This is a genomic window from Streptomyces sp. NPDC048481 (assembly GCF_043200075.1).
GTDB lineage: Bacteria > Actinomycetota > Actinomycetes > Streptomycetales > Streptomycetaceae > Streptomyces.
Genome location: NZ_JBICXC010000013.1, coordinates 112,765 through 223,881, shown reverse-complemented (window position 1 = coordinate 223,881; position 111,117 = coordinate 112,765). Strand labels below are relative to the sequence as shown.

General features: G+C 73.8%; 102 protein-coding genes and 2 pseudogenes (1 of these 104 only partly in view). 66 read left to right on the top strand and 38 right to left on the bottom strand.

What is annotated here, in order from left to right; genetic code table 11:
* On the top strand, nucleotides 1–164 hold a 164-nt coding region (locus tag ACGFSH_RS31005; protein ID WP_393354299.1), incomplete at its 5' end, for an SRPBCC family protein.
* On the opposite strand, the gene ACGFSH_RS31000 is transcribed toward ACGFSH_RS31005, so the two are convergent.
* Nucleotides 152–898, bottom strand: a complete 747-nt coding sequence (locus tag ACGFSH_RS31000) for an IclR family transcriptional regulator (protein WP_393354297.1) — start codon at nucleotides 896–898, stop codon at nucleotides 152–154. The genes ACGFSH_RS31005 and ACGFSH_RS31000 overlap by 13 nt on opposite strands.
* A 203-nt stretch (nucleotides 899–1,101) precedes the next feature.
* On the opposite strand from ACGFSH_RS31000, the gene betA reads away from it, so the two are divergent.
* Nucleotides 1,102–2,772 (top strand): choline dehydrogenase, encoded by a 1,671-nt coding sequence (gene betA, locus ACGFSH_RS30995; RefSeq protein WP_393354286.1) that lies wholly within the window; start codon nucleotides 1,102–1,104, stop codon nucleotides 2,770–2,772.
* A 3-nt stretch (nucleotides 2,773–2,775) separates the two neighbouring features.
* Nucleotides 2,776–3,612, top strand: coding sequence for a 5,10-methylenetetrahydrofolate reductase (locus ACGFSH_RS30990; protein WP_393354284.1), 837 nt, complete (start codon nucleotides 2,776–2,778; stop codon nucleotides 3,610–3,612).
* An 82-nt stretch (nucleotides 3,613–3,694) separates the two neighbouring features.
* On the opposite strand, the gene ACGFSH_RS30985 is transcribed toward ACGFSH_RS30990, so the two are convergent.
* Complete coding sequence (locus ACGFSH_RS30985; protein ID WP_393354283.1) at nucleotides 3,695–4,090, bottom strand: molybdopterin-binding protein; 396 nt, start codon at nucleotides 4,088–4,090, stop codon at nucleotides 3,695–3,697.
* 96 nt (nucleotides 4,091–4,186) lie between these two features.
* Here ACGFSH_RS30985 and ligA point away from each other — a divergent pair, with 96 nt between their 5' ends.
* Nucleotides 4,187–6,370: an NAD-dependent DNA ligase LigA gene (gene ligA, locus ACGFSH_RS30980; RefSeq protein WP_393354281.1), complete on the top strand. Its 2,184-nt coding sequence runs from the start codon at nucleotides 4,187–4,189 to the stop codon at nucleotides 6,368–6,370.
* Between the two features lie 62 nt (nucleotides 6,371–6,432).
* Here ligA and ACGFSH_RS30975 read toward each other — a convergent pair whose 3' ends face one another.
* The 3 genes from ACGFSH_RS30975 to ctaD form a co-directional block, all read right to left on the bottom strand.
* Nucleotides 6,433–7,503 carry a polyprenyl synthetase family protein gene (locus tag ACGFSH_RS30975; RefSeq protein WP_393354279.1) on the bottom strand — a complete coding sequence of 357 codons (1,071 nt, stop codon included), beginning with the start codon at nucleotides 7,501–7,503 and terminating at the stop codon, nucleotides 6,433–6,435.
* Between the two features lie 195 nt (nucleotides 7,504–7,698).
* Complete coding sequence (locus ACGFSH_RS30970) at nucleotides 7,699–8,055, bottom strand: cytochrome C oxidase subunit I (RefSeq protein ID WP_393354277.1); 357 nt, start codon at nucleotides 8,053–8,055, stop codon at nucleotides 7,699–7,701.
* A gap of 29 nt (nucleotides 8,056–8,084) precedes the next feature.
* Nucleotides 8,085–9,776 (bottom strand): cytochrome c oxidase subunit I, encoded by a 1,692-nt coding sequence (gene ctaD, locus ACGFSH_RS30965; RefSeq protein WP_393354275.1) that lies wholly within the window; start codon nucleotides 9,774–9,776, stop codon nucleotides 8,085–8,087.
* Nucleotides 9,777–10,007: 231 nt separating this feature from the next.
* Between ctaD and ACGFSH_RS30960 the strand changes: the two genes are divergently transcribed.
* Nucleotides 10,008–10,769, top strand: coding sequence for a ZIP family metal transporter (locus tag ACGFSH_RS30960; protein WP_393354273.1), 762 nt, complete (start codon nucleotides 10,008–10,010; stop codon nucleotides 10,767–10,769).
* A gap of 57 nt (nucleotides 10,770–10,826) precedes the next feature.
* Here ACGFSH_RS30960 and ACGFSH_RS30955 read toward each other — a convergent pair whose 3' ends face one another.
* A complete protein-coding gene (locus tag ACGFSH_RS30955; protein WP_393354271.1) occupies nucleotides 10,827–11,384 on the bottom strand; it encodes a hypothetical protein in 558 nt (185 codons plus the stop codon).
* Nucleotides 11,385–11,624: 240 nt separating this feature from the next.
* On the opposite strand from ACGFSH_RS30955, the gene ACGFSH_RS30950 reads away from it, so the two are divergent.
* The gene (locus ACGFSH_RS30950; RefSeq protein ID WP_393354269.1) at nucleotides 11,625–12,116 is read left to right on the top strand and encodes a hemerythrin domain-containing protein; all 492 of its coding nucleotides are present in this window, start codon (nucleotides 11,625–11,627) and stop codon (nucleotides 12,114–12,116) included.
* A 152-nt stretch (nucleotides 12,117–12,268) separates the two neighbouring features.
* Here the strand turns inward: ACGFSH_RS30950 and ACGFSH_RS30945 are convergent, their stop codons facing one another.
* Nucleotides 12,269–13,987: a SpoIIE family protein phosphatase gene (locus ACGFSH_RS30945; protein WP_393354267.1), complete on the bottom strand. Its 1,719-nt coding sequence runs from the start codon at nucleotides 13,985–13,987 to the stop codon at nucleotides 12,269–12,271.
* 457 nt (nucleotides 13,988–14,444) lie between these two features.
* Here ACGFSH_RS30945 and ACGFSH_RS30940 point away from each other — a divergent pair, with 457 nt between their 5' ends.
* Together ACGFSH_RS30940 and ACGFSH_RS30935 are read left to right on the top strand one after the other, a co-directional pair.
* Nucleotides 14,445–15,272: a restriction endonuclease gene (locus tag ACGFSH_RS30940; RefSeq protein ID WP_393354265.1), complete on the top strand. Its 828-nt coding sequence runs from the start codon at nucleotides 14,445–14,447 to the stop codon at nucleotides 15,270–15,272.
* 346 nt (nucleotides 15,273–15,618) lie between these two features.
* Nucleotides 15,619–17,148, top strand: coding sequence for an MFS transporter (locus tag ACGFSH_RS30935; RefSeq protein WP_393354263.1), 1,530 nt, complete (start codon nucleotides 15,619–15,621; stop codon nucleotides 17,146–17,148).
* An 84-nt stretch (nucleotides 17,149–17,232) separates the two neighbouring features.
* Here ACGFSH_RS30935 and ACGFSH_RS30930 read toward each other — a convergent pair whose 3' ends face one another.
* The gene (locus tag ACGFSH_RS30930) at nucleotides 17,233–18,498 is read right to left on the bottom strand and encodes a DUF2235 domain-containing protein (RefSeq protein WP_393354261.1); all 1,266 of its coding nucleotides are present in this window, start codon (nucleotides 18,496–18,498) and stop codon (nucleotides 17,233–17,235) included.
* Nucleotides 18,499–18,911: 413 nt separating this feature from the next.
* Between ACGFSH_RS30930 and ACGFSH_RS30925 the strand changes: the two genes are divergently transcribed.
* The 6 genes from ACGFSH_RS30925 (at nucleotide 18,912) to ACGFSH_RS30900 (ending at nucleotide 32,383) form a co-directional block, all read left to right on the top strand.
* The gene (locus ACGFSH_RS30925) at nucleotides 18,912–19,460 is read left to right on the top strand and encodes a WD40 repeat domain-containing protein (RefSeq protein ID WP_393354259.1); all 549 of its coding nucleotides are present in this window, start codon (nucleotides 18,912–18,914) and stop codon (nucleotides 19,458–19,460) included.
* Nucleotides 19,424–19,984 (top strand): WD40 repeat domain-containing protein, encoded by a 561-nt coding sequence (locus ACGFSH_RS30920; RefSeq protein ID WP_393354257.1) that lies wholly within the window; start codon nucleotides 19,424–19,426, stop codon nucleotides 19,982–19,984. The genes ACGFSH_RS30925 and ACGFSH_RS30920 overlap by 37 nt, the downstream gene beginning before the upstream one ends.
* 6 nt (nucleotides 19,985–19,990) lie before the next feature.
* Nucleotides 19,991–22,918, top strand: a complete 2,928-nt coding sequence (locus ACGFSH_RS30915) for a DUF6603 domain-containing protein (protein WP_393354255.1) — start codon at nucleotides 19,991–19,993, stop codon at nucleotides 22,916–22,918.
* A gap of 55 nt (nucleotides 22,919–22,973) precedes the next feature.
* Nucleotides 22,974–25,559: a hypothetical protein gene (locus tag ACGFSH_RS30910; protein WP_393354253.1), complete on the top strand. Its 2,586-nt coding sequence runs from the start codon at nucleotides 22,974–22,976 to the stop codon at nucleotides 25,557–25,559.
* Between the two features lie 42 nt (nucleotides 25,560–25,601).
* Nucleotides 25,602–31,856 (top strand): hypothetical protein, encoded by a 6,255-nt coding sequence (locus ACGFSH_RS30905; protein ID WP_393354251.1) that lies wholly within the window; start codon nucleotides 25,602–25,604, stop codon nucleotides 31,854–31,856.
* Nucleotides 31,857–31,939: 83 nt separating this feature from the next.
* Entirely contained in the window at nucleotides 31,940–32,383 is a 444-nt protein-coding gene (locus ACGFSH_RS30900) for a hypothetical protein (RefSeq protein ID WP_393354249.1), read from the top strand.
* A gap of 125 nt (nucleotides 32,384–32,508) precedes the next feature.
* On the opposite strand, the pseudogene ACGFSH_RS30895 reads toward ACGFSH_RS30900, so the two are convergent.
* Both ACGFSH_RS30895 and ACGFSH_RS30890 read right to left on the bottom strand, forming a co-directional pair.
* Nucleotides 32,509–33,573: pseudogene (locus ACGFSH_RS30895) on the bottom strand (endo-1,4-beta-xylanase); the annotation flags it as partial.
* A 121-nt stretch (nucleotides 33,574–33,694) separates the two neighbouring features.
* Nucleotides 33,695–35,302 (bottom strand): glycoside hydrolase 43 family protein, encoded by a 1,608-nt coding sequence (locus tag ACGFSH_RS30890; protein WP_393354295.1) that lies wholly within the window; start codon nucleotides 35,300–35,302, stop codon nucleotides 33,695–33,697.
* A gap of 719 nt (nucleotides 35,303–36,021) precedes the next feature.
* On the opposite strand from ACGFSH_RS30890, the gene msrA reads away from it, so the two are divergent.
* Nucleotides 36,022–36,534 carry a peptide-methionine (S)-S-oxide reductase MsrA gene (gene msrA, locus ACGFSH_RS30885; protein WP_393354247.1) on the top strand — a complete coding sequence of 171 codons (513 nt, stop codon included), beginning with the start codon at nucleotides 36,022–36,024 and terminating at the stop codon, nucleotides 36,532–36,534.
* A gap of 27 nt (nucleotides 36,535–36,561) precedes the next feature.
* Here the strand turns inward: msrA and ACGFSH_RS30880 are convergent, their stop codons facing one another.
* On the bottom strand, nucleotides 36,562–37,257 hold the full coding sequence (locus ACGFSH_RS30880) for a hypothetical protein (RefSeq protein WP_393354246.1): 696 nt from the start codon (nucleotides 37,255–37,257) through the stop codon (nucleotides 36,562–36,564).
* 403 nt (nucleotides 37,258–37,660) lie between these two features.
* Here ACGFSH_RS30880 and ACGFSH_RS30875 point away from each other — a divergent pair, with 403 nt between their 5' ends.
* Nucleotides 37,661–38,533 carry a peptidoglycan-binding protein gene (locus ACGFSH_RS30875; protein WP_393354244.1) on the top strand — a complete coding sequence of 291 codons (873 nt, stop codon included), beginning with the start codon at nucleotides 37,661–37,663 and terminating at the stop codon, nucleotides 38,531–38,533.
* Nucleotides 38,534–38,567: 34 nt separating this feature from the next.
* Here ACGFSH_RS30875 and ACGFSH_RS30870 read toward each other — a convergent pair whose 3' ends face one another.
* Entirely contained in the window at nucleotides 38,568–38,975 is a 408-nt protein-coding gene (locus ACGFSH_RS30870) for a VOC family protein (RefSeq protein ID WP_393354242.1), read from the bottom strand.
* A 314-nt stretch (nucleotides 38,976–39,289) separates the two neighbouring features.
* Here ACGFSH_RS30870 and ACGFSH_RS30865 point away from each other — a divergent pair, with 314 nt between their 5' ends.
* On the top strand, nucleotides 39,290–40,414 hold the full coding sequence (locus tag ACGFSH_RS30865) for an ABC transporter substrate-binding protein (protein ID WP_393354240.1): 1,125 nt from the start codon (nucleotides 39,290–39,292) through the stop codon (nucleotides 40,412–40,414).
* 61 nt (nucleotides 40,415–40,475) lie between these two features.
* On the opposite strand, the gene ACGFSH_RS30860 is transcribed toward ACGFSH_RS30865, so the two are convergent.
* From ACGFSH_RS30860 to ACGFSH_RS30845, 4 genes are all read right to left on the bottom strand, one after another.
* Nucleotides 40,476–41,507 carry a LacI family DNA-binding transcriptional regulator gene (locus ACGFSH_RS30860; RefSeq protein WP_393354239.1) on the bottom strand — a complete coding sequence of 344 codons (1,032 nt, stop codon included), beginning with the start codon at nucleotides 41,505–41,507 and terminating at the stop codon, nucleotides 40,476–40,478.
* 75 nt (nucleotides 41,508–41,582) lie between these two features.
* A complete protein-coding gene (locus ACGFSH_RS30855) occupies nucleotides 41,583–42,419 on the bottom strand; it encodes an ATP-binding cassette domain-containing protein (RefSeq protein ID WP_393354237.1) in 837 nt (278 codons plus the stop codon).
* Nucleotides 42,416–43,411 carry an ABC transporter permease gene (locus ACGFSH_RS30850; RefSeq protein WP_393354235.1) on the bottom strand — a complete coding sequence of 332 codons (996 nt, stop codon included), beginning with the start codon at nucleotides 43,409–43,411 and terminating at the stop codon, nucleotides 42,416–42,418. Before ACGFSH_RS30850 ends, ACGFSH_RS30855 begins: the two co-directional genes overlap by 4 nt.
* A 152-nt stretch (nucleotides 43,412–43,563) precedes the next feature.
* Nucleotides 43,564–44,580 (bottom strand): sugar ABC transporter substrate-binding protein, encoded by a 1,017-nt coding sequence (locus tag ACGFSH_RS30845; protein ID WP_393354233.1) that lies wholly within the window; start codon nucleotides 44,578–44,580, stop codon nucleotides 43,564–43,566.
* Nucleotides 44,581–44,839: 259 nt separating this feature from the next.
* Here ACGFSH_RS30845 and ACGFSH_RS30840 point away from each other — a divergent pair, with 259 nt between their 5' ends.
* The 9 genes from ACGFSH_RS30840 to ACGFSH_RS30800 all read left to right on the top strand — a co-directional run bounded on the left by ACGFSH_RS30840 (nucleotide 44,840) and on the right by ACGFSH_RS30800 (nucleotide 50,527).
* Nucleotides 44,840–45,802 (top strand): carbohydrate kinase, encoded by a 963-nt coding sequence (locus ACGFSH_RS30840; protein WP_393354231.1) that lies wholly within the window; start codon nucleotides 44,840–44,842, stop codon nucleotides 45,800–45,802.
* A gap of 209 nt (nucleotides 45,803–46,011) precedes the next feature.
* The gene (locus ACGFSH_RS30835; RefSeq protein WP_393354229.1) at nucleotides 46,012–46,314 is read left to right on the top strand and encodes a putative quinol monooxygenase; all 303 of its coding nucleotides are present in this window, start codon (nucleotides 46,012–46,014) and stop codon (nucleotides 46,312–46,314) included.
* A gap of 139 nt (nucleotides 46,315–46,453) precedes the next feature.
* The gene (locus tag ACGFSH_RS30830) at nucleotides 46,454–47,383 is read left to right on the top strand and encodes an alpha/beta hydrolase (RefSeq protein ID WP_393354227.1); all 930 of its coding nucleotides are present in this window, start codon (nucleotides 46,454–46,456) and stop codon (nucleotides 47,381–47,383) included.
* Nucleotides 47,384–47,399: 16 nt separating this feature from the next.
* Nucleotides 47,400–48,119: a helix-turn-helix transcriptional regulator gene (locus tag ACGFSH_RS30825; protein WP_393354225.1), complete on the top strand. Its 720-nt coding sequence runs from the start codon at nucleotides 47,400–47,402 to the stop codon at nucleotides 48,117–48,119.
* A 195-nt stretch (nucleotides 48,120–48,314) separates the two neighbouring features.
* Complete coding sequence (locus tag ACGFSH_RS30820; RefSeq protein WP_393354293.1) at nucleotides 48,315–48,626, top strand: hypothetical protein; 312 nt, start codon at nucleotides 48,315–48,317, stop codon at nucleotides 48,624–48,626.
* 92 nt (nucleotides 48,627–48,718) lie between these two features.
* The gene (locus tag ACGFSH_RS30815) at nucleotides 48,719–49,303 is read left to right on the top strand and encodes an ArsR/SmtB family transcription factor (protein ID WP_393354223.1); all 585 of its coding nucleotides are present in this window, start codon (nucleotides 48,719–48,721) and stop codon (nucleotides 49,301–49,303) included.
* Between the two features lie 14 nt (nucleotides 49,304–49,317).
* Complete coding sequence (locus tag ACGFSH_RS30810; protein WP_393354221.1) at nucleotides 49,318–49,524, top strand: hypothetical protein; 207 nt, start codon at nucleotides 49,318–49,320, stop codon at nucleotides 49,522–49,524.
* 35 nt (nucleotides 49,525–49,559) lie between these two features.
* On the top strand, nucleotides 49,560–49,913 hold the full coding sequence (locus ACGFSH_RS30805; RefSeq protein ID WP_393354219.1) for a VOC family protein: 354 nt from the start codon (nucleotides 49,560–49,562) through the stop codon (nucleotides 49,911–49,913).
* A gap of 410 nt (nucleotides 49,914–50,323) precedes the next feature.
* Nucleotides 50,324–50,527: a cold-shock protein gene (locus ACGFSH_RS30800; protein WP_037622929.1), complete on the top strand. Its 204-nt coding sequence runs from the start codon at nucleotides 50,324–50,326 to the stop codon at nucleotides 50,525–50,527.
* A 128-nt stretch (nucleotides 50,528–50,655) separates the two neighbouring features.
* On the opposite strand, the gene ACGFSH_RS30795 is transcribed toward ACGFSH_RS30800, so the two are convergent.
* Nucleotides 50,656–51,612 carry a LysR family transcriptional regulator gene (locus ACGFSH_RS30795; protein ID WP_393354217.1) on the bottom strand — a complete coding sequence of 319 codons (957 nt, stop codon included), beginning with the start codon at nucleotides 51,610–51,612 and terminating at the stop codon, nucleotides 50,656–50,658.
* Nucleotides 51,613–51,731: 119 nt separating this feature from the next.
* On the opposite strand from ACGFSH_RS30795, the gene ACGFSH_RS30790 reads away from it, so the two are divergent.
* The 9 genes and pseudogenes from ACGFSH_RS30790 to ACGFSH_RS30750 all read left to right on the top strand — a co-directional run bounded on the left by ACGFSH_RS30790 (nucleotide 51,732) and on the right by ACGFSH_RS30750 (nucleotide 61,680).
* Nucleotides 51,732–52,628 (top strand): inositol monophosphatase family protein, encoded by an 897-nt coding sequence (locus ACGFSH_RS30790; protein WP_393354215.1) that lies wholly within the window; start codon nucleotides 51,732–51,734, stop codon nucleotides 52,626–52,628.
* Between the two features lie 94 nt (nucleotides 52,629–52,722).
* Nucleotides 52,723–53,346 (top strand): NAD(P)-dependent oxidoreductase, encoded by a 624-nt coding sequence (locus ACGFSH_RS30785; RefSeq protein ID WP_393354213.1) that lies wholly within the window; start codon nucleotides 52,723–52,725, stop codon nucleotides 53,344–53,346.
* 286 nt (nucleotides 53,347–53,632) lie between these two features.
* Nucleotides 53,633–54,148 (top strand): hypothetical protein, encoded by a 516-nt coding sequence (locus ACGFSH_RS30780; RefSeq protein ID WP_393354211.1) that lies wholly within the window; start codon nucleotides 53,633–53,635, stop codon nucleotides 54,146–54,148.
* Between the two features lie 111 nt (nucleotides 54,149–54,259).
* Nucleotides 54,260–54,878, top strand: a pseudogene (locus ACGFSH_RS30775) (TOPRIM nucleotidyl transferase/hydrolase domain-containing protein).
* 276 nt (nucleotides 54,879–55,154) lie between these two features.
* Complete coding sequence (locus ACGFSH_RS30770; protein WP_393354210.1) at nucleotides 55,155–55,952, top strand: beta-glucanase; 798 nt, start codon at nucleotides 55,155–55,157, stop codon at nucleotides 55,950–55,952.
* Between the two features lie 185 nt (nucleotides 55,953–56,137).
* A complete protein-coding gene (locus ACGFSH_RS30765) occupies nucleotides 56,138–57,316 on the top strand; it encodes a serine hydrolase domain-containing protein (protein ID WP_393354208.1) in 1,179 nt (392 codons plus the stop codon).
* Between the two features lie 159 nt (nucleotides 57,317–57,475).
* Entirely contained in the window at nucleotides 57,476–58,477 is a 1,002-nt protein-coding gene (locus tag ACGFSH_RS30760; RefSeq protein WP_393354206.1) for a dioxygenase, read from the top strand.
* The gene (locus tag ACGFSH_RS30755; RefSeq protein WP_393354204.1) at nucleotides 58,474–59,547 is read left to right on the top strand and encodes a maleylacetate reductase; all 1,074 of its coding nucleotides are present in this window, start codon (nucleotides 58,474–58,476) and stop codon (nucleotides 59,545–59,547) included. Before ACGFSH_RS30760 ends, ACGFSH_RS30755 begins: the two co-directional genes overlap by 4 nt.
* Before the next feature lie 45 nt (nucleotides 59,548–59,592).
* Nucleotides 59,593–61,680, top strand: a complete 2,088-nt coding sequence (locus ACGFSH_RS30750) for a WD40 repeat domain-containing protein (RefSeq protein WP_393354202.1) — start codon at nucleotides 59,593–59,595, stop codon at nucleotides 61,678–61,680.
* A gap of 86 nt (nucleotides 61,681–61,766) precedes the next feature.
* Here the strand turns inward: ACGFSH_RS30750 and ACGFSH_RS30745 are convergent, their stop codons facing one another.
* Together ACGFSH_RS30745 and ACGFSH_RS30740 are read right to left on the bottom strand one after the other, a co-directional pair.
* Nucleotides 61,767–62,564, bottom strand: coding sequence for an ABC transporter permease (locus ACGFSH_RS30745; RefSeq protein WP_393354200.1), 798 nt, complete (start codon nucleotides 62,562–62,564; stop codon nucleotides 61,767–61,769).
* Nucleotides 62,561–63,481 carry an ATP-binding cassette domain-containing protein gene (locus tag ACGFSH_RS30740; protein ID WP_393354198.1) on the bottom strand — a complete coding sequence of 307 codons (921 nt, stop codon included), beginning with the start codon at nucleotides 63,479–63,481 and terminating at the stop codon, nucleotides 62,561–62,563. The genes ACGFSH_RS30745 and ACGFSH_RS30740 overlap by 4 nt, the downstream gene beginning before the upstream one ends.
* Before the next feature lie 212 nt (nucleotides 63,482–63,693).
* On the opposite strand from ACGFSH_RS30740, the gene ACGFSH_RS30735 reads away from it, so the two are divergent.
* Both ACGFSH_RS30735 and ACGFSH_RS30730 read left to right on the top strand, forming a co-directional pair.
* Entirely contained in the window at nucleotides 63,694–64,869 is a 1,176-nt protein-coding gene (locus ACGFSH_RS30735; protein WP_393354196.1) for a sensor histidine kinase, read from the top strand.
* On the top strand, nucleotides 64,866–65,531 hold the full coding sequence (locus ACGFSH_RS30730; protein WP_393354194.1) for a response regulator: 666 nt from the start codon (nucleotides 64,866–64,868) through the stop codon (nucleotides 65,529–65,531). Before ACGFSH_RS30735 ends, ACGFSH_RS30730 begins: the two co-directional genes overlap by 4 nt.
* 82 nt (nucleotides 65,532–65,613) lie before the next feature.
* On the opposite strand, the gene ACGFSH_RS30725 is transcribed toward ACGFSH_RS30730, so the two are convergent.
* Together ACGFSH_RS30725 and ACGFSH_RS30720 are read right to left on the bottom strand one after the other, a co-directional pair.
* Nucleotides 65,614–66,009: a hypothetical protein gene (locus ACGFSH_RS30725; protein ID WP_393354192.1), complete on the bottom strand. Its 396-nt coding sequence runs from the start codon at nucleotides 66,007–66,009 to the stop codon at nucleotides 65,614–65,616.
* Nucleotides 66,010–66,162: 153 nt separating this feature from the next.
* Nucleotides 66,163–67,080: an NAD-dependent protein deacetylase gene (locus ACGFSH_RS30720; protein WP_393354190.1), complete on the bottom strand. Its 918-nt coding sequence runs from the start codon at nucleotides 67,078–67,080 to the stop codon at nucleotides 66,163–66,165.
* A 338-nt stretch (nucleotides 67,081–67,418) separates the two neighbouring features.
* Here ACGFSH_RS30720 and ACGFSH_RS30715 point away from each other — a divergent pair, with 338 nt between their 5' ends.
* The 8 genes from ACGFSH_RS30715 to glpK all read left to right on the top strand — a co-directional run bounded on the left by ACGFSH_RS30715 (nucleotide 67,419) and on the right by glpK (nucleotide 75,741).
* Nucleotides 67,419–68,420 (top strand): zinc-binding dehydrogenase, encoded by a 1,002-nt coding sequence (locus ACGFSH_RS30715; protein ID WP_393354188.1) that lies wholly within the window; start codon nucleotides 67,419–67,421, stop codon nucleotides 68,418–68,420.
* Between the two features lie 113 nt (nucleotides 68,421–68,533).
* A complete protein-coding gene (locus tag ACGFSH_RS30710) occupies nucleotides 68,534–69,700 on the top strand; it encodes a sensor histidine kinase (protein ID WP_393354186.1) in 1,167 nt (388 codons plus the stop codon).
* The gene (locus ACGFSH_RS30705; protein ID WP_393354184.1) at nucleotides 69,697–70,356 is read left to right on the top strand and encodes a response regulator; all 660 of its coding nucleotides are present in this window, start codon (nucleotides 69,697–69,699) and stop codon (nucleotides 70,354–70,356) included. The genes ACGFSH_RS30710 and ACGFSH_RS30705 overlap by 4 nt, the downstream gene beginning before the upstream one ends.
* A gap of 117 nt (nucleotides 70,357–70,473) precedes the next feature.
* Nucleotides 70,474–71,112: a GPP34 family phosphoprotein gene (locus ACGFSH_RS30700; protein WP_393354182.1), complete on the top strand. Its 639-nt coding sequence runs from the start codon at nucleotides 70,474–70,476 to the stop codon at nucleotides 71,110–71,112.
* A gap of 15 nt (nucleotides 71,113–71,127) precedes the next feature.
* Nucleotides 71,128–72,720 carry a carboxylesterase/lipase family protein gene (locus tag ACGFSH_RS30695; protein WP_393354180.1) on the top strand — a complete coding sequence of 531 codons (1,593 nt, stop codon included), beginning with the start codon at nucleotides 71,128–71,130 and terminating at the stop codon, nucleotides 72,718–72,720.
* 72 nt (nucleotides 72,721–72,792) lie between these two features.
* Nucleotides 72,793–73,230, top strand: a complete 438-nt coding sequence (locus ACGFSH_RS30690; RefSeq protein WP_393354178.1) for a DUF3592 domain-containing protein — start codon at nucleotides 72,793–72,795, stop codon at nucleotides 73,228–73,230.
* Nucleotides 73,231–73,353: 123 nt separating this feature from the next.
* Nucleotides 73,354–74,199, top strand: a complete 846-nt coding sequence (locus ACGFSH_RS30685) for an MIP/aquaporin family protein (RefSeq protein WP_393354176.1) — start codon at nucleotides 73,354–73,356, stop codon at nucleotides 74,197–74,199.
* A 24-nt stretch (nucleotides 74,200–74,223) separates the two neighbouring features.
* Nucleotides 74,224–75,741, top strand: a complete 1,518-nt coding sequence (gene glpK, locus ACGFSH_RS30680; protein ID WP_393354174.1) for a glycerol kinase GlpK — start codon at nucleotides 74,224–74,226, stop codon at nucleotides 75,739–75,741.
* A gap of 95 nt (nucleotides 75,742–75,836) precedes the next feature.
* On the opposite strand, the gene ACGFSH_RS30675 is transcribed toward glpK, so the two are convergent.
* Nucleotides 75,837–76,070 (bottom strand): WhiB family transcriptional regulator, encoded by a 234-nt coding sequence (locus ACGFSH_RS30675; protein ID WP_329416394.1) that lies wholly within the window; start codon nucleotides 76,068–76,070, stop codon nucleotides 75,837–75,839.
* Nucleotides 76,071–76,463: 393 nt separating this feature from the next.
* Here ACGFSH_RS30675 and ACGFSH_RS30670 point away from each other — a divergent pair, with 393 nt between their 5' ends.
* Nucleotides 76,464–77,441, top strand: a complete 978-nt coding sequence (locus ACGFSH_RS30670; RefSeq protein WP_393354171.1) for an alpha/beta fold hydrolase — start codon at nucleotides 76,464–76,466, stop codon at nucleotides 77,439–77,441.
* A gap of 95 nt (nucleotides 77,442–77,536) precedes the next feature.
* Here the strand turns inward: ACGFSH_RS30670 and ACGFSH_RS30665 are convergent, their stop codons facing one another.
* The 4 genes from ACGFSH_RS30665 to ACGFSH_RS30650 all read right to left on the bottom strand — a co-directional run bounded on the left by ACGFSH_RS30665 (nucleotide 77,537) and on the right by ACGFSH_RS30650 (nucleotide 79,296).
* A complete protein-coding gene (locus ACGFSH_RS30665; RefSeq protein WP_256911496.1) occupies nucleotides 77,537–77,803 on the bottom strand; it encodes a GlsB/YeaQ/YmgE family stress response membrane protein in 267 nt (88 codons plus the stop codon).
* A gap of 178 nt (nucleotides 77,804–77,981) precedes the next feature.
* Complete coding sequence (locus ACGFSH_RS30660; protein ID WP_393354169.1) at nucleotides 77,982–78,431, bottom strand: MarR family winged helix-turn-helix transcriptional regulator; 450 nt, start codon at nucleotides 78,429–78,431, stop codon at nucleotides 77,982–77,984.
* A complete protein-coding gene (locus tag ACGFSH_RS30655) occupies nucleotides 78,431–78,847 on the bottom strand; it encodes a polyketide cyclase (RefSeq protein WP_393354167.1) in 417 nt (138 codons plus the stop codon). Before ACGFSH_RS30655 ends, ACGFSH_RS30660 begins: the two co-directional genes overlap by 1 nt.
* A gap of 101 nt (nucleotides 78,848–78,948) precedes the next feature.
* Entirely contained in the window at nucleotides 78,949–79,296 is a 348-nt protein-coding gene (locus ACGFSH_RS30650) for a DUF1330 domain-containing protein (protein ID WP_393354291.1), read from the bottom strand.
* Between the two features lie 388 nt (nucleotides 79,297–79,684).
* Here ACGFSH_RS30650 and gdhA point away from each other — a divergent pair, with 388 nt between their 5' ends.
* Nucleotides 79,685–81,031, top strand: coding sequence for an NADP-specific glutamate dehydrogenase (gene gdhA / locus ACGFSH_RS30645; protein WP_393354165.1), 1,347 nt, complete (start codon nucleotides 79,685–79,687; stop codon nucleotides 81,029–81,031).
* 211 nt (nucleotides 81,032–81,242) lie between these two features.
* Here the strand turns inward: gdhA and ACGFSH_RS30640 are convergent, their stop codons facing one another.
* Nucleotides 81,243–81,722 carry a hypothetical protein gene (locus ACGFSH_RS30640; RefSeq protein ID WP_393354163.1) on the bottom strand — a complete coding sequence of 160 codons (480 nt, stop codon included), beginning with the start codon at nucleotides 81,720–81,722 and terminating at the stop codon, nucleotides 81,243–81,245.
* A 311-nt stretch (nucleotides 81,723–82,033) separates the two neighbouring features.
* Between ACGFSH_RS30640 and ACGFSH_RS30635 the strand changes: the two genes are divergently transcribed.
* Entirely contained in the window at nucleotides 82,034–85,144 is a 3,111-nt protein-coding gene (locus tag ACGFSH_RS30635) for a tetratricopeptide repeat protein (RefSeq protein ID WP_393354161.1), read from the top strand.
* Nucleotides 85,145–85,222: 78 nt separating this feature from the next.
* On the opposite strand, the gene ACGFSH_RS30630 is transcribed toward ACGFSH_RS30635, so the two are convergent.
* Complete coding sequence (locus tag ACGFSH_RS30630; protein WP_393354159.1) at nucleotides 85,223–86,215, bottom strand: Ig-like domain-containing protein; 993 nt, start codon at nucleotides 86,213–86,215, stop codon at nucleotides 85,223–85,225.
* A 382-nt stretch (nucleotides 86,216–86,597) separates the two neighbouring features.
* Here ACGFSH_RS30630 and ACGFSH_RS30625 point away from each other — a divergent pair, with 382 nt between their 5' ends.
* The 10 genes from ACGFSH_RS30625 to ACGFSH_RS30580 all read left to right on the top strand — a co-directional run bounded on the left by ACGFSH_RS30625 (nucleotide 86,598) and on the right by ACGFSH_RS30580 (nucleotide 94,567).
* Complete coding sequence (locus ACGFSH_RS30625) at nucleotides 86,598–86,876, top strand: polyprenyl synthetase (RefSeq protein ID WP_393354158.1); 279 nt, start codon at nucleotides 86,598–86,600, stop codon at nucleotides 86,874–86,876.
* On the top strand, nucleotides 86,869–87,921 hold the full coding sequence (locus ACGFSH_RS30620) for a polyprenyl synthetase family protein (protein WP_393354156.1): 1,053 nt from the start codon (nucleotides 86,869–86,871) through the stop codon (nucleotides 87,919–87,921). Before ACGFSH_RS30625 ends, ACGFSH_RS30620 begins: the two co-directional genes overlap by 8 nt.
* A 139-nt stretch (nucleotides 87,922–88,060) precedes the next feature.
* Entirely contained in the window at nucleotides 88,061–89,221 is a 1,161-nt protein-coding gene (locus ACGFSH_RS30615) for an oxygenase MpaB family protein (protein WP_393354154.1), read from the top strand.
* 166 nt (nucleotides 89,222–89,387) lie between these two features.
* Nucleotides 89,388–90,233 (top strand): RNA polymerase sigma factor SigF, encoded by an 846-nt coding sequence (locus ACGFSH_RS30610; protein WP_393354152.1) that lies wholly within the window; start codon nucleotides 89,388–89,390, stop codon nucleotides 90,231–90,233.
* 83 nt (nucleotides 90,234–90,316) lie between these two features.
* A complete protein-coding gene (locus ACGFSH_RS30605) occupies nucleotides 90,317–90,487 on the top strand; it encodes a hydrophobic protein (protein WP_329417587.1) in 171 nt (56 codons plus the stop codon).
* A 183-nt stretch (nucleotides 90,488–90,670) separates the two neighbouring features.
* Nucleotides 90,671–91,474 carry an alpha/beta fold hydrolase gene (locus tag ACGFSH_RS30600; RefSeq protein WP_393354151.1) on the top strand — a complete coding sequence of 268 codons (804 nt, stop codon included), beginning with the start codon at nucleotides 90,671–90,673 and terminating at the stop codon, nucleotides 91,472–91,474.
* Entirely contained in the window at nucleotides 91,474–92,760 is a 1,287-nt protein-coding gene (locus tag ACGFSH_RS30595) for a PP2C family protein-serine/threonine phosphatase (protein WP_393354149.1), read from the top strand. Before ACGFSH_RS30600 ends, ACGFSH_RS30595 begins: the two co-directional genes overlap by 1 nt.
* The gene (locus ACGFSH_RS30590) at nucleotides 92,757–93,095 is read left to right on the top strand and encodes an STAS domain-containing protein (RefSeq protein ID WP_393354147.1); all 339 of its coding nucleotides are present in this window, start codon (nucleotides 92,757–92,759) and stop codon (nucleotides 93,093–93,095) included. Before ACGFSH_RS30595 ends, ACGFSH_RS30590 begins: the two co-directional genes overlap by 4 nt.
* Nucleotides 93,096–93,254: 159 nt before the next feature.
* Nucleotides 93,255–93,746: an ATP-binding protein gene (locus tag ACGFSH_RS30585; RefSeq protein ID WP_393354145.1), complete on the top strand. Its 492-nt coding sequence runs from the start codon at nucleotides 93,255–93,257 to the stop codon at nucleotides 93,744–93,746.
* A 164-nt stretch (nucleotides 93,747–93,910) separates the two neighbouring features.
* The gene (locus ACGFSH_RS30580; protein ID WP_393354143.1) at nucleotides 93,911–94,567 is read left to right on the top strand and encodes a dihydrofolate reductase family protein; all 657 of its coding nucleotides are present in this window, start codon (nucleotides 93,911–93,913) and stop codon (nucleotides 94,565–94,567) included.
* 61 nt (nucleotides 94,568–94,628) lie between these two features.
* Here the strand turns inward: ACGFSH_RS30580 and ACGFSH_RS30575 are convergent, their stop codons facing one another.
* A complete protein-coding gene (locus ACGFSH_RS30575; RefSeq protein ID WP_393354141.1) occupies nucleotides 94,629–94,997 on the bottom strand; it encodes an STAS domain-containing protein in 369 nt (122 codons plus the stop codon).
* A 252-nt stretch (nucleotides 94,998–95,249) separates the two neighbouring features.
* Here ACGFSH_RS30575 and ACGFSH_RS30570 point away from each other — a divergent pair, with 252 nt between their 5' ends.
* On the top strand, nucleotides 95,250–96,140 hold the full coding sequence (locus tag ACGFSH_RS30570; protein WP_393354139.1) for a YihY/virulence factor BrkB family protein: 891 nt from the start codon (nucleotides 95,250–95,252) through the stop codon (nucleotides 96,138–96,140).
* 24 nt (nucleotides 96,141–96,164) lie between these two features.
* Here the strand turns inward: ACGFSH_RS30570 and ACGFSH_RS30565 are convergent, their stop codons facing one another.
* Nucleotides 96,165–97,262, bottom strand: coding sequence for an endonuclease/exonuclease/phosphatase family protein (locus ACGFSH_RS30565; protein WP_393354137.1), 1,098 nt, complete (start codon nucleotides 97,260–97,262; stop codon nucleotides 96,165–96,167).
* Nucleotides 97,263–97,350: 88 nt separating this feature from the next.
* Here ACGFSH_RS30565 and ACGFSH_RS30560 point away from each other — a divergent pair, with 88 nt between their 5' ends.
* A complete protein-coding gene (locus ACGFSH_RS30560; protein ID WP_393354135.1) occupies nucleotides 97,351–98,031 on the top strand; it encodes a response regulator transcription factor in 681 nt (226 codons plus the stop codon).
* Nucleotides 98,024–99,157: a sensor histidine kinase gene (locus ACGFSH_RS30555; RefSeq protein WP_393354133.1), complete on the top strand. Its 1,134-nt coding sequence runs from the start codon at nucleotides 98,024–98,026 to the stop codon at nucleotides 99,155–99,157. Before ACGFSH_RS30560 ends, ACGFSH_RS30555 begins: the two co-directional genes overlap by 8 nt.
* A 17-nt stretch (nucleotides 99,158–99,174) precedes the next feature.
* On the opposite strand, the gene folE is transcribed toward ACGFSH_RS30555, so the two are convergent.
* From folE to ACGFSH_RS30540, 3 genes are all read right to left on the bottom strand, one after another.
* A complete protein-coding gene (gene folE / locus ACGFSH_RS30550) occupies nucleotides 99,175–99,840 on the bottom strand; it encodes a GTP cyclohydrolase I FolE (protein WP_393354131.1) in 666 nt (221 codons plus the stop codon).
* 1 nt (nucleotide 99,841) lies between these two features.
* A complete protein-coding gene (locus ACGFSH_RS30545) occupies nucleotides 99,842–100,312 on the bottom strand; it encodes a hypothetical protein (RefSeq protein ID WP_393354129.1) in 471 nt (156 codons plus the stop codon).
* A 77-nt stretch (nucleotides 100,313–100,389) separates the two neighbouring features.
* Entirely contained in the window at nucleotides 100,390–100,971 is a 582-nt protein-coding gene (locus ACGFSH_RS30540) for a DUF2231 domain-containing protein (protein ID WP_393354127.1), read from the bottom strand.
* 115 nt (nucleotides 100,972–101,086) lie between these two features.
* On the opposite strand from ACGFSH_RS30540, the gene ACGFSH_RS30535 reads away from it, so the two are divergent.
* From ACGFSH_RS30535 to ACGFSH_RS30525, 3 genes are all read left to right on the top strand, one after another.
* Nucleotides 101,087–101,881, top strand: coding sequence for a helix-turn-helix transcriptional regulator (locus ACGFSH_RS30535; RefSeq protein ID WP_393354125.1), 795 nt, complete (start codon nucleotides 101,087–101,089; stop codon nucleotides 101,879–101,881).
* Between the two features lie 177 nt (nucleotides 101,882–102,058).
* On the top strand, nucleotides 102,059–102,856 hold the full coding sequence (locus ACGFSH_RS30530) for an MEDS domain-containing protein (protein WP_393354123.1): 798 nt from the start codon (nucleotides 102,059–102,061) through the stop codon (nucleotides 102,854–102,856).
* Nucleotides 102,853–103,815: an anti-sigma factor RsbA family regulatory protein gene (locus tag ACGFSH_RS30525; protein WP_393354121.1), complete on the top strand. Its 963-nt coding sequence runs from the start codon at nucleotides 102,853–102,855 to the stop codon at nucleotides 103,813–103,815. The genes ACGFSH_RS30530 and ACGFSH_RS30525 overlap by 4 nt, the downstream gene beginning before the upstream one ends.
* 77 nt (nucleotides 103,816–103,892) lie before the next feature.
* Here the strand turns inward: ACGFSH_RS30525 and ACGFSH_RS30520 are convergent, their stop codons facing one another.
* The 5 genes from ACGFSH_RS30520 to ACGFSH_RS30500 all read right to left on the bottom strand — a co-directional run bounded on the left by ACGFSH_RS30520 (nucleotide 103,893) and on the right by ACGFSH_RS30500 (nucleotide 109,610).
* Nucleotides 103,893–104,432, bottom strand: coding sequence for a DUF488 family protein (locus ACGFSH_RS30520; RefSeq protein ID WP_393354119.1), 540 nt, complete (start codon nucleotides 104,430–104,432; stop codon nucleotides 103,893–103,895).
* Nucleotides 104,433–104,537: 105 nt separating this feature from the next.
* Nucleotides 104,538–105,623: a DUF5914 domain-containing protein gene (locus ACGFSH_RS30515; RefSeq protein WP_393354117.1), complete on the bottom strand. Its 1,086-nt coding sequence runs from the start codon at nucleotides 105,621–105,623 to the stop codon at nucleotides 104,538–104,540.
* Entirely contained in the window at nucleotides 105,620–106,705 is a 1,086-nt protein-coding gene (locus ACGFSH_RS30510) for a phytoene/squalene synthase family protein (RefSeq protein WP_393354115.1), read from the bottom strand. The genes ACGFSH_RS30515 and ACGFSH_RS30510 overlap by 4 nt, the downstream gene beginning before the upstream one ends.
* Nucleotides 106,702–108,282 carry a phytoene desaturase family protein gene (crtI, locus tag ACGFSH_RS30505; RefSeq protein WP_393354113.1) on the bottom strand — a complete coding sequence of 527 codons (1,581 nt, stop codon included), beginning with the start codon at nucleotides 108,280–108,282 and terminating at the stop codon, nucleotides 106,702–106,704. The genes ACGFSH_RS30510 and crtI overlap by 4 nt, the downstream gene beginning before the upstream one ends.
* Nucleotides 108,279–109,610 (bottom strand): polyprenyl synthetase family protein, encoded by a 1,332-nt coding sequence (locus ACGFSH_RS30500; protein WP_393354111.1) that lies wholly within the window; start codon nucleotides 109,608–109,610, stop codon nucleotides 108,279–108,281. The genes crtI and ACGFSH_RS30500 overlap by 4 nt, the downstream gene beginning before the upstream one ends.
* Before the next feature lie 340 nt (nucleotides 109,611–109,950).
* Between ACGFSH_RS30500 and ACGFSH_RS30495 the strand changes: the two genes are divergently transcribed.
* Entirely contained in the window at nucleotides 109,951–110,586 is a 636-nt protein-coding gene (locus ACGFSH_RS30495) for a sigma-70 family RNA polymerase sigma factor (protein WP_393354109.1), read from the top strand.
* Between the two features lie 260 nt (nucleotides 110,587–110,846).
* Nucleotides 110,847–111,117, top strand: the 5' portion of a protein-coding gene (locus tag ACGFSH_RS30490; protein ID WP_393354107.1) for a hypothetical protein. It continues 149 nt past the right edge of the window; 271 of the gene's 420 nt are visible here — the first part of the coding sequence; it begins with the start codon at nucleotides 110,847–110,849; its stop codon lies off the right edge, out of view.

Below are 111,117 nucleotides of genomic sequence, written 5' to 3'. Positions count from 1 at the left end.
GCGAGCGCACCCAGCCCGGCATGAGTTCACGGCTGTACGCCGAGGGCGGTGTGCTGGTACCCAGCGAGCACCACATCGGCGCATTCCACACCTGGGTGAACGAGCGCCTGGGCGGCGGACGGCCGCCGGGGCAGCGGACCGGGCGAGGCGCTCAGCCCAGGTAGCCCATCCGGTGGCTGATCTCCTCCGCGCCCTTCAGCAGGACCGGCGAGAGCTCGTGCAGGCGTTCCTCGGTGAGCCGGTAGGAGGGTCCGGAGGCGCTCAGCGCGGCGATGACCCGGCCCTCCCGGTCGCGGACCGGCGCCGCCATGGCGTGCAGGCCGATCTCCAGCTCCTCCAGGGTGAAGGCGTAACCCCGCTCGCGGGCGTCGGCGAGGTTCTTCTCCAGCTTCGCCTTCGCGGTGATGGTTTGCTGGGTGACCTTCTTCAGTCCGGCCTCGGAGAGCAGCGCGGTGCGTTCGCGGGCGGGCAGATGCGCCAGCAGGATCTTGCCGCTCGACGTGGCGTGCAGCGGGGTCAGCTCCCCGACCCAGTTGTGCGCGGTGACGGCCCCCGGGCCGCGGACCTCGTACAGGTTGATCGCGTAGTGCTCCTGCATGACGGCGATGTTGACGGTCTCGCCGATCTCCTCGGCGAGCCGCTCGCAGACGGGGCGGCCCTGCTGGGTGATGTCGATGCGCCCGGTGACCGCGCCGGCCAGGCGCACGATGCCGAAGCCGAGCCGGTACTTGCCGCGCTCGCCGGCCTGTTCGACGAGGCCGCGGGCCTCCAGGGCGCCGAGCAGCCGGAACGCGGTGGACTTGTGAACGTCGATCTCGCCGGCCACCTCGCTGACGCCCGCCTCGCCCCGCTGGGCCAGGATCTCCAGGACGCTGATGGCGCGGTCCACCGACTGCACTCCGCCGGCCTGCGTATGGGTTGTCTCGGTGTCTGTGCTGTGGTTGCTCACAACGAAACTATACGCGTAGTAAACAACGCGGGTGCAAGTTCCGAAGCGGGCCGCCATTCGCTCGCAAGTTGCGATGCGCGCAACCTGGTGCGCATGACGCTACTGGCGTTAGCATGCGTCGCGTATCTACGGCGCGAGTGAGGCGAGGCTCCATGGCTCCTGTGCAGTACGACTTCGTCATCGTGGGTGGTGGTTCGGCCGGCTGCGCGCTGGCGAACAGGCTGTCGGCGGATCCGGGGAACCGGGTGCTGGTACTGGAGGCGGGCCGGCCGGACTATCCGTGGGACGTGTTCATCCACATGCCCGCCGCGCTGACGTACCCGATCGGGAGCCGGTTCTACGACTGGAAGTACGAGTCGGAGCCCGAGCCGCACATGGGCGGCCGGCGGGTCTACCACGCGCGGGGCAAGGTGCTGGGCGGGTCGAGCAGCATCAACGGCATGATCTTCCAGCGGGGCAACCCCATGGACTACGAACGCTGGGCCGCCGATCCGGGGATGGAGGCCTGGGACTACGCGCACTGCCTGCCGTACTTCAAGCGGATGGAGAACTGCCTCGCGGCCGATCCCGACGACGAGTTCCGCGGCCACGACGGCCCCCTCGTCCTGGAACGCGGCCCGGCGACCAACCCTCTCTTCGGCGCGTTCCTCAAGGCCACCGAGGAAGCGGGCCACGCCCCGACCGACGACGTCAACGGCTACCGCCAGGAGGGCTTCGCCCGCTTCGACCGCAACGTCCACCGCGGACGGCGCCTGTCGGCGTCCAAGGCGTACCTCAAGCCCGCCAGGAAACGCCCCAACCTCGCCGTACGCACCCGCGCCCTGGTCACCCGGGTCCTGTTCGAGGGCAAACGGGCCGTCGGCGTCGAGTACCGGCGCGGCAAGGGCGCCCCGCGGCAGGTGCGCGCACGGGAGGTCGTGCTGTGCGGCGGCGCGATCAACTCCCCGCAACTGCTCCAGCTGTCCGGCGTCGGCAACGCGGACGAGTTGCGTGCCCTGGGCATCGACGTCGTGCACGACCTGCCGGGCGTGGGGGAGAACCTTCAGGACCACCTGGAGGTCTACATCCAGTACGCCTGCAGGCAGCCGGTGTCGGTGCAGCCGTACCTGGCGAAGTGGCGCGCCCCCTTCATCGGCCTGCAATGGCTGCTGCGGAAGGGCCCCGCGGCCACGAACCACTTCGAGGCCGGCGGCTTCTGCCGCAGCAACGAGGACGTGGCCTATCCGAACCTGATGTTCCACTTCCTGCCGATCGCGGTCCGCTACGACGGCTCGGTGCCGGCCGGCGGCCACGGGTACCAGGTGCACGTCGGTCCCATGTACTCCGACGCGGTGGGCTCGGTGAAGATCAGGAGCCGGGACCCGCGGGAACACCCCGCCCTGCGCTTCAACTACCTGTCCACCGAGCAGGACCGGCGGGAGTGGATCGAGGCCGTCCGGGTGGCCCGCACGCTCCTCGAGCAGCCCGCGCTGGCTCCCTACAACGGCGGGGAGATCTCGCCGGGGCCGTCCGTCGCGTCCGACGAGGAGATCCTCGCCTGGGTCGCGAAGGACGGCGAGACGGCCCTGCATCCGTCGTGCACCTGCAAGATGGGCACCGACGACATGTCCGTCGTCGACCCCGCGAGCATGCGCGTGCACGGGGTGGAAGGGCTGCGGGTGGTGGACGCTTCGGTCATGCCGTACGTGACCAACGGCAACATCTACGCTCCGGTCATGATGATCGCGGAGAAGGCCGCCGACCTCATCCTCGGCAAGGAGCCGCTGCCCGCCTCCACCGCCGCCTACTACCGCCACCGCGACGCCCGCAAGCCGGCGGAGTAGGCGTTGGCCGCCGCAGGACTGCGCACGCTGCTCGGCCGCGTCCGCTACGAGGTGCTGCCCGCGAAGGCCACCGAGGACAAGGTCCTCGCCCACGTCCCGCACGACGTCGTCGTCACCGTGACGGCGTCGCCGGTCAAGGGCCTGGAACCGACACTCGACCTCACCGCCCGGCTCGCCGCGCACGGCTTCCCCGTCGTGCCGCACGTCCCCGCGAGGCTCCTGCGCGACGACGTCCACCTCAAGGACGTCGTCGACCGGCTGCGCGAGGCCGGCGTGGACGACGTCTTCGTCCCGGCGGGCGACGCGGACCGGCCCGCCGGGTCCTACCACGGCGCCCTGCCGGTGCTGCGACGGCTGGGCGAACTGGGCGGCCCCTTCGCCCGCGTGGGCATCACGGGCTACCCGGAGAGCCACCCCCTCATCCACGACGACCTCACCGTCCAGGCAATGTGGGACAAGCGCGAACACGCCACGTACATCGTGAGCAACCTCTGCTTCGACCCACGCGTGCTGGGAGACTGGATCGCCCGCGTCAGGGCCCGCGGCGTGGCCCTGCCCGTCCACCTCGGCGTCGCCGGGCCGGTGCAACGGGCCAAGCTGCTGGCCATGGCGACGAAGATCGGCGTGGGGGAGTCGGCCCGCTTCCTGACCAGGCACCCCTCCTGGTTCCTGCGCTTCGCCGCGCCCGGCGGCTACTCGCCCGAGCCGCTGCTCACCCGCGCCGGGCCGGCGCTGGCCGCGCCCTCCGCGGGCGTGGCGGGACTGCACCTGTTCACCTTCAACCAGATCGCCGAGACGGAGCGCTGGCGGCGAGCGCTGCTGGACCGGCTGGGCGACTGAGCGACGGCCGCGCGCGGGCGGGCGTGCGTCATAGTGGAACAATGAGCGCGGCGGCCGCCTTCAGCCGAACCGGGACCAGGGGTCAGGTCCGGTCGATGTGCACGTTCGTCGACTTGACGCGGGCGGTGGCCTCCACCCCCACCTCCAGCCCCAGCTCCTCGACGGCCTCCCGCGTCAGCAGCGACACCAGCCGGTGCGGCCCGGCCTGGATCTCCACCTGGGCCGCCACGTCGCCCAGCTTCACGGCCGTCACGATCCCGGGGAAGGCGTTGCGGACCGACGTGTACGACACGTCCTCCCCGGCGCCGCCGCCCGCCGCCAGCTCCACCGAGAAGGCGGCCAGGTCCCTGCCGTCGACGAGGCGACGTCCGCTCTCGTCCCGGTGGGTGGCCACCCGGCCCGCGTCGGCCCACCGCCGTGCGGTGTCGGGACTCACGCCGAGGAGCCGGGCCGCCTGGCCGATCGTGTAGGACTGCATACCCGTCAAGATAGGCGATCGCCGCCGCCGGGTCCTTCCCTTGCGGGCCTCCTCGGCGTCCCGGCGCGGAGGGCGTTGTCAGTGGTCGCGGGCAGGATGTCGGTCATGACGACACCAGTTGCAGTGCTCGCCGACGCCGCCGCCTACGCGCGGGCGGTCGAGGACGCCGTGCGGGCTTCGGCCGCCTACTACGAGGCCGGGACGTCGGCGCTCGACGACGACTCCTACGACCGGCTGGTGCGCGCCGTCGCGGCCTGGGAGGCCGAGCACCCGGACGAGGTGCTCGCCAACTCGCCGACCGGCAAGGTGGCCGGCGGCGCCGTGGAGGGCGACGTCCCGCACACGGCCCCGATGCTGAGCCTGGACAACGTCTTCTCACCCGAGGAGTTCACGGCCTGGACGGCCTCGCTGGCCCGCCGCCTGGGCCGGGACGTCCAGCGGTACAGCGTGGAGCCCAAGCTCGACGGCCTGGCGATCGCGGCGCGCTACACCGGCGGCCGTCTGACGCGGCTGGTCACCCGGGGAGACGGGACGGCCGGTGAGGACGTCTCGCACGCGATCGGCACGATCGAGGGCCTGCCGGCCGAGCTGACCGAACCCGTCACGGTGGAGGTGCGCGGCGAGGTCCTGATGACGACCGGCCAGTTCGAGCACGCCAACGAGGTGCGCACCGCGCACGGCGGAGCGCCGTTCGCCAACCCGCGCAACGCCGCCGCCGGCACCCTGCGCGCGAAGGAACGCGCCTACACCGTGCCCATGACGTTCTTCGGCTACGGGCTGCTGCCGCTCGCCGACACCGAGCCCGCCCTGGCCGCGGCCCTGCGGGAGTGCGCGCACGGCGACCTGATGAGCCGGACCGCCGCGTACGGAGTGAACACCACGGCCGCCACCGCCGTGCCCGGCGTCACCGCCGGCACGGTCACGGCCGTCCTGGACCGCGTGTCGGAGATCGCCGCGCTGCGCCCGTCGCTGCCCTTCGGCATCGACGGGATCGTCGTCAAGGCCGACCTGGCAGCCGACCAGCGGGCCGCGGGCTCCGGTTCACGCGCCCCACGCTGGGCGATCGCCTTCAAGCTGCGCGCCGTCGAGAAGATCACCCGGCTGCTGGCGGTGGAGTGGAACGTCGGCCGCACCGGCGTCATCGCCCCGCGCGCCGTCCTGGAACCGGTGCAGATCGACGGCTCGACCATCACCTACGCGACGCTCCACAACCCGGCCGACATCACCCGCCGCGATCTGCGGCTCGGGGACCGGGTGATGGTTCACCGGGCCGGCGACGTCATCCCCCGCATCGAGGCGCCCGTGGCCCACCTGCGCACCGGCGACGAACAGCCGATCGTCTTCCCCGAGACGTGCCCGCGCTGCGGATCGGGCATCGACACCGGCGAACAGCGCTGGCGCTGCGAGAACGGCCGCAACTGCCATCTCGTCGCATCCCTCTCCTACGCCGCCGGACGCGACCAGCTCGACATCGAGGGCCTCGGCCACACCCGCGTCGTCCAGCTCGTCGAGGCGGGCCTCGTCGCCGACCTCGCCGACCTGTTCACCCTCACCCGCGAGCAACTGCTCGGCCTGGAGCGCATGGGGGAGACGAGCACCGACAAGCTGCTCGCGGCGCTCGCCGCGGCGAAGGCCCAGCCGCTGTCGAGAGTGCTGTGCGCGCTCGGCGTGCGTGGCACGGGCCGCTCCATGTCCCGCCGGATCGCCCGGCACTTCGCCGACATGGACCACCTGCGCGCCGCGGACGCCGAGGCCGTCCGGCAGGTCGACGGGATCGGCGCCGAGAAGGCCCCGTCGATCGTGGCCGAACTCGCCGAACTCGCCCCGCTCGTCGACAAACTGGCCGCGGCCGGGGTCAACATGACCGAGCCCGGCGCCGTCCCGCCCGCCCCGGCGGCCCCCGCCGTGGACGACGACGCCCAGAGCGACGGCGACGGCACGCACACCGCGACCGGCACAAAGACGCCGACCGGCCGGGAAGCCGGGCCCGGTGCGGGCGGGCCGCTGGCCGGGACGACCGTGGTCGTCACCGGCGCGATGACCGGCGCACTCGAGAAGCTCAGCCGCAACGAGATGAACGAGCTGATCGAACGGGCCGGCGGCCGCGCGTCCTCCAGCGTGTCGAAGAGGACGACGCTGGTCGTGGCGGGAGAGGGCGCCGGCTCCAAGCGCGCCAAGGCGGAGGCTCTCGGCGTCCGGCTCGCGACGCCCGACGAGTTCGCGGCCCTGGTCGCGGACCACCTCGACACGGCGGCCGCCGTCCGGGAACAGGGCGCCTGAGCCGAACCGTGCACGCGGGCAACTCACTTGGCCGGGTCACCCGGTCCGGCGCCCCGGTGCGGTCACTTGACGCGGTCCACACTCCACAGCGGGAGGAGTTCGAAGAACTCGACGGCGTCGCGGCGCCACCGCGCCCGCCACGCGGCGGCGAGCGCGCGGGCCTGTTCGGCGTGCCGTCGCATGTCCGCACGCATCCGGTCCGCCGCACCGCTGCTCTCGGCGATCTCCCGCACCACGGCGACCGTCTCCGGTGTGCAGGAGCGGTCGCCGAGCGCCGCCTCCACCACGGCGCGGTCGGCGCCGCTCACCACGGACAGCAGGGCGCGCACGGTGTAGCTCTGTTTGCCCTCGCGCAGGTCCCCGCCGGTCGGCTTGCCCAGGACGGCCGCGTCCCCGAACAGGTCGAGGTAGTCGTCGCGCATCTGCCCGCAGATCCCGACCAGCCGCGCGTAGTCGCCCAGTTCCCGTTCGAAGGGCTCGGGCCGCTCGCCCGCGGCCAGCAGCCCGAGCCGCATGGGCGCGAGGATCGAGTAGCGGGCGGACTTGTAGTCGGCCACCGTGTGCAGGACGTCCTCGTGCGGGGCGGAGACGAAGTCCCGCTCCAGATCGGCGATCTGGCCCATGAAGGTGTCGGCGGCCGCCCGCGTCTGCGCCTCGGCCATGGCCTGCCGCACGGCGCGCGGCGCCTGCGCGTCGAGGAGGACCCGCAACGACAGGGCGAGCGCCAGGTCGCCCGCGAGGACGGTGAGGCCGAGGGCCGTCCGCGGGTGAGCGGGGAACCGGTCACGGTAGGCGTAGTACGTGGAAGGACCGCCCCGGCGGGTGGGACTGTCGTCGATGAGGTCGTCGTGGATCAGACCGTGGGCCTGAAGCAGCTCGATGCTCAGCGCGGCCGCGTCCAGCGCCTCGGCCGGCTCCTCGGACACCAGGCGGGCCGCCTCGTGGAGCAGGACGACCCGCATCCGCTTGCCGCCGCGCAGGGCCAGATCGCGCACCAGCGCCAGGCACTCCGGGGCGAAGCGGCTGAACGACGGCGCGTCGAGCCTGGCGCCCAGCGAGTCGAAGTACTCCTCCAGCAGCGCGTTGAACCGCCTCTCGTGACCGGCGACGCGACGGAGGACTTGTTCGGTCATGACGGGGTCTTCCTGATCGGACGGCGAGACGGACGAGGACGTCAGCTTGCCATCCGCCGGTTGCCGTCCCCCGCCCCGGGCACGTCGCGCGCCGCGTCCCACGGGTGAGGGGCGGTCACGGCCGCCCGGCCGTGACCGCCCCTCACCCGTGGAAGACCCCGTCGGCGACCGGACGCGACGCCCCGGTCACCGGGCTCAGCGGATCAGCGACAGCGCGGCCGCGGTCACCGAGGCGAGGCACGCGCCGACGGCCACGGTGCAGGCCACACAGCGCTGGCGCAGCTCCCGGTAGCGCGTCTCGTACTCGCCGCGCAGCGAACGACAGCGGGCCGCGATCCGTTCCAGGTCGCGCCGGGCGTGGTGGAGGCTGTCGGCGACGTACCGCTGCTCGACGTCGGCCTTCTGGGAGGTGGTCAGCCACTCCATGGGCTCCACGAAGGCCTGCGCCCGTTCCTCGGCCACCGCGATGGTGGCCTGCCACAGCAGGTACCCCTCCGCCTGGTCGCCGATCCCGCCGGTTCGCGCGGCCCCCTGCCTCGCCGCTTCGCTCATCGGTGCCTCCGGCGGATCGTCGCGGATCATCAGCGGACCCCGTGCGCCTCGGCCTCGGCCATGGCGATGTCGGGGTGGTGCAGGTCGAACGCGGGGGACTCGCTGCGAATGCGCGGCAGGGTGGTGAAGTTGTGACGCGGGGGCGGGCAGGAGGTGGCCCACTCCAGGGAGCGGCCGAAGCCCCACGGGTCGTCGACGCCGACGGGCTTGCCGTACCGGCCCGTTCGCCACACGTTGTAGAGGAACGGCAGCATCGACAGGCCGAGCAGGAAGGAACTGATCGTCGAGATGGTGTTCAGGGCGGTGAACCCGTCCGCGGCCAGGTAGTCCGCGTAGCGGCGCGGCATGCCCTCGGCGCCCAGCCAGTGCTGGATGAGGAAGGTGCCGTGGAAGCCGACGAACAGCGTCCAGAAGGTGATCTTGCCGAGGCGCTCGTCGAGCATCCTGCCGGTGAACTTCGGCCACCAGAAGTGGAAGCCGGAGAACATCGCGAAGACGACGGTGCCGAAGACGACGTAGTGGAAGTGCGCCACCACGAAGTAGGAGTCGGACACGTGGAAGTCCATCGGCGGCGAGGCCAGGATGACGCCGGTCAGACCGCCGAAGAGGAACGTCACGAGGAACCCCGTCGCCCACAGCATCGGCGTCTCGAAGGACACCGACCCCTTCCACATGGTGCCGATCCAGTTGAAGAACTTCACGCCGGTAGGCACGGCGATGAGGAACGTCATGAAGGAGAAGAACGGCAGCAGCACCCCGCCGGTGACGAACATGTGGTGCGCCCACACCGTCACGGACAGACCGGCGATGGAGATCGTCGCGGCCACGAGCCCCATGTAGCCGAAGATCGGCTTGCGGGAGAAGACCGGGATGACCTCGGTGACGATGCCGAAGAACGGCAGGGCGATGATGTACACCTCCGGATGGCCGAAGAACCAGAAGAGGTGCTGCCACAGCAGTGGGCCGCCGTTGGCCGCGTCGAAGATGTGGGCGCCGAACTTGCGGTCCGCCTCCAGGGCGAACAGGGCGGCCGCCAGGACCGGGAAGGCGAACAGGACGAGGACGGCCGTCAGCAGCACGTTCCAGGTGAAGATCGGCAGACGGAACATCGTCATGCCGGGGGCGCGCATGCAGATGATCGTGGTGATGAAGTTGACCGCGCCGAGGATGGTGCCGAAGCCGGAGAAGGCCAGGCCCATGATCCACAGATCGGAACCGAGGCCTGGGCTGCGGATGGCGTCCGACAGCGGGGTGTAGGCGAACCAGCCGAAGTCGGCGGCGCCCTGCGGGGTGAGGAAGCCGCCCACGGCGATGGAGGACCCGAACAGGTAGAGCCAGTAGGCGAACATGTTCAGCCGCGGGAACGCCACGTCGGGCGCGCCGATCTGAAGCGGCATGATCCAGTTCGTGAAACCGGCGAACAGCGGCGTCGCGAACATCAGCAGCATGACCGTGCCGTGCATCGTGAACAGCTGGTTGTACTGCTCGGGAGAGACGATCTGCAGCCCCGGGCGGGCCAGCTCGGCGCGGATGAGCAGGGCCATCACGCCTCCGATGAGGAAGAACGCGAAGGACGTGGTCAGGTACATCGTGCCGATGGTCTTGTGGTCGGTGGTCGTCAGCCACTTCACGACGACGTTGCCGGGCTGCCTGCCCCTGACCGGCACCTCGGTGTCGTAGGCGGCGGCAGCCGAGCGGTCCGGATCGTTCAGAATCGTCACAGCCAGTTTCTCCAGGTCTCCGCGGTCCGCCCCCGCACGTGCGTGAATCAGGGCCATCCTCGCGAGTCGCGGCGGCGGGCGAAGCCCGGCCGGGGCCGACACACGCCCGAACGGGCGGTTGTCACACACGGTTGGCGTAGTCGGCCCCGGCGCGCCGCCCCCCGGCGGACCGTGCGGCCCGGCGCGGTCGACCGGTGATCCACACCGGGAAATGCGGGTAGACGGGTCTCCATGGCTGAAGTCGTGCAGGCGGGACTGTGGGGGCTGCTGGCGGGCTCGGCGCTGCTGGTCGGCGCCGCGCTGGGGTACGGGCTGAGAGTCCCGCAGAAGGTGATCGCGACGGTGATGGCCTTCGGCGCGGGCGTGCTGTTGTCGGCGGTCTCCTTCGAGCTGGTGGGGGAGGCGTACGACGAGGCGGGGCTGGCTCCCGCGGCCGTCGGCACCCTCGTCGGCGCGCTCGCCTACACGGGCGGCAACGTGTGGCTGGCCCGCCGCGGCGCGCGGCACCGCAAGCGCTCGGGACACGCGGGGGCGCAGGCCCAGCCCTCGGAGAGCGAGCAGGGCGGATCCGGGACGGCGCTCGCGCTCGGCGCCCTCCTCGACGGGGTTCCGGAGTCCGCGGTCATCGGCGTCAGCCTGCTGGACGGGGGCGCCGTCAGCCTGGTGACGGTGGCCGCCGTCTTCATCAGCAACGTCCCGGAGGGGCTGTCCAGTTCGGCCGGCATGAAGAAGGCCGGCCGCACCAAGAAGTACGTCTTCGGCGTCTGGGCGGCGATCGCGGCGGCCAGCACCCTTTCGGCCGTCCTCGGCTATGCCGTGGTCGGTTCCTTCCCGCCCGCGGTGATCGCCGCGGTGACCGCGGTGGCGGCCGGGGCCATCCTCGCCATGATCGCCGACACGATGATCCCCGAGGCGTTCGACGACGCCCACCTGGCCATCGGGCTCATCACCGTGTGCGGCTTCCTGGTCTCCTTCGCCCTCTCCCACGCCTGACCGCCCCGGGACGGGCGGAGCACGGCGACGCGAACGGCGTCCGCCGTCCGCCGGCCCTCAGGCATCGGTCCCGGCACCGGCGTCCACCTCGGCCCTGAGGGCGTCGCGCAGCCGTCGCAGGTCGTCCGCCGGCCGGCCCAGGCCGTTCAGCTGCAACCGGGCCGCCTCGGTGCGGGCGTCCCGGTGCACCCGGTAGGCGAGGTCGGCCGACTGACGCACCATCCACTGACCGTACGAGAGCAGCCGTGCCGCGCGGGCCCGCGCCCCCGCGAGGTCGGCGTCGGCGAGGGGCAGCTCCAGCAGCCGTGCGCGCAGCCGCAGCAGGGCCGAGGCAGCGTCACCGCAGGCCCTGGCGGCCCGGTCCGGGACGGGGCCGGGCTCGCCGCAGGCGGCCACCGCCGCGTCCGCAGGGCCCTGGGCGGCCACCGCCTCCTCCAGCACCACGAGCAGCGCCGCCGCCTGGGCGGCCCGCGACGGACGCGGCGGAGCGGGACGCCGCGGGAGCGTGCGGCGGCGCAGGCCCAGGAGCGCGAGGAGCCGGCCACCGGGCGTGCCTCCACCCCGGCCGGAGGGGGCCGGCGCCGGGACGGGTGCGGGGAGGCCGGTCGAGGACATGGCTCCTCCTGGGACGGGGGCGCGGCGCACGCTCCCTGAAGTGTCCCGCTCCCGGCCGCCGAACGGCGGCGAGAGCGCCGGCGCCCGCGTCGTGACCGCCCGGTGCGTCCGCCGGGCGCACCTCAGGCGCGTCCGTCCGAGCGAAGACGACGGGATCCCGGAAAGCCTGATCACTGAACGCGTCGGGGCGGGGTAGACGGTTGCGGCAAGGTCCCCTCTTACGAAAGTGATGCCGGTTCCATGGCCGAGACACGAGACGTCGTCGAACTCATTCTTCAGGACCACCGGAGAATGGAAGATCTCTTTCGCCAGATGCGCAGCGTGGAAGCGGACCGGGCCGCCGCCCTGAAGGAGTTCGCCGACCTGCTGATCGCGCACGCGCTGGCGGAGGAGGCGAAGGTGTACCCCGCCCTCAAGCGCTACAAGAAGATCGAGGACGAAGAGGTCGAGCACGGCGAGGAGGAGCACGAGGAGGGCAACAAGGCGCTCCTCGAACTCCTGGAGGTCGACGAGGTCGGCTCCGAGGAGTGGGACGAGAAGCTGGAGGCACTCGTCGAGGCCGTCACCCACCACGCCGACGAGGAGGAACGCACCATCCTCAACGGCGCACGCGAGAACGTGGCCATGGAGCGGCGTGAGGAACTCGGCGGGGAGTTCCTGGAGGAGCGGGAGCGGCAGCTGAAGGCGGGCTGCGGCGCCGTGGACAACGTGCGCCGCATCGTCCAGTCCTGAGCGGCACCCGGCCGCGATCGGCCGGCTCGCGATCCCGATGGCCGGAGCCCGTCCCACTCGCCGGGGGACGGGCTCCGGGCGTGCGTGATCCCCGGATCACTGGCCCGCGGATCCCCTGCTCCCCGGTCCGCAGGGCGGATGGGCGGGGCGGGTCAGGAACGGGTGGGCGTCCGCAGGGCGAGGAGGGCGACGTCGTCGTCGTTGGCGTTGGGGCGGACCCGTCGCAGCAACTGATCGGTGAAGGACGCCAGCGGCCGGTGTGCGAGGGCGGCGGCGTGCTGCCGCAGCCGGTGCAGACCCTCGTCGAGCGTGTGGCCGGGCTCCTCGATGAGGCCGTCCGTGTACAGGAGCAGGGTGGACCCGGGCGGCAGCAGGGCGGTGGCGTCGGCGCGGGGCCTGCGCGCCCCGGTGCCCAGCAGGATGCCGTGACCGTCGGTGAGGTACTCGGCCAGGCCGTCGTGGCTGATCAGCAGCGGCGGCGGATGCCCGGCGTTGGTCCAGCTCAGTTTCCAGCTGCCCGCGTCCTCCTCCTCGATCTTGGCGAGGATGAGGGTGGCCATGGCGACGTCGGTGATGTGCATGACGGCCTCGTCGAGGCGGTCCACGATCGCGCTGGGCGGCTCCTGGAGCGCCCAGGCGTAGGCGCGCAGCATGTTGCGCACCTGGGCCATCCCGGCAGCCGCCTCCAGGTCGTGGCCCACGACGTCGCCGACGGCCAGCGCGGTGGACCCGTCGGACAGGCGGAACGCGTCGTACCAGTCGCCCCCCACCTGCGAGGCGTCGGGCGCGGGCAGGTAGCGCACCGTCATCTGCAGCCCGGGCACGCGCGGCATCTGGGGCAGCAGATGGTTCTGCATCGTCTCGGCGACCTTGCGCTGACGCTGGTAGAGCCGCGCGTTGTCGAGGGCGAGGCCGGCGCGGCGGGCGATGTCCTCGATCAGGGGGAGGTCGGCGGGGTTGTAGTCCCCGGGCTGTGCTGCGCGGCCGAGGGTCAGGGCCCCGAGGACGGCGCGGGTGCTGCGGATGGGGGCGATGGCCGCGGAGTGGATGCCGGTGGCGTCGAACAAGCGGCGCTGCTCGACCGCGATGCCGGAATCCGGCGCCCCCTGGTAGGTCTGCGGGCCGGCCAGCGTCGAGGCCACCCCGCGCAGCGCCCTCGACAGGGGCATCGGGGATTCCTCGGGGATCGGCGGCATCGGCCCCTGGAGTTCGTCGTGGTGTGTCAGGGAGACGCCGTCCGACTCGACCACGACGGTGCGCCACACCTCGTCCCGCTCGGTGATGAGGTCGATGATGACCCAGTCGGCGAGCCGCGGTACGACCAGGGTCACCAGCCTCCGCAGCGCCTCGTCGACGTCCAGGGTGGAGGTCAGCTGGGTGGTGGTCGCGGCGAGCAGGGCGAGGCGTTCGAGCTCCGGCAGCAGGGTGGCAGCGGGCGCGGGCGGCGTGTCCGACTCCTCCAGGTGGCGCGGGTGGAAGATGACGAGGGTGCAGTTTTCGAGGCCGTTGAGGTCGAGAGGGGTTATCAGCCAGGAGATGGGCAGCACGCCGCCGTCCGCGCGGGCGAAGTGGTCATCGTCGGCCTGGGCGGGCCGTCCGGCGTGGAAGGCCTGCCGCATGCTGCACTGGGTTCTGGGCAGGGGCTGACCGTGGGCGTCGCGGTGCAGCAGGTCGTGCGCGTCATGGCCGACGAGGTCCTCGGGGGACCAGCCCAGGAGCTTTTGCGTCCGCGAGTTCACCGCCACGACGCGGCCCTGCTCGTCCACCACGTACGCGCCGGCCCTGACCGCCTCCAGCACGTCGGTGAGCGGGGTGGCCGGCGCCCCCGGACGCCGCGTCGCACGGGTCTCCGATTGCTCCGAGCCTGCCATGCCCATGATCTCCCTGCTCGACTGGCGCATCACCGGTGGGCGACGTCCGCCTTCCCGACTGCCCACGACTGCGCGAACGAAGCCGCCGGACGACGCCCGTCCGGCCGGGGCGGGCCCCGGGTCGATCATGACCTACCCGGAGCCCGGCCGGCTCCTCGCGGGGTGCGGGGCCCCGCGCCGGCACCCGATGGAGGCCGGCTGCTCGGGGCCGGGTGACGGCGGGCGAAGCCGGGTGGCGGCAGGATCGCGTGCGGGACGAGGGTTCATAGCTGGGAACGACGTGCGTCACGTGTCAGTGGTGAGCATGTCACGAGGGGGATCCGGCCGGCGATCCGGTGTGGCCGCGGGGCGGCGGACGGGCGGCCGTCGGAGATGATCGCGCCGGTTCGATAGAACCTCCCGTACCCGGGAAGACGCCTGTTGATCTTCGTTGGCGTCCTCGGGAGGAAGCATCACCATGGCCGTACCCGTCCGTGCTTCGCGTTCCGCGCGCCGCCCCCGTCGGTTCGAACTGCGGGCCACAGCACTGTACTTCGCCCTTGTCGCCGTTCTCCTGGCGCTGGTGGGCACGGTCGCGCGCACCGCGGCGGCCGCTGTCGAGCACCGTCCCGCCTGGATCGCCGCCCTCGTCCTCGTCGGCGTCGGCAGCGTCGCGGCCGGCCGCCGCGGGGGGCGACGGATATCGGCGGCGAGGCTGGCGCGCCGCGCCGCGAAGGCGCTGGACGAGGCCACGATGACGGCGGTCGACGCCCTCGACGCGCCCGCACCCGCCCCGGCCGCCGTTCCCGCGACGGCCGGGGCGCCCGCGTACGAGAGGCTTTCCGGCGCCGAGCGCACCGTCGCCCTCGTCGAGCCCGCGACGGAGCCCTGCACCGAAGCCGGGGAGATCGGCTACGAGGAGCTGGACCCCTACGAGTTCGAGGAGGCGATAGCCGAGCTGTGCCGGCGTGACGGCTGCCCGGACGTGGACGTCGTGGGCGGGGCGGGCGATCTGGGCGCCGACGTCCTGGCCAGGACGCCGGACGGCCGGCTGGTCGTCATCCAGTGCAAGCGTTACTGCGACACCAACCGGGTCGGATCCCAGGACATGCAGCGGTTCGGCGGCACCTGTTTCACGGTGCACGGGGCGGACGTCGCCGTCGTGGTCACCACCAGCGACTTCACGGCCCCCGCGGTCGAGTACGCCGAGCAGTGCGGCATCGTGTGCGTGGACGGCGCGGAACTCATGCGCTGGCAGGAGGGCTTGGGCCCGCGGCCGTGGGACCGGGAGCGCGCGGCCGGCTGACCCGCCCCGCTCGCTGGGCCGCACCCCGGCAAGGCAGTTCACGATCGTGACCGCCGGTGGCCCGCGACGGCGCGCGCGGCCCTGGCCTCCGTCTTCCGCGCCGCCCCCGACGGCCGCCGGAACCGTTGCCCCGCCACCCGGCCCGTCCCGTTCCCGTGGCCCCGTTCTCGCAGGTTCCGCACGTGAACGCGGGCACGATCCTTGCGCCGGACGTGGGAGCGGCGGCGTGTCCCCCGTCACTGCGTGAGTCCCCCGAAAGCGGGCAGCAGAGTCTTTACGCACGGAAAGCACCTGCCGCCTCACTGTGCGCGCAGGGCGTCTCACGCAAGACAGGTAAGGAACTGCAGTGGCTGACGTACTCACCGACGGGCAGCCCGAACCACCTCGGTCCGGGCAGGTCGAGGTCTCCGGACTACCCACCCAGGTCCGCCAGGACCTGACACGCAGACTGAGGCGGAACAAGCGTCCCTTTCGCGACGAGGACGTGCAGGTCGTCGAGCCCCCGCTGCTCCGGCGAGCCGTCGGCGCCTCCGCGCTCGGCAACTGCATGGAGTGGTTCGACTTCGGCGTCTACAGCTACCTCGCCGCCACCCTCGGCAAAGTCTTCTTTCCCGGGGCGTCCCCTGCCGCGCAGGTGATCTCGTCCTTCGCCACCTTCGCCGCGGCCTTCGTCGTGCGCCCGCTCGGCGGACTCGTCTTCGGACCGCTGGGGGACCGCCTCGGCCGCCAGAAGGTGCTCGCCACCACCATGATCATGATGGCGGCCGGCACGTTCGCCATCGGCATCATCCCCAGTTACGCCACCATCGGCATCGCCGCGCCGATCCTGCTGCTGCTGTCACGGATGGTGCAGGGCTTCTCCACCGGCGGAGAGTACGGAGGCGCCACCACCTTCGTCGCCGAGTACTCGCCCGACCGGCGGCGCGGGTTCCTCTCCAGCTGGCTCGACTTCGGCACCTTCGTCGGCTACGCGCTGGGATCCGCCCTGGTCACCACACTGAACTTCGCCCTCAGCGACGCGCAGATGCTGTCCTGGGGCTGGCGGATCCCGTTCCTGATCGCGGGCCCGCTCGGTGTGATCGGTCTCTACATGCGGCTCAAGCTCGAGGAGTCGCCCGCCTTCCAGCAGCAGCTCGACGAGCACGAACAGAGCCTCGCCAAGGAGTCGGCGGGGACCGAGTTCAAGGCCATCGTCAAGGACCACTGGCGGGCCCTGCTCATCTGCATGGGGCTGGTGCTGCTCTACAACGTCACCAACTACATGGTCACGGGCTTCCTGCCGACCTACCAGACCGAGACCCTCGGCCGCTCCAGCAGTTCCGCGGACGTGCTCGTGCTGATCGGCATGGTGTGGATCGTGCTGCTGATCACCTTCCTGGGCCGGCTCAGCGACCGCATCGGCCGCCGCCCGCTGTACGGGTACTCGGCGGCGGCCATGATCGTGCTCGCCGTCCCCGCGTTCCTGCTCATCAAGATGGACGGGACGTGGCCGCCCGTCTTCGGCGTGCTCATCCTCTCCACCCTGCTGGCCTGCTTCGCCGCGCCGAGCGCCGCGACGCTGCCCGCGCTGTTCCCGACCGCGGTGCGCTACGCCGCGATGGGCATCGGTTTCAACTTCGCCGTGGCCGCCTTCGGCGGCACCACCCCGCTCGTCACGGAGGCGCTGGTGAGCGTCACCGGAAACGACATGGTGCCCGCGTTCTACCTCATGGCGGCCGGTGTCATCGGACTGATCACGGTCCGTTTCCTGCCGGAGAGCGCCCAGGTCTCCCTGCACGGCTCCCAGCCGATGGTGGGGTCCAAGAAGGAACGGCGCGAACTGATCGCCACTTCGCAGGAGTTGTACCGGGTCGGCCGGGAGACGTCCCACCGCTGACCCGGCCCGTCGCGCCATGACCCGGCCCTCCGGCCGGGCGGCGTGCCGCTCTCGCTCGTTTCCCGCCCCTGTGCGGTGACGGCCCTACCCGTGCGGGCCGTCGCGCCGAGGACCCTGCGACGGGGGCGCCCCGGAGGGCCGGCCCGCGTCGGCCGCGTCGGCCCGGTCCGCGGGGGACGGCGGACGGTCGGCCGGCGGGGCCGGCGGCAGGGGCGGCAGGCCCGCGGCGAGGTCCGGGAGCAGCACAGGCTCCAGCCGTATCCGCTCCTGGACGGCGAGATACCGTTCCAGTCCCGGCGGCCGGTAGTGCGGGTCGCGGTCGCGGCGCTCCTTGGCGGGCACCGCCAGGAACTCGTTGCCGTCCGGCTCGCCCTCGGCGTTCGCGGCCTCTCCGATCGGCCGGTGCAGCGGTTTGGCGAGCCGGTACCAGCCGTTGCGCGAGGTGTGCAGTTCGCCGAGGGCGTCGGGCCGGACCCGGAAGTCGATGCTCTCCTCGGGCCTCATCACCTCCGGGCCCACCTCGCCGAGCACCTCGGCCTCGAACTCCAGCCCGTGCCGGCGGGCCTGATCGACCATCCACAGCAGGGCGATGTCGGACAACCCGGTCTGCTGGTAACCGCCGCCCACGTCGCAGTGCACCCCGGCGAACCACACCTGCTGGAGTTCCTGGCCCTGCCGGGCGGCCCCCGGCTGCCGGTGCCACAGGGCCGGCCGGAACGCCGAACGCTGCTCGTCGACCGCCAGTGCGTGGAACGCGGCCCGGACCCAACTGCTCACCTCGGTGTTGTGGAACGCCCATCGGCAATTGAACCGGTTCACCGCCGGCCGCAGCGACGGGGCGTCCGGCACCGGGATGCCGAGCGCGCCGACCGTGTCCCACACCCCGATGAAGCGGATCTCCGTCTCGCGCGCATAGGAGCGGCGGAACAGCGTGGCCGCCGCCCCGTTGGGCCGCTCCACCCGGTCCCGGTACAGGGCCCAGGCCTCGGGGATCCGGTCGACGTGGTCCCGTCGCAGGATGCCGCTGTTGCGCACGAGGCCCGCCAGGCTGCGGGCGGTGAACGCGCCCCGGCTGAAGCCGAAGAGGAACAGTTCGTCGTCGGGCTCGTACGTCTCGACGAGGAACCGGTAGGCGTCGACGACGTTCCGCGACAGGCCCGCGCCGAAGGCGCCGCCGCGCAGCCGGTCCCGCCGCTGGGTGCCGACCCCGCTGTGGTAGTAGACGCGTTGCTCCTTTCCGGCGGCCGACCCCGGGCGCACGGACAGCGCGACCTTGGCGACGTTGGTTCTGCTCGGCTGGTCGGCGAAGTTCCATGTGCCGTCGCAACAGACGACGAGGCGCTTGGCCATGACCACACCTCCTGGCGAGCGCACAGTGGTGTCCGGCACCACGTTCCATGCTCGCACCACCGGCCCGGCCACGCCATCCGTCGACGGGTGGCGCATGTCGACAGAGCGACTAGGCTGGTGAGTTGGGCCGGACGCGGCCCTCGGGAGACGCGTCGGACGGGACGCACGCGGTGCACGCGGGCACCCACCGGCCCCGCACCGGGGGCACTCGCCGACGGTGACGTCCGCATCCGTGCGCGGCCCGCGCCGGTCCCCTCGTACGCCCGCCTGAGCGGAGCGCCTGCCGGGCCCCCGCTCCGCGCACAAGCCGTGACCGCGCGGGGCCAGGAGGGACGTCTGCCCGTGGACGGTCCGGCCGCCGGTGCGAACGGTCGGGCGCGGTCAAGCCGGCCAGGCAGGAGGAGGAACCGGTCATGAGCGAGCCGGGAACCGTGGCACTCACCGTCGAGCACGCGGGCTCGGTCCGGGCGATCGCCTTCAGCCCGGACGGCGCCCGTTTCGTCTCCGGCGGTGAGGACACCGTCCTGCGGGTTCGACCGGTCGGCATAGGCGTCCCCTGCGACCTGAGCGTCGACGGGTTCGTGACCGGCGCCGCGTTCAGTCCGGACGGCGCCCGGATCGCCCTGGCCGACTTCGAGCAGGTGCTCCTGCTGGACGCGTCCGGCGGCCCGGCCCTGTGGCAAGGGCCCCTCGACCCCGGCCACTCGGTCAACAGCGTGCGGTTCACCCCGGACGGGCGGGTGATCGCCGCCACCGACACGCTGATCGCCGTCCTCGACCAGGCCACCGGGGCGATCGGCCGCCGGATCACCGTGGACCCGCCGCTCATCGCCGACGTCGACCTGAGCCGGGACGGCGCCCGCGTCGCGCTGGCCGTCGACGAACGCCACGGCGGAGACCACCGCCGGGCGGGATCCGCACGGTCATGGACCTGGCCACCGGCGCCGAACTCGGACGGCTGACCCCCGATGACGCCGTGCTCGCGGTCGCGTTCGCCCCCGACGGGTCCACGGTGGTGTGCTGCGCCGCCGACGACACCACCCGCATGTTCGAGGCGCAGGGCGGCGCACAGCTGTGGCCCGCCCCGGACGAGATCGACGACCAGGTCACCGCCCCGAGCTGCGTGGCCTTCGACCCCCGGGGACGGTGGATCGTCGTCGGCGGCTCCGACGGGTTCGCCCGCGTCCTGGACGCCGGGACCGGAGTGGAGAAGTGCCGGGCCCCGAAGCTCACCCCGGGCGCGCCGGACCCGGGATTCGGGGCCGTCACCCATGTGGCGTTCAGCCCGAACGGCCGGCTCGCGGCCAGCGCCTCCATCGACGCCGTCGTGCGGCTCTTCGACCTCGACGGCAAGGAGCTGTACGCCGTCACCACCGATGAGCGCGAGGTGCTCACCATGACGTTCAGTCCCGACGGCAGCCGCCTCGGCGTCGGATGCTTCGACCGCGCGCTGGTCATCGACAACGGCACGTCCGGCGGAGGGTGAGGCGTCATGGACGCGCGGGAACTCCTGCACCAGGCCTCCGACCTGCTGTCCACGCTGACCGAGGACGCGGTGGAGGGCCTGGTCCGCGTCCTGCCCGTCCCGGCCGACGACCCGTCCGCCGCCGGCACCGTGCTCGCCGGCCGCCTCCTCGGCGTGCACGACCGGCTGCCCGCGGGGAACTCCCTGGTGGAGCTGGTGCGGGAGATGGCGGGCGACCTGGCCGGCGACTCGCCGGCGCCGTTGAGACTGCACGGCTGGCGGCGGGAGCCCGGCGCGCCCGTGGGAGTGGCGCTGGTGCTGACCGACCCGGCCGGAGCGTCGGCCGGCCGCGCCGTCCTCGGCGTGACCCCGGGCGGCCCGGTGTTCGACGTGGTCGTCACCCCCGGCACGACGCTGTCCCTGCCGCCCACGGCCGCGCGGGAGTGGACCCTGGAGGCCGCCGTCACGGCTCCCCAGGGGTGGAGCACGGCCTTCGGACCCGGCGTGCCCGCCCCGCCGCCCGGTGCTCCCTTGCCGCCCTCCGGCACGGCCACGATCGGACTGCGGCGCACCGGACGGCTCGCCGTCGGCATGAGCGGCGGGCCGGGGATGGCCGTGGAGGGCGTGTCCATCCAGGTGACCGCAGCGCCCGGCGCTCCCACGGGCGTGGAGGTCGGCCTGCGTCACGTCACCGCCGCCGTCCTGCCCGCCGCCCTCGCCGGCCTCGTCGGCGTCGGCGGGTCGAGCCCGATGAGCGGCGGATCCGACGCGGTCGACGTCACCCTCAGGGCGGACCGGGTCGAGGGCCTGCGCTTCGCCGGGAACGGCGGCCTGCGCGTCCCGCTGCCGCTGCGGCTGAACGCACCGGGCGTGTCCACCCGCGACGCCGCCCTCCAGCTGACCTCCGACGGGGGGCGCCCGGAGCTGGGACTGTCCGTCTCGCTCACCGCCGCGCTGCCCGGACTGCCGCTGCGGGTCTTCCTCGACGGTGCGGGCATCGCCCTGCCCGTGTCGCTGGCCCCGGGCTCCCGCCCCGGCCTCGAACCGAGCCCGCGCGAGCTGTTCCCGGAGAGCGTGGGCACCGAGCTGAAGCTGCCGCCGGTGTCCGGCGGGGGAGTGGTGCGGCGCACCGGCGACACCGGATACGCGGGGCTGATCTCGATCGACCTCGGCGTGCTGAGCGTCCAGGCCGTCGCCCTGCTCCGGCCGCCCGACAAGGACGACCCCACCACCAGCTTCCTGGTGCTGCTGTCGGCCCAATTCCCGCCGCCCGGGATCCAGGTGGGACTGGGGTTCGCGCTGGACGCCGTCGGCGGGCTCGTCGGCGTCAACCGGCGCGCCGACGCCACCGCGCTCCAGCAGCTGGTCGGTGACGGGAACGCCGACCACGTGCTGTTCCCGGAACACGCGGTGGAACGCGCGAAGGAGATCATCGCGTCCCTCGGCGCGGCGTTCCCGGTGGCCGCCGGGCGGTTCCTGGTCGGGCCGATGATCCGCCTCACCTGGAGCGCGGGCCGGGTGTCGCTGTCCGGCGCGGTCATCCTCGAACTGCCCGCCCCCGTCCGGGCGATCATCCTCGGCCGCCTGCTCGTCGGGCTGCCCGACCCCGAGGTGCCGGTGGTCCGCCTCCAGGCGAGCGTGCTCGGCCGGATCGAGCCGTCCGTCCCCCTCGTCGAACTGCTGGTGTCGCTGTCCGGTTCGTGGATCGCCGGGCTGACCGTGCGCGGCGAGCTGTACCTGCTGGTGCGCGGCGGCCGACGGCCGGAGTTCGTGCTGTCCGCGGGCGGCTTCCACCCCCGCTACACCCGGCCCGCCGGAGTGCCCGCGCTGAACCGCCTCCAGGTCGACCTGGCCCCCGGCAACGGCTTCGGGCTGCGCATGGAGGCCTACTTCGCCGTCACCTCGAACGCGGTGATGTTCGGCGGCCAGGTGCAGTTGGAAGCCATGATCGCCGGCTGCGGGGTGCAGGGCTGGCTCGGCCTGGACGCCCTCTTCGTCTTCGACCCGGTGTTCTCGTTCACGGTGCACGCGCGGGCCGGGGTCGCGGTGCGCGCGTTCGGCCGCCGACTGGCGGGAATCGCCCTGGACTTCACCCTGGAGGGCCCCGCGCCCTGGCACGCGTTCGGCACCGGCAGCATCTCGGTGCTGTTCTGGGACGTCGACCTGGACTTCGACGTCCGCTGGGGGTCGCCGCCGGCGGTCGCGGCCCGGCCCGGACGCGACCCGACCGAGGCGCTGACGGTCGAGCTGGCGCAGGCGAAGGCCTGGGCGGCGGAGCGGCCGGCCGCCGAACGCACCGCGCTCGTCTTCACCCGCGCGGCCGACGAGAAACTGAACCAGGGGAGTCTCGTCCATCCGGACGCCACCCTGCGCGTCACCCAGCGGGTGGTCCCGCTCGGCGTGCCGATCTCCCGGTTCGAACGGCGGCCGGTGCCTGCCCAGACGTGGACGATCAAGGAGATCACCCTCGGCGGCACCCGCACCGCCGCCCAACTGGACTCCCTCCCCGAGCAGTTCGTGCCCGGCGAGTTCTTCGACCTCACCGAGGAGGAGCAGTTCACCCGGCCCGCGTTCGCCGACCACGCCGGCGGGGTCGTCGCACACGCCGACGGCATCCGGGTCGCACCCGGACGCCGGGCCGAGGACGGGTACGAGACCGCGTACGAACCGCCGCTGCCCGAGCGGGAGTTCTCACACTGGCCCGGATTCCTGCACCGCGAGGCGGTCCACGGCGTCAGCGCCGCCGAACGGCTGCACCGCTGGCGCACGCGTGAAGCGGCCGTCCGGATACGCCCGCCCACGCGGAGCCTGGCCGCCGCCGACACCTTGGAGCCGCTGCTCGACGACGTCACCCTGGTCGACGCCACCGCCGACGCCTGGCAGACCGCCCGCGGGCGGCTCGCGCGACCGCAGGAGCCGCTGCGGCTCGTCGAGAGCTGGGAGCTGCACCCGTGAGCGCGCCCCACGCGCGACGCGCGCCACGACCCGACGATCCGCTCGGGAGCGACGCATGAGCACGCGATGGTTCTTCTCCTCGGCGCGGATCGGCGCCGGCGCCACGGCCACCGGGCAGGCGCTGCCCACCTCGGTGCGGTTCGGCCGGGACGTCGACGGCCGCCACGAGGAGCCGTCGGTGGCGGGACCCACGCTGTCGCTGGCCGGACCGGGCGACGTGTACGGCTTCGACCGCTCGATGGTGCTGCGGGAGGATCCGCCGCCCGGCACACCCGACGTCCCCGAGAACGTGCTCGCCGGGGTCGAACTGGCCCACGCGGACCTGCCCTGGCTGCTGTCCACCGGCACGGCGGCCACGCCGGAGGGACCCGTCCCCCAGCCGTGGATCGCGCTGGTCGTGCTGGCCGACGACGAGGCGGCCCCGCCCCGCGACGCGCACCCTCTGCCCGTCCTCACCGCCCCGGCCGCCGCCCTGCCCCCGCCCGGCGAACGGTGGGCCTGGGCCCACGTCGAGGCGCGTCTGCCCGACACCGTCGTCGACGCGGGCGACGCCCGGCGGCTCGTCGAACAAGGGCTGCGCGCCCACTCCGCCGAGGTCGTGGCACGACTGCTGTGCCCGCGCCGGCTGGCCCCCGACCGCGGCTGGATCGCCGCCGTGGTGCCCGCCACCGCCGCCGGGCGGGACGCGGGCCTGGACGCGGCGCCCGGCGCGGCGGCCACCTCGGACGCCTGGCCGATCGCCGGCCGGGACACCGTCGACCTGCCCGTCTACCACTGGTGGACCTTCCGCACCGGCCCCGCGGGCACCTTCCAGGAACTGGCCCACAGACTGCGCTTCCGGCCCGCCGCCGAGGCGGGACTCGGCGGACGCACCATCGACGTCGGCCGGCGCCGGCCCCCCGAGATGGCCGTCGGTCCGGCCGAGGTGACCCTGGACGGCGCGCTGCGGGCGCCCGGCTCGGCCGCACCCGAGGCCTGGACCGACCCCGCCGTCCGTGACCTGTTCCGCGCCGTCGTCCGCGCACGCCTCGACGCACCGGCACACCGCCGCACCGACGTCACCAGCACGGGCGACGGCGACGGTGGCGGAGCCGGGGACGAGGGGCGGCCCCCGGAACCCGCCGAGGCGCCGCCCGCCGACCGGGACGTGGCCGCCGTCGCCCCGCCGCTGTACGGCAGCCATCACACGGGCCGCCAGACCGTGCCCGACGAGGCGGACAGCTGGCTGACCACGCTGAACCTGGAGGTGCGCCGCCGGGTGGCCGCCGCCCTCGGCGCGCGCTACGTGCAACTGGAACAGGAGTTCCTGATGGCCCGCGCCTGGGAGCAGGTCGGGGAGATCCGCCGGGCCAATCAGCTGCTGGCGGCCGGGGAACTGGCCGCCGCCGCGGCCGAACGGGCCCAGCGCAAACACCTCGACCGGCTGCCCTTGGCCGAGCTGGTCACCCTCCTGGCGCCGGCCGGCGGACGCGTCAGACTGTCCGCCGGCGACGCGGCCGCCGCCCCCACGACCACCCTGGCCGCACTGCTGGCCTCGGCGCACGACGAGGTGCCCGCGGGCGCGGCGGGCACCTCCTTCACCCGCCTGACCCGCCGCAACGGCGCGCCGGCCCGCCGTGCCCGGCGCACCGCCGGCGGCGCCCCGCAGGACGCACCGGCGCCCGAACCCGTCCTCGTCCAGGGACTGCGCAGGATGGGCGTGATGGGCGACGACGCACCCGACGCCGGCCTGCCCGGCGAGCTGCGCGACCGGATCAGCCCCACCCGCCTGCAACTGCTGCGCCTGGCCGACCGCATTCCCGCCGACTTCTGGACGGACCGCGCGGAGACCGACGACCGCCCGCTGCGGCCGATCATGGCCCACCCCAGGTTCACCGTGCCCATCGCCGAGGAGATCCTGGCCCGCTGGCCGGATTGGGCGCTGCCCGGCATCGGCACGCTGCCGCCCGACTCGGTGACCCTGCTGGAGACGAACCCCGAGTTCGTCGCCGCGCTGCTCGTCGGCCTCAACCACGAGTTCAACCGCGAGCTGCTGTGGCGGGAGTTCCCCACCGACCAGCGCGGCACCCCCTTCGCCCGGTTCTGGCCCGGTGACGGCGCGGACGCCGAGGAGATCGCGCTGTGGCCCCCGGAGAGCCCGCTCGGCAGCTCTCTGCGCACCGGCGGCCAGGGCGACCTGGTGATGCTCGTCCGCGCGGAACTGCTGCGCCGCTTCCCCGGCACCGCCCTGCACGCCGTGCGCGGGGTGGGCGGCAGACTGCCCGCCGACTTCGACGGAGTGCCGGCCACCCCCCTGGCGCTGGACGAGTCCACCGTGCTCTACCTCTTCCCCGGCCTCGACGAGACACGGGCCCGCGCCGAGGACTGGTTCTTCGTGTTCCGCGAGCCGATGCACGGCACCCGGTTCGGATTCGACTCCGGCAAGCAGCCGGCCCCGCTGACGTCCTGGGCCGACCTCGCCTGGTCCGCCGTGGGCACGGCCCCCCTCGCATGCGTGCGCCTGGACCCCGCCCCGCCCGCCCCCAAACCGCCACCGTCCGACGTCGCGCAGTGGGGCCGCGACGCCGCCGACATGGCTCGCATCGCCTTCCAGCGGCCGTTCCAACTCGCTTTCAGAGCAACCACGTTGCTACAAGCCTGACCACCGCGCCACCACCGCGCCGACGACAGGAGCACCGCGGTCATGACCGACACGTTCGCCGCCCGCGCCCAGTTGACGCGGGCACGCAGAGAGGCGGATGCCGCACAGGCCCTCGCCGACGAACAACTGGCCGTGGTCCGGCGCCTCCAGGACGCCGCACGGGCCGGCCTCCCGGACCCCGCCCGCCCCGGCGAGCGCCCCGGCGCCGAACTGCTCGCCGAAGCCGAGGCGGCCCAGGCCGAACTGCGGCGCACGGCCGACGGGCTGAACTCCCTGATCCCCGCGGCGGAGGACGACCTCCGCCGCGCCCTGGGCGAGGAGGCCCCCCTGTTCGCCGCCGACAACAGCGCGCCGATCGCCTGCGTACCGGTGCGGGTGGAGACGATCTGGTGGGAGCCGAGCACGCTGCGGGTGCGGATCTATCCGGACGACGTCCTGCTCTCCCCGTTCGACCCCGGGCTGACCCCGGCCGAGAAGGCCGCCGCCGACGCGTACTGGAGCGACCCCGGGCCGCAGGCCTGGCAGGAGACGCTCACCGCGCTGCGCCCGGCACGAGCCTCCTGGGCGGTGCGCGCCGCCCGCCCCGGCACCCCGCCGGCCGCCCCACGCTCCGACGACCCCCTGCAACGGCCGCGCCGGACGGTCCCGATGCCCCGGAGGTGGCGCTTCCTCGGCCTGCGGGACGGCGAGGTGGTGGTGGACAAGCTCGGCCGCCCGGTGCCCGACCCGCTGCCGATCGGTCTTCTGCGCGACGAGGAGGAGGGCTGGGAGACCGACTGGTTCGAGGCGGTCAAGGCGGGCATGGGCGTCGAGCTGATCCTCCCGCCGGGCGCCCCCGAGAGCCTGGACGAACTGCTCGTCACCGGGGTCCGCGACGACTCCCCGGCGGACGGCGCGGCCCGGCTGCGCGACCTGCTCCACGGCCACCGTTTCAGCGACGGACTCGGCCTGCTGCCGCCCGGCACCCCCACCAACAACACCCCGCGCGCCCGCTCCGGCTGGTCCTCGGCCCCCGCGTACCCGGGCCCCGAACCCGACCCGGCGCAGGGTGAGCGCCCCGCCGCCGACACGCTGGCGACCGCGCTCGCACTGCCCGACCCCGGCTTCCTGCGCGGCTGCTCCGGCGCGGACGACACCGACGCCGACGCCGTCGCCGCCCTGACCCTCCTCACCTGGCCGACGCTCGGCCAGGGCTTCGCCGAAGCCGCGATGAGCCTCGTGGACCTGGGCACCCGGCAGGAACGCGTCGTCGCGCCGGAACGGCCGTGGCGCGCGGTACGCGACCACCTGGCCGAGCACGTCCGCAGCCGCGGGCCGCTGCCGATGCTCCGGGTCGGCCGCCAGCCGTACGGGGTGCTCCCCGTCACCGCGCTGGACGACTGGCGCGCGCAACGCGCCGACGACGTCGACGCCCTGCTCGCGCCATGGCTCCAGCGGCTGCGACGACGCTGGCGCGCGGCGGTGGACGACGAGGAGGCCATCGACCCGATCCCGCGGGTGCAGCCCGGAAAGCCGGTCGACCAGGTCGCGGTGGAGGCGTTGCAACGGCTGCCCGTGGCGACGGGCCTGGCGATGCGCCGCATGTCCGGACCCGCGTTCGCCGTGCCCGCGACGCCCCGCGACGAGCCCCCCGCCAGGCCGGGCCTGCCCGGCCTGCCGCCCGACAGCCTGCTGCGGTGGACGGCGTCCGGCGACGGCTGGACCTCCCTGGGCTGGGACCGGGACGAAAGGACCGGCGTCCCGGAGTTCGTCGCCCGGCTCACCCCGGACCCGGTCGGCTTCCCGGCCCGCGCCACCGCCACCGCGGACTACCTGGGCGCGGTCCGCGCGTTCCTGGCGGGCGAACTGGACGCCGAGAGCTACGACCGCGCATGGCCGGTCGACCTCTCCTCGGGCCGCGAGACCCCGCCCCGGCGCAGCACGTTCTTCGACCTTCCGCAGGACACGGAGGAGACGGAGGAGACGGAGGAGACGGGGACGGGGGAGACGGAGGCTGAGGAGCCGGGGGAGTCGACCGGGGCGGACGAAACCGCCGGGCCGGACGAGGCGTCCGGCGGAGAGGGGACCGGCGCGGACGGGACCGACGGCGGGGGAGAAGCGCCCCCGGAGGGAGAACAGCCGCCGGACGTGACGCCTGAAGCCCCACCGGACGCGAGCGGGGTGCTCGACGCGCTGCTGTTCCTCCCCAACTGGTCGGCCTCCACGGGCGGCGACGGCGGCGACGGCGACGACGACCCCCTGCGCCGGGCGCTGGCCGCCACCGCCGACACGGACGCACTCGTGGCCGACACGCTGGAGGGACTGGGCGAGCGGGAACGCCCCCAGCGCATCGCGGACGCCGCCCGCGCCGCCGCCGCGCTGCCCCGCCTGGAGCAGGCGCTGCGGACCCTGGCGGCCGTCCCGGTGGCCCGGCTGCCCGAACTGCTCCTGGAGGTCGTGGACGTCCACGCGCACCGACTGGACGCGTGGATCACCTCACTGGCGTCACGGCGGCTGGCCGCCCTGCGGGCGTCGGGCGTCGACGGCGTCCGGTTCGCCTGCTACGGCTGGGTGGAGAACCTGCTCCCGCCCAGCGAACGGGAAGAGACCGACATCCGGCTGGACGACGTCGACACCACCGTCGAGATCTCCGCCGCGGACGGCTACATCCACGCCCCGTCGCTCCAGCACGCCGCCACCGCGGCTGTCCTGCGGTCGGGCTTCCTCAGCGACCCCGACGAGCAGACCTACGCCGTCGCCCTCACCTCCCGCCGCGCCCGCGTCGCCCGCCGGCTGCTGGGCGGTGTGCGCCAGGGCCAGAACCTGGGCTCCCTGCTCGGCTACCGGTTCGAACGGGCCCTGCACGACGCCGAGGCGGACCACCTCGTCGAACGCTTCCGCCGCCAGTTCCCCCTTCCGGTCGTGCCCGACCCACCCGCCGAGGCCTCCGCGGCACAGCTGTGGGCGCGCAGCGCGGAGGCCGTCTCCGCGCGCAACGTCGTCGACGGCATGGCGCTCGTACGGGCCGGAGCCGGCGCGCCCGACCTGCCCAGCGTCATCGACGGGGCGCCGGTGGTCCCGCCGGGCGACCGGGCCGTCGTCGCCCCGCTGCTCGACGACCTCGCCGACGCCCTGGACGCCGTGGGCGACCTGGTGCTGGCCGAGAGCGTGCACCAACTGGTGGGAGGCAACCCCGTCCGCGCGGGGCTCACCGCCGACACGCTGGGCCGCGGCGAGGACGTCCCCGACACCTTCCGCGTCCTGCGCACCCCGCACCGCGCCCGTGCGCTCACCCACCGGGTGGCCGCGCTGCTGCCGGCCGAGCCCGGCACCCCGACCGGGTGGCCCGGCGACCCGCTCGCCGCGCTGCAACCCGCGCTGGAGTCGTGGGTCGCCCACCTGCTGGGCCCGGCGTCCGGCTGGACGCTGACCGGAACACTCGGCACGCCTTCCGGCGCCGGACACGGCGGCGACGGCCAGGACGGCGGAGACCCGGGCGCCGGCGAGAGCGGTGACGGACAGGGCGGTGACGGGCTGGGCGCCGGAAGCCGGGGTGACGGACAGGCCGTCGGCGGTTCTGACCCGGCCGGTGACGGTCACGCCGGGGCGCGGCCGTTCGCCGTGACGGCCGACCGGCTGGGGGCGGGCGCGCTGCGCACCGTCCTGGAGGTCGCCGCCGCCGAACCGGCCGGGCTGCGCGGCGCCGTCCAGGCCGTCCTCGGCGTCCCGCCCGGCACGGCGGTGACCTTCACCGGCCCCGGCTGGAACGCCCTGCACGGGCGCGCGGTCAGGATCCGGTCGCTGCTGTCCACCGCCCAGCCCCTGCTCCCGGCCCACCTTCCCGCCGAACCCGGCACGGCCGCGGCCGACACGACGGCGCTGCGGACGCGGCTCGCCGCGTTCGCCGCGAGCCCCGCGGCAGCCGGTCATCCCGCCCTGCCGGGTCTGCGCGAGCTGGCCGCCGCGCAGGTCACGCCGGACTCGGCCGAATCCTGGCTCGCCAAGGCCCGCGCGGCGCTGACCGAGGTGCTCGGCGCGGACCTGCCGCTCCTGCCCGACGTCACCGCGCCGACCGGGCCGCCGGCCGGCCGCGCCGGCCTGACGGGCGCCGACGTCGAGGACTGGCTGCGGCGCAACGCGGCCGTGCGGCCGACGGTGCGCACTCTGCACGAGACGCTGCTGCTCGCCGGAGCCCGGGCCGACCGCACCGAACCGCTGCGCGCTGCGCAGCATCCGACCGCCGAGGCCGACGCCTGGATCGGCGGCGCCTTCCCGACCGGGCGGCGTCCACCCGCCACCGTGCACCTGGTGTGGCACGCACCGGCCGCCGGCCCCGCACCCGGCGCGGCCGTCGCCGGCGTCGTCCTGGACGAATGGATCGAGCTGCTGCCCGGATCCGACCAGCCGCCCCCGCCGGACGGCCCGGCGCCCGCGGACGGCGGCGTGGCGCAGACCGAACTGACCGGCGTCGCCTTCCACTACGACCGGCCGGACGCCAAGGCCCCGCACAGCCTGCTCGTCGCAGTGCCGCCGGACCTGGAACGCGGCTGGACCTCCGACGGCCTGGTGCAGGTGCTGCGTGAGACGCTCGAACTGGCCAAGCTGCGCGCCGTCGACCTGTCCGACCTGCCGCAGCTGGACGACCTGCTGCCGGGCATCCGGATCTCGCAGCACGGCGCGACCGGCCGGGCCCTCGCCCGCGTCGAGACCCGCAGGCCGAACACAGACCCGGACGGGCCCTTCCGGCTGGAGCCCCGCCACCGCACCCCCGACGTCGAGTCCGGGCTGGCCGCGCGGGTGCACGACCCGCTGTGGCTGCTCACCCGGCAGTGGCAGTTCGGGGAGTTCGCCGCGCAGGACGCCGGATCCCCGGCCGTGGCCCGGATGAGCGGCGGCAGCACGCCCGTCGACGCCTGGCGGCCGGGCGGCGCCGCGGACTGGGTGCCCTACGACCCGCGCCTCGGCCCGCTGGACTGCCAGATCGAGGACGAGCCCGTCCGGGTGGACGAGCGGCTGCGCGCCGAGGGAGGCGCCGCGCTGGTGAGGATGCTCGACGACGCGGGACTGCTCGACGCCGCCCGCCCGGCGCTCGCCCCTCACCGGCTCCCGGCCGGCGCGGCGGACGCGAGCCTGATCGGACTGCTCGACGGCAGGATGCCCGACGGAGCGGCGGTCGCGGCGGCGCTGGACGCGGGCTCCTTCGACGGCACGGCGGATCCGCGGATCGGTGAGACGGCGGCACGGTGGCGGGCCTGGTGGGCGGAGCGGCTGGCGGGGCGCGGCCCCGACTGCTTCGACCCGCACCGCTTCGAGTACGCGGCCGAACTCTCCACCGGCGGGACGGTGTTGCGCGCCGAGGAGTACCAGGGCGACGGGCTCGACTGGTACTGCCTGGATGTGGAGCCCGACCCGGACACCCCGGCGGCGCAGCCGGGACCGCGGCAAGCCTTCACCGAGGAGGGGCTGCCTTCGACGGTTCGCTACGGCGGGCTGCCGGCGGACCGGTTCTGGGAGATGGAGGACGCACGGGTCGACCTCGGCGCAGCGGACGTGTCCACGCTGGACACCGGCCGGCTGCTGCTGATCTCGTTCGCCACGGTCTACGGCAACGACTGGTTCCTGACGCCGCTGGAGGTGCCGGCGGCCTCCCTCACCGTCCTGGACCGGCTCGTTGTCCGCGACGTCTTCGGCCGCCACCACCTGATCGGCCGGGCCGGCCGGGACGACCCGGCCTGGTCGATGTTCACCCTGCACAGCCCCGACCCGGATCATCCGGCGGCGTCCGGGCTGCTGATGCTCCCCACCGAGAGCGGCCAGGCGGGGCGGCCGGCGGAGCGCGTGGCGCTGAGCCGCGACGAACTGGCCAATCTGGCCTGGGCGGTGCAGCACCACTACACCGACGGCCGGGGCGAACAGGTCGACCGCCGCGACCGCGAGCCGGCCGGCCCGGCCGCCGAACCGCTCGCGGCCGGTGACCCGCCCGCCTACGCCCTCCAGACCGACGTTCCCGGCTACTGGTATCCGCTGGTGCCGGAGGCGGTGCGCACCGCGCGGATCCGTTTCCGGCTGGCAGATCTCGCCGGCCCCGGTCCCGGCCCCCGGCCGGGCCCCGAGGGCCGTCTGCTCACACCCGGTCTGTGGGTGCACGAGGAGGAGGTGCCTCGCGAGGGGGTGCAGGTCACCCGGCGCCCGGTGCTGGCCCGCTGGGCCGACGGTTCCTGGCACGGCTGGGTGCGCCGGGAGAAGTCCCCCGGCACGGGCGAGAGTTCCAGCGGCCTGGCCTTCGACACGGTGCGGCCGACGGAGCCCTGGCCCTGAGCGGTCCGGACACCTCCGAGGGGCGGGCCGGGGCGGAGCGGGGGCCGAGGCCCGCGGCCGCCCCGGCCGGATACGGTGAGGCGATGACCGAGCCCCTGGCCGCCGGCCCGCCCGTCGATCCGTCAACCGATCCGTCGGCCGACGCGGCCGCCCCCCTGCCCGCCGACGCGGCCGCCCCCCTGCCCGCCGACGTGGCCGCCGCGCTGGAGACGATGCTCGACCCCGCCCGTCCCGTCCATGTCGCGCTGCGGCGCCAGCTGCCGCATCTGAGCGTCCTGTCGCGCTGTTCCTGCGGGTGCGGCACCGCGTTCTTCGCCGTGCGCACCGACGAGGTGGAGGCCGCGCCCACCGGTCCCGGCACCGTCGTGGCGGCGTCGGCGCAGATCATCACCGAGGCGGGCGAACACCCGGGCGAGGTCATCGTCTTCACCCGGGACGGCTACCTGTCGTGGCTGGAGGTCTGCTCGTGGAGCGACGACATCGAGGTGACGCTCTCCGTTCACGGCTCCTCGCTGTCGCCCTACTGACCCACGGGTTCCGCCGGACCCACCTCCCTGTCGGCCCACCGGGCCCCGCGCCTCATGGGCCTGCGCACGGGTGCGGTCCCCCGGCACAGGCCGGGGGACCGCCGCGGCCGTCGGCCGGCTCAGAGGGCCGGTTCGTTCTCCGACGCGGCGCGGGCGGCGGGTGTGCCGCCCATCGCGGTGAGCGCCGACCGGTAGGCGGCCTTCTTGTTGCCGTTGCGGTCGAACAGCAGCGGGTTCTCACCCGAGCGCCACGAGTCGCTGTCCCGGATGCCCCAGACGGTGATGCCCTTGCAGCGCGCGACGTTAAGGCACGCGCGCACCGTGTTGGCGTACGCGTTCGCCGGCGCCTGCGCGATGTCGAGCTCGGTGAGCTGCACGTCCACGCCGAGCGCGGCGAAGTTCGACAGCGTCGTCTGGAAGTTGCCGGGAGGTCCGCCGGCGCCGAAGTGGGACTGGAAGCCGACGCAGTCGATGGGCACGCCGCGCGACTTGAAGTCGCGGACCATGCGGTAGACGCCCTGGGTCTTGGCGGAGTTCCAGTCCTCGATGCTGTAGTCGTTGTAGCAGAGCCTGGCCGCCGGGTCGGCCGAGCGGGCGGTGCGGAAGGCCTGCTCGATGAAGCCGTCGCCCAGCAGGTTCTGGAACACCGAGGAGCGGTGCCGGCCGCTGCCGTCGTCGGCGAAGGCCTCGTTGACCACGTCCCACGCGTAGACGCGGCCCTTGTAGTGGTTGGCCACGGTGGTGATGTGGTTGTTCATGACGCTGCGCAGGGTGTTCGCGTCCCGGATGGAACCGACCCAGCCGGGCAGTTGGGAGTGCCACACCAGCGTGTGGCCGCGCACACGCTGACCGTGGGCCGCCGCGTGGTTGACGATCTGGTCGCCGGGCCCGAAGTTGAACGAGCCGCGGGAGCGTTCGGTCGTGTCCCACTTCATCTCGTTCTCGGGGGTGACCGAGTTGAACTCACGGTCCAGGATCCCGGTGTACGTGCCGTCGCCGAGCCTGCCGGCGGCCACCGCGGCCCCGAAGTAGCGTCCGGACTGGGCGGCCTGCGCGCCGAGTGTGGAGGCCCGGACGGCGTCGTGTGCGCCGGGTGCGGCGATTGCGGGCCCCGGCGCGACCAGGGCGGCCACGGCCAGCAGGGGTAACACCGCGGCTCGGCGTGCGTCGAGCCGTTTGAGCGGGTTCATGTCTCTCCTCGTGCGGTCGGGTGCGGGTGGACGGTGCGGGTGGAGGTTCGGGGACTTCGACGGAGGTTCGGGTGGACGTCCGGCAGAAGGTGCGGCCGGACGGGGCGGGTACGGGGCCGGTTCAGGGCACGGACACCTCGAAGCGGGTGGCGCGGACCGCTCCGCCGAGCGCGCGGGTGGCGTGGTTGAAGAGGGCGAAGCGGTAGCCCATGAAGAAGCGCCAGTCGTTGCCGAGTGAGAAGGCGGGGCCGAGGCGGACGAAGGCGGCGCCGTCGGTGCTGTAGGAGAAGACCGCCGACCGGGCCGCGCCGGGGCGGATGTCGGCGGCGGCGCGCAGGCGGACGCGGTTGCCGGCCAGGGGCGCGGAGGCCACCTCCCTCCCGGTGCCGGTGGTGTTCCAGCTGCCGTCCATGGTCAGCCCGTTCACCATCACGAGCCGGTTCACGCCGCCGTCGCGCCTGACGCCGATCCAGGCGGAGGAGTCGCGCAGCAGCGCGAGTCCGGTCCGGTCGCCGTCCTGCATGGCGGAGACGTCGAGGTCGACCGTGGCGGTGGAGGAGGGGCCCTGGATGCGGTGGGTGAGCGTGTTGCGGGCCCAGTAGAGGTCCTCGGTGACGGTCGCGGTGCGCAGGGTCAGCCCGTTGTTCACCGACCACCGGGTGTCGTCCGGGTTGTGGTTCCATTCCCACTTCGGCTTGAGCGTCGTCCCGTCGAAGGTGTCGACGCCGGTCATGGGGGTGACCTGGCGGGGCGGCGCGGGCAGTGAGGGGAGGGGGTACGAGGCGCCCCACGCGCCGTTCACCAGCTGGACGACGGGCCAGCCGTCCGAGGTCCAGGTGACGGGTGCGAGGACCGGCATCCGGCCGCCCGGATAGGCGTCGATGAAGGCCATGTAGTACCAGGCCCCGTTCTGTGTCTGCACCAGCCCGCCCTGGTGCGGTACGCCCCCGCCGGGGACCGGGCCGCGCAGGTCGAGAAGGACCTGACGCAGGGTGTACGGGCCGAACGGGCCGCCCGACGACTTCAGAACGTACTGGCCGTTCGCCGGGCGGGTCAGGAAGATGTAGTACTGCCCGTTGATCTTGTAGAAACGGGAGCCTTCGAGGGTGCCGATGCCGGCGGGCGTCGTGAACACCTGCTGGCTGCGCACCTGTTGCCGCCCGTCGGGGGACAACTGCGCCACGCTGATGGTGGTGTTGCCGTACGCCACGTACAGGGTGTCGTCGGTGTCCACGAGGAGGCCGGCGTCGTAGTACGGCGTGCCGATCGTCGTCAGCCGGCTCCAGGGCCCCTCGGCGGCGGGGGACGTGTAGACGTAGGTCCGGGCGAAGTCGATCTGGCCGAGCCAGTAGAAGGTCCTGTTGCCCGGCCGGTAGGCCAGTGACGACGCCCAGACGCCCCGGACGTAGCCACGTGCGCCGTTGAGGTCGTACTTGGCGCCGAAGTCGAGCCGCGGCACCGAGTGTCCGGCGATCTCCCAGTTCACCAGGTCGTAGGAGCGCAGCACGGGGGCCCCGGGCGAGTAGTGCATCGTCGAGGCGGACGCGTAGTAGACGGCACCGACCCGGATGACGTCGATGTCCGCGAAGTCCTGCCAGATCACGGGGTTGGTGAAGGACGCCGCGGGGGCGGCGCGGGCCGCTTCGTGGGGGAGCAGGGCGCCTGCGGCGAGGCCGGTGGCGGCGGCCAGCACCCGACGACGACCCACGGGTTGATCAGGACATGACATAGCCATGGATCGATCTCTCTGTGAAGAGGTGCGGTGCCGGGGGTGGGGGCGGCCTTGCGGCGGTTCGGTATGGCGAACATCCATCGAAGTGCCGAGCAATCAGGATCATAGGAGGCCGACAGCTCCCGTCAATATGCTTCGCATGATTCGCCGTTCACATCGAAATCTTTCGGAATTCACATCGCCGCGATTGCGATGGAGCGCGGTCTGCTGACCGAAAGCAGAGCGAAATCTCGAACGATCTCCACCTGCCGAAATCCGTGCCCGCAGACCGTCCCCACCCTGGACATCCCCTGTCTTTCGCGCCTGAGAAGAGATTCGCGTGACCGTCGACGCCATCGTCCGGGCACCGAGTCAGCCCTCCCGACGGATTCCCCTCGATGCGCAGCGACAGCCAGCCCTCGCCGTACGTGCACGCCCCGTGCGACCCGACGACCCTCGGGTTGACCGGCGTCTGGGGAGGAACGCGGCCCAAATACGGGATTGAGCACGTTTGATGAGGAAACCGTCGGTCCCGGAGGCGGGTATGCGTGCGGTCCGGCTCCCGGCTCGCGTCGCGGCGGCGGACGAACGGCGGGGGCGCGGAATTGTTCGGGGGCCGTGCCCGTTGTACGCCCTGTAGCGACAGCGGCCGACAGGCCGAGGGTGTGCGCGGGAGCACGGGGCGGCCCGGGCCACCGGCACGAGGTGGCAGCGGCCACCGGAGGGAAGGAGCCGACATGGCAGCGCAGACGCAGAGGGCCGTGCTCGCGGGGGGATGCTTCTGGGGGATGCAGGACCTGATCCGCAAGCTCCCGGGCGTCACCGAGACCCGGGTCGGATACACCGGGGGCGACGTGCCGAACGCGACGTACCGTAACCACGGCACGCACGCGGAGGCCATCGAGATCCACTTCGACCCCGCCCTCACCGACTACCGCGCGATCCTGGAGTTCTTCTTCCAGATCCACGACCCGAGCACCCGCAACCGCCAGGGCAACGACATCGGCCTCAGCTACCGCTCCGCGATCTACTACGTGGACGACGAGCAGAAGCGGATCGCCGAGGACACCATCGCGGACGTGGACGCCTCCGGACTGTGGCCGGGCAAGGTCGTCACCGAGGTCGAGCCGGTCGGGCCCTTCTGGGAGGCCGAGCCCGAGCACCAGGACTACCTGGAGCGCTACCCCGACGGATACACCTGCCACTTCCCTCGCCCGGGATGGCGGCTCCCCACCCGCGCGGAGAGCTGATCCGCATCCCGGCGCGGACTCAGGGGCTCAGCACTCGCCGACGCCCGGCAGCCAGGGGGCCGGGTCGTCGATGAAGATGTTGGACACGTAGCCGCCGAGCGCCGGGACGAACGCCCAGGCGTCGTTGACATGCCCCGCGGTGCTGACGGTGTCGCCCCTGGTCTGGCACGACACCGTCACCTGCGTCGGCCCCGGCAGCACGGCCACGACGGGAGCGTCCAGGCGCGGCGCCGCCCGCACGTTGACGCCGGTGCCCCAGGTGACGAAGGCGCCCGGCACCAGGTCGGGCACGACGGGCGCGTCGGGCGGGCCCGGCGCGTCGCCCAGGATGGGCAGGCTCCAGGCCTGGGGCTCGTCGCAGCGCGGGTCGGCCACCACGGACAGATGGAAGTGCGCCTCGTGCGGGTTGGGGCCCGTGTACGGCCCCCACTGCCAGGTGCCGCTGGTGGCGATCCGCCGGTTGGCGATGACGTACTTGATCCGGGGATCGCGGCTGTCGAGCAGCTGGTCGGCGACGGTCTGGATGTCGAGCCCGTGCGACGGATCGTGGGTGAAGTCCCGCGCGGTGACGATCCCCGGCCCGTACCAGGGGTTGTGGTCGCTGTCGCGCGTCTGGTGGGCCGCGTCGCCGATGGCGCCGTCGGCCGCGCGGCTGCGCTCCGGGAAACGCGCGTCGATCTGATGCCGCAGGGTCTCCAGACTGTTCGCGACTCGCCAGGACATCGCTGCCTCCTAGTCGATCCGGACCGGGGGCCCGGGGATCCGTGGGACGGGCCGAGACAGATGGGAACCGTCTTCACTCGGGGCTGTCCTCTCGGAGGGACAGCGGCGACCGATGCCGGCGCCCGCCTCCACCGACGTTAGGGACGCGCCGTCAGCGCCGCGTCACCGTGCCGTCATCGGCCGTCCGCCCGGCGCGCCCGGCGATGGTTTCCGCATAGGGGCGGGGAGTCGCTTACGGGTGGGGAGTGGGGGAGTTGCACGGGGGGTGTGCCCGTCGGAGACTGGAGCGGGCAGGGTCTCTCGGAGGCTGCGGATCCTGCGAAACCGAGCGCGTCGGACCGCGCCACGCCGTACGGCGCCCCGCGCTCCCTCCCACTCTCGCCGCCACGCGGAAGACGCCACCATGCACCAGAGCATTCGCGACTACTGGATCAGCTTCAACGACCCGCTCGAAGGGCGCGTCCACTTCATGTACCAGGACACCAAGGGGTACGTGAGCACCGGCATCGGCAACAAGATCGACGAGACGCGAAGGGACAACTCCGCCCCCACCGACGAGGAACGGGCCGCCTCGCTCGTCTCGGCGGGTCGGCTGCGCTGGCTGGTCAACGGCACGGACGCCGAGGCCGGTCCCGACGAGATCGCCGACGAATGGGACACCGTGAAGTCGCATCTGGAGCTGGCGGCTTCCGGACACCTCGCCTTCCAGCCGCCCCTGACGAGCCTTCATGTCGAGGACGACGAGATCGACCGGCACGTCTTCGAGAAACTGGACGAGATGGAGGCCGTGCTGACGTCGCGTCCGGAGTTCGCCGACTTCGGCTCGTGGCCCGCCAACGCGCAGCTCGCCACCCTGAGCATGTGCTGGGCCCTCGGCCCGGCATTCCACTTTCCCAAGTTCCAGAGGCACGTCGCCGAGCGCAACTGGGTCGGCGCCGCCGACGAGAGCCATTTCACCCCGGACGTCGGCACGATCGTCATCCGCAACAAGCTCGACCGTGCGCACTTCCTGCTGGCCGACACGGTGGAGACCCAGGGCCTGCCCGTCGAGCAGCTCGCCCTGAGCCTCTCCGACGTCTTCGGCGTCCAGGGCGGGCTCCTCGCGCTGGGGTTCAAGCCCCTGAGCCAGGACGGCTTCGACGGTCCCCGCACCCAGGGCAAGGTGCGGGAGTTCCAGTCGGCGAACGGCCTCGCCGAGACGGGCGCCTTCGACGACCCGGACACGGTCGGCACCCTCGCCGCCCAGCTGACGGGCCTCGGATTCATCGTCGTCTGAACCCCCCCGGAGATGCGCTCGACGACGACCGCGCTCACGGGCGGGCGTAGGGCCGGGTGATGACCTCCATGTTGTGGCCGCCGGGATCGGCGAAGTAGGCGCCGCGACCGCCGAACAACCGGTTGATCCGGCCCGGTTCGGTGTGGCCGGGGTCCGCGTGGTAGGTGACTCCGACCGCTTCCAGCCGCGCGATCACTGCGTCGAACCGCTCGTCGGGGATCAGGAAGGCGTAGTGCTGCGACTGGATCGGCTCGTCGCGCTTCTCGTAGTAGTCGAGCGTGACGCCGTTGCCGAGGTCGACGGGCAGGAACGGCCCGAAGGGGGCTCCGACTTCGAGGCCCAGGACCACGGCGATGAACTCGGCGGACAGCCGCCGGTCGCGGGCGTACACGGCGGTGTGGTTCAACTGGACGGCGGCGGCGGGCGGCGTGGCGTGGGGCATGGCTTGGGCGTGTGGCACGGGTGGGTGTCTCCGGTCGTGGATCCGCTGGAAGGGGCGCCGCGCACGGGCGCCTTGAGCAAGGACACGAAGACGGCGGCGGGCTCCTCGCCCGCCTCGCGCTCACGCCGAGGCCGGGAACCTCACTCGTGCGTGGCACATGGCCGACCCGGCAGTCACCCGGCCGACCTTAGTGACGTCACGGGGCCGGGGCAACACCGTCTCGCCTTCCTCCTCCTCGTCCTTCTCCTCGTCGCCCTTCCTCTTCTCGCGAAATGCGGTTGCCGGCGGGAGAGGCGGTGGATGCAATGTCCGGCATGGACATCCCGGTGAACACGCAGTCGACGTCCTCGGCCGGTGAGCGGCCCGGCCGGCCGGCCGTCCGGATCGGCGCTCTCGTTCCGCTGACGCGTCCCGGCTGGGTCGAGGCGGGCCGGCATCTGCTGGCCGGGCTGGAACTGGGTGTCCGCGAGGCCAACGACTCCGGCGGGATCGCCGGGCGGCCACTGGAGCTGGTGGTCCGCGACACCGCGGCCGACCCGCTGCGGGCCGCGGCGGCCGCGGACGAGCTGGCCGGCCTGGGCGTGACCGCCCTGGCGGGGGAGTACCACAGTGTCGTCGCCCACGCCGTGGCCGCCCGCGCGGACGCGCTGGGCGTGCCGTACCTGTGCTCGTCCGCGGTGCTCGACGAGCTGACCGACCGGCCGACGCGGTGGGTCGCGCGCCTCGCTCCCGCGCAGTCCCACGGCTGGCGGATCTTCGCGGACTTCCTTCTCGGCGCGGGGCATCGCCGTATCGCCGTGGCGACCCAGCCGAGCGTCTACTGGTCGTCCGGGGTCCGTGTCCTGCGCGACCGCCTCACACCGCGCGGCGGCACCGTCATGGAACTCGACACGGGCGCGCTCACGCCCGACGCCGTGTGCGAGCGGCTCGTCGAGCAGCGCGTGAGCGCGCTCCTCCTGCTGGTCGGTCACCCGGATCCGGCCGTGCCCCTCGTCAGGTCCGTGCGCCGGGACCCGCGCCTCGCCGGTCTGCTGATCGGGGCGCCCGCCGGGCAGCCCGAGTTCTCCGGCTGGGCCGCCGAACTGGGCGACGACGGCTCGGCGGTCCCGTTCCTGCGCTACCTCCCCGAGCAGCCGAGCCCCCTCGGCGCACGGGTCGGCACGGCCCTGCGCGAGCGGCTCGGCGAAGAGCCCTCCTTCGTCGCCTTCGAGGGATACGACACGATCGCCGTCCTCGCCGGCGTCCTGCGGTCGCACGGCGCCGACCGGGCGCGCGCCGCGGAATTCTGGCCGGACGGCGCGGTCGAGGGCACGCGGGGGCGGATCCGGTTCTCCCGCGTCCCCGGCATCGGCGTGCGGCAGTGGGCCTGGCCGCCGGTGCAGGTCGTCGACCGGGATCCGGCGCGCCCCGACCGCTTCCGGGTCCTGTACACGGGCTGAGGTCGCTTCCGGATCCCGCACAGGGGACCGGGGCCGGAACCGAGCGCCCGGCCCCGGCCGGTCAGGCCAACTGCATGGCGGGGGAAGGGAGTTCGCCAGATCCGCGGACGATCAGCCGGGTGGGGACGGTGACGGTGCGGGCCCGGGAGCGGTCGCCGTCCAGCCGGGCCAGCGCGATGGTCGCCGCCGCTGTGCCGAGTTCCTCCGGATCCTGTGCGACGACGGTCAGCGCCGGTTCGAGCGCCTCGGCGAGCGCGATGTCGTCGAAGGCGACGACGGCGACGTCCTTGCGTCCGCTGCGGGCGAGTTCGGCCACTATGCCCAGCGCCATGATGTTGTTGCCGGCGAAGAGGGCCGTCGGCGGATCGGCCAGGGCGAGGAGCCGGGCGGTCGCGGCCTCGGCGCCGCGCTGGTCGTGGGCGTTGGTGACGAGCGCCCTGTCGTGGGGGAGGCCGGCCGCCTGGAGTGCCGAGCGGTAGCCGGCGAGGCGTTCCCGCCGGGTGTACAGCTTCGGCGGCAGATCGCCGACGAAGCCGATGCGCCGGTGGCCGTGTGCGACGAGGTGCGCGACGCCGTCGTGGGCTCCGGCGCGGTTGGAGCTGACGATGCTGTCGGTGGCGAGTCCGACGCCGGGCCGGTCGAGGAAGACGACGGGCAGGCCCGCCGTGCGGTGGGACTTGAGGTGGGAGTGGTCGGCGCCGACGGACGGCACCACGAGGAGGATGCTGACACGCCGGGCCAGGAACTTGTCGGTGAGGGCGCGTTCACGGTCGGGCTCGTCCGCGGAGGAGCCCATGAGCAGGGTCAGTCCTCGTTCGCGGACGGTGTCCTCGATGGACCGCGCGACAGCCCCGAAGAAGGGGTTGGCGAGGTCGGGGATGACCAGGCCGATGGTGGTGTCCGGGCCGCCGACGCGGATGTTGCGGGCCATGAGGTTCGGCTGGAAGCCGAGCTTGGCCACGGCGGCCAGTACCTGTTCCCTGGTCCGGGCGGAGGCGGGTCCGTCCTCGTTGAGGACCCGGGAGACCGTCTTGGCGCTGACGCCCACTTCACGGGCGACGTCGGCCAGGGTGGGGCGGCGGTTCGCTGCCATGGAGGAAACCGTCTCCTGAGGGCTCTCGGTTCCGGCCGCGGCCTCGGCCGGAAACTGTGAGAGCGGGTCGAGCTGTCAGGTGGCCTGGACTCCGGCGGCCTTTGCGGCCTCGGAATCCGCTACGACAGTATCTCCGGCCGCGTCGACGGTGAGGGCGCCGGTCATGATGGCGACGACCTCGGCCATGGAGTAGTCCGACGGTTTGATGACGGCGGCGCGCCGGCCCAGCCGGTGGACGTGGATCCGGTCCGCGATCTCGAAGACGTGCGGCATGTTGTGGCTGATCAGCACCACCGGCATGCCCTTGTCGCGGACGCGGCGGATGAGGTCCAGGACCTGGCCGGACTCCTTCACGCCGAGGGCCGCGGTGGGTTCGTCCATCACGACGACGGAGCGCGCCCAGGCGACGGAGCGGGCGACCGCGACGGCCTGGCGCTGTCCGCCGGAGAGCGTCTCCACGGACTGGGTCAGCGAGCGCAGGCCGATCTTGAGGTCGGCCATGTGCTCCGCCGCCTCCTGGCGCATGCGCTTCTTGTCGAGCATGCGGAACACGGTGCCGAGGACGCCCGGCCGGCGCAGTTCGCGGCCGAGGAACATGTTCGAGGCGATGTCCATGGAGGCGGCGACGGCGAGGTCCTGGTAGACCGTCTCGATGCCGTGCGCGCGAGCGCTCTGCGGGCCGGAGAAGGAGATGGGCTCGCCGTTGAGGCGTATCTCGCCGGCGTCGGGGGTCACCGCGCCGGTGAGGGCCTTGATGAGGCTGGTCTTGCCGGCGCCGTTGTCGCCGATGACGGCGAGGACCTCGCCGGGCATCAGGTCGAAGTCGGCGCCGTCGATCGCGGTGACGTGTCCGTACCGCTTGACCAGGCCGCGGGCCTGGAGCACGGGCGTGGGGGAGGAGGGGGCGCTCATCGGGCCTTCTTCCGGGAGATCTGGTCGACGGTCACCGCGAGGATCACCAGGATGCCGGTGATCAGGGTCTGGTAGATGGAGGCGACGCCCATCAGCTGGAGGCCGTTGCGGAACACGCCCACGATGAGGACGCCGATGAAGGTGCCCAGGACCGATCCCCGCCCGCCGAAGAGGCTGGTGCCGCCGAGCACGACGGCGGTGATGCTGTCGAGGTTGTCGGTCTGCCCGGCCTGCGGGTCGCCGACCCCGGTGCGGGAGATGAGCAGCAGGGCGGCGACGCCGTAGAGGAGGCCGGCCACGGTGTAGACGCCGATGGTGAGGCGGGAGGTGCGGATGCCGTTGAGCCGGGCGGCCTCGGCGCTGTTGCCGAGGGCGTAGACGTGCCGGCCCCAGCCGGTGCTGCTCAACGCGTAGGCGAGGAGGAGGAACAGGGCGATGGTGACCAGGGACCCGTAGGTGATGTCCGTGTGCCCCATCGGGAAGGTCTCGCCGAGCGCGGTCAGCGGGCCGGGCAGGCTGGTGACCGTCTGCTCGGCGGAGTAGATGTGGGTCAGCGCGAACGCGACGTTGAGCATGCCGAGGGTCACGATGAACGGCGGCAGCGGGATCTTCTGCACGAGCAGCCCGTTGAGCAGTCCGAATCCGCCGCAGACGCCGAGGCCGAGGGCGATCGCGACGAGCGGGGGGACGGATCCCTCGGCCGCCGCCTTGGCGATCACGATGCTGCCGAAGGCCATCACCGCCCCGCACGACAGGTCGATCCCGGCCGTGAGGATGATCAGGGTCTGCCCGATGGCGAGGGTGCCCACGACCATGACCTGCTGCACGATCAGTGAGAAGTTCCCGCCGGTCAGGAACTGGTCGGTCGAGAAGGAGAAGAAGGCGCAGGCCAGCAGGAGCGCGGCCAGGGGGCCGGTGGTCGGCGCCGTGAGCAGTCTGCGGGCCGCGGTCGGCGCTTTGAGCTCCGAGTACGGCGTGGTCGTGGCTGTCATGCGAAGTCCTTGTCGGAAGACAGATGTCCTGGGCGAAGGAAGGGGGCCGGGGCCCCCGCCGCCGGGACGGGAGGGGCGGCCGTCCCCGCCCGGCGGGGCGGGCCGGCCGTCCCGCCCGGGGGAGTGACGGTGTCGTGCGGTCCTGGCGGGGCTCAGCCCCAGCAGTTCTCCAGGCCGTAGCCGGTGTCCTTCGACGTGACCCCGGCCTGCGCCTTGTCGGTGATCAGCGTGACGCCGGTGTCGGTGTAGCCGGACGCCTTCTTGCCGTCCTTGGCGTACGTCACGACGGCCTTGACGCCCTCGGCGGCCATCTTCAGCGGGTACTGCTGAGAGGTCGCGGCGATCTTGCCGTCCTTGACGGCCTGCGTGCCGGTGCAGCCGCCGTCCACGGAGACGATCAGCACGTCCTTCTCCCGGCCCTTGGCCTTCAGCGCGGTGTACGCGCCGAGCGCCGCCGGCTCGTTGATGGTGTAGACGACGTTGATGCCGGGCGACTTCTGCAGACAGTTCTCCATCGCGGTCTGGCCCTTGGCCTGGTCGCCGCCGGTGTCCTGGGCGCACACCACGTCCTTGTCGGTGGCGCCGAAGCCCTTGAGGAAGCCGTCGTGCCGCTGGACGCCGACGGAGACGCCGGGTGCCAGGTCCAGGGCGGCTATCTTCGCCGTCTTGCCCTTCATGGCGGCCTTGGCGTACTCGCCGATCAGTTCGCCGGCCTTGAGGTTGTCGGTGGCGAACAGGGCGTCGACGGCGCTCTGCGGCTCGGTCGGGGTGTCCAGCGCGATGACCAGGACGCCCTTGGCACGGGCCTTCTGGATCGCCGGCACGATCGCCTTCGAGTCGCTCGGGGTGATCAGGATGCCCTTGACCCCGGCCGCGACCATGTTCTCGATGGCCGTGACCTGCCCGGCGTTGTCCCCGTCGAACTTGCCCGCGGCGGTGGACAGTTCCGCGCCGTTCTCCTTGGCGGCCTTCTCCGCGCCCTCCTTCATCTTCACGAAGAACGGGTTGGTGTCGGTCTTGGTGATCAGACCGACCTTCACGCTGCCCGAGCCGGAACCGGAGGAGCCCGAGCCGGAGCCGGACCCGCAGGCCGTCAGGGTGAGGGCCGCGACGCCCGTGACCGCGGCTGCTCTGAGGAGGGAGGAGGACAGGCGAGTGGTGCGAGACATGATCGACTCCTGTGGGATAGCGGGCGGCACGGGGGCTGGGAGGGGTGTGTGCCGTCAGCGGGTGTCATCGTTGACTTATGTCATCGTTGACACTGCCTGGCGAGGATGATGGACTCCGGATCCCGGCAACGTCAATGCCTTCCACTCGTCACGAATCGGCAACGTCCGCAGCCGCCGCCTCCACGCCGCCGGTCAGGAGCGCCGACGCCGCACCATGTCCCGCCCGGTCTTTCCGAGCCCTTTCGAGAGAGAGCAGCCCATGAACCCGCGTCAGATCACCGTGGTGGGGGAGTGCGTCGCGGACGCCTTCACGGAAGCGGCGCCCGCCGCGAACGAACTCGCCCTGCGGGTGCTGCCCGGCGGCGGACCCGCGAACACGGCAGTGGCCCTGGCCCGGCTCGGCACGCCGGCCCGCTTCCTGGCGCGGCTGTCCGGGGACGTCTTCGGCCGCCTGTTCCGGGCTCACCTGGAGGCGTCCGGCGTCGACCTGTCGTACGCCGTCGACGCGGACGAGCCCAGCACGCTGGCCGTGGCCGAACTGGACCCCGCCGGGCAGGCCGCGTACTCCTTCCACGCGCAGAACACGGCCGACTGGCAGTGGACCCCGGCGGAACTGGCGCGGGCGCAGCTGTCCGCAACGGCCTGCGTGCACACCGGCTCGCTGGCCCTGATCCGTGAACCCGGCGGCGCGGCGGTGGAGGAGTTCCTGGCGGGGGCGGCCCCGAGCGCCACCGTCAGCATCGACCCCAACGTCCGGCCGCTGCTGGTGCGCCCGGAGGCCTATCGCGCGCGGCTGGCCCGCTGGTGCGCCCTCGCCGACGTGCTGCGCCTGAGCGCCGACGACCTGGAGCTCCTGCTGCCCGGCGTCGCCCCCGAGAAGGCGTGCGACCTGTGGCATGCCGCGGGGGCACGGCTCGTCGTGATCACCCTGGGCTCCGGCGGCGCCCTGGCCTCGCTCGACGGCGAACGGGTGCGGGTGCCCGCCGTGCCCGCGCGGGTCGTCGACACGGTCGGCGCGGGGGACTCCTTCACCGCGGGGCTCCTCCACCACCTCGGCGCCCACGGCCACCTCGGCGGCCGGCTGGACGGCCTCGGTCCCGACGACGTGGAGGCGGCCTGCCGGTTCGGCGCCCGGGTCGCGGCCCTGACCTGCTCGGTCGCCGGTCCCAATCCGCCCTGGCGGGACGAGCTGGAACAGCTCGAGCCCGCCGCCGGCGTCTGACGCCCCACGCGGACCGCAACGGGGGCCCACGCACGGTCGGCTCCCGCGCACCGTTGACTCCTGCGCGGCACTGCGCCCATGATCGGGGCCCGTCGATGTCAACGATGACACAAGGCGACGACGACATCGCCGGTCGCGACGCGTCACCCACCCGGCGTTCGGTCCGCGGGCCCCGCGGACCCGCCCTCCACCAGCAAGGACACGACACCATGAACAAGACCCTGCTCGCCGAGTTCACCGCCCGCGAGGGAGCACAGGACGAGGTCGCCCGTCTCATCGGCGAGTACGCCGAGAAGGTGCGCGCGGAGGAGGGCAACGTCGTCTTCGACGTCTACACCAGGCAGGCCGCCCCCCGCGCCTTCTGGGTCTTCGAGGTGTACCGGGACGAGGACGCCTTCCAGGCGCACCTGAACGCCCCGTACGGCGGTCCGTTCAACGCGGCCCTCAGCCCGCTGATCGAGGAGGACGCCTCCGTGCTGACCTTCCTGAACCCCCTGACCACGACCCCGTGAACAGGCGACTCCCTGGCCGTGACCGCCTCGCCGCGACCCACTGACCACGGTCGCCCGACGGCGGGAAGCCGCGGGTGTGGGGTGGCTCACAGGAAAAGGGTGACAGGACGGTGTCGCGGACGGCTGCGAGGGTCGCCGCATGACGATCACCGACGAGGACTGTCTCACCGAAACCCTGGCGTTCAACGAGGAGTTCGCGGCCGCCGCCGCGAACCGCCCCGCACGCGGACCCGCGCCCGACGCCGCCGCACTGGCCCTGCTGCGGCGCAACCGGCTAGGTGGCGGCACCCCGCCGGTACGGCTCCCGCAGGGGCGCACCCGCGTCGTCGACGGCGTGCCCGTGCGGGTGTTCGTCCCCGGACGCGTCGACGGCGTCCACCTCCACCTGCACGGAGGCGGCTGGGCGTTCGGCTCCGCCGACGGACAGGACGAGAGACTGTGGCGGCTCGCGGAGCAGGCGAACCTGGCCGTGGTGAGCGTCGACTACCGGCTCGCGCCGGAACACCCCTACCCCGCGGGCCCCGACGACTGCGAAGCGGCCGCCCGCTGGCTCGTGACGCACGCCGAGGCCGAGTTCGGCACCCGGCGGCTCATGATCGGCGGTGAATCGGCCGGGGCGCACCTGAGCGCCGTCACCCTGCTGCGCCTGCGCGACCGGCACTCCATGACCGGCGCGTTCCGGGCGGCCCATCTGCTCTTCGGCCCCTACGATCTGTCGATGACGCCCAGTCAGCGCTTGTTCGGCTCCAGGCCCACGCTGAGCGACACCGAGAGCCTGCGCGTCGGCTACGAGCGGTTCACGCCGAGGATGACGGCGGAGGAGCGCCGCTCGCCGGACGTCTCGCCGCTGTTCGCCGACCTGCGCGGCATGCCGCCCGCCCGGATCGTGGTGGGAACCGAGGACCCGCTGCTCGACGATTCGCTCTTCCTCGCACAACGCTGGCAGGCGGCCGGGGCTCCCGTCCGGCTCGGTGTCGTGGCGGGGGCGATGCACGGCTTCACCCTGTTCCCCCTGACCGTCACCCATCGGGAACTGCGCCGCCAGCAGAGCTTCCTGGCCACGGCGTGAGGGTAGCGTCGGGCGCATGAACCGCACTGCCCGGCTGTACGCGCTGGTGGAGGAGCTGCGCGCCGCGGCTCCGCGTCCGCTGACGGTCGCGGCGCTCGCCGCGCGGTTCGAGGTCGTCGCCCGTACCGTGCAGCGTGACCTCCAGGCGCTGATGGAGAGCGGGGTCCCACTGCGCGTTCAACCGGGCCGGGGCGGCGGCTGGACGATCGACCCGGCGATGACCCTGCCCCCGGTCCGCCTGACCGTCCAGGAGGCCGCCGCCCTGACCGCCGCGCTCGCCGCGGCCGACGCCCGCACTCCGTACGCGGGCGCGGCCCGGACCGCCGCCCAGAAGATCACGGCCGCGATGGCGGGCCCCGCCGCCGCGGCGGCCAGGGAACTCGCCGCGCGGATCGTGGCCGTCCCCGCGCCCGACGACGACGCGATCCGCAGCGCGGTGGAGAGGGCGCTCGACGGCAACACGGCCCTGCGTCTGTCGTACACGGACGCGGCGGGACGGGAGAGCGAGCGGGTCGTGGAACCGGCGGGGCTGCTGACCGCCGACGGCCGCTGGTACCTCGTCGCGTGGTGCCGGACCCGTCGCGCGGGGCGGGGCTTCCGGCTGGACCGAATCACCGCGGCGGCCCCGACCGGCGAACAGGCGTCCTCCCACGACCTGTCCGCGCTGCTGCGAGGCTCGGCCGCCGCCGCGGCGGTGCGGCCGGCCGCCCTGACGCCGCTCGCCCCGCGGCCCTGAGGACAGACTCCCCACCGGCGACAGGCTCCCTGCCGACGACGGGGGTCCGCCCCCCTCGCGGCGATGACCTGTGGCGGACATGTCGCGACGCGGGCTTCCCGGTGGTGCGGATATCCCGTTGTGGGGCCGGGGGCGCGACCGTAAGGTCCCTGCATGTCCCTACGTGTCCTCATGCGACAAGCCCTGCCCGAAGCGATGCGCGCGCGTGACAGGACCGCGGTGAGCGCGCTGCGCGCGACACTCGCGGCGCTGGACAACGCGGAGGCCGTGCCCATGGACGAAGCGAAGCAGGCCGGTGCCGTGGAACTGTCGCCGGTCGGCGTGGGCGCCACCGAGGCGGCCCGGCGTGGCCTGAGCGAGGCCGAGGTGCGGGACATCGTGCGCGCCGAGATCGCCGAACGGCTGGACGCAGCGGCCCGGTTGACCGCCCCGGCGCATGCCGAGCGAGCCGCACGCCTGCGGACCGAGGCCGCCGTCCTGCTTCGACTCCTGGACTCCGCTGCCTGAGTCCGCCTGATCCTGCTCGATCCGCGGCATGCAAAGGACCCGTTGCAAAGAATCAGTTGCAACGAATCCTTTGCATGCGTAGAGTCATCCCCATGAAGGAGCCCCAGGACTCGGATGTCCGCAGTCTCGACGCCCGCTCGTTGCGCGGGCTCGCCCACCCGCTGCGCATGCGGCTGCTGGACGCCCTGCGCTTCGACGGCCCGGCCACCGCCTCCCGACTGGCGGAGAAACTGGGCGAGTCGAGCGGAGCGACCAGCTACCACCTGCGCCAGCTCGCCGCCCACGGCTTCATCGAGGACGACCCGGAGCGGGGCAAGGGCAGGGAGCGCTGGTGGCGGGCCGCACACCAGGGGCTGCGCTTCGACGACGCCCTGCTGACCGACACCAACCCCGAGGTGCGCGGCGCCGCCGACACCTACCTCCACGAGGTCGCGACCACTCAGGCCCGCGACCTGTCGACCTGGCTCGGCAACCGGCACACCTGGCCGCAGGAATGGCACCGCACCTGGGACATGAGCAGCGCGACGCTCAGGCTGACGCCCGAACTCACCCAGGAACTGGTCGAGAAGATGCACGCGCTCGTCGAGACCTACCGCGACCGCGCGCTCGACGAGGACGACCCCGGCGCCGCCCGGGTGCGCATCCAGACCCGCACGTTTCCCCTGCCCACGGAATGAGAGGCCTTCGCCCGATGCATCCCGAGACCCATCTCGCCCTGCACCACGTCCGCGCCGCCGCACTCCGGGCGGAAGCCGACACCCACCGTCTCGCCGCCACCGCCACGTGCGCCGACGCCCCCCGCACCCCGGGGGCCGTGCGGACCCGGCTCGGCTGGACCCTCGTGGAGGTCGGCCTGCGACTGGCCGCCGCGCCCCGCACGAGCGCGGCCGTCTCCTGACCCCGGCCCGGCCGCCGTCCTGGCAGGATGACGGCATGGAACGTGTGCTGGGAATCGGTGGACATTTCCTGAGGGCGGCGGACCCCGTCGCGCTCGGCGCGTGGTACCGCGACTGCCTCGGTCTGGACGCCGACGACAACGGCGTGTGGACCCAGGAACCCGGACCGACGGTGTTCGCGACGTTCGAGTCCGGGACCGACTACTTCGGAGACCGCGCCCAGGGGACCATGCTCAACTTCCGCGTCCGCGATCTCGACGCGATGCTCGCGCAACTGCGCGCCAAGGGCGCCGCAGTGGAGGAGCAGACGCAGGAGATGGAGGGGGTCGGCCGGTTCGGCTGGGTCACGGATCCCGAAGGCAACCGCGTCGAGCTGTGGCAGCCCGCCTGACCCCCGCCGCCCGAGGCCGCCCGGAAAGCCCGTCACCCGCACCGGTGACGGCCGGGCGGCCGCCGATCGGGTGACGGCGGCGAGTATCCGCAGGACGGGCGAGGACGCGCGCCCGTCCCGCCGGCCGGACATATCCCTCCGGAACGGAGCCGCCGCCGACGCGCCCGCGAGCGGCCGGAACCGTGCGCGTCTGCTCCGGCCGGGCGCTCCCGTGTCGCACAGGCGGCGGATCATGCCCGTTGCTCTCTGGTGGGGGCCGCTCTCGCCGTGTAGCGTCGTCGTCAGCTGTCGTGGTTCGCAGTACCTGCCCGCGCCGTCGCGTGGGCGTTTTGCTGTGCAGTGCCGGACCAGGGCGATCACCTCCGGGGCCGCGCGGTGCGGTTCCCGACTAACAACTGGGAGGCACCAGCATGGCCAGCGGAACCGTGAAGTGGTTCAACGCCGAAAAGGGCTTCGGCTTCATCGCCCAGGACGGCGGCGGACCGGACGTCTTCGCGCACTACTCCAACATCAACGCCACCGGCTTCCGTGAGCTCCAGGAGGGCCAGGCGGTCACCTTCGACATCACGCAGGGCCAGAAGGGCCCGCAGGCGGAGAACATCACGCCTGCCTGATCTCGGACCCCGTCGGGCCCCGGAGCGCGTGCGCTCCGGGGCCCGACGCGTTCTGCCCCCCCCGTGTTCCGCCCCCCGCACGGTCCGGCGGCCGCAGGATTCCCGCCGACACCATCGCCGCCGCCCTCTCAGTCGGAAGCCGGCCCTGCGTCGCCCTCCCCGGTGACGTCGTCCTCGTCGGCGGCAGCCTCACAGGCGTGCCGCAGAGCGGTGCGGGCCCGGTCGCGCAGCCAGGCGTGGGCGGGGTCGTTGGCGTAGCGCTGATGCCATGACAGATGGACGGGGATCAGTGGCATCGGCAGGGGCAAGGGCAGGGTGTGGAGGCCGAGTTGGTCCAGCAGAGGGCGGCTGACGAGGCGGGGGACCGCGACGACGAGGTCCGTACGCCGGACGAACTGCAGGGCGGTGGCGTGGGTGGCGGTGGCGGCCACCACCTGCCGGCTCCTGCCCAGCCCCTCCAGCGCGTCGTCGATCGGATCGCGCAGCCGGCCGCGGCGGGACACGGTGATGTGCGCCGCGGCCGTGTAGTCGTCGAGGGACAACGCGCTCCGGGACAGGGGGTGTTCGGGGCGCAGGGCGACCACGAGCCGGTCCTGGCCCGCCGGTTCGTGACGGAACTCGGGCGACACCGGTTCGGACGCCCCGGCCTCCAGGTCGACTTCTCCCCGGCGCGGGTCATGGGTGTCGGAACCGGCCTCGCCGAGGAAGCGCAGACGCACTCCCGGGGCCTCGGCGCGCAACGAGCGGAGCAGAGCCGGACCGGCCGCCGCGGCGAGCGCGTCGTGCCATCTCAGGGTGAAGGTCCGTTCCAGTGACGGCAGGTCGATCTCCGTGTGCGGGGAGAGGACCGACCGCGCCTGCTGGACCAGGTCGTGCACGGTGGCCCGCAGGGCCAGGGCGCGGGGCGTCGGGGTCATGGTCCGGCCGGTGCGCACCAGGATGTCGTCACCGGTGGCCCGCCGGATGCGACCCAGCGTGCGGCTCATCGCGGGCGCCGAGACATGGAGCCGGGCGGCGGCGTCGGTCACGCTGCCCTCCTCCAGCAAAGCATCCAGAGCGATGAGCAGATTCAAATCAAGTTGCATGAGGGTAAATCCAGTCGTAACTAGATTGCATTTGAAGTTAATGATGCCCGGTCCTAACTTCGAAGGCGAGCGGCCGACAGGCCCAACTCCCTTTCTGCGTAGGAGCGATCGTGAACGCCATGTCCAACTCACGTAGCAGCCGAGCCACCTCCACCGTCGCGGCGGAGGCCGTGGCGAACGTGGGGAACCACGCGAACACCGCGACCGCCTCGGCCGTCGACACCGATGGGCTCGAAGCGGTTCTGGAGCGCGCGGTGGCGGCCGTGCGGCAGGCCGGGGCGCTGTTGCTCGACCGTCATGACACGGACGCGCGCCCGGTCGACCTCGACGGCGTCGTGCGCGCCATCGACGCCAACGACGCGGCCGTTCTCGCGGTCCTCAAGGAGCCGCTGCTCGCCGCGCGGCCCGGTTCGCGATGGGAGGAGGACGAACTGGCCGGCGGCCTGCTCCCCGAGGGCGATTGGTGGGTGGTGGACACCGCCGAGGGCAACATCAACCACATCCACGGCATGGGCGACTGGGGCGTGACGGCCGCCCTGGTGCGCGACAACGCACCGGTGCTGACCGTGGTCCACCTGCCGCTCACCGGCGACACCTACACCGCGCTCAGGGGCCGGGGCGCCTTCCTGAACGGCGAACCACTGCGGGTCTCCGCAAAGACCGACCTGAACGCGGCTCTCGTGGGCACCGGCCAGGCCAAGCCGGGCGAGGAGGAGGACGCCCTGCGGCGCATGGGCGGCGCGGTGACCGGCATGCTGCTCGCGGCACTGGTCGTCCGGGTCTCCGTGCCGGCCACGATGCAGCTCGTCCACGTGGCCGCCGGCCGCATGGACGCCTTCTGGCAGTTCTCCGACGTGCGCTCCGGCCTGCTGCCCGGCGCGCTGCTCGTCTCGGAGGCCGGCGGCGTGGTCACGGACACCCGCGGCGAGCCGTGGAGCCTCGCCGCGGAGGACTTCCTGGCCTGCGCCCCCGGTCTGCACGGCCAGGTCGTCGACGTCCTGTCCGACCCGCGCTGAATGCGCCGCGCCGGGGCGCCGTACCGCCGTGCCCCGCACGCCGTGCACCCGCAACAACACCTCCGCCCCTCGGCCGTCACGCCTGGAGACCCTCGTGAAGATCGCTGTACTCGGTTCGACCGGACGGACCGGCCGCCTGCTGGTCGCCCGCTCCCTGGCGCGCGGACACGACGTCGTCGCCCTGGCGCGCCGGCCCGAACAGGTCGGGCCCCACCCGGCGGGAAGCCTGCGCGTGGCCCGGGCGGACGTCGGCGACCCCGGAAGCGTCCGGGCGGCCGTCGAGGGCGCCGACGTCGTGCTGAGCGGCCTGGGCGTCACCGGGAAGCAGGATCCGGCGATCCTCGTGGACGGCGCCCGTGAGGTCGCGTCGGCCGGGGTGCGCGTCATCTGGCTCGCCTCCCTGGGCATGGGCGGCACCGAAGGGGCGCTGGGCGCGGTCGGCGGGGCGCTCGTGCGACGAGTCCTGCGGCGCGAGTGGGACGCCAAGAGAATCTCCGGCCGCACGGTCCGCGAGGCCGGCGGCACCGCCGTCCACGCCGGGCCGCTGACCGACCGGCCGTACCGGGGCGGCGGACGACTCCTGCGGGCCGGCGCGTTCGGACCGCGCGCCATCCCGCCCAGGGCCTCACGGGAGGGCGTCGCCGCACTCATGGTGGCGGAGGCGGAGACGCCGTGTTTCGTCGACGAGGACACCGTCGCGCTGTTCGACGGACGGTGAGCCGCTGGGCCTGCCCGCCCGTGAACCGCCCCCAGGTTGCCGGGGCGGGCGGCCTGAAGGAATCGGATCGTTGCAACGTTGCATGCGGTGGGCGTCGCGGCAGACGACAGGTCAAGCCCTGAAATCGCCGTCCACATCGGGGCTTTCGGGCGTCACGGGTGATAAATAAGTTGTGGGAGATCCGAACCGTCCGTAGCGTTTCCTTCGTCGGAAACTGTGGACCGGTGCGCCTCGCCGAGCGGGGGAAGGCCTGGATCCGCAAGGGGGGCGGTCGAGGGGCGGGGTCATGGACGGAGTGCGCGAAGAGCGACGGGCGGCGCCCGGCAGACTCATGGCCTTCGCCCGCTTCGTGCTGTGCGGCGGGGGAGTGGGAGTGGCCTCCAGCTTCGCCGTGGCGGCCCTCGCCTGCGAGATCCCCTGGACCCTGGCCAACGCCGTCGTCACCGCCGGCTCCACCCTCGTCGCCACCGACCTCCACGCGCGCTTCACCTTCGGCGCGGGCGGGCCGGCGACCTGGCGCCAGCACGCTCAGTCGGCGGGTTCCGCGGCGGCCGCGTACGCGCTGACCTCGATGGCGATGATCACGCTGCGGGCCACGGTGGATTCGCCCGGCGCGCTGTGCGAACAGGCCGTGTACCTGTCCGCCTCCGCGCTCGCCGGGGTCGCGCGGTTCGCGGTCCTGCGCCTGGTCGTCTTCGCGCGCGGCCGCTCGCAGGAGGCCGCCGTCCACGCACCGCTGCCCGTGCCCGCCGACCGCACCGCGTCCCCCACCGACCGCACGGCGCTCTGCCCCGCGGCCTGACCGGTCCGCCGGGGCGCTGGTGGCAGCGGTGCGCGGGCGTGCGCGTCGGACGTCGCCCGCGCCGCCGAATATCGCGTGCGCGGCCGCCCGTGGCCGTAGCAGACTCGCGGCATGGCCGACATGCGCACGTTCCGGGACGAGGTCGAGGTCTGGGCGGGCGGCGGCCCCGGCGGGCGGGCGGCGGAGCTGGCCGGACTGCTGAGGGTGCGCACCGCGGTCCTGGTGGAAGGGCTCAGCGACCTCGCGGCCGTCGAGGCGCTGGCCGCGGCGCGGGGCAGGGACCTGGCGGCCGAAGGGGTGTGCGTGACGCCGATGGGCGGGGCGATGAGCGTCGGCCGCCACGCCCTGCTCCTGGGACCGCCCGGCCTCGGACTGCGGCTGATCGGCCTGTGCGACGAGCGTGAGAAGCCCTTCTTCGACCGTGCCCTCGATCCAGTCCTGGACACCGCGGCCGCGGGTGCACGTGTGCACGGCGGACCTGGAGGGCGAACTCATCCGCGCGCTGGGTCCCACACGCGTCGAAGGGATCGTCGAGGCGGAGGACGAACTGCGCGCCTGGCGGACCTTCGTACGGCAGCCGGCGCAGCACGGCAGGCCGCGGGAGCAGCAGTTGCGACGCTTCATGGGCACGAAGAAGGGGCGCAAGATCCGGTACGGACGGGTTCTGGTGGAGGCCCTCGCGCCCGGCCGGGCGCCCGCCCCGCTGGAGGACCTGTTCGCCGGCCTGTGACCCGTCGGCCCCCTCGCCCGCCCGCCTCGCTCACACCGCGCGCCTCCCGCGTCCCCTCGTTGACGGCGGCCTCCGTCCGCGGGTGAGGCCGGCGGGGACGGCGCGCCGGTCCACGGCCGTGCGCCCGGCCCGTGAGCCGTGCGGCCGGTCCACGGGTCGTGCGCACCGGGGTTCAACGGGCCCTCCACCGCCGTTCGTTCACCCGTGAGAGTTGTCCTTCCCTCCGGTTCTCCCGGCCTCCGCATGCCGAGGTCATATGCGGAGCAGCCTCCGCGCATGGAGAATCACGTACACGACGGAACACCGTCGGCAGAGGGGATCGGACCCGGTCCCGAGGTCGTCTTCACAGCGGACTTCGCGTCCACGCGGCAGTGGGTGGCGGGGCGCTCGTGGGCCTATCCCGACGGCGGACCCGTCAACCCCGGCGACAACAAACTGGATCACCTGACGGCGGACCCCGCGTACAGCCGCGCGGGGACGTTCCGCGCCACCTTGCGCAGGGACGGCCTGTGGGACACGGGCCTGCTCACCACGGAAGGCAGCGAGGAGGGCTTCACCGTCCGCACGGGAGACGTGCTGGAGGCGCGGGTGCGCCTGCCCCGCGAGGCCGGGGCGTGGCCGGCCATCTGGACCTGGCGGGACGGCGGCCAGGAGATCGACGTCTTCGAGTACCACCCCGACAACCCCGACCTGCTGGAGCTGACCAACCACGTCCGCGGCGGCAACTCCTACTACCGCGACCCGTCCGTCAGCCCGGGCGGACAGGTCGATCTGCGCGTCCGGTTCGGCTCGCGGTCCGTGGTCTGGTGGGTGAACGGCCGCCAGGTGTTCGCCGACCGCCAGGGCGTCGGGCGCTCCTGGCACGCCTATCTCATCGTCAACCTGTCGGTGTGCGCGGGCCGTTACCATCCGCCGCCGGCACCCCACGTCAAGGAGATGTCGTACGAGGTTCAGAGCCTCGTCGTGAGACGCCCCGCCGGACTCGCGGACACGGAAGCCGACGAGCCCGAGGCGCACGAGCCCGAGGCCCATGAGCCACCGGCCCGGGGGACCGCGGTCGAGAGCGGGGCCTGACCGACGTCGGCGCGCGCCCGATGACGAACGCCGACGGACGCGGGGGACAACCGAGGAGGTGAGGCGAACCCGCTTCCGGGGCACGGGGCTCGGGGGCGTACAGGGGCCTGGGTGGGGATGTCCCCCGCCTCGGGCCTGGGGTCCGCCGGATCGTGGACCGGAGGCGACGGACATAGCGTTCGGCCATGACTCCCACCCCGCGCAAGCGCCTCGTTCTCGTGCTGGTCGCCGCCGGCCTGCTGGCCGCCGGGGTGACCGGCGCCGATGCCCGGCCGATGCGTCCCTCGCCCGCCGAGCGGCTGCGCCAGGACGTCGAGGCGATCCACGCACTCGGCGTCAGCGGCGTGCAGGCCCGCGCGGTCGCGCCCGACGGCCGGGAGTCGGTCGCCACCAGCGGCACGGCAGACCTGCGCACCGGCCGGCCGGTCCCGCCCGACGGCTCCTTCCGCATGGCCAGCACGGCCAAGACGCTGGTCGCCACGGTGGTGCTCCAACTGGCGGCGGACGGACGGCTGTCGCTGGACGACACCGTCGAGAGCCTGCTGCCGGGCGTGGTGCGCGGCAGCGGCAACGACGGCCGCCGGATCACCGTCCGCCAACTGCTCCGGCACACCGCGGGCATCCATGACGACCTGCCCGGATACACCACGCCCGAGGAGTACCGGCAGCAGCGCCACGACGTCCACCGGCCCGAGGAGCTGATCGCCCGCGCGATGACCCACGCACCGGACTTCCCGCCCGGCGAGGGCTGGCAGTACTCCAACACCGGTTACGTCCTGCTGGGTTCGATCGTCCGGCAGGTGACCGGCCACCCCGTCCACCAGGAGATCGAGGAGCGCGTCCTGCGCCCGCTCGGCCTCGACCGGACGCGCTGGACCGGCGTCTCGCCCGCCCTGCCCCGGCCGCACGCCCGCGGCTACCAGCACTTCGGCCCCGGCTCCACGGTGGACGTCACCGACCAGATACCGGTGGACCACGAGACCGCGTTCGCCACGACCACCCGGGACGAGAACAGGTTCCTGCGCGCGCTGCTCGGCGGCCGTCTGCTGCCCGCACGGCAACTGGCCGAGATGAAGCGGACGGTTCCCGTGAACGAGGAGGTCGGACAGCTGTGGCCCGGGGGCCGCTACGGACTCGGCCTGGTCGAGCGGCCGCTGAGCTGCGGAGGAACATACTGGAGCCACGAGGGCGGCGACGGCGGCTACATCACCCTCAACGGTGTCACGGAGGACGGCCGGCGCAGCGTCGTCGTGTCCATGTCCGAAGCGCGCGGCGACAGCCCCGCGCACATCCTGGAGCAGGAGAACGCGGCCGGCGCGCTGGTGGACCACGCCCTGTGCGCGGGGAGCCACCGAGCCCGGTGAGCCGGTGCCGGGGGCCGGGCGTGCCGTCCGGCCGCCGTTCCGGCCGCCGCAACGCCGCGGGCGGCCGTACGCGCATAGGGTCGTCCCAGTCGGCCGGCCGCGGCGCCGCACGGCAGCGCTGTCCGCCGGCCGGAGACGCCGTCCCCTTGGAGGTACGCCATGCCCGGCACCGACGAAGCCGCGAAGGCCATCACCGCCGCGGTCGTCGACAGCTTCCGCGACACCCCGGATCCGCGGCTGCGCGAACTGCTCCAGGGGCTCGTGCGCCATCTGCACGACTACGTTCGCGAGGTGCGTCCCACGACGCGGGAATGGGAGCGGGCCGTGGACTACCTCACCGCGGTCGGGCAGACCTGCGGCCCCACCCGCCAGGAGTTCATCCTGCTCTCCGACGTGCTGGGCCTGTCCATGCTGGTGGAGACGGTGAACGAGCGGGGCGGCGGCACCGAGGGCACGGTCCTCGGCCCGTTCCACGTCGTGCCGTCCCCGCGGCGCGCAAGCGGCGACAGCGTCGACCTCCTGGGCTCCGGACCGCCCTGCGTCGTGTCGCTCCGCGTCCTGTCGGCGCACGGCAGGCCGCTGGCCGCGGCGAACGTGGACGTGTGGCAGTGCACCGGGGACGGCTTCTACGACGTCCAGCAGCCCGGCGTCCAGCCGCCCGGCAACGGACGCGGCCTCTTCCGCACCGACGACGGGGGCCGCCTCTGGTTCCGCACCGTCGTGCCCAGCCACTACCCCATCCCGACGGACGGCCCGGTGGGACGGCTGCTCGCCGCGAGCGGACGGCACCCGTACCGCCCCGCGCACATCCACTTCCTCGTCGACGCCGCGGGCCACCGGCCGCTCACGACGCACGTCTTCGTCGCCGGCAGCCCCTACCAGGACTCGGACGCCGTCTTCGCCGTCAAGGACAGCCTGGTCGTCGACTTCACACCGGTCGGCGACGAGGAGCGGGCCCGTGCGTACCGGGTCGCCGCGCCTTTCCGCATGGCCGAGTTCGACATCGTCCTGGAGCCCGCTCCGGCCGGGACCGACGCACACGATCCGGTGACGGCTGGGCCGGAGCCGACGGGGCCTGGAACCGGCGGGTCCGAGGCCGGAGTGTCCGCGACGAGCGGAGCCGGAACGGACGGACCCGGGACGGGCGGGGAAGCGCGGTGAACGGGCCGCTCTCCTTCACCCACCAGGCGCTGCCGATGCGGGTGGTGATGGGCGTGGGAGCCGTCGACCGGCTCGCCGACGAGATCGACCGCGCCGGCCTCGCGCGGGTCCTGGTGCTGTGCTCGCCCGGCCGGCGCGAACTGGCCGAGACCGTCGCCGCACGCCTCGGCGCCCGGGTGGCGGACATCCACCCGCACGCCCGCGTGCACGTGCCCGCAGCGACCGCGGACGACGCCGTGCGGCGCGCCGCGGAGGTGAACGCGGACGGCTGCCTCGCCGTCGGCGGCGGCTCGGCCGTCGGCCTCGGGAAGATCGTCGCCCTGCGGCAGGGTCTGCCGGCCGTCGCGGTGCCGACGACGTACGCCGGATCCGAGATGACGCCGGTGTGGGGCCTGACGGACGACGGCGTCAAGCGCACGGGCCGTGATCCGCGCGTCCTGCCCGTGTCGGTGCTCTACGACCCCCGGCTCACCGTGGGCCTGCCCGCGGACGTCTCGGCGGCCAGCGGCATCAACGCGATCGCCCACGCGGTCGAGGCACTGTACGCGCCCGACACCTCGCCGATCGTCGCCCTGATGGCGGAGGAAGGCGTGCGGGCCCTGGCCGGCGCGCTCCCGGACGTCGTCGCCGACGGCGCCGACCTCGACGCCCGCTCCCGCGCCCAGTACGGCGCCTGGCTGTGCGGCGCCTGCCTCGGGGCCACCACCATGTCGCTGCACCACAAGCTCTGCCACGCCCTCGGCGGCACCCTCGACCTGCCGCACGCGGCCACCCACACCGTGGTCCTGCCGCACGCCCTCGCCTACAACCAGGGCGCGGCGCCCGGGGCGGTGGCGGCGCTCGGCCGCGCCCTCGGCGGCCGCGCCGACCCGGCCACCGCGCTGTGGGACCTCGCCGGCCGGCTCGGCGCCCCGCGCTCCCTGCGCGAGCTGGGCATGGCGTACGACGACATCGACCGGATCGTCGGGATCACACTGGCCGCCCCGTACGCCAACCCCCGCGAGGTGACGGCGGACGGCCTCGGACGGCTCCTGCGCGCCGCCTGGGCCGGACGGCCGCCCACCGGCTGAGGGCCCCGCCCGCCCGTTGTCGGCGCCGACTGCGAGAATCGCGCCATGACGGCGAAACTCCCCCTGCACAGCGCCCGTTGGCGCGAGCTCCGCGGCGTGACCGCCGACGACGTGTCGGCCCTGCTGGAGGAGATGGCCCGCGCGGCCGCCGCGGGGAGCGACGACGCGTGGCGGCGGAGCTGGACCGACCTGGCGCAGAGCCTGCTGGACGACGGAACCGTCCACGACGGCGCCTACGCGGCCCTGCCCCATCTCGTGGAGGCGGCAGCGGAGTTGCCACCGGACCGGTCCGCCGACTTCTGGGTCGACCTGGGATACGTCGTGACCGCGGAGGACAGGCCCCCCGTCCCGGCGGACCTCGCGGACGGGTTCGCCGCCGCCCTCCGGCTCGCCGAACGGGCGGCCGTGCGCAGCCTCGTCGCCGGTGTTCCCGCCGAGAGCGCCGCCCGCCTCGCGCTGAGCTGCGCCGCCTTCGCCGGTCATCCCACCGCCGCGGCACTGTGGTCCCTGGCGCCCGGGGAACCCGAGCTGCGGCTGGTCTGCCCCGCGTGCGACGCGGACAGCGAGATCCCGGAGTTCTTCGCGGACCCGGTTCGGCCGCCCTTCACGCCGCCGGAGCCGCCCGAGCCCGCTCACGCCGTCACCGGAGGGGGCCCCTGGGCGGCGGTCGTCCCGGCGCTGGAGCAGCAATCGCCCGCGCGGACGGCGGGAGAGGGGTGGGAGCCCTTTTTCCGGGTGGCACGCGACGTGGCGGCCGCCGGGGTGCCCCGCGCCACCCCGGGGTGGGCAGTCCTCTGCCTGGTCGCGTGCACGGTCGCGGTCACCGGGATCCCTCGGCCGGCCGGCAGGGAACAGGGCCGGCGGCTGATGCGGCTCGCGGGGAACTTCCGGTGCTGGAACTGCGAGCAGACCTGGACGATCGCCGACGGCCTGGCGGACGACCCGGAAGGAGCGCGGCCTCTCAGCCGTGACACGCCGGCGTGGACGGACGAGGAGGGTCCTGCCGCCCCGCCGAAGCCGGCCCCGGCCCGCCGGCCGGGGGAAGCCGCGGCCAGGCTCCGGCAGCAGGGCGACATGCTCGTCGACGCCGACGGGACTCCCTGGGCCCGTCTGGCGGCGTTCTCCGGCCCCGGCCCCGGCCCCGGCTCCGGCTCCGGTTCCATCGGAGGCGTCGAGGCGCTGACGGTCGTCTCCCGCCCCGGCCGGCCGGTCCTCGTGGCCGGCGGCGACGACGAGGGCGAGGTGTTCCTCTGGGATCCGGCCGACGGCCGGCTCGTCCACGGCCCGTGGGCGGGGCATCCCGGCAGGGTCTCCGCGCTGGCGGCCCTGTCCCTGCCCGGCGACGCCGTCGTGGTGGCGAGCGGGGACGACTCGGGGACGGTCGCCCTGTGGGACGCGGCGCAGGGCCGACTGCTCGCCGCCCGGCCCGAGTTCGGCCCGCCCGTCCGCCAGCCGGCAGGCCACCGGCCCGACGCGGTGACCGCCCTGTGCGTCGCGGCTCTCCCCGACGGACGGACCCTTCTGGTCACCGCCACCGGCCGGGGCGCGGTCAGACTGCGGGACCCCGCCACCGGCGAGGCGGTCGGACGCCTCAACCCGTACGGTCGTGTGATCCGGTCGATGGCCGCCGTCCCGGTCGCGGCAGGGCACACGCTGATCGCCGCCTCGGACGGCAGGGGCGGCGTCGAGGTCTGGGATCCGGCCGTCGACGACCCGTGGGACGGCGGCCTCGCCGTGCAGCCCGACCCACGTGCCCTCGACGAGGCCGGCCACCGGGTCGCCGCCGTGGCGGCCGTGCCCGCAGCGGCCCGCTCCCTGCTGGCCACTGCGGACGACCGAGGCGGCGTCATGCTGTGGGACCCCGCGACCGGTCTCCCGGCCGGCGACGGCCTGCCCCCGTCCACGGGCACCGCGGGCCCACCGGTCATGGCCGCTGCCCGACTGCCCGACGGCCGCACCGTCCTGACCGTCGGCAGCAGACTCGGACGCAGCCTGCGCGTATGGGAACCGGAGACCGGGACTCTGCGGCACATCGCCCTCGACGCGCCCCTCACCTGCCTGGCCGCCGCGGGCTCCCACCTGATCGTCGGCCATGCCCACGGAGCCCTGAGCGTCCCCCTCACCGGACAGTGAACCCGCGCGGCCCCGCGGACGTGCACGGCCCCGCCCCGCCCGGAGTTCTCCGGCAGGGTGCGCCCCGGGCCTTCGCGGACACGCCCTCACACGTCGCGGCGCCGCACGACGAGCACGGCGACCGCCAGTGAGACGAGCGGCCAGAGCGCGTACACGGTCCAGGAGCCGGACACCGTGGGTGTGTAGCCGAGGGATCCCGGATCCGGGCCCCATGGCTGCACCAGGCGGTTCCAGGCGGTCGGCACCATCGTGTGCCTGACGTCCGCCGACCAGCGGTCGCTCTCCGAGAACATGGTGGGCAGCATCAGCAGGACGAAGACGCCGGTGACCATGGTCGCGGCGGCGTGCCGCAGCACGACGCCCAGACCCAGGCCGACCAGCGCGCACACCGGAGCCAGCAGCGCGGACGCCGCCAGCGCCCGGAACACCCCGGGGTGGGTGATCGCGACCCCGCCGCCGCGGTCGTCCAGGACGGCCTGGGAGACGAGGAAGGAGCCGACGGAGACGACCGTGCCGACCACGGTCCACAGAGCGGCGGTGACGGCCGCCTTGGCCAGCACGACCGCACCGCGGGCGGGGACCGCCACGGTCGTGGTACGCATCATGCCGCTGCCGTACTCGCTCACGACGCTGAGCGCGCCCATGGCCGAGGCGACCAGCATCAGCGTCCAGTAACCGGCCGCCGGGTAGGCGTCGAAGGGGCGGAAGCCGGCGGGGCCGGTGTCCGCCGCACCGTCCGCCAGCGTGGCGAACGCGGCGGAGCCGACGACGAAGAGGGCGGTCGGTGCGATCGTCCACGGGGTGGAACGCAGGGACCGCGTCTTGATCCACTCGGCCGCGAGCAGGTCGCCGAAGCGGGCGGGCGGAGCGGCGAGGGAGGTCATCGGGGCCCTCCGGTCGTGTACTCGACACTGTCCGCGGTGAGTTGCATGAACGCGTCCTCCAACGAGGGTGTACGGGCGGTGAGTTCCTCGATCCGGATCCGGTTGTCGAAGGCGATCGCCCCGATCCGCTCCGCCGGGAGACCGGTCACGTCGAGCTTTCGCGCGCCCGGCGGGCCGGCCGTCTCGACCGAGGCGCCCGCCGCCGTCAGCAGGGCCGCCAGCTCGGCGGCCCGCGGTGTGCCGACCACGACCGTGCGACGCGTGCCGCGTGCCGCGAAGTCCGCGAGCGGCTCGGCGGCGACGAGGCGGCCCCGGCCGATCACGACGAGATCGTCGGCGGTGTTCTCCATCTCCGACATCAGGTGGCTGGAGAGGAACACCGTGCGTCCCTCGGCGGCCAGGCGCCGGAAGAGCCCGCGCGCCCAGAGCACGCCCTCGGGGTCCATGCCGTTGACCGGTTCGTCGAACATCAGGACCGGCGGGTCGCCGAGCAGTGCGGCGGCGATGCCCAGCCGCTGCCGCATGCCCAGGGAGAAGCCGCCGACGCGGCGGCCCGCCGCCTCCGACAGACCCACCTCCCCGAGCACCTCGCCCACCCGGCGTCGCGGAATGCCGTTGCTGCGGGCCAGTGCGCACAGATGGGCCGCGGCGCTGCGTCCGCCGTGGACCTGGCCCGCGTCGAGGAGGGCGCCGGCGTGCCGCAGCCCGCGTGGACGGCGGCGGAAGGGCAGGCCGCCGACGGTGGCGGTGCCCGCGGTGGGCTCGTCCAGCCCCAGGATCATCCGCAACGTGGTGGACTTTCCGGCCCCGTTGGGCCCCAGGAATCCGGTGACCCGGCCCGGCCGGACGATGAAGGACAGATGGTCGACGGCCGTCCTGCCGCCGAAGCGCTTGGTGAGTTCGCTGACTTCGATCACGGCGTCCACACTGCCGCGACGACCCGCCCCCGGGCATGCGGCCGTGGACGGCAACTCCCGTCCCGGCATGCACCCGTGGGCGTACGTCCCGGGGCCGATGCCGGGCCGACCGCGGCCGGTTAGTCTCGCGGCGTGAACCTCCGGATGACGTCCCCCTCGTTCCTTCCGCGCGCCGCCCGCCCCGGCGCGGCCGCCGGGAGGGAAGGCCGCCGATGACGAGAAGTGAGGCCACCGCCTGGGCGGGCGCCGCCTGTTACGTCCTCACGGTCGCCCTGCTGGTCGGGGCCGCGCCCCGCGCCTCCGGCGCCGTCCACGGAGTCGGGGCGCTGCTGGCGGTGAGCCTGCTCGCCGGCGTCGTACGCCACCGGCCGCGGACGGCCCTGGGGCTGGCCCTCCTGGGGGCCGTGGCCGTGGTGGCCGGCCCGCCCGGCTCCGGGGAGCAGGGCGGCACGGCGGCCTACCAGGGGCAGTTCCTGTCGTGTTTGGCGGTGGACCTCGTCCTGGGGTACGTGGTGGCCACCTGCGCGCGGCGGACCTGGATCCCCGCCGCGGCCGTGTCCGGCGCCGTGCAGCTCCTGCTGGTCGCCGTCTTCACGCACGGGGACGGCCTGGCGGTCAACGCGCTGATCGCGTTTCTCGCGCTGGCCGCGTGCGGGATGGCCGGGCTGCTGAGCCGTGAGCGCCGCGAGCACGCGACCGCGCTGCGCGCCCGGGAGGTGGCCGAGGCCGTGACGGCCGAACGCCTGCGCATCGCACGGGACTTGCACGACATGGTCGCCCACAGCATCGGTGTCGTCGCTATCCAGGCCGGGGTGGGCAGCCGGGTCATCGAGACCCAGCCCGCGCAGGCTCGCGCAGCTCTGCGGGCCATCGAGGCGACCAGCAGAGAGACGCTCTCGGGCCTTCGCCGCACACTCGTCTCGCTCCGCCGGTCCGACCGCACGGCTCCCTCGTCACAGCGGTCGCGTCTCGCGCCCTCGCCGGGGCTGGCGGACGTCGAGCAGCTGACGGCGGCGCCGGCGGCCGCGGGCGTGCGCGTCGAGGTGTGCCGGACCGGCGGGGGCCGGCCCGTGCCGGCCGACGTCGAGCTGTCCGTCTACCGCATCGTGCAGGAGGCGCTGACCAACGTGGCCCGTCATGCGGGCGCCGAGCACTGCAAGGTGGTCATCGACCACGGGGACGAGGAACTGTCGGTGGAGATCGTCGACGACGGGCGGGGGGCGACCGCGAGCAACGCCGGCCACGGCTTCGGCATCCTCGGCATGAGGGAACGGCTCGGTCTGCTGGGCGGTCGGCTCAGCGTCGGGCCGCGGCCCGAGGGCGGCTTCCGGGTGGCCGCGCGGCTTCCGCTGCCCCTGCCCACCGGAGCGGGCGGGGAGGGCCGGTGACCGTCCGGGTGCTTCTCGCCGACGATCAACCGCTCGTCCGGTCCGGGCTGCGGGTGATCATGGCCGACCACCAGGATCTGGAGGTGGTCGGCGAGGCGGCCACCGGTGCCGAAGCCGTCCGGCTGGCGCGGGAGCTGCGCCCCGACGTCGTGGTCATGGACATACGGATGCCCGGCATGGACGGCATCGAGGCCACCCGTCTGATCACCGCCGACGACGCGACCACCACGCGCGTGCTGGTCCTGACCACGTTCGACGAGGACGAGCACGTCTACGGCGCGCTGCGGGCCGGCGCCGGCGGCTTCGTCGTGAAGGACATGGCGCTGGACGACATCCTCGCGGCGGTCCGGGTGGTCGCCACCGGGGACGCCCTGATCGCGCCCGGTGTGACGCGCCGTCTGATCGCCGAGTTCGTCGCGCGTCCCGCGGCCGCCCCGGAGCGCTCCGCGCGGCCGGTCGAGGGCATCACCGAGCGGGAACGGGAAGTGCTGACGCTCGTCGGTCGCGGCCGGTCCAACGCGGAGATCGCGGAGGACCTCTTCATCACGGTGGCGACCGCCAAGTCGCACGTGTCACGGCTGCTCACCAAGCTCGGCGCCCGCGACCGCGTCCAACTCGTCATCATCGCCTACGAGTCGGGACTCGTCACCCTGCCCCGCTGACACCAACGCCCTCGTCCGCCCGCACGCGGCTGTTGTCGGGTCCCGTGGCAGTCCGTCGCCGTCCTCAGGGTGCTCGCCCCTCTCAGTCGTCCGCCAGGTACGACGGGGACGGCTGGTTCCAGAGGGCGTCCGAGCGGGCGATGAGGCGGCGCAGTTCACGGGCGGTCCGGGGGGAGAGGGCCTGGGTCACGGTGTCGAGGAGGGCGCGGGCGTCGAGAGGGTCGCCGCAGCAGTCCCAGTGGACGCCGCCGCCTGCTTCGAAGTCCTGCCACAGCTCGCGCTCGGGGCGGCGGACGTAGTCCTTCCATTCCCGCAGGGCCATGGCGACGTCGCCAGGTGACAGGTAGTTGCGGGTGCGTTCGAGGCGGTGGACCTCGGACAGCGCGCGCGAGGACAGGCCGTCGATGACCGGCTGGGCGGGCGACGCGCGGTGGTGGGAGGTTCCGGCCGCCGCGCGGCGCGGCCGGTTACGCGGCACGGGCCTTTCGTATGGTCGTCATGCGCACATCGTGCCACGGGCCCGCGCGGGGTCTCCAGCGGTTTTGTCCGGCCGGATCCCCCACCGGCGCACCTGCGCACCTGCGCACCGGCCCGGTGGCGCGGGCTGTTTCCGTGTCGTCCGCGCAGGCGGTCACCGGGGTGGTCGGGGGTGTTCGTCGAGCGGGGCGCCGAGGGGGACGCCGAGCCGGTCGGCGACGGCGCCGAGGGCGGCGCCCAGCGGGAGGGCGACCCGGGTGAGGGCGTGCCGGTCGCCGCGGGTCGGGTCCCGGTTGACGATCAGGACCGGTTTCCCTGCGTCGGCGGCCTGACGCACGAACCGCAGCCCGGACATCACCGTCAGCGAGGAGCCCAGGACCAGCAGGGCCGTCGCCTCCTCGACGAGCGCGCGGCAGGCCTCGACGCGGGCCGGCGGGACGTTCTCGCCGAAGAACACCACGTCCGGTTTGAGGATGCCCCCGCAGGCCTCGCAGGGCGCCACGACGAAGTCCCGGACCTGGTCGTCGGTGAGGTCGGCGTCGCCGTCCGGGTTCAGTCCCGCCGCCACCGGGGCGAAGCCCGCGTTCGCCCGCTCCAGCCGCAGGGCGAGGTCGGCTCGTGGGACCGTCGCCCCGCAGGAGAGGCAGACGACCCGCGCCAGGCTGCCGTGCAGTTCGACGACGTCCCGGCTGCCGGCGGCCTGGTGCAGCCCGTCGACGTTCTGGGTGATGACGCCCGACACCAGGCCGTGGCGTCCGAACGCGGCCACGGCCAGGTGCCCGGCGTTCGGGAGGGCCCGCCCGAAGGTGCGCCAGCCGAGGTGGCTTCGCGCCCAGTACCGGCGGCGGGCCTGCGCGCCGGCCGTGAAGTCCTGGTAGGTCATCGGGGTGTGCCGGCTCAGGCTGCCGCCCTCGCCCCGGTAGTCGGGGATGCCGGACTCCGTGGAGATGCCGGCCCCGCTGAGCACCAGCACACCGCCACCGCTCAGCGCGTCGGCGACCGGCCCCACATCCGTGGTGCCCGGCAGCACGTCACCGGCAGGGGTCCAGCTCAGGGTGGGACGCATCCGCATGCCGCCAGGGTACGGAACCGGCCGCCCAGGCGGGGGCCGCGCCCAGAGCGCACGAGCACGGGCCCCATACGGCGCTCGGCCGTGCCTTTGCCGTGCACGGACCGCGACCCGCCACCCACGGGGGCGGGAGCGGGGGAGGGGGAGCGGGAGGGGGAAACGGGACCCGCGGGGACGGCGCTTCACGGACTCCGGTGTCAACGGGCCCGGTCTCCTGGTGTCAACGGGCCCAGTGTCCCCCGGAGTCGGGAATCCGGGAGTCGGAATCCGGGAATGCGGACGCGGCGCACGCGCGTTGAGCACCGCCGACGGACTCTCCCCGTTCGGAAGAAGGCAGGTTCATGACGTCCTCGCCGGCCACCATGCGCGCCGTCCGACTCTCCGCCCCCGGTCCCGTGGACGGCCTCCGGCTGACCACGCTCCCGCTGCCACCGGAGCGGGACGGCTGGGTGCGCATCCGCGTCGAGGCGTTCGGCCTCAACCGGTCGGAGCTGAAACTGCGCCTCGGGCTGAGCCGGGGCGTCACCTTCCCGCGGGTGCCGGGCATCGAGGCCGCGGGCACCGTGGACGCCGCCCCGGCGGAAAGCGGACTGACCCCGGGACAGAAGGTCGTCGCCATGATGGGCGACATGGGGCGCACCTACGACGGCGGCTACGCCGAGTACACCTCGGTGCCGTTGTCGCAGGTCATCCCCGTCGAGACCGATCTGCCGTGGGAGGTGCTGGGCGCTCTGCCGGAGATGGTGCAGACCGCCCACGGCTCGCTCACCGTCGGCCTGGACCTGCGGGCCGGTCAGTCGCTGCTGATCCGCGGCGGGACCTCCTCCGTGGGCCTGGCGGCCGCGGCCCTGGCCGCCAGGCGCGGAGCCGTGGTCCTCGCCACCACGCGCCGGGCCGACCGCCTCGCCCTCCTCCGTAAGCGCGGCGTCGACCACCCGCTGCTCGACACCGGGGAGGTCGCGCCCGCCGTGCGCGAGCTGTACCCGGACGGCGTCGACGCCGCCCTCGACCTCGTCGGCACGCCGACCCTGCCCGACACGCTCCGCGCGGTGCGGGTGCACGGCACGGCCTGCTTCGGCGGCAGCCTCTCCAACCAGTGGACGGTCCGGGACTTCTCACCGAACGAGTACCTGCCCAGGGGAGTGCGGCTGGCGGGCTACTTCGGCGATGCCTCGGACCTGCCGCAGAAGGACTTGCAGGACATCCTCGACGCCGTCGCGGCCGGCCGGCTGTCCTTCCCCGTGGACCGCGTCTACGACGGTCTGGAGCAGGTGGCGCGGGCTCACGACGACATGGAACACGACCGGGCCACCGGCAAGCTCGTCGTCCGCGTCCGGCATTAGGGCCTGGCGTTTCCGTACGGTCCCGGAGGCGCAAGGCGCCGATCGTTTCCCGGCTGCGCGCCTGCGCCCGGCGAACCGGCGGCCCGCGGCCGGTCGCTGGGTAGGGTCGGGGCGTGGACCGCAGCAGCAGACAGCCCGACGACGCATTCGCCGGGAACGCGCGGGACGAGCCGTCGCCCCGGGCGGCCCGCAGGCTGTGGGGGTGGTCGGCCGGGCTGGTGCTGGCGGTGCCGGGCGCCTCGGTGCTCGTCGCCGGCTCCGGTACCGGCCCTCGGCCGGCCGTGGCCCTCGCCCTGGTCCTCGCGCAGGCCTGCGCCCTGAGGTGGCAGCTGCGCGCTCCGGTCGCCGTCCTGGCCGGGACCGCGGCGGCGGGCCTCGGGGTGTGGGCGCTGCTGCCCGCGGTGTCCCTGACGGGCGCGCTGCTCGCGGCGCAGGTCGCGCTGTGCGTGCTGTCCGCGACCAGGCCCCGGCGGGCCTCGGTGTGCGCGCTGGCGGCGATGTGCCTGCCGGGGGCGGTGGCCTTCCGGGCGGGCGGCCCGGCGGGCCTGGCGGTCTACCTGCTGACGGTCGTCCTGGCGTGGACCGCGGGGCAGTGGCGCGGTGCGCAGCGGGCGCGGGCGCGGGCGGAGACGCGCCGGGCCGTGGTGGAGGAGCGGGCGCGGATCGCCCGGGAGGTGCACGACGTCGTGGCGCACACCCTGTCCGTGCTGGTCGTCCAGGCGGGCGCGGCGGACGACGTGTTCACCCGGCAGCCCGAGCAGGCCCGCCAGGCGCTGCGGGCCATCGAGATCAGCGCCCGCTCCGCGCTCGGCGAACTGCGGCTGCTGCTGCGCGCGTTCGGCCCCGAGGCGGACGGGAGCGGGACTCCCGAGCGGTGGGAGGCGGGGCCTTCGCTCGCGCGTCTGGACGAGCTGGCCGGCGCCGTGCGCGCGACCGGGCTGACCGTGCACGTGCACCGCGAGGGCGTCACCGACGGCCTGCCGGCGGCGCTGGACCTGGCGGCGTACCGGATCATCCAGGAGGCCCTCACCAATACGCTGCGTCACGCGGCCGGCGCGGACGTGGTGAGGGTGCGCGTGGCGGTGGAGGGGGAGTGGGTGAGGGTCACGGTGGCCGACGACGGACGCGCGTCGCAGAGCCCGTCGGCGGCGGGGGCGGGGCGAGGTCTGGTGGGGATGAGGGAGCGCGCCCGGCTGGTGGGCGGGCGGCTGCGCGCGGGCCCGCTGCCCGGCGGCGGGTTCGAGGTGACGGCGGAGCTGCCGCTGGAGGAGGTGTCATGACGTTGCGCGTGGTGGTGGCCGACGACCAGGCCCTGGTACGGACCGGCTTCCGCATGATCATCGACGCCCGGGACGACCTGGAGGTGGTCGGCGAGGCGTCCGACGGCCGCGAAGCGGTCCTCCTGACGCGGGAACTGTCGCCGGACGTGGTGCTGATGGACGTCCGCATGCCGGTCGTGGACGGCATCGAGGCGACGCGGCAGCTCGCCCGGTGCGGCAGCACGGCCCGGGTGCTCGTGCTGACCACCTGGGACGTGGACGCGCACGTGGTCGACGCCCTGCGGGCCGGGGCCGTCGGCTTCCTGCTGAAGGACATCCGCCCCGCCGAACTCGTCGAGGCGATCCGGCTCACCGCGCGCGGCGACGCCCTGCTCGCCCCGGTGGTGCTGCGCCGCGTCCTCGACCGCTTTCTGCGCACCGCGTCCGCCCCGGCGCCGCCGCCCTCGCTGCGGGAGCTCTCCGGCCGCGAGCGGGAGGTGCTCACCCTGATCGGGCAGGCGCTGTCCAACGCCGAGATCGCCGAGCGGCTGGGCCTGTCGGAGGCCACCGTCAAGAACCATGTCACCGCGGTGCTGCGCAAACTGGGCCTGCGCGACCGCGTCCAGGCCGTGGTCGCCGCCTACGATCACGGCCTGGTGCTGCCGCGCCGCCCTTGAGGTCGTCGCCGTCTCCTCCTTGAGGAGGAGACGGCACGCCGCTCCTCCCGTGCTCCCAGGAGCAGTCCCTCCCCGCGGCCGATCCGCGGCGGGGGCGGCCGGACATAGCGTCGAGGGGTGATCGACGACCTGGCCTGCCTCATGTATCTGCTCGCCCACGACGACGCGGCCGAGGGTCCGTACGACCGTCGCCGGACGGAGTTGCTCGTGCGCGCGGCCGCCCTGACCGACCTCGCGCTGCGCGGCCGGCTGCGGGAGGACGACGGCACGGTCACCGTGTCCGGCGAACGGCCGACCGGCGACCCCGTCCTGGACACGGTGCTGCGCGACGCCGCCGGCGGACACGGCTGGAAGCACCTGGTGCACCACCGTCGCAAGCGCACCCTGACGCTGGTGGAGGACCGGCTCGCCGCCGCCGGACTCCTCGCCGTGCGCGAACCCCGCACCCTGCTCGGCGCCCGGCGCCTGACCGTGACGGACCCCGCCGTTCCCGCCGCACTGCGCGCCCGCGTCCACGCGGCACTGCACGGGACCGGCCCGGTGGGCGAGGTCGCCGCGGCCGACGCGGCGCTGCTGGCGCTGGCCGCGGCCGGCAGGGTCCGCCCCGTCGTGTCACGGCGGGACCGCAAGTCCTTCCGGGCCCGCATCGACGCCTGCACACGGAGTCTCGGCGTGCTCGCGCCCGGTCTGGAGAAAGCCGTACGCACGCTGCCGACCACCATGATCGCCGCACAGGGCGGCATGGGCGGCAGCTGACCCGAGGGGGAGACGATGAGCCCGCACCGCGTCCTGACCGCCCTGGGCTGTGCCCTGACCGTCGTGCTCACGACGGCCGGGGCCCCCGCCCGCTCCCATCCGGCTCCGGCCGGCCCCGCTGCGGCCCGCGCCGCGACCACGACCGTGCGCACGCAGGACGGGCCGGTGCGGGGCGCCGCCCACGACGGCTACCGCACCTTTCTGGGAATCCCTTACGCGGCGCCCCCGGTGGGCCGGCTGCGCTGGGCCGCGCCCCACCCCGTGTCCCCCTGGACCGGGGTCCTGGACGCCACCCGCCCCGCGAGCGCCTGTCCGCAGCCCGCCGGGGAGGTGCCCGGCGGCAGCACCGACGAGGACTGCCTGCGGCTGAACGTCACGACGCCCGACGGCGCACGCCCCACGCACCCCCGGCCGGTGATCGTGTGGCTGCACGGCGGCGGCCTCACCACCGGCGCGGCCGGTTCGTACGACGCCCGCCGCCTCGCCGCCCGCGGCGACGTCGTGGTCGTCACCGTCGACTACCGGCTCGGGGCGCTCGGCTTCCTCGCGCACGCCGGGCTGCCCGGTTCCGGCACCTTCGGTCTCGCCGACCAGCAGGCGGCGCTGCGCTGGGTGCGCGCCGGGATCGGCGCCTTCGGCGGGGACGCGCGCAACGTGACACTGGCCGGCGAGTCGGCGGGCGGCTACAGCGTCTGCGCCCAGCTCGCCTCGCCCGCCGCCGCGCGGCTCTTCGACCGGGCGATCATCCAGAGCGGGCCGTGCACGGGCCGCCCCGACCGGCCCTTCGCCCCGTCGTCCGCCGCGCTGCCCACGGCGAACGCGGCGGGCGCGGATCTCGCGGCGAAGGTGGGCTGCCGCGCCGCCCGGGACGCCGTGGCCTGCCTGCGCCGCGTGGACGCCGCGCGTCTGCTCGCCGCCCAGGGCGCCGACCAACAGCCCGCCTACGGGACCCCGTTGCTGCCCCTCGACCCCGGGGCGGCGATCGCCTCGGGCCGCTTCCACCGCGTCCCCGTGCTCATCGGCGCCAACCACGACGAGGGCAACGGCTGGGCCGCCGGGATCGTCCAGGCCGGGAATCCCGTCGACCCCGACACCTGGCCCGACGTCGTGGCCGCCTTCTTCCCCGCACCGGGACAGGCCTCGGCGATCGTCCGCGAGTACCCCGTGCACCGCACCGACGGGGGCCGCGTGTTCGGAGCCGTCATCGGCGACGCCGACTTCGCCTGCCCGACGGCGGACGCGGCCGGCCTGCTCGCCGCCCGGACACCCGTCTGGCGTTACGAGTTCGCCGACGAGCACGCCCCGCCGCTCACCCCGGGCACGCCGCCCTTCCCGCTCGGCGCACCGCACGCGAGCGAGCTGCCCTATCTGTTCGACCTGGGCGGCCGCCCGCGCGACCTGAGCGCGGCACAGCGCCGGCTGGCCGACGCCATGATCGACTACTGGACCCGCTTCGCCCGCACCGGCGACCCCGACGGCCCTTCGACGCCGCACTGGCCCCGCCGGGCGGTCCTGTCCCTGGCGCCGGACCACATCGTCCCCACCCTCACGACGCCGCGTCGCCACCACTGCGCGTTCTGGGGCGCCTGGGACCGGGAAGGGCTGTGAGCACCGTCTCGCGCGCACGGTGACGATCGCCCCACGCGCAACCGTCGTCCCTGTTCACGCGTCGCACCACACATGGAACGCGAATGGCTCTTCTCCCTTGTCCCCCTCCTGCTCGGCGCGGCCTTCCTCGCCATCGGCCTGCACGGACTGCGTCGTGCCGAGGCGCTGCGCCGCACAGGGGTGACCGCCAGGGGACGGATCGTCCGCCACCACGTCAGCCGGAGCGACGGCGGAGCCAAGTTCCACCACCCGGTCGCGGCCTGGACGACTCAGGACGGCACCGCCTGCGAGCACCCGTCCCGCTTCGGGCGCGTATCCGTCGAGGGCCGTTTCGGCGTGGGCGCCGCGGTGACGGTCCGGTACGACGCGGCCAACCCCCGCCGGTTCGAGATCCAGGGCTGGGACGCGGCGACGGCCGACCGGGTGTTCGCCGTCGTGGGAGCGCTGCTCACGGGGGCCACGCTGCTGGCGCTGCTCATACGGCTGCTCGTCTGGCTGCTCAGCCTCTGACCGTCGCCGTCGGCCCGCAGATCTTCCGATTTGTGCGCTTGCTCCATGATCGCCCTATGCTGTTCTACGGGAGACCTCGAGCAGTCGACGTGCCGGCTCCGCGCCGGCGGGAAGCGGGCTTCCATGGCTGAGCGGTTCAAAAGGTCCGGACTGGTCGGCGAACTGTCGGCCGAATTCGCCGGCACCATGATTCTCATCCTCTTCGGCTGTGGCGTGGTGGCCCAGGTGGTCGCCGGTGGAGCGCTCACGACGCCGCCGGGAGGACTCGGAAACCACGACAGCATCGCCTGGGCCTGGGGCCTGGGCGTCACCCTGGGCGTCTACGTCGCCGCGCGGCTGAGCGGCGCCCACCTCAATCCGGCGGTGACGGTCGCCCTGGCCGCGTTCAAGGGCTTCCCCTGGAGCAAGGTCGCGCCCTACGCGCTGGCCCAGACCGCCGGAGCCTTCGTGGCGGCCCTCATCGTGCGGTGGAACTACACCGAAGCACTGGCGAAGGCCGACCCCGGACACACCATCAAGACGCAAGGCGTGTTCTCCACGCTCCCCGCCAACGGCAATCCCAATCTGCCGGTCCACGAGTGGGGCGCGTTCCGTGACCAGATCATCGGCACCGCCATCCTGCTCCTGCTGATCCTCGCCGTCACGGACCTGCTGAACACCCCGCCGGGCGCCAATCTGGCCCCGTTCATCGTCGGTCTGATCGTCGTGGCGATCGGCATGGCGTGGGGCACCAACGCGGGATACGCGATCAACCCGGCGCGTGACTTCGGGCCCCGATTGGCCAGCTTCATCACGGGCTACGGCACAGCATGGCGAGATCAGTACGGGAACCTCTACTTCTGGGTGCCGATCGTCGGGCCCCTGATCGGCGGCCTGCTCGGCGCCGGCCTCTACAAGGCCTTCATCGGCCGGTTCCTGCCGACGGCGGAGCCCGAGCCTCCCGGCCGTGTCCCGGCTCCCGAGGAATGACCCCCACAGCAGAGGCGGCAACCCATGGCTGACTTCGTGGGCGCGGTGGACCAAGGCACCACCAGCACCCGATTCATGATCTTCGACCACGCCGGCAACGAGGTGGCGAAGCACCAGCTGGAGCACGCCCAGATCCTTCCGCGCTCAGGCTGGGTCGAGCACGATCCGGTGGAGATCTGGGAGCGCACCAACTCCGTGATGCAGAACGCGCTGCGGCACGGCAACCTCACCCCCGAGGACCTGGCCGCGATCGGCATCACCAACCAGCGCGAGACCACCGTGGTGTGGGACCCGCGCAACGGACGTCCCTACTACAACGCCATCGTGTGGCAGGACACCCGCACCGACTCCATCGCGGCCGCCCTGGAACGCTCCGGCAAGGGCGACGTGATCCGCCGCAAGGCGGGACTGCCGCCGGCTACCTACTTCTCCGGCGGCAAGATCCAGTGGATCCTGGAGAACGTCGACGGCGTCCGCGAGGCGGCCGAGCAGGGGCACGCCCTCTTCGGCAACACCGACGCCTGGGTGCTGTGGAACCTGACGGGCGGCCCCGACGGCGGCGTCCACGCCACCGACGTGACCAACGCCAGCCGCACCATGCTGATGGACCTGGAGACCCTCGACTGGGACGACGAGCTGCTGGGCTTCTTCGACATCCCCCGGCAGATGCTGCCCGCCATCAACCCGTCCTCCCACCGCGAGGCGTTCGGTGTGACCCGCACCTCCCGGCCGCTGCGTGCCGCCATCCCCATCACCGGGGTGCTCGGCGACCAGCAGGCGGCCACGGTGGGACAGGTCTGCTACGCACCGGGCGAGGCCAAGAACACCTACGGCACGGGCAACTTCCTCGTCCTCAACACCGGCACCGAGCTGGTGCGTTCGCAGCACGGACTGCTCACCACCGTGGCCTACCAGTTCGGCGACAGCCCGGCGATCTACGCCCTGGAGGGCTCCATCGCCGTCACCGGCTCGGCGGTGCAGTGGCTGCGCGACCAGATGAAGGTCATCAAGGACGCGGCGGAGAGCGAGGCGCTCGCGCGCACCGTCGAGGACAACGGCGGGATGTACTTCGTACCCGCCTTCTCGGGCCTGTTCGCCCCGTACTGGCGCTCCGACGCCCGCGGCGCGATCGTCGGCCTGGCCCGGTACAACGACAACGGCCACCTGGCCCGGGCCACCCTCGAGTCCATCTGCTATCAGAGCCGCGACGTCGTCGAGGCCATGGAGCAGGACTCCGGGGTCCACCTCGACGTGCTCAAGGTCGACGGCGGCGTCACGGCCAACGATCTGTGCATGCAGATCCAGGCAGACGTCCTCGGCGTGCCGGTCAGCCGTCCGGTGGTCGCCGAGACCACCGCGCTCGGCGCCGCCTACGCGGCGGGCCTGGCCACCGGGTTCTGGCGCGACACCGACGAACTGCGCACCCACTGGCAGGAGTCGAAGCGCTGGGAGCCCCAGTGGTCCGACGACCAGCGCGCGGAGGGATACGCGGGCTGGAAGAAGGCGGTGGAACGCACCCTCGACTGGGCCAAGGTCGAGTAGCCGCACACGGCAGGCGCCGCCCGTGAGCATCGGGCGGCGCCTTTCCGTGTCCTGGCCTTTCCGTGTCCTGAGGCCCGACGGCAGCCCGCACCGCCTCAGTTCCCGCGCCACAGGCGCAGAGCCCGGCGCTCTCCTGCCGTCATCGCGCCCCATATGCCGTCGTACTCACCGCTGCGCAGCGCCCAGTCGCCGCAGGCCGTCACGACGGGGCACCGGTTGCAGACGGCCCGTGCCCGGTCGATCTGGAGTCGCGAGGGACCGTCCTCCCCGATGGGGAAGAAGAGCTCGGGATCCTCGAAACGGCATTCCGCCAGGTCACGCCAGTTCACGCGCCGCCTCCCCTCCCGGAACACCCGTCGCCTCCCCGACGGCGCCGGCCTCGGCGTGCGCGTACGGGTGCGGTCGCGAGCGGGGGCACGGGTCCGGATGCGGGAAGGAGCGACCGGCAGAGCGAGAGAACATCATCACCACCTCCGCGTGGTTCTTCGGTCACCCGCGTGCGGGCAACCCGTAAAAGCGGCGCTCGGTGCACCGCATGACCCGGCAGAGGTAGATAGAAATATAGGACTTTTCTCGCGTTCGGTACAGATCCCGGACACCGGAAAACGGACGTCGACCGACGCGGGGCGCGCCCTCACGGCGGACCCGGCGGACCGTCGCAGCGGCTTGCGGGACCGGCCTCGGTTCGAAGAACAGAAGCCAGAAGCCCTATGCTTTCGCACATGGTTGCGCATCGAATGATCGACGTGAACGGGATCCGGCTGCACATCGCGGAGGAGGGCGAAGGCCCCCTGGTCGTGCTCCTGCACGGCTTCCCCGAATCGTGGCATTCCTGGCAGCACCAGTTCGGCCCGCTGGCCGCCGCCGGCTTCCGCGTGGTCGCACCCGACCAGCGGGGATACGGCCGCAGCGACCACCCCGAGGACGTGGCGGCCTACAGCATCCTGCACCTGGTCGGCGACGTCGTCGGTCTGATCCACGCGCTCGGCGAGGAGAAGGCGTACGTCGTCGGACACGACTGGGGCGCGCCGGTGGCCTGGCACACCGCGCTGCTCCGGCCGGACGTCGTACTGGGGGTGGCGGGGCTCAGCGTGCCGCCGCCGTTCCGCGGGACGCAGCCGCCGCTCGAGGTCATGGACCGCATGTTCGAAGGCCGGTTCTACTGGAACTACTTCAACCGGCCCGGAGTCGCGGACGCGGAGTTCGCGAAGGACCCGCGCACGACGCTGCGGAAGTTCTTCCACATGGCGTCCGGCGACGCTCCCGCCGCGGCCGAGGGAAGGCAGCCCTTGGTCGAGCACGGCCGGGGCTGGCTGGAGACGATGCCCGATCCCGAGGCCCTGCCCGAGTGGTTCACCGAGGCGGACCTGGACGTCCTCACCGACAGTTTCTCCGGGGGCTTCACCGGCGCGCTCAACTGGTACCGCAACATCGACCGCAACTGGGAGCTGACGGCGGCCTGGCACCAGGCCGTCGTCAGCGTGCCCGCGCTGTACGTGTACGGGGACCGCGACCTGGTGCCCGCGTTCCCGGGCACGCCCGAACTCATCGCGGCCCTGCCCGACCTGATGCCCAGCCTGCGGCGTGAGCCGGTCCGGCTGGAGGGGTGCGGACACTGGACGCAGCAGGAGCGCCCGGCGGAGGTGAACGCCGCGCTCGTGGACTTCCTGACCGGACTCCGCGGCGAACTCCGGGACTGAGCCCCTCGGCCGCCCCTCGAAGCCCTCGCCGCTGTCGGCGTCACCGCCGCGGACGGCAGCGGCCGCGACGCCGACGGCCGTGGTGAACCCGCCGGTCAGTCCCGGGAGTTGCCGAACAGCAGACGGTAGGCGACGAGCAGCACGAGGGCGCCGCCGACGGCCGCGCCCCAGGTGTACAGGTCGAAGAAATGCTTCTCCACCGGCCGGTCGAGGAACCGGGCGGAGATCCAGCCGCCCACGAAGGCCCCGGCGATGCCGATGAGGGTGGTGCCGATGAAGCCGCCCGGGTCGCGCCCGGGAAGCAGGATCTTGGCGATGGCCCCGGCGAGCAGGCCGAGGATGATCCAGCCGATGATGCCCACGTCGTACGTCCTCCAGAGTCGGTCGGTGCGTGCCGGCTGCCCTGGTGTGACTCCGGTTCGCGCAGGTGGAGACGCGGTGCGGGGCCCGGGCGGTTGCGGTCCGTGCGTCACGGGACGCCCCCCCGGCCGTGGCGCGCGGACCGGACCCCGGTTCCGGTCCCGCCGCGGGCGCCGCACGTCACGGTGAGGCCGGCGGCGTCTCCGGTTCGGGGTGTGCCAGGCGGCGCAGCAGGGGCAGGGCCTCGTCGAGGGGCACGGGCCGGAAGAAGCGCGCGTCGGCGAGTTCCACGGCGGCGATCGCGCGGGGGGCCAGGTCCGCGCCGGCGTCGGTGACCCGCAGTCGCTTGGCGCGGGTGTCGGCCGGATCGACCTCCCGCTGGACGAGTCCCTTCTGTTCCAGGGTGCGCAGGACCTGCGAGGTCATCTTGACGTCGGTGCCCGCCTGGCGGGCCAGGGCGAGCTGGTTGGGGTGCTCTCCCTGGGAGTTGAGCCACCAGGCGCAGGCGAGCAGGACGAACTGGACGTGCGTGAGACCGAGGGGCGCCAGGACCGCGGTGAGCTCGCGCTGCCAGCGCAGCGTGGCGTGCCAGAGCAGCAGACCGGGGCTGTCGCCGGGGCTGAGGGGCATCAGCGCGCCGCCCGTGCGACCAGCGCGGCCATCGTGGCGGGCCAGTCGGCGGTGATGCCCGGACCGATCCGCGCCCCGGCCTCGTCGGCGCCCGGACCGGTGATCTCCATCCGGTACACCACCCGGACGCGGCCCTCGCCGAGCCGGTCCATCCGGTGGACGGTCCGCAGCAGGAGATCCCCGAACCGGGCCTCGTCGACGAACAGTTCGCCTTCGGTCACCTCCGCGATCCGGAGGGCGATCGGCTCCTCCCCGGGGGGCGTCATCGTGATGCGGGCGCCGGTCGCGAAGGGGCCGTCGATCTCGGTCTTCTCGATCTCCGCGTTCCAGGCGCCCCAGTTCTCGACGTCCGTCCAGAGCCGCCAGATCGCCTCGGGGGCGGCGCCGGTCTCGACGGCGTGCTCGTAGTCCCACATGGTGTGATCCCCTCGTGTCGATGTTCTGCCCAGAGACTATCTGTACGCAGACCATCTGTCGAGTGGCGGGACGGTTCGCGGCGAGGGCCGGTGGCACGGCGCTACCGGGCGGGCAGCGCGTCCCGTACGGCGCGCGCGGTGAAGGCCGGGTCGTAGTCCTCGGCGACGCCCGGGACGAGGATGACGTCACCCTCGATGTGGCGTGAACGCAGCGGGGCGATCTCCCGGTACGCGGCCGAGTCCCACCACTCCCGCGCCCGGGCGAGGGAGGGGAAGCCGATCACCACGACGTGCCCGGGCCAGTCGCCCTCCTTCACCTCGTGCCGTGCGCCGTGCACGAGGAAGCGGCCGCCGTACGGCGCCATGGTGCCGGTGACGCGTTCCATGTACGCGGCGATCTCCGCGTGGGGTGCGGCTTCCTGAAGGCGGGCTATCGCGTAGGCGGTCACGGTGTCCTCCGGGATCTCGTTGTCGGCTTCTCGACGTGCACGAGCCTGCCACCGGGACGGGCCGGGGTCGATGACCTCCGGGGTAAGCGCGTCCGGCGAGGACCGGCCGGCGCGGGTGAGGAAGCGGCGCGGGGCGGGAATCAACGCGTCGGCGGATCGGGGGGTCGTCACATCGGGGGAAGCGCGCGCGTTCGGGCGACCGGGGGAATTCGGGAGCGAAGCAGGTGAATCCGGGCTGGGGAAATCCCTGCGGCGGCCCCGGGTTCCGCCCCCGCCGCGTCCCGCCTGACACGCTGACACCTGTCGTGCGTATTCATGGACGGAACAGCGGCCGGGCATGCCGGACGAGGCGAGAGTGCCTGGCGGACGAACAGGAGAGCAGACGCGTATGAATCCCAGTGCTCACATCGAGGCCGTCTACGCGGCAGTCTGCCGGCGCAACCCCGGGGAGAACGAGTTCCACCAGGCGGTGGGCGAGGTGCTGCACACGCTGGCGCCCGCCCTCCAGGCGCATCCCGAGTACGTCGACTCGTTCATCGCCGACCGGCTGTGCGAGCCGGAGCGGCAGCTGATCTTCCGGGTGCCGTGGGTGGACGACGCGGGCCGGGTGCAGGTCAACCGCGGGTTCCGGGTGGAGTTCAGCAGCGCGCTCGGCCCGTACAAGGGCGGACTGCGGTTCCACCCGAGCGTCGACCTCGGCATCGTGAAGTTCCTGGGCTTCGAGCAGATCTTCAAGAACGCCCTGACCGGACTCGCGATCGGCGGCGGGAAGGGCGGCTCGGACTTCGACCCCAAGGGCCGCAGCGACGGCGAGGTCATGCGCTTCTGCCAGGCGTTCATGACCGAGCTGTACCGGCACCTGGGCGAGCACACGGACGTCCCCGCGGGCGACATCGGCGTCGGCGGGCGCGAGATCGGCTATCTCTTCGGCCAGTACAAGCGCATCACCAACCGCTTCGAGGCGGGCGTGCTGACCGGCAAGGGCGTCTCGTGGGGCGGCTCCCACGCCCGGACCGAGGCCACCGGCTACGGCGCGGTCTACTTCGCCCAGGAGATGCTCGCCACCCGCGCGGACGGCTTCGACGGCCGCAAGGTCGTGGTGTCCGGCTCCGGGAACGTGGCCGTGTACGCGATCGAGAAGGTGCACGCGCTGGGCGGCTCGGTGGTGGCCTGCTCGGACTCGTGCGGGTACGTGGTCGACGAGGACGGCATCGACCTGGAACTGCTCAAGACGGTCAAGGAGGCCCGGCGGGCGCGGCTGTCGGCCTACGCGGAGGCCAGGCCCACGGCACGGTTCTCCGAGCGGGGCTCGGTCTTCGACGTACCCTGCGACGTCGCGCTGCCGTGCGCCACGCAGAACGAACTGCACGCGCCCGACGCGGCGACGCTGGTGAAGAACGGGGTGCGGGCCGTCGCCGAGGGCGCCAACATGCCGTGCACCCCGGAGGCGGTCGAGATCTTCCGGGAGGCGGGCATCCTGTTCGGGCCGGGCAAGGCCGCCAACGCGGGCGGTGTGGCCACCTCGGCCCTGGAGATGCAGCAGAACGCCTCTCGCGACGCGTGGACCTTCGAGCAGACGGAGCGGCGGCTGGCGGCCGTCATGCAGAGTGTGCACGACCAGTGCCGCGCCACCGCCGACGCCTACGGCGGATCCCCCGACGACTACGTCCTGGGCGCGAACATCGCGGGCTTCCTGCGCGTGGCCGAGGCGATGACGGCTCAGGGCGTGGTGTGACACACCTGGTCGTCATGCGCGGCCGCTGAGGGTCCACGGCCCGGGCGGCGCGGACGGCCGCGTGGACCGGCGCCTCCCCTGTGCGCGCCGGTCCACGCGAAGTCGAAGTCGACGTTCAAGTCCAAGTCGCGAGTCGCACTCCAGGCCGGAGTCGGAGCCGACGGGGTGCGGCCGCGCGGCCGGTGCGCGCAGCCGCACCCCGTCGGGGGTGTCAGGCCTGCACGAGGACGGTGCACCACGTCTCGTTGTTGTCGCCGATGCCGCAGTCGGCGATCTCCCCGCTGCGGATCTTCGTCCAGACCCCCTTGGCGCGCCAGTGCCAGGTGCCCACCCGCGAGAACCGCTCGTGGTATCCGTGGTTCGCGAACGTGAACGCGTCGACGTCGTTGCCGGTGCCGTTGCCGCCGCGCGTGCCGTTGCCGAACGACAACTGCTTGCACTTGGCGTGCTTGAACTCGCTGCCGGTGCCCCCGCCCCAGTTCCACACGTCGCAGTAGTGGGGGCCCGAGCCGAGGCTCATGGTGTAGTGCATCGTCTGGCCGGTCCTGTTCTTCACCGCGCCGCACAGGGGACCCACACAGCCGTCCGCGGAGGCGTTCGTCGCCCCGGCCACGACGGCTCCGGAGGCCAGCAGGGCGGTGGCGACGGCGGCGACGGCCGTCCGGTTCGCCCGGGACATCATCTTGCGCATGGCACTTCCCATCTCTCGTTGCGTCAGCTCGGCCCACGCCTCGCGCGAGCGCCGCGGTGCGGGTGGCGGCGTCGCTCCCCGGAGGCGCGAGCGGGCCGTCGTCGGCGTTCCCGGCGGGGCACGGCGTCTGCCGCGATCCGCCTGACGGCACGTGAGTTGAGGATCTACGGTGAACCTTGCGAAAACCTTGTGACGGCCGTCCGGCGCCGGCCCCGGAGCGCAGGGCGGAGGGTCGACGGCGACCCCGGCCCGGGGAGCGGGTTCTCCCGCCGCCGGTCCGCCGTGACCCGTCCGTCCCCACGTGAGGCACGATGAACCTGTACCTGCTCGGACCCCTGGAACTGCGCGTCGCGGGACGCGTCGTCGACGCCGGGCAGCCGCGTCGGAGAGCGGTCCTCGCGGCGCTGGCGGCCGACGCCGGACGCCCGGTCCCGGTGAGCACGCTGGTGGAACGCGTGTGGGACACCGACGCGCCCGACGGCGCCCGCTCGGTGCTCTACGCGCACATCAGCCGACTGCGCCGGCTCCTCGACGACACGGCGGCCGCGGCCGCGACGGAGGCCGCCGACGGGCAGGAACCCCCGGCGCCGCCGCGCATCGCCCGGACCGCCGGGGGCTACGTGCTGGAGGCGGACGAACGCGCCGTCGACCTGCTCCGGTTCCGCTCCCTCGTCGTCCAGGCGCGCGAGCCCCGCCTGGACGACGAGCGACGGGCCCGGCTTCTGGAGGAGGCGCTGCGGTTGTGGCGGGGCGTGCCGCTGGCGGGGCTGCCGGGAGCCTGGGCGGAGCGCACGCGGACCGCCTGGACGCAGGAGCGGGTGGAGGCCGCGCTCGCCTGGGCCCGTGCCCTGCTGAGACAGGACAAGCCGCAGGACGTGCCCACGGTGCTCCAGCCCTTATTGGCGGAGCACCCGCTGTGCGAGCCGCTCGCCGTGGCGGTGATCCGCGGCCTCGCCGACGCCGGACGGACCGCCGAGGCGCTGGACACGTACGCCGCGATCCGGCGCAGGCTCGCGGACGAACTGGGCGTGCCTCCCGGCCGCGAACTGCGGGAGGCCCACGAGGAGACGCTGCGCGCCGCCGGCCACGAGGAGGCGGCGGGCGGGGGACCGGCGCCCGCCGCCGGTACGGCCGCCCCGGCCGCCGTCGCCGTACCCGCCCAACTCCCCATGGCCGTCAGCCGCTTCAGCGGACGCGAGGAGCAACTGGCCGAACTCACCCGGCACCTGGTCCCGGACGGTCGCCGGGACGCCGGGGGGGCGGGATCGGCGGTGGTCGTCTCCGCCGTCTCCGGCACCGCGGGCGTCGGCAAGACCGCGCTGGCCGTGCGCTGGGCGCACCGCATGCGGGAGGCCTTCCCCGACGGACAGCTCTACGTCGACCTGCGCGGCTACGATCCGGACGAACCGGTCTCCGCCGCCCAGGCATTGGCCGGCTTCCTCACCGCGCTCGGCGTCCCCGGCCAGGAGATACCGCTGCGGCTCGACGAGCGGGCGGCGCGCTACCGCACGGCGGTCGACGGACGCCGGCTGCTCGTCCTCCTCGACAACGCCGCCTCCGCCGCGCAGGTACGCCCGTTGCTGCCCGGCAGCCCCACCTGCAAGGTCGTGATCACGAGCCGCGACTCGCTGTCGTCGCTGGTCTCGGTCCACGGCGCGCACCGCGTGATCCTCGACGTCCTCACCCCGCAGGAGGCGCTCACCCTGCTGCGCGTGCTGATCGGGCCGCGCGTCGACGCGGATCCCGCGGCCGCCGCCGCCCTCGCCGAACAGTGCGGGCGGCTGCCGCTGGCCCTGCGCGTGGCGGCCGAACTGGTGCTCTCGCGCCGCCGGGAGAGCCTGGCCCTGCTGGTGGACGAACTGCGCGACCACCGGCGGCGCCTGGACCTGCTGGACAGCGGCGACGGGGACCCCCGGGCCGCCGTGCGGGCCGTGTTCTCCTGGTCCTACGACCGCCTCCCCGACCAGGAGGCGCGTCTGTTCCGGCTGCTGGGCCTGCACCCGGGCCCCGACACGGACGTGCACGGCGCCGCCGCCCTGACCGGCGAGAGCGTGACACGGACGCGACGCTCGCTGGACGCGCTGGCCCGCGCGCACCTGCTGCACCCCAGCGGTCCCGGCCGCCACGGCATGCACGACCTGCTGCGCGCCTACGCCGCGGAACTCGCGGGCCGGCACGAGGAGAGGGCCGCGCGCGACGCCGCCGTGAACCGCCTGCTGGACCACTGCCTCGCGGCGTCCGCCGCGGCGATGGACGTGCTGTACCCGGCCGAACGGCATCTGCGTCCCGCCGTCGAGGCGCCCCGCACGGGGTTGCCGCCGCTGCGCACGGCCGACGAATGCCGCGCGTGGCTGCGCGCCGCGCAGCCCACGCTGGTGGCGCTGTGCTCCCGGACCGAGGAACCGGGCCCGTCCCGGCACACCGTGCGGATCGCGACCACCCTCCACCGCCACTACGAGCGCTCGGGGCACTTCGCCGACGCGCTGACCGTCCACACGCACGCCGTGCGCGCCGCCCGCGCGGTCGGGGACGTCCGCGGCGAGGTCGACGTCCTCGCCTGCGTCGGCGCGGTCCACCGGCGGCTCGGGGACTACGAGAGCGCCCGGCGCAGGCACGCCGACGCGCTGGCCCTGTGCCGTCGGATCGGCTACCGGGCCGGCGAGGCACGCCATCTCACCAATCTGGGCGTGCTGCACGAACTGCAGGGCGGGTACCGGGAGGCCGCCGAGCACCACGAGAGGGCCGTCGACCTGTTCCGCGCGGTGGGGGACGTCCACGGCGAGGCCGACGTGCTGAACAACCTCGGCATCGTGCAGGAACTGCTGGAGGACTACCAGGCGTCGATCGAGCGGTACCAGCAGGCGCTGGCCCTGTACCGGCGGACGGGCCACGCGTTCGGCGAGGCCAGCGCCCTCGGCAACCTGGGGATCCTCCTGGCGCGGCTGGGCGACCACGCGGCCGCGGCCACGCGCTTCGAGCAGGCCCTCACCCTGTTCAGGCGGCTCGGACACACCGGGGGAGAGGCCCACGCGCTGTCCGGCCTGGGGGACGCGCTGTGCCGCCGGGGTGCACACGAGGAGGCCGCGGAACGTCAGCGGCAGGCCCTGGCCCTCTTCCGGCGGACCGGGGAGCGGTACGGCGAGACGGGCGCGCTCAACGGACTGGGCGAGGCGCTGCACGGCGCGGGGCGGCACGCCGAGGCCCTGGAGGCGCACGCGGCGGCGCTGGAACTGGCCCGCGGCATCGGGGAGCAGGAGGAGCAGGCCCGCGCGCACATCGGCTCGGCCCTCGTCCGGCAGGAGCTGGGGGAAGGGACGAGCGCCGTCGGCCACCTGCGCGAGGCGCTCGCCCTCTACACCGCGCTGGGCTCTCCCCGCGCGGAGGAGACGCGCAAGACGCTCCTGTCCATGGCGGCCGGCTGACGGGACGATGCCGCAGCCCCGGCCGCGTCGGGCGGCGCCGCCCCCAGGGCGCCGCCGCCGGGCGTCAGAGCGTGCAGGTCAGAGCGCGGAGGTCGTCTGCTCGCCGGAGGCGCTGCCCGCGAGCCATTCGTCCCAGCCCAGGTTGAAGGCGGCGTAACCGTTGTCGGCCGGGGCCTTGGCCCGGGGCGACCCGGTGATGGTGACGGGATCGCCCTGCTTGACCTGGTCGTAGAACCACTTGGCGTCCGAGATGGACAGGTGGACGCAGCCGTGCGAGCCGCGCGCGCTGCCGCTGCCCGGGTTCGGGTCGCCGGTCGAGTAGTGCACATAGGTGCCGGACTGGGTCAGATGGACGTCCCAGGGCAGCGTCAGGTCGTAGAAGTTCGGGCTGCCCTTGTCGCAGCTGATGCCGACGCTGCAGGAGGTCATGTGGACCTCCTTCTCCTTGTCGATGACGGCCATCGTGCCGTTCCACGTCGGGTACTCGGCGCTGCCCGCGTTGATCGACAGCGTGCGCACGGCGCTGCCGTTGCGGGTCACCTTCATGGTGTGGCCGGTCACCGACACGTCGGCGCGCACATCGTCGCCGATCTTGAAGGTGTGGGTGTAGGCGCGCACGCCGAAGCGTCCGTTGCCGTTGGCGACGCCGTTCAGGTCCGCGTCGATCTTCACCGTGGTGCCGGAGGGCCAGTAGTCCTTGGGCCGCCAGTCGGCGCGCTTGTCGCCGAACCAGTGCCAGGCGCCGGGCACCGGCCGCGAGGCGCTCACCTTCATGTGCTTCTCGACCGTGGCCCGCGCCTTGGCCGCCACCGGGTCGGTGAAGACCACCGAGACCGGCATGGCGACGCCGACCGTGGTGCCCGTCTGCGGAGTGATCGTCTCCAGCAGCATCGGCGGTCCGGCCGGCTTGGTCGGCGAAGGCGAGGCGCTCGCCCGCGGTGTGCCCGAAGCCTTCGCGTCGCCGCCGCCGGCCTTGTCGCCGGCGCTCCCGGACCCACCGCAGGCCGTCGCGCCCACCAGCATCACACCCGTGACGAGTGCGATCCCTATGCCGCCCTTGCGCCGTCCCACGACCTGTCCCCGCTCTCTCGCCCTTCGGCCCCTACGGGCCCGACTCCCTCTCAGACGGCGACGGGACGATCCTGAGTTGCACGTGCCGCGTAAAAGATGTCCCAAGGCTCCCCGCCCGGACGCCCGTCCCCCCGCCGCGTGAGCAGGGCGGGTGCCCGTGCGCGCCGTGGCCAAACCCGGCCGCCGGCCCCCGTGTGCGACCGCCCCCGGCGAGGCCGACCGCCCGGTCCCCTCCACCGCCGCGCGGTCGTGCCGTCCGCACAGGCGAGCTAGTCGATCACCCGACCGTGAGTTCCCGCTCCGCCGCGCCCGCCCGGACGCCATGCTCCCGGGAGAGGCGCGTGACCGGCGTCGCCGGACGTCCTGACGGGTGGGGAAGACGATGACACGAGAAACGGGACAGCACGGCGGGCTCGACCAGCAGGCGGTGCTGCTTGCTGCCGGACTGGCGGACCTGGCGGTGAGCACGCTGGGCTCGGCCCTGGGCGCGGTCCGCGGGCTGCTGCGCCGCTCGGACGCCGCGGAACTCGCGGCGCAGGCCGAGCACGATCTGACGGCCCGTGGACGCCTGGTCCTCGACCGGTACGCGGCGGTGCCGCCCGCGCACCTCGAGATCCTCGCCCGCCGTGCCCAGACCCTCAGGTCCGCCGGCGATGTCTGACGGGTGGGAGCAGGCCGCGTTCAAGGCCCGCGTCGACGACGTGCTGCGCCGCTTCGTCGCTGAGGAGGCCGACGAGTTCGCCCGCGTCGATCCCCTCCTGGAGCCGGTGGCCGGGCAGTTGGAGGCGGCGGTCGGTGAGGGCAAACGGCTGCGGGCGGCCTTCTGCTACTGGGGCTGGCGGGCGGCCGGACAGCCGGACAGCGACGCGCTCGTGCGGGCCGCGGCCTCCATGGAGCTGGTGCACGCCGCCGCGGTGGTGCACGACGACCTCATCGACGACAGCCCCCTGCGGCACGGACGCCCCACGGCCCATGTCGCCCTGCGCGCCGCCGCGGAAGGGCGTCCGGGGGCCGACGCCACCGGGAGATCGCTGGCGATGCTGGTGGGCGACCTGCTCATGGCGCTCGCCGGGCAGCTGTTCGCCGCCAGCGGTCTGCCCGCCGCCTACCTCGCGCGGGCCCGTCCCCTGTGGACGGTGATGGCCCGTGAGCTGATCGCCGGCGAGTGCCTGGAGATCCTGCGCACCGGGGCCGGTCCGGACACGGCCGCGTCGTTGAAGGTGATCCGCTACAAGACCGCCAAGTACACCGTCGAGCAGCCGCTGTTGATCGGCGGCGCGCTGGCCGGCGCGGGCGCCCGGCTGCGCGAGGGCTACTCCGCCTACGGCCTGCCGCTGGGCGAGGCGTTCCAGCTGCGGGACGACCTGCTGGGGCTGTTCGGCGATCCACGCCGCACCGGCAAGGCCAACGCCGACGACGTACGCGGCAACCGGCCCACCGCGCTGCTGGCCGAGACCTGGCGCCTCGCCGGCGAGGCGGACCGCACCCGGCTGCGCGCCCTGCTCGGCCGCCGCGGCCCGGACGCCGGGGCCCTGGACGCGGTGCGCGAGGTGATGCGCCGGCTGAAGGCCCCCGACCGCGTCGAGGCCATGGTCGACGCACGCGTGGAGGAGGCGCTCGACGCACTGCGCGCATGGGGTGCGCCGTCACACGCCACCCGCGTCCTCACCCGCCTGGCCCGGTCCGCAACGGACCGGCCGGCCTGACCCGCCGTGCCGTCGACCGGCACGCACTCCGGAACGCACGCGGACACCCCGCCGTGCGACGACGACCCGTACCCGTCCGCCGACCGCCTCGCGCGCATGCGGTCCCGACAGGTCCAGCACCAGCAGCAAGGAGCCCCGCATGACCTGCACCGAGGCGTCGATGAACGCCCTTCGGCACGCCGGCGACGAACTCGCCGACGCGACCGTCGCCGCCCTCTTCGAACGCGGCGAGGTCGGCCGGTTCAACACCCTGATGCGCTACGTCTCCACCGCCGGCGCGCCCCTGCCGCCGGGCCTGCCCGACGTCGCTCGGGAGTATCTGGAGGCCACCGCCGCCCCGCCGTCCTGGGTGGACTGGTCGGAGATGGAGAAGGCGCGCCTGTTCTTCATCGACAACAACGTGCACATCTCCACCGCGCTCTCCTTCGCCTCCATGCCCGCCTGCTACGTCGTCCCGCACGTGGCGAGACTGCTGTCGGCCACCCACGGGCTGAAGTATCCCTCCAAACGGATGGCGGAGACGGGCCAGTTCACCGTCCACCTGATGCAGCCCGACGCCTTCGAGGCCGGCGGCCGCTTCCTGCCCGCCGCGCAGAAGGTCCGTCTCCTGCACGCCTCCATCCGCCACCACCTGCGACGCGAGAACAGGTGGGACGTCGACGCGCTGGGGACGCCGATCTGCCAGGAGGACATGATCGGCGGGCAGATGTTCTTCTCCCTGCTCGTGCTGGACAGCCTGCACCGCCTCGGCGTCCACATGTCGCAGGAGGGAGCGGAGGCCTACTACTACGCCTGGCGGGTCGTCGGCGCGATGCTGGGCGTCGACCAGAGCGCCGTCCCCGAGACCCTGGAGGAGGCGCGCCGGTTCCTCGACCTCTACATGATCCGGCACATGGGCCCCTCCGCCGAAGGCGCGCACCTGACCCGGCAGCTCATCGACCTCTACGAGGACGTCGTGCCCGGCACCTTCTTCGACCCGGTCGTCTCGGCCCTGATCCGCTACCTGGTCGGCGACACCTGCGCCGACTGGCTCGACGTCCCGCACACCCGGTGGGACACCCTCGTCAAGGCCGTGCCCCGGCTCCTCGGCGTGCTGGAGACGGTGGAGGATCGCTCCCCGCTCGGCGCCTGGGCCCTGGACCGGCTCGGCCATCTCACCACCGTGCTGGAGCTGTCGTCCCTCACCCGTGGCCGCGTCATGCACTACGCCGTCCCCGAACAGCTCAGGCCGGAGTACGGCCTCCCCGGCGCGACGCCCCGCACCCGCCGGTGGACCCCGCCGCCGGCGACCCTCGCCTGAACGCCCGCCGCCGCCCGCACCCCGCCGGGCCCGCCCCGCCGCGGTCCGGCACGGACAAGTGCACCCGCGACTGCATACAGGCGTGAGGCCGGGGTAGTCGCGCCGCTGTGCCGGGAGCAGGCGACCGGCGGCCTGAAGCGGGCTTTCTACGGTGGGAAGGTATGTCATGGCGCTCATGAGCACGACGGCAACGGACGCGCGGGTGCACGAGTTGCCGGAGGTCGCCGATCCCTCCCGGGTGGCCCCGAAGGACGCCCGCGCGCTGTCCAAGCTGTTCTTCGACCAGTTGGCGGTGCTGGAGGAAGGCACCCCGGAGTACAGCTACGCACGCAACACGCTGATCGAGATGAACATGTCCCTCGTCCGCTTCGCGGCCGGCCGGTTCCGCGGCCGGGGGCCGGAGGAGATGGAGGACATCGTCCAGGTCGGCATGATCGGCCTGATCAAGGCGATAGACCGCTTCGACCTGTCCCGGGAGGCGGAGTTCACCTCCTTCGCCATCCCCTACATCGTGGGTGAGATCAAGCGCTTCTTCCGGGACACCACCTGGGCCGTGCACGTGCCCCGACGCCTCCAGGAGGCCCGCGTCCATCTGGCGCGCGCCACGGAGGAGCTGCGCAGCCGCCTCGGGCGCACCCCGACGGTCAAGGAGCTGTCGGAGCTGATGAGTCTTCCCGAGGACGAGGTCCGCGAGGCGCGGCTGGCCGCGAACGGCTACAACTCCTCCTCTCTGGACGCCACGATCGGCGGCAGCGAGGACGGCGAATCGGCCCTTCAGGACTTCATCGGCGCCGAGGACACCGCGCTGGGGCTGGTGGAGGACTTCCACGCCCTGGCCCCCCTGCTCGGCGAACTCGACGACCGGGACCGGCAGATCATCCACATGCGCTTCGTCGAGGAACTCACGCAGGCCCAGATCGGCGAACGGCTGGGCGTCTCGCAGATGCACGTCTCGCGGCTGCTGTCGCGCACGCTCGCCCGGCTGCGCGAAGGCATGCTCACCCAGAACTGAGCACGCCGGCCGGCATCCGCCGCGGCCCGCTCGGCGTATCGGGGAAAAGTCCGGGAAGACGGAGGAAAAGGAGGTCGATGAGTATGGTTCCCCTGCTTCTCGTGCTGCTTCTCGCCGTCGTCCTTTTCGGCGTCGGTTTCGCCGTAAAGGTCCTGTGGTGGGTGGCCCTGGCCGTTCTGGTGCTGTGGCTGCTCGGGTTCGTCATGCGTTCCACCTCCGCCGGCGGCAGCCGCGGCCGCTGGTACCGATGGTGACCTGACCCGGCGCACCCGCCGGCGCGCAGGGACCGGCCGTCGTGACGGCCGGTCCCTGCGCGCGCCCCTGCGCCCGCGCACCGGCCCAGGCCCTCGTGTGCGGCATGTGAAGAAGACGGGTGCGGGGAGTGACGAAACGCGGCCGGGCGAGAGCAGGGCGCCGCGTCTGAGAGGGTGGGGCACATGGACATCGAGCGCAGGAACAACGTCACCGTCACCGGCAACCCGCAGGGGCGGACGGTGGTCCTGGCGCACGGGTTCGGCTGCGACCAGAACATGTGGCGGCTGACCGTCCCGGCTCTGGCGGCCGACTACCGGGTGGTGACGTTCGACTACGTGGGATCCGGCCGCTCGGATCCGTCCGCCTTCTCCGAGGACCGCTACGCCACCCTCGACGGCTACGCCCGGGACGTGGTCGAGGTGTGCGACGCGCTGGACCTGCACGACGCGGTCTTCGTCGGGCACTCGGTCAGCGCGATGATCGGGGTGCTGGCCGCAGACCAGGCGCCGCAGCGCATCGGAGCGCTGGTGATGGTCGCCCCTTCCCCCCGCTACATCGACGACGAGGGCTACCGCGGCGGGTTCAGCGCCGAGGACATCGACGAGCTCCTGGCGTCCCTGGAGTCGAACTACCTCGGCTGGTCGGCGGCGATGGCGCCGGTGATCATGGGCAACGCGGACCGGCCCGAACTCGGCGACGAGCTGACCAACAGCTTCTGCGCCACCGACCCCGACATGGCCCGCGTCTTCGCCCGGACCACGTTCCTCTCGGACGCCAGGGACGACCTGAAGACCGTCCAGGTGCCGACCCTGATCCTGGAATGCACCCAGGACGTCATCGCCCCCCGCGAGGTCGGCGCCTTCGTCCACGCGGCGATCCCCGGCTCGACGCTGGTCACGCTCGACGCGACCGGACACTGCCCCCACCTCTCCGCGCCGGAGGCCACCAACGAGGCGATCACCGCGTTCCTGGCCGGCCGACGGTGATGTGCCGCACCGGGCAGCAGCCCGAGCGGCAGGGCACGGGCGACGAGCGGACCGCCGACGCCGCCTTCGCCGCACTGCTGGAGGACAGCGCCGAGGAACTGTACGAGAACGCGCCGTGCGGCTATCTCTCCACGCTGATGGACGGCACCATCGCCAAGATCAACGACACCCTGCTCGGCTGGCTCCGCCTGGACCGCGACGCGGTGGTCGGCCGGATGCGCTTCGCCGACCTGCTGAGCGTGGGCGGCAAGCTCTACCACGAGACGCACTTCGCCCCGCTGCTGCGCATGCAGGGCGAGATCGGCGGCATCGCCCTGGAGGTCAAGAGGGCCGACGGCGCGCGCATCCCGGTACTGGTCTCCTCTGTGATCAAGCAGGGCGGCAACGGCGAACCCCTCCTGATCCGCACCACCCTGTTCGACGCCCGGGACCGCCGCGCCTACGAGGCCGAGCTGCTGCGGGCCCGCAAAGAGGCCGAGGAGGCGCGCAGACAGGCGGAGGCCGAACGCACCCGGCTCCAGGACGCCCTGGCCGCGCTCCAGCAGTCGCTGCTGCCCGACTCGCTGCCGCCGGTACCCGGAGTCGAGACGGCCGTCCACTACCGCACGGCGTCACCCGACCGGCTCGGCGGCGACTTCTACGACCTCTTCCCCGTCGACGGCAAGCGTTTCGCCTTCTTCCTCGGGGACGTGTGCGGCAAGGGCCCCCAGGCCGCCGCGGTCACCTCGCTCACCCGCTACACCCTGCGGGCCGCCGCCCTGCACGACCCGGACCCCGTCTCGGCGCTCTCCACCCTCAACAAGGTGCTGCACGAGCGCTACACCGGCGGCGACCCCCGCTACTGCACCGCCATATTCGGCATCGTCGAACCGGATGCCGCGACCGGGGAGGCCTGCGTCCGCATCGCCTCGGGCGGCCACCCCTCGGCCCTCGTCCTGCGCGCCGACGGCACCGCCGGCTTCCTGCCCACCCCGGGCGGCTTCCTCGTCGGCGCGCTGCCCGAGGCGCGCTTCGCCACCGCGGACACGGTCCTCGCCCCCGGCGACACCCTGCTGCTCTACACCGACGGCCTCACCGAGGCCCGCATCGGCGAGGACCGCGCCGACCTGTACGGGGACGAGGCCCTGCGCGATTTCACGGCCGCCCACGCCGGCAAGTCCCCGCACGCCGTGATCGAGGCCCTCACCGGCCTGCTGGACGACTTCGGCGACGGACTCGACGACGACACCGCCCTGCTCGCCCTCGGCGTTCCCGCCCCCGACCCCAGGACCACGACGCGCGTATGAGCCAGCTGAAGATCACCGCCCGAGACGCCGAGACAGGTCCCGTTCTGGAGATCGCCGGCGCGCTCGCCTATCCGCACGCCACCGAGCTGACCGACCTGCTCCCGACGGTCCCCCTGCGACCGGGCGGGCGTCTCGTCCTGGACCTGGCCGGCATGGACTTCTGCGACTCCAGCGGCATCAGCGCCCTCATCGCGGCCCGCAACCTGGCGCAAGCCGCCGGCGCCGAGGTCGCGCTGGCCGCCGTCCCCGCTCACACCGTGCGCGTCCTGCACGTCGTCGGACTCGACCAGATCTTCCCCCTGTACCCCGACAGCGACGCGGCGACCCGGCCCTGACGGGGCGGGCGGAACCCCCGGCGCGCGGGCGGTACGAGCCGCGCCGGGGCATCCCACGGTGTGGGCGACCGGTGCCCGGGTAGACGGGAGGAGGAGAGCAGACCGAAGCGCCGAAGAGCGGTGAACGCTACGAAAGAGACCCCTATGGTCACCCCGTTGGTGAAGCAGACTGCAGACGGACAGCGCGGGGACGACGGTACCCCGCTGCGCTACGGCGCGATCTGGGGGGACGGCGCCGCCCGTGCCGCGGACGCCCGCCACGCCTTGCGCGCCTTCCTCGGCAACGCCGGGCGCATAGGGCGCGCGGCGGTGCCGAGCACCCTGGCCGTCGACGCCGAACTCGCCACCAGCGAAATGGTCACCAACGCCATCGTCCACGCCCCCGGCCCCTGCGGAATGACCCTCGAGCTGACCGACGACGAACTGACCATCACGGTCTGGGACAGCTCCACCGAGAAACCGGCGCCGAAGAAGGTCGACCCCCGGCGCATCGGCGGTCACGGGATGCACCTCGTGCACACCGTCAGCGACAAGGTCGTCGTCGCCCTTCGCGCCACGGGAAAGCTCGTCACCGCCCATCTCTCCCTGGCCTCGAACCCGAAGGCCGCCGGCTTCGCCGGACCCGCCGTCGCGGGCCTCTTCCCCGGCTGACCACCGCGCCCCCGCGGCGCCCACACCGGGCCAGGGGGCCGACGTCTGCCTGCGGTCCGCGGCCCTGCCCTCCGGATCTTCCCCGAGCGCGCCCCGAGCGTGGACGCCCTCGCAGGGGACAGGATTCGGAGGCGGAGCGCTGCGACACGTCCGGAGGAGGACCCGTGAGCACGGTGATCATGCACAACGTGGTGTCGGTGGACGGCTTCATCGCCGACGACAACGACGAGGTCGGACCACTGCACGAGTGGTACTTCAGCGGTGACACGCCGATCCTCCCGGAACGCGAGGCGCAGGGGCCGCGGGAGGGCGACGGGGGAGCGGCCGGGGCGGAGGAGTTCGACCACTCCGGGGCGGGGCTCGGTTTCCGGGTCTCGCGGGCGTCGGCGGAGTACGTCCGCTCGATGTGGCAGTCGATCGGCGTGATCATCATGGGGCGCACCCTGTTCGACCTCGTGAACGGCTGGGAGGGGCAGCCGCCCGCGGGCGACCACGTGGTCGTGGTGTCCCACCGGCCCAAGCCCGAAGGGTGGCATCCCGAGGCGTCGTACCACTTCGTCGGCGACGTCGAGGCCGCGGTCGCCAGGGCCGAGGAACTCGCCGCGGGACGGGTGATCGCCGTCAACGCCGGTGAGGTCGGCAGCCAGATCCTCGCGGCGGGCCTCGTCGACGAGGTGGCGATGGACGTCGTGCCGGTCGTCTTCGGCTCGGGGAAACGCTACTTCGCGGGCATCGACGGCCCCCGGCTCTTGGAGGACCCGCACGTGATGATCCAGGGCGAACGGGTGCTGCACCTGCGGTTCAAGGTGCGCCGGGACTGAGTCCGGGGACCGGCTGTGGGCCGCGAGGGGCGCACCCCCGCGGCGACCGGCCCCCGGCGCCTCAGGCGTTCAGCGCCTCCTGGACGGTGGCGTGGCAGGTGATGATCTCGTCGATGCCCACCAGGTGCAGCAGACGCACGACGGACTCCTGGGCCCCGGCGATGCGCAGCCATCCCTGCGCGCCGCTCACCCGCCGATGCGCCGTGACGAACACGTTGATGCCGCTGGAGTCCATGAAACTCACGCCGCTGAGGTCCGCCACGATCCGCGGCGGCGGCAGCGCGCTGTCGTCGAACAGCAGCGCCTGGCTGAGGACGTCCTTGACGTCGTGGTCGATCTCGCCCTCGACGGTCACGACGAGGACGCCGTCGACCACGCGGGGCTCGACGGAAAGATGATTCGGCCGGTCTTCCCTGGGGATGTCGTTCACGTCTCCTCGGCTGCGCCTGGGCCTGCCCGCTCAGGGCGTGCTCGGACGATTCTGCCCCAGCAACGCGGCACCATGCACCTGTGAGGCCCCGCCCCGCACGGCCACGACAACCCGCACCGCCGTCGGACGCCGCCATGTCCTCGCGCTCCCTCGCCCGTCCGCGCGGATCGGCCCGGCGCCGGTCCGGCTATCGGCCACGCGGCGGGGTAGCCGGGACACGTACCGGAGGGCGTCGCAGGACTGGGGGACGGGTTGGCAGCGCAGGGTGGGAGCATCCCCGTCATCGACGACGCGGCCGCCGCGGACGGTCGCGCGGGCCGGTGGTGGGCGGCGCTGCGCCGCACGCCGGTGACCGTGTGGAACGACGACGTCACGGACTGGGCGGCCGCGCTGACCTACTACGCGGTCCTGGCCCTGTTTCCCTTGCTGCTGGTCATCCTGTCGATCCTGGGGCTGACCGTGCCCACGGCCAAGCCCGAGGTCATCGACCGGATGGCGCAGGCCGCCCCGGCCGAGTCGCGAGCCCTGCTGCGCAGCACCCTGCGGCAGATGTCCGAGCAGTCCTCCACGGCGTGGACGCTGATCTTCGCCGGCGGGACGGGAGCCCTGTGGTCGGGATGCAGCTACCTCAGCGTCTTCCGCAGGGCGCTGTACGCGATGCACCGGACCAGCGCGGACCGGCCGGTCTGGCGCACGGCGCCGCGCATCGTCCTGACGGCCCTGGTGCTGAGCACCCTGCTGCTCACCTCCACGCTCGCCCTGCTGCTCAGCGGCGGCCTGGCCCGGCGCCTCGGACACGTGCTGGACCTGGGGACCGCGCCGCAGGCCACGTGGGACGCCCTGCGGTGGCCGGTGGTGGCGGCCGTCGCGGTCGCCCTCGTGCTCGTCCTGTACCGGTCGGGGCCGGAGCGCTCGCGTCCCGTCGGGAGGATGGCCCCCGGCGGGACGCTGGCCGTGGTGCTCCTGCTCACGGTGTCGCTGGCCTTCGCCCTCTACACCTCCCACGTCAGCACCTACGACCGGCTGTACGGTTCGCTGGCCGGTGTGGTGGTGTTCCTGGTCTGGCTGTGGCTGTCCAACCTGGCCCTGCTGTTCGGAGCCCAGTTCAACGCCGAGCTGACCGGACCGGCCGACGAGGAGTGACATGCCGGCCGCCGGGCACGGCGGTCACCAGCTGACCGAGGCGGCGACCGGCAGGTGGTCGCTCGCCGTGGCCGGGAGCGACCACGAGCCGCGCGGTGTCACGCCGCGGACCAGGATCTGGTCGATGCGCACCACGGGGAAGCCCGCCGGCCAGGTGAAGCCGAAGCCGCTGCCGGCCGCCGCCTGGGTGGAGCGCAGCCGCGAGGCGAGGCCGTCGAAGGCGCGGTCGTCCAGGGTGCCGTTCAGGTCGCCGAGCAGCACCACCCGCGCGTTGTGCTCGGCGGCGACGGCCCGGCCGAGCGCGGCCGCGTTGCGGTCGCGGGAGCCGGTCCAGAAACCGGACCGGGGATTCACCCGCGCGGAGCCCAGGTGGGCCACGTACACGGCCAGCGGACCGTGGCGGGTGGTCACCGTGGCGCGCAGGGCCCGGGCGTAGGACGCCTTGACGGCCTCCGGCTTGGTGGCGCCCAGCGGCCCGTAGTCCGTCTCGATGTCGACGGTCCGGACGTCGCTCAGCGGCAGCGTGCTCCACAGCCCGACCGTGCCCCGCACCGCGTGGTACCGGTACGCCGCCGCCAGGCCCCGCTCGTAGACCGCCCCGGCCTGCGGGGTGATCTCCTCCAGGGCCAGCACGTCCGCGCCGGAGGCGGCCAGATCGCGGGCCGTGCCGGCCGGGTCAGGGTTGCCGGCCCCGACGTTGTGGGTGGCCACGACGAGGTCGCCGCCCGGGTGGGATCTGTCGCCGAGCAGCCCGCCGAAGAGGTGCAGCCACACCAGGGCCGGCAGCAGCAGGGCGACGGCCGCCGAGGCCGAGCGGCGCCACAGCGCGCCGGCCAGCAGCACCGGCACGAACAGGCCGAACCACGGCAGCACGGTCTCCACCAGGCTGCCGAGGTTCCCGACCCGGTTCGGGACCCACGCGTGCAGCAGCATGATCAGGCCCAGCAGCAGCGCCGCGGACGCGAGCAGCCGCCCGCGCCGCCAGGGCTCCGGCCGCGACGCGCGCAGGGCCGTCCGCCGGAGCACGCCCGCCCAGCGCGAGCCGGGGGGCGCTTGGCCGGCGGGCGGGGGCGGTGCGAGCGCTCCGGTGACGCCGTGCGGGTGTGAGGGAATGCGAGCCATGCGGCCCAGTGAACGGGGTGCCCTGTCGCCGGCGCGTATGCGGTTCTTGATACGCGGACGATATGCGGGGGCTCGTAGCATCGACCGCATGCGCGTGCTGCTCGTGGAGGACGAACCGTATCTGGCGGAAGCCGTCCGCGACGGCCTGCGCCTGGAGGCGATCGCGGCCGACATCGCCGGCGACGGCGACACGGCCCTCGAACTGCTCGCCGTCAACGCCTACGACATCGCCGTCCTGGACCGCGACATCCCCGGACCCTCCGGAGACGTCGTCGCCCGGCGCATCGTCGCCTCCGGCAGCGGGATGCCGATCCTCATGCTCACCGCGGCCGACCGGCTCGACGACAAGGCCACCGGCTTCGGACTCGGCGCCGACGACTACCTCACGAAACCCTTCGAGCTGCGCGAGCTCGCGCTCAGGCTCAGGGCCCTCGACCGCAGACGCGCCCACAGCAGGCCGCCGGTGCGGGAGATCGCCGGCCTCCGGCTGGACCCGTTCCGCCGCGAGGTCTACCGCGACGGCCGCTACGTGGCCCTGACCAGGAAGCAGTTCGCCGTGCTCGACGTCCTCGTCGCCGCCGAAGGCGGGGTCGTAGGCGCCGAGGAACTCCTGGAACGCGCCTGGGACGAGAACGCCGACCCGTTCACCAACGCCGTCCGCATCACCGTCTCCGCTCTGCGCAAGCGGCTCGGCGAGCCCTGGATCATCGCCACCGTGCCGGGCGTGGGGTACCGCATCGCGGCGGCCGGGGAGAACGCGCGTGGATAGGGCCCCCGGACTGAGCGTCCGCGCCCGGCTCACCCTCAGCTACGCCGGGTTCCTCATGCTCGCGGGCGTCCTGCTGCTCGCCGCGGTGTGGGTGTTCCTCCTGCGCTACGTCCCCGACCGGGCGCTCATGATCACCGACTCCGCCGACGCCGACCACGGCGTCTTTCCGGTCCGCTCCAATCTCCTGCGCGTCTTCGCGCCGCGGGCGGCCGCGGTGTTCGCGCTGCTGCTGGCCTTCGGCCTCGCCGGGGGATGGATCCTCGCCGGCCGCATGCTGGCCCCGATGGCCCGCATCGGCGACGCCGCCCGCCTGGCCTCGGCCGGATCGCTCTCCCACCGCATCCGGCTGCCGGGACGCAGGGACGAGTTCCGCGAACTCGCCGACGCCTTCGACGAGATGCTCGCGCGTCTCGAAGCGCACGTCGCCGAGCAGCAGCGGTTCGCGGCCAACGCCTCCCATGAACTGCGCACCCCGCTCGCGACGTCGAAGGCGCTGCTGGACGCCGCCCGCGGCGATCCGCACCACGACGCCGCCGAGGTCCTCGACCGCCTCCACGCCGTCAACACCCGGGCGATCGACCTCACGGAGGCGCTGCTGCTGCTCAGTCGCGCCGGGCAGCGCTCGTTCACCCGGGAGACCGTGGACCTGTCCCTCCTGGCGGAAGAAGCCGTCGAGACGCTGCTGCCCCTCGCGGAACGGCTCGGCGTCACCGTGGAGACGGACGGCGACGTCGCTCCCGCCACCGGATCGCAGGCGCTCCTGCTCCAGCTGACCACGAACCTCGTGCACAACGCGATCGTCCACAACCTCCCCGGCCACGGCGTCGTGCGAATCGGCACCCGCGTCCTCCCCGGCACCGCGCTGCTCACCGTCGAGAACACGGGCGAGAAGCTCACCGCGCAGGCGGTCTCGACGCTCACCGAACCGTTCCGGCGCGGCACCGAACGCGTCCACGCCGCTCACGCGGGCGTCGGTCTCGGCCTGGCGATCGTGACGTCCGTGGTCCGGGCGCACGACGGCACGCTCACCCTCGTCCCGCGTCCCGACGGCGGCCTGAGCGTCACCGTGGAACTGCCCGCGGCAGACGGGGAGCGCCCGGACCGTACGCCGCCCGGCCCGAGGTGACCCGCTGGGCCGCCCGGTCAGGGGGCCGCGCCGGTGAGGGCGAGGAACTCGCTGCGGGAGCGGGCGTCGGAGCGCAGCAGCCCGAGCAGGGTGGAGGTCAGGGTGCTGGAACCGGCGGCCTGCACGCCGCGCAGGGTCATGCAGGAGTGCTCGGCCTCGATCACCACGCCGACGCCCTTGGGTTCCAGCTGGAGCTGAAGCCAGTCGGCGATCTGCTTGGTCAGCCGTTCCTGGACCTGCGGACGGCAGGAGAAGTGCTCGACCACGCGCGCGAGTTTGGACAGGCCCAGGATGCGGGCGCCGGGCAGATAGCCGACGTGAGCGGTGCCGACGAAGGGCAGCAGATGGTGCTCGCACACGCTGCGCACCGGGATCCGCCGGGCCAGGACCAGTTCGTCGTAGCCCTCGTCGTTCGGGAACGTGGTCAGATCGAAGGGCCGCGGGCTGAACAGTTCCGCGTAGGCGCGGGCCATCCGGCCCGGCGTCCCGCGCAGGCTTTCGGAGTCGGTGCGGACGCCGAGGGCGTCGAGGAACCGGCCGGCCGCGGCCTCCGCGGCGGCCAGGTCGACGCCGCCGGGCTGGTGGACGACGCGCAGTGCGGGCCGTACGGGCCGGGCCGGGGCCAGGTCGTCCGGCGCGGGGCGCTCGCTGCGGGCGGGGGTGCGGTGCGTGTTCTCGGTCATGTCAGCTGCCTCCGACGCCGAGTGCGGTGAGCAGCACCAGGACGAGGGTGAGCACGGCGAACAGGCCGTGGGCCAGGACGACCGCGAGCGGGAAATGCCGTTCCGCGGGGACGGTGCCGTCGGCCGCCCCGGTCGAGGCGGCGGACGGGGCGGCGGACGGGACCGTCATGGCGGCGGCGCGCTCGCGGTGGACGGGGATCCAGCGCGCCAGCATCACGAATCCGAGCAGGGCGACGGGCAGCAGCAGGCCGAAGGCGGTCCAGGCCAGGGCGTCCTCGTCGGACACGGCGTAGACGATCCAGATCACCAGCCCGATCGCGGCCAGCGCGAAGTGGCCGAAGAGGACGGGGGCGGGCAGGCGGCTGGTTCCGGTCTGCTGCTGCCGTACCCCACCGCGTCGGATCCAGGTGCCGAGCAGGTAGAAGCCGCCGAGGGCGGTGACCACCCAGGTGATCAGTGCGGCGATGGCCATGGGGAACTCCCGGGGGACGACGTGCGGAAGGCGGGCGGAGGTTTCCGGCCGCCGGGAAGCCGGTGCGGCGGGCCGGATCAGAGGGAGCCGGGGCCCCGGCCGCGGCCGCCGCGGCCGGGGGTGTAGCCCTCGGCCTGGGTGCTCTCGTCGGCGACGCGTACGCCGTAGCGGTAGGCGAGCTTGCCGCCCAGGTAGCCCGAGACGCCGAGGACCGCCACGCCGACGGCGGACAGCGTCAGCGGGCCGGCGTCCACGCTGCCGCCGTCGGTGTACGAACCGTGCCGCCACCAGAAGCCGACGGCGTAGGCGGCGGTCACCAGCAGGTTCAGCGACATGTGGACCACGGCCGTGCGGAAGGCCGGCGTCCGGGCGGGGATGGCGAACAGGTCCAGGAAACCGACCGTGGCCGCGAGCAGGGCGCCGATCACGCCCACGCCGATCAGCCACTCGGATCCCTCGGTCAGGAACCCCGGACGGTCCACGACCCGCGAGGCGACGTCGAACACCAGGCTCGTCACCCAGGCCCCGATCGGCACCGTGACCAGGATCGGATGGAACGGGTGCCCGTACGGGCCGGCGAGCGCGGCGCTCACCGGCCGCTTCGCCTGCATCCGTGAGGCGGAGAGCTGTGCATCGGTGAGGTGGGACTCCGTAGGCATCGCGGCCTCCTTTTCACCAATAAAGCTTGGTCTTATTCGACGGCCGCGTCAAGACCACAGCGCAGAGGGCCCGAAGGTGCTGGGGAACCACGCCGGTAGGAGTTACCGTGGGGGAGTGGCTCCCGACCCGGCTCCGCAGGCCGCTTTGAATCCGCAGGCCGCCCCGACTCCGCAGGCCGAAGCGGCCGACGCCGCCATCGAGTCCGTCAGCGTCCTGAACGAGGACTCGCGCCGGCGCATGTTCGCCTTCATCCGGCGCGCCCGCCGCGCCGTCACCCGCGACGAGGCCGCCGCGAGCGTGGGCATATCCCGCAAACTCGCCGCGTTCCACCTCGACAAGCTCGTCGACGCGGGCCTGCTCCGCGCCCGCTACGGGACGCCCGGCGCGGTCCGCAAGGTGGGCCGGCAGCCCAAGGTGTACGAACCCACCGACGCCCAGATCACGGTGAACATCCCCGACCGGCGCCACGAACTCCTGGCCGACCTGCTGCTGGACGCCGTGCTCACCGCGGACGCCGACGAGAGCGCCGCGCAGGCGGCCGTGCGCAGCGCCGAGCGGCGCGGCCGGCGGACCGGCGAGGCGGCCCGCGAGGAGACGCGCCCGGGCCGCCTGGGCCCCGAGCGTGGACTGACCGCCTGCGAGCGGATGCTGGAGGGCTACGGGTACGAGCCCGTCCGCGAGACCCCCACCCGCCTCAGGCTGCGCAACTGCCCCTTCCACCCGCTCGCCGCCAAGGCCCCCGACCTGGTGTGCGGCATGAACCAGGCCTTCCTCAGCGGCTTTCTGGACGGCCTCCAGGTCAGCGGCATCGACGCCGTCCTGGCCCCGGAGCCCGGCGAATGCTGTGTCCGACTGGGTCCCGGCGACCCGGACGCCGAGGGCGCCGGCCGTCCGGCCCGGGAGGACTGACCCTGCGACCGCCGCACGACCGCGAGCCCGCAGCCCCGCGCGCCCTGTCGCGGACCGGTGGGCGGGTCGGCGGGTGGGCGGGGAGCCGAACGGCGATCCGCCCGGCCCGGTACTCTCTGCATCCCGGGCTCTGCGAGTTCCGGGAAGACGGGAAGTCCGGAAGGGGGCCAGGTGCGAGTGGCGCGGACGTTGGCCACGTTCGACGACGTCGAGCTCGGTGACCACATCTGCTGGCACCCGGACTCGGCCGGCGCGAACCACGCCGGTGTGCTCGCCTATGTGGCGGACGGCGCTCTGTACGGCGACAAGATCGTGGTGGCCGCCACCGGCGCCGTCCCCGGCCTTCCCCGTGACGCCGTCCCCTCCGCCTCGGTGATCCTCGACCCGCAGCGCGTCGCGGACCCCGACTCGCTCCTCGCCGCGGTGCGCCGGGAAGCGCGGACCGCGGTCCGGGAGGGATACCGGTCGGTGCGGGTGCTGACCGAGCGGCCGCCTTCGGCGGCCCCGGGCGACGCCGAGGAACTGGTGGCCCAGGAACTGCGGCTCGACGAGTTCGCCTCGGAGACCAACGCCATCGTGGTGTGCGCCTTCCGGCCGTCGCGGTGGGACGGGCCTACGCTGGACCATGTGGCAGGTGTGCACCCGCACGAGATGGGCATACGCGCTGAGCGTCCGGCCTTTCGGATGTACAGCGCGGGCGCCGACGTCTGGAGCGTGGACGGTGTGATCGACTCAGAGGGCGCGGACGCGTTCCACACCGCGATGCGTGCCGCGACGCGCTTCTCCCCCAAGGTGACTTTGCGCTTCGACGCACTGGAGATGATCGACGCCGCCGGCATGCACGCCCTCGTCGACGCGGCCCGCCGGCTGCCCGACCGCCGTGTCGTCGTGGAAGGCGCCAACGACACCGTGCGCCTGTGCTGGCAGCTCGCGGGGTACGCGACCGCCGCGGTGCCGGTGGTGATGGCCGCGTGACCGCGAACCCGCCCGCGCACCCGGCCGACCGGGCCGGCTCCACGTTCCGCCACGAGCTCTACCCCTATCGCGGGATCGGCCAGTTCCTGTCCGGCACCCTGGCGTACATCCACGAAGCGCTGGAGGGCGGCGAGTCCGTGGTCGTCGCCGTCCCTCCGGACAGGGCCTCGCTCCTGCGCGGCGCACTCGGCGACGAGGCCGCCGTCACCTTCGTCGACACCACGACGCTCGGACCCAACCCGGGCCGGCTCGTGGGCGCCTGGGTGGCATGGATGCACGAGCGGGGCGAGGGGGACCGGCCGGTGCGCGGCATCGGGGAGACGGCCTGGCGCGAGGCCCGCAGCGCCGCCCACCTGTCCGAACTGCGCTACCACGAATGGCTGTTGAACCGGGCCTTCGCCCGCAGCACCGCCTGGTCGATGCTGTGCCCCTACGACGACACCGAGGACGACGGTGGCGCCCTGCGCAGCCTGTCGCGCTGCCACCCGCTGATCCGCCGGAACGGCCACCACGTGAGCAACGAGGACTACCTCACCGCCGAGGAATACCCCTTCGAGGCCCTGATCCCCGCCTGCGACCCCTTCCACGAGCTGGAGTACGCCCACGGCGACCTGGCCGCGGTGCGCTCCCGGGTCGACCGGTGCGCCTCGGAAGCGGGCGTCGCGGAGGAGCAGCGGCGCAAGCTGGCCGTCGCCGTCACGGAGATCGCCACGAACAGCATCCGGCATGGCGGGGGCCACGGGACGCTGCGCACGTGGACGCAGGACGCCACGTTCGTCTGCGAGTTCCGCGACGCCGGCCACATCCCGGACGTGATGGCGGGCCGTACCCGTCCCAGCGTGGACCAGATCGGCGGGCGCGGGCTCTGGCTCGCCCAGCAGCTCTGCGACCTCGTCGAGATCCGCTCCAGCCGCGATCACGGCACCACCGTCCGCCTCCACGTCGACGTCCCCCGCTGAGCCGAGGCTGCCGGAGGCCCGCCGCGCCGGGCCGGTGGGCTGGCGTCGCACCTGGGGTCCCCGTGCCCTCCGCGCGGTCATCCCGGTGCGCCGTCGCCGCCGTCGTCGTACACCAGGAGGCCGTCGTCGCGCAGGCGCACCCCGGGTGTCGGCGTGTGGGGCGTGAGGCGACCGTCGTGCATCAGGTGATGGACGGCCACGCCGCGCGCCACGACGGCGAAGTCGGCGACGAGGCGGCGGTGGCATCGCCACCACACCGCCTCGCTGCACATCACCGCGGTGCGCGGCCCGGCCGCCTGACGGACGACCTCGTCCATGGCGGCCACGAAATCCGGGCTGCGGGTGTGAGCGGCGTAGCCGCGGAAGGACTCGTTGCGCCAGACCGTGTCGGGCGAGTCCGGCGCGGGCCTGCGGAAGCCGCCGAGGCGCTTCTCCCACCGGTAGGCGATACCCTCCTCGGGCAGCCATTCGCCCAGCCGCTGCCGTGACAGGTCGGGGTCACGGCGGCTGCCGGGCGCCGTCCGGATGTCCACGACGGCGGCGACGCGCGCCTGCCGCAGCAGCCTCGCCAGCGTCTCCCGGTCCGCGGTGCTGTGGCCGAAGGTCAGCAGGTCCATACCCCGAGTGCAGCAGACACCCGGCCCGACGGCACCGCCGGGCGACGGCGGCGGACGGCTGACGGCGACGTCGGACGGCGCTCGTGGCAGCCGGGCCAGGCCCGCTCAGCCGGGGAAGCGGCCCGTCGAGCGCAGTTGCCAGCGCCGTTCCGCGTAGGCCAGATCGTCGCGCCACAGCCGTCCCGCCGCGGCCCGCACGAGCGGGCGCAGCAGCGGCGACATCCTGCGCGCCACGGCGAAGCCGCGACGGTCCGACGCGGCGACGACGGCCTCCACCACCGCGGTGCGGGGCCGCCCGCGCTCGTCCGCGCCGAGCGGGGTCGCGTGGGTCTCGACGACCGACGTGCGGCCCTCGCCCTCCGTGATGTGCATGACGACCGTGCGCGGCTCCGGCGCCGTGAACACCGCGCGGACCGGCACGACCAGCCGTCCGGCGAGCCGGAAGGAGACGTCGACGACGAAACCGTCCTCCCGCGCCGCCGCGGCGTCGCCGCCCGTTTCCCCGTCGGCCGCTCCGTCCGCCTCCGTTCCCTCTCGCGTGTGCCCGGCCGCCGTGGCCGCGGGGGCGCCGACGACGGTCAGGTCGACGAAGGAGTACGGGTGGAACCAGGCGCCGTGCCAGGGGTCCAGCCGGTTGGCCACGACGTCCTCCGGCTCGCAGGCCCCCACGCCCACGTAGACGGCCGTCACCGCGCGGTCCGGGGCAGGCCTTGCGGGCACCACCGGCGCGTCGAGCGGCGGCTCGCCGCCCACGTCGTCAAGGCGCACCCACACCAGCACGCCGTCGTCGTGTGCGGGCAGCGGCTCCCAGCCCGCGAACGGTCCGCCCCGCAGCGCGAGTCCGTGCCAGTGGCAGACGAGGGTGCCGCACCGGACGGGGCTGTCGCGCAGCGGTGCGCCCAGGTGCGGGCAGACGCCGGGCCCGGCGACGAGCCGGCCCGCGGCGTCGCGCCAGACGACGATCTCGCGTCCGGCGACCGTCCGGGCGAGGGGCCGGTCGGCCGGCACGTCGCGGGTCGCGCCGACGACGAACCAGTTGCCCGAGGGGCGTGCCTGGGCGCGTTTCAGCGCCTGGGCGATGACCGCCGGGCGGGCCTCGCGCCAGGTCGGACGCTGCCGCTCCCAGGCGACCGGGTCCCGGCGCAGGGACAGGGGGAGGCGTCCGCGGCGGACGGGACGACGGGCGTTCACGAGACCTCCTTGTGCAGGGGCTGCACGGGGTGCACGGTGACGGCCCGGTGCGCGGGGTGCGCCGACGCGCTCCGTGCCGGGACGGCGGACCCTCCGGGGGCGAGGGACGGGGCAGCGGGGTCGGCGGACGGCGGCGTCCGGCGCGCGACGCCCGCCCGCATCCGGGCCGCCGTCAGCCGCACCAGTCCGTCGGCGGCCACCGCGGCGCGCCGCCGCCGGGGCACCACGGCCCGCCGGTGCAGCACGGCGTACCCGTCGTCCGCGATCGCGTCGAGGATGCCGCCGTAGAGCACGAAAGCCGTGCGGATGCAGGGACGTGACACGGGTTCGAGCATGGCGACGCCGGGCGCGGCCTCCCGGTAGACGCCGCGGGTGAGGTCCTCGAAGGCCCGCAGGGCCGCGGTGACGCGCGGGTCGCGGCGGCCGGTTCGGCGGCTCCACCGCAGCAACTCCCGGTCGGCGCCGTGGGCGGCCAGCAGATCGGCGGGCAGGTAGACGCGCCCGCGGTCGAGGTCCTCACCCACGTCGCGCAGGAAGTTGGTCAGCTGGAACGCCACGCCGAGCGCGGCCGCGTGCGGGGCGGCCTCCTCACGGGGGACCACGCAGCCCAGCACGGGAAGCATCTGGAGCCCGATCACCGCGGCGGAGCCGTGCATGTAGGCGCGCAGGTCGTCGTAGGTCGGATAGTCGGTGACCTCCAGGTCGCTGCGCATGGACGCCATGAAGTCGCCGAAGTGGGCGTGGTCGATGGCGTAGCGCCGGGCCGTGTCGGCCAGCGCGAGGACCACCGGCTCCGTGCTCTCCCCGTCCCGCAGCCCCTGCCGGAGCCGCTCGTGCAGCCGGGCCAGGTCGGCCGCGCGGCGGTGGGCGGGCAGGCCGGCGTCCAGCGAGTCCACGATGTCGTCGGCCCAGCGGGCGAAGCCGTACAGGGCGTGGACGGCCGGCCGCCGCTCCACCGGCAGCAGCCGGGTGGCCAGGAAGTACGTCTTGCCGTGCCGGGCGTTGAGCCGCCGGCACCGCGTGTAGGCGTCGCGCAGCGCGGGATCGGTGATGCCCGCTGCGTCGAGTTCACGGACCGTCATGAAGAGGCTCCTTCCGGCACGGCCGGCCCCTCGGGCAGGGCGGGCGGGTCCGGCACGCGCGGCACGGCGCGCGGGCGTCGGGGTGCGGCGGCCGTGTGCCGCCCGGTGATGCGGGCCGCGGCGAGCTTGCCGGACAGCAGAACGGTGGGGACGCCGACGCCCGGGGTGGTGCCGCACCCGGCGAGGACCGCGTTGTCTGTGCCGCGCACCAGGTTGCGCGGGCGGAACGGCCCGGTCTGCGTGAACGTGTGGGCGGCGGAGAAGGGGGTGCCGGCCGCGTGTCCCTGGGCCGTCCAGTCCGCGGGGGTGACGAGGGCCTGCTCCTCGACGGACTCCGCGATGCCCTCGAAGCCGCGCCGGTCGAGTGTCCGCAGGACGCTGTCGCGGTAGCGCGGGCCGAGGTCGCCCCAGGCGGCGGCGTCCGGCCCGATGTCGGTGTTCGGGCAGGGGGCGAGGATGTAATGCAGATGGCGTCCGGGCGGCGCGAGGGACGGGTCGGTGGCGGTGGGGCGGGTGATCAGCAGTGACGGGTCGCTCATCAGGCGGCCGTCACGGGTGAGTTCCTCGAAGGTGCGGCGCCACTCGCCGCCGAAGGAGAGCGTGTGGTGGCCGAGCCCCGGCCAGGTCCGGTCGGTGCCGACGTGCAGGACGACCGCCGACGGAGCGTGGGAGACGCGCAGCGGACGGCGCGGCGTCCGGCCGAGCAGCCCGTAGGCGACCGGGAGGTCGGGGGTCAGGACCACGGCGTCGCACGGGATGCGGTCCCGGTCGGTGACGACGGCGGTGACCCGTCCGGCGGAACGTTCCAGCCGGCTGACGGTCTGCCCGAACCGCAGGTCGGCGCCCGCCCGTGCGGCGGCGTCCGCCATGGCTTGCGGCAGGGCGTGCATGCCGCCGCGCGGGAAGTACACCCCGGCCACGGTGTCCATGTAGGCGATCACGGCGTAGGCGGCGAGAGCCCTCGCCGGGGCGACTCCGGCGTACAGCGCCTGGAAGGAGAAGACGCGGCGCAGCCGTTCGTCGCGCAGGTGGCGGCCGATGCCCGCGTCCAGCCGCCCGAATCCGCCGAGGGCGGCCAGCCGTGCCAGGTCCGGGGTCAGCAGTTGCAGGGGCGAGTCGAAGTTGGCGTCGATGAAGCGCCGCATCTGGGCGCGGTACAGCTGTTCCAGCCATCGCCGCAGCCGCCGGTAGCCCGCGGCCTCCCCGGCGCCGGCGAACCGCTCGACCTCCGCCTCCATCGCCGCCGCGTCGGTGTGCACGTCGAGGCTGCTGCCGTCCGCGAACCGCGCCTGGTAGGCGGGGTGCAGGGGGACGAGGTCGACATGGTCGCGCAGGCGCTCGCCGACCGCGGCGAACGCCTCGTCGGCGAGGTCGGGCATGGTCAGCACGGTGGGTCCGGTGTCGATGCGGTAGCCGCCGCGCTCCAGCCTTCCGGCCCGGCCGCCGGGCAGCTCGTCGCGCTCCACCAGGGTGACCCGGCGGCCCGCGCCCAGCAGGTGCAGTGCGGCCGCGAGACCGGAGAGCCCCGCGCCGACCACGACCACGTGATCGGTGGGGCCGGTGACGGTCCGGGTCATCGGACGCCCCCTTCGGAGCCGACGGTCAGCAGGGCGGACACGGGCATGCCCTGGTCCGCGCCGCCGGGACCGGGCGCGGGGACGGGAGCGGTGCCGGCCGCCGCGTGCAGCAGCTCCCGCAGTCGCCTGCGGGCCTGTGCCTCCAGCGGCGCCGAGTCCAGATGGCGCATCCCCTGGGCGACCAGCCGGTCGATCTTCGCCTCGACGACGTCCCGCGCGCCGGTGGTCACCAGCACGTCGCGGACCTCGCCGAGACGGCTGTCGGGGAGGTCGGCGCGGCCCAGCGAGCGCCGCAGCACGGCCAGGGCGCGCCGGTCGCCCGTGGCCTTCGCGCGGGCCCGGGCCACCGCCGCCAGATACGTGGGCTTGCCCGCCCGGATGTCGCCGCCCGTGGGTTTTCCGGTGTGCGCGGGGTCGCCGAACACGTCCGCGAGGTCGTCGCGGAGCTGGAACGCGATGCCGACGCAGCGGCCGGCCGAGCACAGGGCGGCGGCGCGCGCGGCGTCCGCCCCGGCGAGGGCGGCTCCGAGGGCCAGCGGACGTTCCACCGAGTACAGCGCGCTCTTGAGGCAGGCGGCGCGCACGGCACGGGCCAGGGACACCGAGGAGGTGACCTGGCCCTGGAGGTCCAGGTACTGACCGGCCACCATCTCGGTGCGCATCGTGCTCCACAGGTCGCGCACCCGGCGGGCGGTGTCCGCGTCCAGCTCCAGGGCGGCGACCGTGTCGTCGGCCCAGGCCAGCGCGAGATCCCCGGCGAGGATCGCCGCGGCCTCGCCGAAGCGCCGGCCGCCGTCGCGGGGGACGGCGCCGGCGTACTGGGCGGCGACGTCCGCGTGCAGGACGGGCCGTCCGCGGCGCAGCGGGGAGCCGTCCATGACGTCGTCGTGGACCAGGGCGCAGGTCTGGATCAGTTCGAGTGCGGCCCCGACCCGCAGGGCGGCCTCCGCTTCGGCCGGGCCGCCGCCGCAGGCCCGCAGGGCCCACCACACGAACCGCGAGCGCATGCGCTTGCCTCCCTCCAGGGTGAAGGCGGCTACGCGCTCGGCGAGGTCGTGCCCGAACACCGGGTCGAGAGCCGCCGCCCGCTCCACCCGTTCGTCCAGGAGGTCCGCCAGGAGACGGCCGACGGCCGCGGGCACATCGGCGTCGACGTCCGCCAGGCCGTCGTCGTCCAGGCGCAGCCGGACCGGCCGGGGCGCCTGCGCCGGTGCGCCCGGGGCGGGCAGGCCGTCTCCGAGCAGGGGAAACCCGCCGGCGGGCCGCACGGAGTGAGGGTCCGGCGCCTTCTGTGCCACAGGAAGATCCTTCGCCTCGGTGGGACGCATCCCGGTTCCTCTCGCCGCGCTCGCCTGGGTGTCTGACGTAATCCCTTCCGCGACAGGGCCGTCCCCGGATGCGCCATCGGGGGAGAACGTGCGGCGGCACTCGGCCGGTTGGCCGATCGCGCCGCGCGCACCCGCACGGCCTGCCGGCCCGCCCCGGGAGAGAAACGATGCAAGGACGACGCAAGTTGTCCAGCCTCTGTCCGGCTTCGCATGGTGGGGGAGTCGCGGTCGCCGTCGGCGACCGCGAGCACGGCACGCGGGGGGCCGCTCCCGGAAGTCCCGGCCCACCCGTGCGTCCCGAAGACCGCACGGTCACCGCCGCCGCACGAGGAGCAGCACCATGACCGCACGCCCCGTCACCGAGCACATCGTCGACAGCGTCGGCAGCGTCCCGCTGTGGGCCCCGGCGGAGGACTCCCTCGCCGACGAGGAACTCGCCGCCGGGTTCGCGTCCGGCGACGAAGCGTGTCTCGCCGCCGCCTACCACCGGTGGGGCGCGCTGGTGTACACCCTCGGGCGGCGATCGCTGGGAGACGCGCGCGAGGCGGAGGACGTCACCCAGACGGTGTTCCTGGCCGCGTGGCGGGGGCGGGCGGGGTTCGCTCCCGAACGCGGCACGTTGAGCGCGTGGCTGGTCGGCATCACCCGCCGGAAGATCGCCGACGCCCTGGCGGCCCGCACCCGGCGGGCCGACCTCGTGGCCGCGGCCGGGGCGCGGATGTCCCTCGGGCAGGCCGACGCCGACGCGCAGCCGGACGCCGTCCTCGACCGCGTCCTGATCGGCCGTGAACTCGCCCGGCTGCCCGCGGCGCAGCGCCGCGTCCTCACCCTCGCCTTCTACGACGATCTGACGCAGCCACAGATCGCCGACCTCACGGGCTGGCCCCTGGGCACGGTCAAGAGTCACGCACGGCGCGGGCTGCACCGCCTCGGGCGCTGCCTCCAGGGGGAGGGCGCCGACGGCCGCGCGGAGTGAGCCACGGGGGAGCCGTGCAGAGTGAGTCGCACGGTGAGCGGACCGTGATTCGACGCAGAAACAATGCATCGGCGTGATCGCGGTCCGGGCCCCGCGGACGGGCCGTCGGCGGGCACGGATCGTGTCATCGGTGCATCCGGCGCGGCCCCCGGGCCCGTAGTGGTGCGCGTGGAGCCGTCGCAAGGGGCTCGCCCGCTGCGGGGTCGCGCCGTCGAGGGCGGGGCTCGCGCCACGGACCGTGCGGACGTCAGGAGGACGGCGTGGCCGAGGACCCGGAACTGTCCCACATCCCCCACGCGGATCTGGCCGCCCGCGCCCTCGACGGCGGCCGGGCGCCGTGGGACGACGAGGCCGCGCGTCATCTCCGCCGGTGCCGAACATGCCGAGAACGGCTGGCCGGCTACGAACGCGCCGTCGCCGCGGGCCGCCTCACCCGGCCGGGCGAGATCCTGCACGCGCCTCCCGCCCGCGTATGGGCCGCGATCCGCTCCCGCCTCGCCGACGACGGCCCCCGGACACCGCCCGCGCCCG

Excerpts from the sequence above, each read along its gene's own strand:
- ACGFSH_RS30800 (WP_037622929.1), top strand. The coding sequence starts at position 50,324 with ATGGCCAGCGGAACCGTGAAGTGGTTCAACGCCGAAAAGGGCTTCGGC.
- ACGFSH_RS30850 (WP_393354235.1), bottom strand. The coding sequence starts at position 43,411 with ATGACAGCCACGACCACGCCGTACTCGGAGCTCAAAGCGCCGACCGCG.
- ACGFSH_RS30690 (WP_393354178.1), top strand. The coding sequence starts at position 72,793 with ATGGAACGCGAATGGCTCTTCTCCCTTGTCCCCCTCCTGCTCGGCGCG.
- ACGFSH_RS30820 (WP_393354293.1), top strand. The coding sequence starts at position 48,315 with ATGCGCGCGCGTGACAGGACCGCGGTGAGCGCGCTGCGCGCGACACTC.
- ACGFSH_RS30910 (WP_393354253.1), top strand. The coding sequence starts at position 22,974 with ATGAGCACGCGATGGTTCTTCTCCTCGGCGCGGATCGGCGCCGGCGCC.
- ACGFSH_RS30685 (WP_393354176.1), top strand. The coding sequence starts at position 73,354 with ATGGCTGAGCGGTTCAAAAGGTCCGGACTGGTCGGCGAACTGTCGGCC.
- ACGFSH_RS30545 (WP_393354129.1), bottom strand. The coding sequence starts at position 100,312 with ATGGCCATCGCCGCACTGATCACCTGGGTGGTCACCGCCCTCGGCGGC.
- ACGFSH_RS30745 (WP_393354200.1), bottom strand. The coding sequence starts at position 62,564 with ATGACCTCCCTCGCCGCTCCGCCCGCCCGCTTCGGCGACCTGCTCGCG.
- ACGFSH_RS30890 (WP_393354295.1), bottom strand. The coding sequence starts at position 35,302 with ATGTCATGTCCTGATCAACCCGTGGGTCGTCGTCGGGTGCTGGCCGCC.
- crtI (WP_393354113.1), bottom strand. The coding sequence starts at position 108,282 with ATGACCCGGACCGTCACCGGCCCCACCGATCACGTGGTCGTGGTCGGC.
- ACGFSH_RS30880 (WP_393354246.1), bottom strand. The coding sequence starts at position 37,257 with ATGTCCTGGCGAGTCGCGAACAGTCTGGAGACCCTGCGGCATCAGATC.
- ACGFSH_RS30605 (WP_329417587.1), top strand. The coding sequence starts at position 90,317 with ATGGTTCCCCTGCTTCTCGTGCTGCTTCTCGCCGTCGTCCTTTTCGGC.
- ACGFSH_RS30860 (WP_393354239.1), bottom strand. The coding sequence starts at position 41,507 with ATGGCAGCGAACCGCCGCCCCACCCTGGCCGACGTCGCCCGTGAAGTG.
- ACGFSH_RS30975 (WP_393354279.1), bottom strand. The coding sequence starts at position 7,503 with ATGACCGAACAAGTCCTCCGTCGCGTCGCCGGTCACGAGAGGCGGTTC.
- ACGFSH_RS30660 (WP_393354169.1), bottom strand. The coding sequence starts at position 78,431 with ATGCCCCTCAGCCCCGGCGACAGCCCCGGTCTGCTGCTCTGGCACGCC.
- ACGFSH_RS30655 (WP_393354167.1), bottom strand. The coding sequence starts at position 78,847 with ATGTGGGACTACGAGCACGCCGTCGAGACCGGCGCCGCCCCCGAGGCG.
- folE (WP_393354131.1), bottom strand. The coding sequence starts at position 99,840 with ATGACCGAGAACACGCACCGCACCCCCGCCCGCAGCGAGCGCCCCGCG.
- ACGFSH_RS30920 (WP_393354257.1), top strand. The coding sequence starts at position 19,424 with ATGGACCTGGCCACCGGCGCCGAACTCGGACGGCTGACCCCCGATGAC.
- ACGFSH_RS30565 (WP_393354137.1), bottom strand. The coding sequence starts at position 97,262 with ATGGCTCGCATTCCCTCACACCCGCACGGCGTCACCGGAGCGCTCGCA.
- ACGFSH_RS30970 (WP_393354277.1), bottom strand. The coding sequence starts at position 8,055 with ATGAGCGAAGCGGCGAGGCAGGGGGCCGCGCGAACCGGCGGGATCGGC.
- ACGFSH_RS30760 (WP_393354206.1), top strand. The coding sequence starts at position 57,476 with ATGCCCGGCACCGACGAAGCCGCGAAGGCCATCACCGCCGCGGTCGTC.
- ACGFSH_RS30750 (WP_393354202.1), top strand. The coding sequence starts at position 59,593 with ATGACGGCGAAACTCCCCCTGCACAGCGCCCGTTGGCGCGAGCTCCGC.
- ACGFSH_RS30955 (WP_393354271.1), bottom strand. The coding sequence starts at position 11,384 with ATGTCCTCGACCGGCCTCCCCGCACCCGTCCCGGCGCCGGCCCCCTCC.
- ACGFSH_RS30735 (WP_393354196.1), top strand. The coding sequence starts at position 63,694 with ATGACGAGAAGTGAGGCCACCGCCTGGGCGGGCGCCGCCTGTTACGTC.
- ACGFSH_RS30905 (WP_393354251.1), top strand. The coding sequence starts at position 25,602 with ATGACCGACACGTTCGCCGCCCGCGCCCAGTTGACGCGGGCACGCAGA.
- ACGFSH_RS30520 (WP_393354119.1), bottom strand. The coding sequence starts at position 104,432 with ATGGACCTGCTGACCTTCGGCCACAGCACCGCGGACCGGGAGACGCTG.
- ACGFSH_RS30930 (WP_393354261.1), bottom strand. The coding sequence starts at position 18,498 with ATGGCCAAGCGCCTCGTCGTCTGTTGCGACGGCACATGGAACTTCGCC.
- ACGFSH_RS30900 (WP_393354249.1), top strand. The coding sequence starts at position 31,940 with ATGACCGAGCCCCTGGCCGCCGGCCCGCCCGTCGATCCGTCAACCGAT.
- ACGFSH_RS30500 (WP_393354111.1), bottom strand. The coding sequence starts at position 109,610 with ATGCGTCCCACCGAGGCGAAGGATCTTCCTGTGGCACAGAAGGCGCCG.
- ACGFSH_RS30780 (WP_393354211.1), top strand. The coding sequence starts at position 53,633 with ATGGACGGAGTGCGCGAAGAGCGACGGGCGGCGCCCGGCAGACTCATG.
- ACGFSH_RS30855 (WP_393354237.1), bottom strand. The coding sequence starts at position 42,419 with ATGAGCGCCCCCTCCTCCCCCACGCCCGTGCTCCAGGCCCGCGGCCTG.
- ACGFSH_RS30840 (WP_393354231.1), top strand. The coding sequence starts at position 44,840 with ATGAACCCGCGTCAGATCACCGTGGTGGGGGAGTGCGTCGCGGACGCC.
- ACGFSH_RS30610 (WP_393354152.1), top strand. The coding sequence starts at position 89,388 with ATGGCGCTCATGAGCACGACGGCAACGGACGCGCGGGTGCACGAGTTG.
- ACGFSH_RS30620 (WP_393354156.1), top strand. The coding sequence starts at position 86,869 with ATGTCTGACGGGTGGGAGCAGGCCGCGTTCAAGGCCCGCGTCGACGAC.
- ACGFSH_RS30720 (WP_393354190.1), bottom strand. The coding sequence starts at position 67,080 with ATGCGGATGCGTCCCACCCTGAGCTGGACCCCTGCCGGTGACGTGCTG.
- glpK (WP_393354174.1), top strand. The coding sequence starts at position 74,224 with ATGGCTGACTTCGTGGGCGCGGTGGACCAAGGCACCACCAGCACCCGA.
- ACGFSH_RS30915 (WP_393354255.1), top strand. The coding sequence starts at position 19,991 with ATGGACGCGCGGGAACTCCTGCACCAGGCCTCCGACCTGCTGTCCACG.
- ACGFSH_RS30715 (WP_393354188.1), top strand. The coding sequence starts at position 67,419 with ATGACGTCCTCGCCGGCCACCATGCGCGCCGTCCGACTCTCCGCCCCC.
- ACGFSH_RS30805 (WP_393354219.1), top strand. The coding sequence starts at position 49,560 with ATGGAACGTGTGCTGGGAATCGGTGGACATTTCCTGAGGGCGGCGGAC.
- ACGFSH_RS30825 (WP_393354225.1), top strand. The coding sequence starts at position 47,400 with ATGAACCGCACTGCCCGGCTGTACGCGCTGGTGGAGGAGCTGCGCGCC.
- ACGFSH_RS30695 (WP_393354180.1), top strand. The coding sequence starts at position 71,128 with ATGAGCCCGCACCGCGTCCTGACCGCCCTGGGCTGTGCCCTGACCGTC.
- ACGFSH_RS30830 (WP_393354227.1), top strand. The coding sequence starts at position 46,454 with ATGACGATCACCGACGAGGACTGTCTCACCGAAACCCTGGCGTTCAAC.
- ACGFSH_RS30835 (WP_393354229.1), top strand. The coding sequence starts at position 46,012 with ATGAACAAGACCCTGCTCGCCGAGTTCACCGCCCGCGAGGGAGCACAG.
- ACGFSH_RS30510 (WP_393354115.1), bottom strand. The coding sequence starts at position 106,705 with ATGACGGTCCGTGAACTCGACGCAGCGGGCATCACCGATCCCGCGCTG.
- ACGFSH_RS30625 (WP_393354158.1), top strand. The coding sequence starts at position 86,598 with ATGACACGAGAAACGGGACAGCACGGCGGGCTCGACCAGCAGGCGGTG.
- ligA (WP_393354281.1), top strand. The coding sequence starts at position 4,187 with ATGTCGGTCATGACGACACCAGTTGCAGTGCTCGCCGACGCCGCCGCC.
- ACGFSH_RS30670 (WP_393354171.1), top strand. The coding sequence starts at position 76,464 with ATGGTTGCGCATCGAATGATCGACGTGAACGGGATCCGGCTGCACATC.
- ACGFSH_RS30790 (WP_393354215.1), top strand. The coding sequence starts at position 51,732 with ATGTCCAACTCACGTAGCAGCCGAGCCACCTCCACCGTCGCGGCGGAG.
- ACGFSH_RS30635 (WP_393354161.1), top strand. The coding sequence starts at position 82,034 with ATGAACCTGTACCTGCTCGGACCCCTGGAACTGCGCGTCGCGGGACGC.
- ACGFSH_RS30765 (WP_393354208.1), top strand. The coding sequence starts at position 56,138 with ATGACTCCCACCCCGCGCAAGCGCCTCGTTCTCGTGCTGGTCGCCGCC.
- ACGFSH_RS30595 (WP_393354149.1), top strand. The coding sequence starts at position 91,474 with ATGTGCCGCACCGGGCAGCAGCCCGAGCGGCAGGGCACGGGCGACGAG.
- ACGFSH_RS30925 (WP_393354259.1), top strand. The coding sequence starts at position 18,912 with ATGAGCGAGCCGGGAACCGTGGCACTCACCGTCGAGCACGCGGGCTCG.
- ACGFSH_RS30540 (WP_393354127.1), bottom strand. The coding sequence starts at position 100,971 with ATGCCTACGGAGTCCCACCTCACCGATGCACAGCTCTCCGCCTCACGG.
- ACGFSH_RS30815 (WP_393354223.1), top strand. The coding sequence starts at position 48,719 with ATGAAGGAGCCCCAGGACTCGGATGTCCGCAGTCTCGACGCCCGCTCG.
- ACGFSH_RS30940 (WP_393354265.1), top strand. The coding sequence starts at position 14,445 with ATGGCCGTACCCGTCCGTGCTTCGCGTTCCGCGCGCCGCCCCCGTCGG.
- ACGFSH_RS30865 (WP_393354240.1), top strand. The coding sequence starts at position 39,290 with ATGGACATCCCGGTGAACACGCAGTCGACGTCCTCGGCCGGTGAGCGG.
- ACGFSH_RS30875 (WP_393354244.1), top strand. The coding sequence starts at position 37,661 with ATGCACCAGAGCATTCGCGACTACTGGATCAGCTTCAACGACCCGCTC.
- ACGFSH_RS30960 (WP_393354273.1), top strand. The coding sequence starts at position 10,008 with ATGGCTGAAGTCGTGCAGGCGGGACTGTGGGGGCTGCTGGCGGGCTCG.
- ACGFSH_RS30495 (WP_393354109.1), top strand. The coding sequence starts at position 109,951 with ATGACCGCACGCCCCGTCACCGAGCACATCGTCGACAGCGTCGGCAGC.
- ACGFSH_RS30870 (WP_393354242.1), bottom strand. The coding sequence starts at position 38,975 with ATGCCCCACGCCACGCCGCCCGCCGCCGCCGTCCAGTTGAACCACACC.
- ACGFSH_RS30795 (WP_393354217.1), bottom strand. The coding sequence starts at position 51,612 with ATGCAACTTGATTTGAATCTGCTCATCGCTCTGGATGCTTTGCTGGAG.
- ACGFSH_RS30770 (WP_393354210.1), top strand. The coding sequence starts at position 55,155 with ATGGAGAATCACGTACACGACGGAACACCGTCGGCAGAGGGGATCGGA.
- ACGFSH_RS30615 (WP_393354154.1), top strand. The coding sequence starts at position 88,061 with ATGACCTGCACCGAGGCGTCGATGAACGCCCTTCGGCACGCCGGCGAC.
- gdhA (WP_393354165.1), top strand. The coding sequence starts at position 79,685 with ATGAATCCCAGTGCTCACATCGAGGCCGTCTACGCGGCAGTCTGCCGG.
- ACGFSH_RS30845 (WP_393354233.1), bottom strand. The coding sequence starts at position 44,580 with ATGTCTCGCACCACTCGCCTGTCCTCCTCCCTCCTCAGAGCAGCCGCG.
- ACGFSH_RS30950 (WP_393354269.1), top strand. The coding sequence starts at position 11,625 with ATGGCCGAGACACGAGACGTCGTCGAACTCATTCTTCAGGACCACCGG.
- betA (WP_393354286.1), top strand. The coding sequence starts at position 1,102 with ATGGCTCCTGTGCAGTACGACTTCGTCATCGTGGGTGGTGGTTCGGCC.
- ACGFSH_RS30945 (WP_393354267.1), bottom strand. The coding sequence starts at position 13,987 with ATGGCAGGCTCGGAGCAATCGGAGACCCGTGCGACGCGGCGTCCGGGG.
- ACGFSH_RS30560 (WP_393354135.1), top strand. The coding sequence starts at position 97,351 with ATGCGCGTGCTGCTCGTGGAGGACGAACCGTATCTGGCGGAAGCCGTC.
- ACGFSH_RS30640 (WP_393354163.1), bottom strand. The coding sequence starts at position 81,722 with ATGCGCAAGATGATGTCCCGGGCGAACCGGACGGCCGTCGCCGCCGTC.
- msrA (WP_393354247.1), top strand. The coding sequence starts at position 36,022 with ATGGCAGCGCAGACGCAGAGGGCCGTGCTCGCGGGGGGATGCTTCTGG.
- ACGFSH_RS30985 (WP_393354283.1), bottom strand. The coding sequence starts at position 4,090 with ATGCAGTCCTACACGATCGGCCAGGCGGCCCGGCTCCTCGGCGTGAGT.
- ACGFSH_RS30600 (WP_393354151.1), top strand. The coding sequence starts at position 90,671 with ATGGACATCGAGCGCAGGAACAACGTCACCGTCACCGGCAACCCGCAG.
- ACGFSH_RS30705 (WP_393354184.1), top strand. The coding sequence starts at position 69,697 with ATGACGTTGCGCGTGGTGGTGGCCGACGACCAGGCCCTGGTACGGACC.
- ACGFSH_RS30810 (WP_393354221.1), top strand. The coding sequence starts at position 49,318 with ATGCATCCCGAGACCCATCTCGCCCTGCACCACGTCCGCGCCGCCGCA.
- ACGFSH_RS30590 (WP_393354147.1), top strand. The coding sequence starts at position 92,757 with ATGAGCCAGCTGAAGATCACCGCCCGAGACGCCGAGACAGGTCCCGTT.